This window comes from Pseudomonas sp. LSJ-87 (assembly GCF_032971465.1).
Lineage (GTDB): Bacteria > Pseudomonadota > Gammaproteobacteria > Pseudomonadales > Pseudomonadaceae > Aquipseudomonas > Aquipseudomonas putida_Z.
Map to the genome: position 1 here is coordinate 57,021 of NZ_JAWJYQ010000006.1, position 111,879 is coordinate 168,899.

General features: G+C 65.0%; 101 protein-coding genes (2 of these 101 running past the window's edge). 44 read left to right on the forward strand and 57 right to left on the reverse strand.

Features of this window, described 5'->3' with window-relative positions; translation table 11 throughout:
* A protein-coding gene (locus RYH74_RS06720) for a helix-turn-helix domain-containing protein (protein ID WP_075044957.1) crosses the window boundary here: on the reverse strand, positions 1 to 327 show its 5' portion. The gene continues 267 nt to the left of window position 1, outside the view; only the first 327 of its 594 coding nucleotides appear in the window; the start codon lies at positions 325 to 327; its stop codon lies off the left edge, out of view.
* Positions 328 to 641: 314 nt separating this feature from the next.
* Between RYH74_RS06720 and glnT the strand changes: the two genes are divergently transcribed.
* The 4 genes from glnT (at position 642) to RYH74_RS06740 (ending at position 4,991) form a co-directional block, all read left to right on the forward strand.
* On the forward strand, positions 642 to 1,976 hold the full coding sequence (gene glnT, locus RYH74_RS06725; protein WP_015270738.1) for a type III glutamate--ammonia ligase: 1,335 nt from the start codon (positions 642 to 644) through the stop codon (positions 1,974 to 1,976).
* Between the two features lie 66 nt (positions 1,977 to 2,042).
* On the forward strand, positions 2,043 to 2,948 hold the full coding sequence (locus tag RYH74_RS06730) for a class II glutamine amidotransferase (RefSeq protein ID WP_075044958.1): 906 nt from the start codon (positions 2,043 to 2,045) through the stop codon (positions 2,946 to 2,948).
* 27 nt (positions 2,949 to 2,975) lie between these two features.
* The gene (locus RYH74_RS06735) at positions 2,976 to 3,650 is read left to right on the forward strand and encodes a protein glxC (protein ID WP_075044959.1); all 675 of its coding nucleotides are present in this window, start codon (positions 2,976 to 2,978) and stop codon (positions 3,648 to 3,650) included.
* 15 nt (positions 3,651 to 3,665) lie between these two features.
* Positions 3,666 to 4,991: an FMN-binding glutamate synthase family protein gene (locus tag RYH74_RS06740; RefSeq protein ID WP_013973039.1), complete on the forward strand. Its 1,326-nt coding sequence runs from the start codon at positions 3,666 to 3,668 to the stop codon at positions 4,989 to 4,991.
* A gap of 286 nt (positions 4,992 to 5,277) precedes the next feature.
* On the opposite strand, the gene RYH74_RS06745 is transcribed toward RYH74_RS06740, so the two are convergent.
* Both RYH74_RS06745 and RYH74_RS06750 read right to left on the reverse strand, forming a co-directional pair.
* Positions 5,278 to 6,690, reverse strand: a complete 1,413-nt coding sequence (locus tag RYH74_RS06745; protein ID WP_025338785.1) for a purine-cytosine permease family protein — start codon at positions 6,688 to 6,690, stop codon at positions 5,278 to 5,280.
* A gap of 413 nt (positions 6,691 to 7,103) precedes the next feature.
* Positions 7,104 to 7,556: an Lrp/AsnC family transcriptional regulator gene (locus tag RYH74_RS06750; protein ID WP_015270735.1), complete on the reverse strand. Its 453-nt coding sequence runs from the start codon at positions 7,554 to 7,556 to the stop codon at positions 7,104 to 7,106.
* Positions 7,557 to 7,668: 112 nt separating this feature from the next.
* On the opposite strand from RYH74_RS06750, the gene RYH74_RS06755 reads away from it, so the two are divergent.
* Both RYH74_RS06755 and RYH74_RS06760 read left to right on the forward strand, forming a co-directional pair.
* Positions 7,669 to 8,283: a LysE family translocator gene (locus RYH74_RS06755; RefSeq protein ID WP_075044960.1), complete on the forward strand. Its 615-nt coding sequence runs from the start codon at positions 7,669 to 7,671 to the stop codon at positions 8,281 to 8,283.
* Positions 8,284 to 8,451: 168 nt separating this feature from the next.
* The gene (locus tag RYH74_RS06760) at positions 8,452 to 9,084 is read left to right on the forward strand and encodes a LysE family translocator (protein ID WP_023660833.1); all 633 of its coding nucleotides are present in this window, start codon (positions 8,452 to 8,454) and stop codon (positions 9,082 to 9,084) included.
* A gap of 3 nt (positions 9,085 to 9,087) precedes the next feature.
* Here the strand turns inward: RYH74_RS06760 and RYH74_RS06765 are convergent, their stop codons facing one another.
* The 10 genes from RYH74_RS06765 to RYH74_RS06810 all read right to left on the reverse strand — a co-directional run bounded on the left by RYH74_RS06765 (position 9,088) and on the right by RYH74_RS06810 (position 18,471).
* A complete protein-coding gene (locus RYH74_RS06765; protein ID WP_317409138.1) occupies positions 9,088 to 10,869 on the reverse strand; it encodes an ATP-binding protein in 1,782 nt (593 codons plus the stop codon).
* 182 nt (positions 10,870 to 11,051) lie between these two features.
* Positions 11,052 to 11,615 (reverse strand): NUDIX hydrolase, encoded by a 564-nt coding sequence (locus RYH74_RS06770; RefSeq protein ID WP_317409139.1) that lies wholly within the window; start codon positions 11,613 to 11,615, stop codon positions 11,052 to 11,054.
* 21 nt (positions 11,616 to 11,636) lie between these two features.
* Positions 11,637 to 12,383, reverse strand: a complete 747-nt coding sequence (locus RYH74_RS06775; protein WP_013973031.1) for a GntR family transcriptional regulator — start codon at positions 12,381 to 12,383, stop codon at positions 11,637 to 11,639.
* 90 nt (positions 12,384 to 12,473) lie between these two features.
* Entirely contained in the window at positions 12,474 to 12,863 is a 390-nt protein-coding gene (locus tag RYH74_RS06780; protein ID WP_008100863.1) for a carboxymuconolactone decarboxylase family protein, read from the reverse strand.
* A 209-nt stretch (positions 12,864 to 13,072) separates the two neighbouring features.
* Positions 13,073 to 13,558: a flavin reductase family protein gene (locus RYH74_RS06785; protein WP_003258675.1), complete on the reverse strand. Its 486-nt coding sequence runs from the start codon at positions 13,556 to 13,558 to the stop codon at positions 13,073 to 13,075.
* 13 nt (positions 13,559 to 13,571) lie between these two features.
* Complete coding sequence (locus RYH74_RS06790; protein ID WP_015270730.1) at positions 13,572 to 15,053, reverse strand: aldehyde dehydrogenase; 1,482 nt, start codon at positions 15,051 to 15,053, stop codon at positions 13,572 to 13,574.
* Positions 15,050 to 15,883 carry an alpha/beta fold hydrolase gene (locus RYH74_RS06795; RefSeq protein WP_025338790.1) on the reverse strand — a complete coding sequence of 278 codons (834 nt, stop codon included), beginning with the start codon at positions 15,881 to 15,883 and terminating at the stop codon, positions 15,050 to 15,052. Before RYH74_RS06795 ends, RYH74_RS06790 begins: the two co-directional genes overlap by 4 nt.
* Positions 15,884 to 15,951: 68 nt before the next feature.
* Entirely contained in the window at positions 15,952 to 16,548 is a 597-nt protein-coding gene (locus RYH74_RS06800) for an amino acid synthesis family protein (protein WP_003258678.1), read from the reverse strand.
* A 321-nt stretch (positions 16,549 to 16,869) separates the two neighbouring features.
* Entirely contained in the window at positions 16,870 to 17,910 is a 1,041-nt protein-coding gene (locus RYH74_RS06805) for an LLM class flavin-dependent oxidoreductase (RefSeq protein WP_286101731.1), read from the reverse strand.
* Positions 17,911 to 17,985: 75 nt separating this feature from the next.
* Positions 17,986 to 18,471: a flavin reductase family protein gene (locus RYH74_RS06810; RefSeq protein WP_003259250.1), complete on the reverse strand. Its 486-nt coding sequence runs from the start codon at positions 18,469 to 18,471 to the stop codon at positions 17,986 to 17,988.
* Positions 18,472 to 18,788: 317 nt separating this feature from the next.
* Here RYH74_RS06810 and RYH74_RS06815 point away from each other — a divergent pair, with 317 nt between their 5' ends.
* Complete coding sequence (locus RYH74_RS06815) at positions 18,789 to 20,195, forward strand: purine-cytosine permease family protein (RefSeq protein ID WP_025338792.1); 1,407 nt, start codon at positions 18,789 to 18,791, stop codon at positions 20,193 to 20,195.
* A gap of 135 nt (positions 20,196 to 20,330) precedes the next feature.
* Here RYH74_RS06815 and RYH74_RS06820 read toward each other — a convergent pair whose 3' ends face one another.
* Together RYH74_RS06820 and RYH74_RS06825 are read right to left on the reverse strand one after the other, a co-directional pair.
* On the reverse strand, positions 20,331 to 21,956 hold the full coding sequence (locus RYH74_RS06820) for a methyl-accepting chemotaxis protein (RefSeq protein WP_317409140.1): 1,626 nt from the start codon (positions 21,954 to 21,956) through the stop codon (positions 20,331 to 20,333).
* Between the two features lie 234 nt (positions 21,957 to 22,190).
* On the reverse strand, positions 22,191 to 23,393 hold the full coding sequence (locus RYH74_RS06825) for an NAD(P)/FAD-dependent oxidoreductase (protein ID WP_317409141.1): 1,203 nt from the start codon (positions 23,391 to 23,393) through the stop codon (positions 22,191 to 22,193).
* A 258-nt stretch (positions 23,394 to 23,651) separates the two neighbouring features.
* Here RYH74_RS06825 and RYH74_RS06830 point away from each other — a divergent pair, with 258 nt between their 5' ends.
* Positions 23,652 to 24,191, forward strand: coding sequence for an RrF2 family transcriptional regulator (locus RYH74_RS06830; RefSeq protein WP_003259245.1), 540 nt, complete (start codon positions 23,652 to 23,654; stop codon positions 24,189 to 24,191).
* 118 nt (positions 24,192 to 24,309) lie between these two features.
* Here the strand turns inward: RYH74_RS06830 and RYH74_RS06835 are convergent, their stop codons facing one another.
* Positions 24,310 to 25,221, reverse strand: coding sequence for an AraC family transcriptional regulator (locus RYH74_RS06835; RefSeq protein WP_085692788.1), 912 nt, complete (start codon positions 25,219 to 25,221; stop codon positions 24,310 to 24,312).
* A 102-nt stretch (positions 25,222 to 25,323) separates the two neighbouring features.
* Between RYH74_RS06835 and RYH74_RS06840 the strand changes: the two genes are divergently transcribed.
* From RYH74_RS06840 to RYH74_RS06860, 5 genes are all read left to right on the forward strand, one after another.
* The gene (locus RYH74_RS06840) at positions 25,324 to 25,884 is read left to right on the forward strand and encodes a carboxymuconolactone decarboxylase family protein (RefSeq protein ID WP_046615469.1); all 561 of its coding nucleotides are present in this window, start codon (positions 25,324 to 25,326) and stop codon (positions 25,882 to 25,884) included.
* Positions 25,885 to 25,983: 99 nt separating this feature from the next.
* A complete protein-coding gene (locus RYH74_RS06845; RefSeq protein WP_085665651.1) occupies positions 25,984 to 27,048 on the forward strand; it encodes an acyl-CoA dehydrogenase family protein in 1,065 nt (354 codons plus the stop codon).
* Complete coding sequence (locus tag RYH74_RS06850; protein ID WP_025338798.1) at positions 27,045 to 27,866, forward strand: ABC transporter ATP-binding protein; 822 nt, start codon at positions 27,045 to 27,047, stop codon at positions 27,864 to 27,866. The genes RYH74_RS06845 and RYH74_RS06850 overlap by 4 nt, the downstream gene beginning before the upstream one ends.
* Positions 27,853 to 29,058 (forward strand): ABC transporter substrate-binding protein, encoded by a 1,206-nt coding sequence (locus RYH74_RS06855; protein ID WP_075044969.1) that lies wholly within the window; start codon positions 27,853 to 27,855, stop codon positions 29,056 to 29,058. The genes RYH74_RS06850 and RYH74_RS06855 overlap by 14 nt, the downstream gene beginning before the upstream one ends.
* Complete coding sequence (locus RYH74_RS06860) at positions 29,058 to 29,813, forward strand: ABC transporter permease (protein WP_025338800.1); 756 nt, start codon at positions 29,058 to 29,060, stop codon at positions 29,811 to 29,813. Before RYH74_RS06855 ends, RYH74_RS06860 begins: the two co-directional genes overlap by 1 nt.
* Positions 29,814 to 30,099: 286 nt before the next feature.
* Here RYH74_RS06860 and RYH74_RS06865 read toward each other — a convergent pair whose 3' ends face one another.
* Both RYH74_RS06865 and argC read right to left on the reverse strand, forming a co-directional pair.
* Positions 30,100 to 30,786, reverse strand: a complete 687-nt coding sequence (locus tag RYH74_RS06865; RefSeq protein ID WP_025338801.1) for a GNAT family N-acetyltransferase — start codon at positions 30,784 to 30,786, stop codon at positions 30,100 to 30,102.
* 79 nt (positions 30,787 to 30,865) lie between these two features.
* The gene (gene argC / locus RYH74_RS06870; protein ID WP_075044971.1) at positions 30,866 to 31,807 is read right to left on the reverse strand and encodes an N-acetyl-gamma-glutamyl-phosphate reductase; all 942 of its coding nucleotides are present in this window, start codon (positions 31,805 to 31,807) and stop codon (positions 30,866 to 30,868) included.
* 108 nt (positions 31,808 to 31,915) lie between these two features.
* On the opposite strand from argC, the gene RYH74_RS06875 reads away from it, so the two are divergent.
* On the forward strand, positions 31,916 to 32,797 hold the full coding sequence (locus RYH74_RS06875; protein WP_075044972.1) for a LysR family transcriptional regulator: 882 nt from the start codon (positions 31,916 to 31,918) through the stop codon (positions 32,795 to 32,797).
* 123 nt (positions 32,798 to 32,920) lie between these two features.
* On the opposite strand, the gene RYH74_RS06880 is transcribed toward RYH74_RS06875, so the two are convergent.
* A complete protein-coding gene (locus tag RYH74_RS06880) occupies positions 32,921 to 33,127 on the reverse strand; it encodes a 4-oxalocrotonate tautomerase family protein (protein WP_317409142.1) in 207 nt (68 codons plus the stop codon).
* 16 nt (positions 33,128 to 33,143) lie between these two features.
* Positions 33,144 to 33,878 (reverse strand): SDR family NAD(P)-dependent oxidoreductase, encoded by a 735-nt coding sequence (locus RYH74_RS06885; protein WP_075044973.1) that lies wholly within the window; start codon positions 33,876 to 33,878, stop codon positions 33,144 to 33,146.
* A gap of 124 nt (positions 33,879 to 34,002) precedes the next feature.
* Between RYH74_RS06885 and RYH74_RS06890 the strand changes: the two genes are divergently transcribed.
* Together RYH74_RS06890 and RYH74_RS06895 are read left to right on the forward strand one after the other, a co-directional pair.
* Positions 34,003 to 34,911: a LysR family transcriptional regulator gene (locus RYH74_RS06890; protein ID WP_003259239.1), complete on the forward strand. Its 909-nt coding sequence runs from the start codon at positions 34,003 to 34,005 to the stop codon at positions 34,909 to 34,911.
* Positions 34,912 to 35,017: 106 nt separating this feature from the next.
* On the forward strand, positions 35,018 to 35,290 hold the full coding sequence (locus RYH74_RS06895; RefSeq protein ID WP_025338805.1) for a hypothetical protein: 273 nt from the start codon (positions 35,018 to 35,020) through the stop codon (positions 35,288 to 35,290).
* Positions 35,291 to 35,410: 120 nt separating this feature from the next.
* Here RYH74_RS06895 and RYH74_RS06900 read toward each other — a convergent pair whose 3' ends face one another.
* The gene (locus tag RYH74_RS06900) at positions 35,411 to 36,061 is read right to left on the reverse strand and encodes a TIGR04211 family SH3 domain-containing protein (RefSeq protein ID WP_075044975.1); all 651 of its coding nucleotides are present in this window, start codon (positions 36,059 to 36,061) and stop codon (positions 35,411 to 35,413) included.
* A 271-nt stretch (positions 36,062 to 36,332) separates the two neighbouring features.
* Here RYH74_RS06900 and RYH74_RS06905 point away from each other — a divergent pair, with 271 nt between their 5' ends.
* On the forward strand, positions 36,333 to 36,812 hold the full coding sequence (locus RYH74_RS06905; protein ID WP_085591580.1) for a VOC family protein: 480 nt from the start codon (positions 36,333 to 36,335) through the stop codon (positions 36,810 to 36,812).
* Between the two features lie 8 nt (positions 36,813 to 36,820).
* On the forward strand, positions 36,821 to 37,033 hold the full coding sequence (locus tag RYH74_RS06910) for a hypothetical protein (protein WP_237140986.1): 213 nt from the start codon (positions 36,821 to 36,823) through the stop codon (positions 37,031 to 37,033).
* Positions 37,034 to 37,201: 168 nt separating this feature from the next.
* On the opposite strand, the gene RYH74_RS06915 is transcribed toward RYH74_RS06910, so the two are convergent.
* On the reverse strand, positions 37,202 to 38,950 hold the full coding sequence (locus RYH74_RS06915) for a BCCT family transporter (RefSeq protein WP_075044977.1): 1,749 nt from the start codon (positions 38,948 to 38,950) through the stop codon (positions 37,202 to 37,204).
* A gap of 315 nt (positions 38,951 to 39,265) precedes the next feature.
* Here RYH74_RS06915 and RYH74_RS06920 point away from each other — a divergent pair, with 315 nt between their 5' ends.
* From RYH74_RS06920 to RYH74_RS06935, 4 genes are all read left to right on the forward strand, one after another.
* Positions 39,266 to 39,583: a hypothetical protein gene (locus RYH74_RS06920; RefSeq protein WP_025338810.1), complete on the forward strand. Its 318-nt coding sequence runs from the start codon at positions 39,266 to 39,268 to the stop codon at positions 39,581 to 39,583.
* An 8-nt stretch (positions 39,584 to 39,591) separates the two neighbouring features.
* Positions 39,592 to 39,792: a DUF1289 domain-containing protein gene (locus RYH74_RS06925; RefSeq protein ID WP_012271937.1), complete on the forward strand. Its 201-nt coding sequence runs from the start codon at positions 39,592 to 39,594 to the stop codon at positions 39,790 to 39,792.
* Positions 39,793 to 39,842: 50 nt separating this feature from the next.
* The gene (locus tag RYH74_RS06930; RefSeq protein WP_025338811.1) at positions 39,843 to 40,484 is read left to right on the forward strand and encodes a LysE family translocator; all 642 of its coding nucleotides are present in this window, start codon (positions 39,843 to 39,845) and stop codon (positions 40,482 to 40,484) included.
* 161 nt (positions 40,485 to 40,645) lie between these two features.
* Complete coding sequence (locus RYH74_RS06935; RefSeq protein WP_075044978.1) at positions 40,646 to 41,434, forward strand: substrate-binding periplasmic protein; 789 nt, start codon at positions 40,646 to 40,648, stop codon at positions 41,432 to 41,434.
* A 21-nt stretch (positions 41,435 to 41,455) separates the two neighbouring features.
* Here the strand turns inward: RYH74_RS06935 and RYH74_RS06940 are convergent, their stop codons facing one another.
* The 4 genes from RYH74_RS06940 to RYH74_RS06955 all read right to left on the reverse strand — a co-directional run bounded on the left by RYH74_RS06940 (position 41,456) and on the right by RYH74_RS06955 (position 46,692).
* Positions 41,456 to 42,475, reverse strand: coding sequence for an XdhC family protein (locus RYH74_RS06940; protein WP_075044979.1), 1,020 nt, complete (start codon positions 42,473 to 42,475; stop codon positions 41,456 to 41,458).
* A 151-nt stretch (positions 42,476 to 42,626) separates the two neighbouring features.
* Positions 42,627 to 43,970 carry a c-type cytochrome gene (locus tag RYH74_RS06945; RefSeq protein WP_085617067.1) on the reverse strand — a complete coding sequence of 448 codons (1,344 nt, stop codon included), beginning with the start codon at positions 43,968 to 43,970 and terminating at the stop codon, positions 42,627 to 42,629.
* A gap of 17 nt (positions 43,971 to 43,987) precedes the next feature.
* Positions 43,988 to 46,237 (reverse strand): xanthine dehydrogenase family protein molybdopterin-binding subunit, encoded by a 2,250-nt coding sequence (locus RYH74_RS06950; protein ID WP_085692797.1) that lies wholly within the window; start codon positions 46,235 to 46,237, stop codon positions 43,988 to 43,990.
* Positions 46,237 to 46,692, reverse strand: coding sequence for a (2Fe-2S)-binding protein (locus RYH74_RS06955; RefSeq protein WP_003259224.1), 456 nt, complete (start codon positions 46,690 to 46,692; stop codon positions 46,237 to 46,239). The genes RYH74_RS06950 and RYH74_RS06955 overlap by 1 nt, the downstream gene beginning before the upstream one ends.
* Positions 46,693 to 47,039: 347 nt before the next feature.
* On the opposite strand from RYH74_RS06955, the gene RYH74_RS06960 reads away from it, so the two are divergent.
* Positions 47,040 to 49,226 carry an OsmC domain/YcaO domain-containing protein gene (locus RYH74_RS06960; protein ID WP_317409143.1) on the forward strand — a complete coding sequence of 729 codons (2,187 nt, stop codon included), beginning with the start codon at positions 47,040 to 47,042 and terminating at the stop codon, positions 49,224 to 49,226.
* Between the two features lie 291 nt (positions 49,227 to 49,517).
* Positions 49,518 to 50,330, forward strand: a complete 813-nt coding sequence (locus tag RYH74_RS06965) for a class I SAM-dependent methyltransferase (protein WP_317409144.1) — start codon at positions 49,518 to 49,520, stop codon at positions 50,328 to 50,330.
* 17 nt (positions 50,331 to 50,347) lie between these two features.
* On the opposite strand, the gene RYH74_RS06970 is transcribed toward RYH74_RS06965, so the two are convergent.
* Both RYH74_RS06970 and RYH74_RS06975 read right to left on the reverse strand, forming a co-directional pair.
* On the reverse strand, positions 50,348 to 50,647 hold the full coding sequence (locus RYH74_RS06970; RefSeq protein ID WP_085591561.1) for a hypothetical protein: 300 nt from the start codon (positions 50,645 to 50,647) through the stop codon (positions 50,348 to 50,350).
* A gap of 166 nt (positions 50,648 to 50,813) precedes the next feature.
* Entirely contained in the window at positions 50,814 to 52,946 is a 2,133-nt protein-coding gene (locus RYH74_RS06975; RefSeq protein WP_178080890.1) for a TonB-dependent receptor, read from the reverse strand.
* Between the two features lie 226 nt (positions 52,947 to 53,172).
* On the opposite strand from RYH74_RS06975, the gene RYH74_RS06980 reads away from it, so the two are divergent.
* Complete coding sequence (locus RYH74_RS06980; protein ID WP_075044986.1) at positions 53,173 to 53,754, forward strand: hypothetical protein; 582 nt, start codon at positions 53,173 to 53,175, stop codon at positions 53,752 to 53,754.
* A gap of 4 nt (positions 53,755 to 53,758) precedes the next feature.
* Here RYH74_RS06980 and RYH74_RS06985 read toward each other — a convergent pair whose 3' ends face one another.
* Positions 53,759 to 54,523, reverse strand: coding sequence for a hypothetical protein (locus RYH74_RS06985; protein ID WP_075044987.1), 765 nt, complete (start codon positions 54,521 to 54,523; stop codon positions 53,759 to 53,761).
* 202 nt (positions 54,524 to 54,725) lie between these two features.
* Between RYH74_RS06985 and RYH74_RS06990 the strand changes: the two genes are divergently transcribed.
* Entirely contained in the window at positions 54,726 to 55,244 is a 519-nt protein-coding gene (locus RYH74_RS06990; RefSeq protein ID WP_025338822.1) for a DMT family transporter, read from the forward strand.
* Here the strand turns inward: RYH74_RS06990 and RYH74_RS06995 are convergent, their stop codons facing one another.
* Positions 55,245 to 56,153, reverse strand: coding sequence for a LysR family transcriptional regulator (locus RYH74_RS06995; protein WP_286101741.1), 909 nt, complete (start codon positions 56,151 to 56,153; stop codon positions 55,245 to 55,247).
* 452 nt (positions 56,154 to 56,605) lie between these two features.
* Between RYH74_RS06995 and RYH74_RS07000 the strand changes: the two genes are divergently transcribed.
* Complete coding sequence (locus RYH74_RS07000) at positions 56,606 to 57,580, forward strand: quinone oxidoreductase family protein (RefSeq protein ID WP_025338824.1); 975 nt, start codon at positions 56,606 to 56,608, stop codon at positions 57,578 to 57,580.
* 41 nt (positions 57,581 to 57,621) lie between these two features.
* Positions 57,622 to 58,542, forward strand: a complete 921-nt coding sequence (locus RYH74_RS07005) for a LysR family transcriptional regulator (protein ID WP_286101743.1) — start codon at positions 57,622 to 57,624, stop codon at positions 58,540 to 58,542.
* Between the two features lie 330 nt (positions 58,543 to 58,872).
* Here RYH74_RS07005 and RYH74_RS07010 read toward each other — a convergent pair whose 3' ends face one another.
* Positions 58,873 to 59,202 carry a hypothetical protein gene (locus RYH74_RS07010; RefSeq protein ID WP_023660807.1) on the reverse strand — a complete coding sequence of 110 codons (330 nt, stop codon included), beginning with the start codon at positions 59,200 to 59,202 and terminating at the stop codon, positions 58,873 to 58,875.
* Positions 59,203 to 59,276: 74 nt separating this feature from the next.
* Complete coding sequence (locus RYH74_RS07015) at positions 59,277 to 59,927, reverse strand: DUF998 domain-containing protein (protein ID WP_085705210.1); 651 nt, start codon at positions 59,925 to 59,927, stop codon at positions 59,277 to 59,279.
* A 193-nt stretch (positions 59,928 to 60,120) separates the two neighbouring features.
* Between RYH74_RS07015 and RYH74_RS07020 the strand changes: the two genes are divergently transcribed.
* Complete coding sequence (locus RYH74_RS07020) at positions 60,121 to 60,870, forward strand: FadR/GntR family transcriptional regulator (RefSeq protein WP_286101744.1); 750 nt, start codon at positions 60,121 to 60,123, stop codon at positions 60,868 to 60,870.
* A gap of 173 nt (positions 60,871 to 61,043) precedes the next feature.
* Here the strand turns inward: RYH74_RS07020 and RYH74_RS07025 are convergent, their stop codons facing one another.
* The 11 genes from RYH74_RS07025 to RYH74_RS07075 all read right to left on the reverse strand — a co-directional run bounded on the left by RYH74_RS07025 (position 61,044) and on the right by RYH74_RS07075 (position 73,801).
* Positions 61,044 to 62,624: an aldehyde dehydrogenase (NADP(+)) gene (locus RYH74_RS07025; RefSeq protein ID WP_286101745.1), complete on the reverse strand. Its 1,581-nt coding sequence runs from the start codon at positions 62,622 to 62,624 to the stop codon at positions 61,044 to 61,046.
* Between the two features lie 186 nt (positions 62,625 to 62,810).
* Entirely contained in the window at positions 62,811 to 64,364 is a 1,554-nt protein-coding gene (gene garD / locus RYH74_RS07030) for a galactarate dehydratase (RefSeq protein ID WP_025338828.1), read from the reverse strand.
* A 77-nt stretch (positions 64,365 to 64,441) separates the two neighbouring features.
* Positions 64,442 to 65,803 (reverse strand): MFS transporter, encoded by a 1,362-nt coding sequence (locus tag RYH74_RS07035; protein WP_075044995.1) that lies wholly within the window; start codon positions 65,801 to 65,803, stop codon positions 64,442 to 64,444.
* A 104-nt stretch (positions 65,804 to 65,907) separates the two neighbouring features.
* Positions 65,908 to 66,819 (reverse strand): 5-dehydro-4-deoxyglucarate dehydratase, encoded by a 912-nt coding sequence (gene kdgD, locus RYH74_RS07040; RefSeq protein WP_039615340.1) that lies wholly within the window; start codon positions 66,817 to 66,819, stop codon positions 65,908 to 65,910.
* Between the two features lie 446 nt (positions 66,820 to 67,265).
* Positions 67,266 to 68,075 (reverse strand): gamma-glutamyl-gamma-aminobutyrate hydrolase family protein, encoded by an 810-nt coding sequence (locus RYH74_RS07045; protein WP_015270696.1) that lies wholly within the window; start codon positions 68,073 to 68,075, stop codon positions 67,266 to 67,268.
* Positions 68,076 to 68,515: 440 nt separating this feature from the next.
* Entirely contained in the window at positions 68,516 to 69,298 is a 783-nt protein-coding gene (locus RYH74_RS07050) for an amino acid ABC transporter ATP-binding protein (protein ID WP_025338831.1), read from the reverse strand.
* 22 nt (positions 69,299 to 69,320) lie between these two features.
* The gene (locus RYH74_RS07055) at positions 69,321 to 70,565 is read right to left on the reverse strand and encodes an NAD(P)/FAD-dependent oxidoreductase (protein WP_085591540.1); all 1,245 of its coding nucleotides are present in this window, start codon (positions 70,563 to 70,565) and stop codon (positions 69,321 to 69,323) included.
* A gap of 16 nt (positions 70,566 to 70,581) precedes the next feature.
* Positions 70,582 to 71,292 (reverse strand): ABC transporter permease, encoded by a 711-nt coding sequence (locus RYH74_RS07060; protein ID WP_025338833.1) that lies wholly within the window; start codon positions 71,290 to 71,292, stop codon positions 70,582 to 70,584.
* Positions 71,289 to 72,008, reverse strand: a complete 720-nt coding sequence (locus RYH74_RS07065; RefSeq protein ID WP_075044996.1) for an ABC transporter permease — start codon at positions 72,006 to 72,008, stop codon at positions 71,289 to 71,291. Before RYH74_RS07065 ends, RYH74_RS07060 begins: the two co-directional genes overlap by 4 nt.
* A 145-nt stretch (positions 72,009 to 72,153) precedes the next feature.
* On the reverse strand, positions 72,154 to 72,906 hold the full coding sequence (locus RYH74_RS07070) for a transporter substrate-binding domain-containing protein (RefSeq protein WP_075044997.1): 753 nt from the start codon (positions 72,904 to 72,906) through the stop codon (positions 72,154 to 72,156).
* Between the two features lie 22 nt (positions 72,907 to 72,928).
* Positions 72,929 to 73,801, reverse strand: a complete 873-nt coding sequence (locus RYH74_RS07075; RefSeq protein WP_025338835.1) for a MurR/RpiR family transcriptional regulator — start codon at positions 73,799 to 73,801, stop codon at positions 72,929 to 72,931.
* A 143-nt stretch (positions 73,802 to 73,944) separates the two neighbouring features.
* Between RYH74_RS07075 and RYH74_RS07080 the strand changes: the two genes are divergently transcribed.
* The 9 genes from RYH74_RS07080 to RYH74_RS07120 all read left to right on the forward strand — a co-directional run bounded on the left by RYH74_RS07080 (position 73,945) and on the right by RYH74_RS07120 (position 90,330).
* Entirely contained in the window at positions 73,945 to 74,970 is a 1,026-nt protein-coding gene (locus RYH74_RS07080; protein ID WP_317409146.1) for an Ldh family oxidoreductase, read from the forward strand.
* Positions 74,971 to 75,204: 234 nt separating this feature from the next.
* The gene (locus RYH74_RS07085) at positions 75,205 to 76,401 is read left to right on the forward strand and encodes an aromatic amino acid transaminase (RefSeq protein WP_063915003.1); all 1,197 of its coding nucleotides are present in this window, start codon (positions 75,205 to 75,207) and stop codon (positions 76,399 to 76,401) included.
* Between the two features lie 295 nt (positions 76,402 to 76,696).
* Positions 76,697 to 77,977: a serine/threonine transporter gene (locus RYH74_RS07090; RefSeq protein WP_025338838.1), complete on the forward strand. Its 1,281-nt coding sequence runs from the start codon at positions 76,697 to 76,699 to the stop codon at positions 77,975 to 77,977.
* A gap of 166 nt (positions 77,978 to 78,143) precedes the next feature.
* Positions 78,144 to 78,644 (forward strand): thiol peroxidase, encoded by a 501-nt coding sequence (gene tpx, locus RYH74_RS07095; RefSeq protein ID WP_025338839.1) that lies wholly within the window; start codon positions 78,144 to 78,146, stop codon positions 78,642 to 78,644.
* 342 nt (positions 78,645 to 78,986) lie between these two features.
* Positions 78,987 to 80,309, forward strand: a complete 1,323-nt coding sequence (locus tag RYH74_RS07100) for an MdtA/MuxA family multidrug efflux RND transporter periplasmic adaptor subunit (protein WP_317409147.1) — start codon at positions 78,987 to 78,989, stop codon at positions 80,307 to 80,309.
* Positions 80,306 to 83,404: an MdtB/MuxB family multidrug efflux RND transporter permease subunit gene (locus RYH74_RS07105; protein WP_317409148.1), complete on the forward strand. Its 3,099-nt coding sequence runs from the start codon at positions 80,306 to 80,308 to the stop codon at positions 83,402 to 83,404. Before RYH74_RS07100 ends, RYH74_RS07105 begins: the two co-directional genes overlap by 4 nt.
* On the forward strand, positions 83,401 to 86,508 hold the full coding sequence (locus RYH74_RS07110) for an efflux RND transporter permease subunit (protein WP_085617032.1): 3,108 nt from the start codon (positions 83,401 to 83,403) through the stop codon (positions 86,506 to 86,508). The genes RYH74_RS07105 and RYH74_RS07110 overlap by 4 nt, the downstream gene beginning before the upstream one ends.
* Entirely contained in the window at positions 86,505 to 87,992 is a 1,488-nt protein-coding gene (locus RYH74_RS07115; RefSeq protein WP_286101751.1) for an efflux transporter outer membrane subunit, read from the forward strand. The genes RYH74_RS07110 and RYH74_RS07115 overlap by 4 nt, the downstream gene beginning before the upstream one ends.
* Before the next feature lie 247 nt (positions 87,993 to 88,239).
* Positions 88,240 to 90,330 carry a putative bifunctional diguanylate cyclase/phosphodiesterase gene (locus RYH74_RS07120; RefSeq protein ID WP_286101752.1) on the forward strand — a complete coding sequence of 697 codons (2,091 nt, stop codon included), beginning with the start codon at positions 88,240 to 88,242 and terminating at the stop codon, positions 90,328 to 90,330.
* Here the strand turns inward: RYH74_RS07120 and RYH74_RS07125 are convergent.
* Positions 90,327 to 90,587: a DUF1652 domain-containing protein gene (locus RYH74_RS07125; RefSeq protein ID WP_013972974.1), complete on the reverse strand. Its 261-nt coding sequence runs from the start codon at positions 90,585 to 90,587 to the stop codon at positions 90,327 to 90,329. The two genes, RYH74_RS07120 and RYH74_RS07125, sit on opposite strands and share 4 nt — an antisense overlap.
* Positions 90,588 to 90,861: 274 nt before the next feature.
* The gene (locus RYH74_RS07130; protein ID WP_075045003.1) at positions 90,862 to 91,509 is read right to left on the reverse strand and encodes a DUF1345 domain-containing protein; all 648 of its coding nucleotides are present in this window, start codon (positions 91,507 to 91,509) and stop codon (positions 90,862 to 90,864) included.
* A gap of 402 nt (positions 91,510 to 91,911) precedes the next feature.
* Here RYH74_RS07130 and pgm point away from each other — a divergent pair, with 402 nt between their 5' ends.
* Entirely contained in the window at positions 91,912 to 93,549 is a 1,638-nt protein-coding gene (pgm, locus tag RYH74_RS07135) for a phosphoglucomutase (alpha-D-glucose-1,6-bisphosphate-dependent) (RefSeq protein ID WP_085591513.1), read from the forward strand.
* A gap of 228 nt (positions 93,550 to 93,777) precedes the next feature.
* Here the strand turns inward: pgm and RYH74_RS07140 are convergent, their stop codons facing one another.
* Positions 93,778 to 94,194 carry a RidA family protein gene (locus RYH74_RS07140; RefSeq protein ID WP_025338851.1) on the reverse strand — a complete coding sequence of 139 codons (417 nt, stop codon included), beginning with the start codon at positions 94,192 to 94,194 and terminating at the stop codon, positions 93,778 to 93,780.
* Positions 94,194 to 95,513, reverse strand: a complete 1,320-nt coding sequence (locus tag RYH74_RS07145) for a flavin-containing monooxygenase (protein ID WP_025338852.1) — start codon at positions 95,511 to 95,513, stop codon at positions 94,194 to 94,196. The genes RYH74_RS07140 and RYH74_RS07145 overlap by 1 nt, the downstream gene beginning before the upstream one ends.
* 304 nt (positions 95,514 to 95,817) lie before the next feature.
* Here RYH74_RS07145 and RYH74_RS07150 point away from each other — a divergent pair, with 304 nt between their 5' ends.
* Both RYH74_RS07150 and argE read left to right on the forward strand, forming a co-directional pair.
* Complete coding sequence (locus tag RYH74_RS07150) at positions 95,818 to 96,495, forward strand: DUF1028 domain-containing protein (RefSeq protein WP_317409149.1); 678 nt, start codon at positions 95,818 to 95,820, stop codon at positions 96,493 to 96,495.
* A complete protein-coding gene (gene argE, locus RYH74_RS07155; RefSeq protein ID WP_317409150.1) occupies positions 96,488 to 97,648 on the forward strand; it encodes an acetylornithine deacetylase in 1,161 nt (386 codons plus the stop codon). The genes RYH74_RS07150 and argE overlap by 8 nt, the downstream gene beginning before the upstream one ends.
* Positions 97,649 to 97,770: 122 nt before the next feature.
* Here the strand turns inward: argE and RYH74_RS07160 are convergent, their stop codons facing one another.
* The 3 genes from RYH74_RS07160 to RYH74_RS07170 all read right to left on the reverse strand — a co-directional run bounded on the left by RYH74_RS07160 (position 97,771) and on the right by RYH74_RS07170 (position 102,142).
* Positions 97,771 to 99,039 (reverse strand): carbohydrate porin, encoded by a 1,269-nt coding sequence (locus RYH74_RS07160; RefSeq protein ID WP_317409151.1) that lies wholly within the window; start codon positions 99,037 to 99,039, stop codon positions 97,771 to 97,773.
* A gap of 128 nt (positions 99,040 to 99,167) precedes the next feature.
* Positions 99,168 to 101,585, reverse strand: a complete 2,418-nt coding sequence (locus tag RYH74_RS07165) for a glucose/quinate/shikimate family membrane-bound PQQ-dependent dehydrogenase (protein WP_317409152.1) — start codon at positions 101,583 to 101,585, stop codon at positions 99,168 to 99,170.
* A gap of 206 nt (positions 101,586 to 101,791) precedes the next feature.
* Positions 101,792 to 102,142, reverse strand: coding sequence for a cupin (locus RYH74_RS07170; protein ID WP_289515432.1), 351 nt, complete (start codon positions 102,140 to 102,142; stop codon positions 101,792 to 101,794).
* Between the two features lie 118 nt (positions 102,143 to 102,260).
* Here RYH74_RS07170 and RYH74_RS07175 point away from each other — a divergent pair, with 118 nt between their 5' ends.
* Together RYH74_RS07175 and RYH74_RS07180 are read left to right on the forward strand one after the other, a co-directional pair.
* Positions 102,261 to 103,166 (forward strand): LysR family transcriptional regulator, encoded by a 906-nt coding sequence (locus tag RYH74_RS07175; protein WP_286919350.1) that lies wholly within the window; start codon positions 102,261 to 102,263, stop codon positions 103,164 to 103,166.
* 105 nt (positions 103,167 to 103,271) lie between these two features.
* On the forward strand, positions 103,272 to 104,471 hold the full coding sequence (locus tag RYH74_RS07180; protein ID WP_317409153.1) for an MFS transporter: 1,200 nt from the start codon (positions 103,272 to 103,274) through the stop codon (positions 104,469 to 104,471).
* A gap of 162 nt (positions 104,472 to 104,633) precedes the next feature.
* Here RYH74_RS07180 and RYH74_RS07185 read toward each other — a convergent pair whose 3' ends face one another.
* Positions 104,634 to 105,245, reverse strand: a complete 612-nt coding sequence (locus tag RYH74_RS07185; protein WP_075045011.1) for a LysE family translocator — start codon at positions 105,243 to 105,245, stop codon at positions 104,634 to 104,636.
* A gap of 106 nt (positions 105,246 to 105,351) precedes the next feature.
* On the opposite strand from RYH74_RS07185, the gene RYH74_RS07190 reads away from it, so the two are divergent.
* Positions 105,352 to 106,323 carry a GlxA family transcriptional regulator gene (locus tag RYH74_RS07190; protein ID WP_317409154.1) on the forward strand — a complete coding sequence of 324 codons (972 nt, stop codon included), beginning with the start codon at positions 105,352 to 105,354 and terminating at the stop codon, positions 106,321 to 106,323.
* A gap of 146 nt (positions 106,324 to 106,469) precedes the next feature.
* On the opposite strand, the gene RYH74_RS07195 is transcribed toward RYH74_RS07190, so the two are convergent.
* The 6 genes from RYH74_RS07195 to RYH74_RS07220 all read right to left on the reverse strand — a co-directional run.
* Complete coding sequence (locus tag RYH74_RS07195) at positions 106,470 to 107,321, reverse strand: CAP domain-containing protein (protein ID WP_025338862.1); 852 nt, start codon at positions 107,319 to 107,321, stop codon at positions 106,470 to 106,472.
* A gap of 220 nt (positions 107,322 to 107,541) precedes the next feature.
* Positions 107,542 to 108,153 carry a cell wall hydrolase gene (locus tag RYH74_RS07200; RefSeq protein ID WP_317409155.1) on the reverse strand — a complete coding sequence of 204 codons (612 nt, stop codon included), beginning with the start codon at positions 108,151 to 108,153 and terminating at the stop codon, positions 107,542 to 107,544.
* 35 nt (positions 108,154 to 108,188) lie between these two features.
* Positions 108,189 to 109,106, reverse strand: a complete 918-nt coding sequence (locus RYH74_RS07205; RefSeq protein ID WP_317409156.1) for an AEC family transporter — start codon at positions 109,104 to 109,106, stop codon at positions 108,189 to 108,191.
* Positions 109,107 to 109,342: 236 nt separating this feature from the next.
* Positions 109,343 to 110,206, reverse strand: a complete 864-nt coding sequence (locus RYH74_RS07210) for a LysR family transcriptional regulator (protein ID WP_317409157.1) — start codon at positions 110,204 to 110,206, stop codon at positions 109,343 to 109,345.
* A gap of 157 nt (positions 110,207 to 110,363) precedes the next feature.
* Entirely contained in the window at positions 110,364 to 111,212 is an 849-nt protein-coding gene (locus RYH74_RS07215; protein WP_317409158.1) for an ABC transporter permease, read from the reverse strand.
* On the reverse strand, positions 111,209 to 111,879 hold the 3' portion of the coding sequence (locus RYH74_RS07220; RefSeq protein WP_317409159.1) for an ABC transporter substrate-binding protein. 346 nt of this gene lie beyond the right edge of the window; the window shows 671 of its 1,017 coding nt (coding positions 347–1,017); its start codon lies beyond the right edge, outside the window; the stop codon is at positions 111,209 to 111,211. The genes RYH74_RS07215 and RYH74_RS07220 overlap by 4 nt, the downstream gene beginning before the upstream one ends.

Below are 111,879 nucleotides of genomic sequence, written 5' to 3' on the forward strand. Positions count from 1 at the left end.
GAGCAAATGGTAGGTGTGGCCTTTCTCGGTACCGCGGCGCACCACCTCCAGCCCTTCACCGGCTTTCACCAGCAAGGCATTGCCGTCGGGCTGATCATATTGGCTGAACAGCTTGGCCATCGGCATGCCCAGCACATCGCACAGGCGGCTGAGGGTGTCGAGGCTGGTGGACACCTGGGCGTTCTCGATCTTGCTCAGCATGCCTTGGCTGATGCCGGCGATGCGCGCCACGTCGGCGAGCTTGAGGGACTGGGCCTGGCGCTGGCGCTTGATCTGCAGGCCCAGGTACTGCTCCAGGCGAAGGCGCGGTTCGGTTTCGGTTGGCATCGAATGTCCTGCACGGTTTCAGTTCAAGAATAAAGTTTTCGCACTGGGAAAGTGCGAAATGCAGCTGCGGTGGCTGCATCTTTCCTCGGGTGAAAACAAGTTTCCCATAAATGGAGCATGGAAATCTGCTTGGGTTTTGTGCTGGCCGTACCGGCCTCTTCGCGGGCACGCCCGCTCCCACAGGCCCGCTAAGAGGCCCGAACAGGCAACACAAGGTTGCACCCTGAACAAAGTTGGCAAGCACATTGCATTCCTGTGAGGAAAGTAAGTTTCCCATGCGGAATCATTGCCCCTTACCCAGGAGTGTTCAACCCATGTTGCCAGCAGAAACCCAGCGCACCCTCGATCAGCACGGCATCAAGTACGTGCTGGCGCAGTTCGTCGATATCCATGGCTCGGCGAAGACCAAATCGGTGCCGGTCTCGGGCCTGAAGATGGTGGCCGAGGAGGGCGCCGGCTTTGCCGGGTTCGCCATCTGCGGCATGGGCATGGAACCGCACGGCCCCGACTTCATGGCCCGCGGCGACCTTTCCACCTTGATCCCGGTACCGTGGCAGCCGGGTTACGGCCGGGTGGTGTGTGTAGGCCACGTAAACGGCCAACCCTGGCCCTACGACAGCCGCTACGTGTTGCAGCAGCAGGTGCAGCGCCTGGCCGACAAAGGCTGGACCCTGAACACCGGCCTGGAGCCCGAGTTCAGCCTGTTCCGCCGCGACGAGGATGGCAAGCTGCAACTGGTGGACGCTTCCGACAACCTCGACAAGCCGTGCTACGACTACAAGGGCCTGTCGCGTTCGCGGCTGTTCCTCGAACGCCTGACCGAGGCGTTGCAGCCGGTGGGCTTCGACATCTACCAGATCGACCACGAGGACGCCAACGGCCAGTTCGAGATCAACTACACCTACAGCGACGCCATGGAGTCGGCCGACCGCTTCACCTTCTTCCGCATGGCCGCTGGCGAGATCGCCAACGACCTGGGGATGATCTGCTCGTTCATGCCCAAGCCCGACCCCAAGCGCGCCGGCAATGGCATGCACTTCCACCTGTCGCTGGCCAGCAGCACCAACAAGAACCTGTTCCATGACCCGTCCGACAGCAGCGGCATGGGCCTGTCGAAGTTGGCCTACCACTTTGCCGCAGGCCTGTTGGCCCATGGCCCGGCGCTGTGCGCCTTCGCCGCGCCCACGGTCAACTCGTACAAGCGCCTGGTGGTCGGCCGCTCGCTTTCCGGCGCCACCTGGGCCCCGGCGTTTGTCGCCTACGGCGCCAACAACCGCTCGGCGATGGTGCGCATCCCCTATGGCCGCCTGGAGTTCCGCCTGCCGGACGCTGGCTGCAACCCATACCTGGTCACCGCCGCGATCATCGCTGCCGGCCTCGATGGCATCGACCGTCAGCTGGAGCCGGGCGAGATGTGCAACGAGAACCTCTACAACCTGAGCCTGGAAGAGATTGCCGCACGCGGCATCAAGACCTTGCCGCAGTCGTTGAAGGAAGCCGCCGACGCCCTGGAGGCCGACCCGCTATTCCGCGAAGTGCTGGGCGCCGAGATCGTCGACGAGTTCATCAAGCTCAAGCGCATGGAGTGGGTGGAGTACTGCCGCCACGTCTCCGACTGGGAAATCCAGCGTTACACCGAATTCTTCTGACCGCCCCCAATCCCTTGGGCGGCCAGCACGAACGCGGTCGCCCACTGCCTAGTAAGGAGCATCACCATGTGTGGAATCGTAGGTCTGTACCTGAAAAAACCCGAGCTGGAAGCCCAGCTCGGCAAGCTCTTCGAACCCATGCTCGAAGCCATGACCGACCGTGGCCCGGACAGCGCCGGCTTTGCCATCTACGGCGACGAAGTGGCCGATGGCTGGGTCAAGCTGACCCTGCAGGCCACTGACATCAACTACCCCTGGGCGGCGCTGATGGGCCAGCTGGAAGGGCGCCTGGGCTGCTCGCTGGACTGGTTCCAGAACGCCAGCGCCGCCGTGCTCAAGGTGCACACCAACGAGGCGTCGGCCCGCCAGGCCCTGAGCGAACTGGCCCCTGACGTGCGCATCATGAGCGCCGGGCAGAGCATCGAGATCCTCAAGGGCATGGGCCTGCCGGCGGAAATCTCCAGCCGCTTCGGCCTGGTCGGCATGAAAGGCAGCCACATCATCGGCCATACCCGCATGGCCACCGAAAGCGCCGTGACCATGGAAGGCAGCCACCCGTTCTCCACCGGCGCCGACCTGTGCCTGGTGCACAACGGCTCGCTGTCCAACCACTTCCGCCTGCGCCAGGAGCTCAAGCGCGAAGGCATCAGCTTCGAGACCGACAACGACACCGAAGTGGCCGCCGGCTACCTGACCTGGCGCCTGCAGCAGGGCGACAGCCTGGCCCAGGCCCTGGATGGCGCCCTGGAAGACCTGGACGGCTTCTTCACCTTCGCCATCGGCACCCGCAACGGCTTTGCCGTGATCCGCGACCCGATCGCCTGCAAGCCCGCCGTGCTGGCCGAGACCGACGACTACGTGGCCATGGCCTCGGAGTACCAGGCGCTGGCCAGCCTGCCGGGCATCGAGCACGCCAAGGTCTGGGAACCGGCCCCGGCCACCCTGTACGTCTGGGAACGCGAAAGCGCCTGACCTGCCACCGAACCACTGGAGAACCACATGAAGACGATCGACCTTTCCAGCACCTCGGTGCGTGTCCTCAACCAGTCCTTGCACGGTGAGGTGCAGGACCACGAATGGCGGGTGACCCACCCCGACGGCAAGCACAACCTGGCCGTGGGCATCAACGCCGCCGTGGCCGTGGATATCGAAGGCCACGCCGGCTACTACTGCGCCGGCATGAACCAGCAGGCCAGCGTCACCGTGCATGGCAACGTCGGTGTCGGCGTGGCCGAAAACATGATGTCCGGCTCGGTGCGGGTCAAGGGCAGCGCCTCCCAGGCCGCCGGCGCCACTGCCCATGGCGGGCTGCTGGTGATCGAAGGCGACGCCGGCGCGCGTTGCGGTATTTCCATGAAGGGCGTGGATATCGTCGTCGGCGGCAGCATCGGCCACATGAGCTGCTTCATGGGCCAGGCCGGGCGTTTGGTGGTGTGTGGCGATGCCGGCGATGCGCTGGGCGATTCGCTGTACGAGGTGCGCATCTACGTCAAGGGTGCGGTGCAGTCGCTGGGCTCGGACTGCATCGAGAAAGAGATGCGCGCCGAGCACCTGCAAGAGCTGCAGGAGCTGCTGAACAAGGCTGGCCTGGAGCACAAGGCTGCCGATTTCAAACGCTACGGCTCGGCTCGCCAGCTGTACAACTTCAAAGTCGACAACGCCAGCGCGTACTGATCCAGGAGCATTCCCATGAGCGAGCAATTCCCCCCGGTACTGCGTGAGTCGGCCACCTTCGACCGCCTGACCATCCAGGAAATCCAGCGTGCCGCCGAAACCGGCATCTACGACATCCGTGGCGGCGGCACCAAGCGCCGCGTGCCGCACTTCGACGACCTGCTGCTGCTCGGTGCCAGCGTGTCGCGCTACCCGCTGGAAGGCTACCGCGAAAAATGCGGCACCGATGTGCTGCTGGGCACCCGCTTCGCCAAGAAGCCGATCCACCTGAAAATTCCGGTGACCATCGCCGGCATGAGTTTCGGCGCGCTGTCGGCCAACGCCAAAGAGGCGCTGGGCCGTGGTGCGACCATCGCCGGCACCAGCACCACCACGGGCGACGGCGGCATGACCCCGGAGGAACGCGGCCAGTCGCAACACCTGGTGTACCAGTACCTGCCGTCGCGCTATGGCATGAACCCCGATGACCTGCGCAAGGCCGATGCCATCGAGATCGTCCTTGGCCAGGGTGCCAAGCCGGGCGGTGGCGGCATGCTGCTGGGCATGAAGGTGACCGAGCGCGTGGCCGGCATGCGCACCTTGCCGATCGGCGTCGACCAGCGCAGCGCCTGCCGCCACCCGGACTGGACCGGCCCGGATGACCTGGCGATCAAGATTGCCGAGATCCGCGAGATCACCGACTGGGAAAAACCCATCTACGTGAAGATCGGCGCCAGCCGCCCGTACTACGACGTAAAGCTGGCGGTGAAGGCCGGTGCCGATGTGATCGTGCTCGACGGCATGCAGGGCGGTACCGCCGCGACTCAGGAAGTGTTCATCGAACACGTCGGCATCCCGATCCTGCCGGCCATTCCGCAGGCAGTGCAGGCGCTGCAGGAAATGGGCATGCACCGCAAGGTGCAGCTGATCGTTTCCGGTGGTATTCGCAACGGTGCCGACGTGGCCAAGGCCATGGCCCTCGGGGCTGATGCGGTGGCCATTGGCACTGCGGCGTTGATCGCGCTGGGTGACAACCACCCGCGGCTGGATGCCGAACTGAAGAAGATCGGCTCGGCGGCCGGTTTCTATGACGACTGGCAGAACGGCCGCGACCCGGCCGGCATTACCACCCAGGACCCGGAACTGGCCAGGCGCCTGAACCCGGAGGAGGCCGGGCGCCGCCTGGCCAACTACCTGCGGGTGCTGGTGCTGGAGGCGCAGACCATGGCGCGGGCGTGTGGCAAGTCGCACTTGCACAACCTCGACCCGGAGGACCTGGTGGCGTTGACCGTGGAGGCTGCGGCGATGGCGCGGGTTCCGTTGGCGGGGACCGCCTGGGTGCCGGGGCAGGCGCAGTATTGAGTTGACCGTCGGGGGCCGCTTTGCGGCCCTTTCGCGACACAAGGCCGCTCCTACAGGGGACCGCGTATCGCCCCCCTGTAGGAGCGGCCTTGTGTCGCGATGGGCTGCAAGGCAGCCCCAGGGCACCCCCACCATTCACACAGGAGTGACTCCATGAGCACCTCCCCCTCGCTGTAATCCGGCCTCTTCGCGGGCTTGCCCGCTCCCACCGGGACACCACAGCCTTCGAGGCCGGTGACATCCTGTGGGAGCGGGCAAGCCCGCGAAGAGGCCGGCACTGTTTGAATCAGTGCCCCATGGCCACCTTGGCACTCATCTGCCGGCGACGGTAGGCGCTGTCACGGCTGGCCAGCCACCAGTACAGCGGCGAAGTAACTGCCAGCCCCACCAGCCACGACAGGTCCGCTCCGTTGATATGCTCGGAAATCGGCCCGACATACAGTGGCGTGTTCATGAACGGGATCTGCACCACGATGCCCACGGCATAGGCGATCAGCGCCTGCGGGTTGTAGCGCCCGTAGATGCCGCCATCGACCTGGAAGATCGACTGGATATCGTAGTCACCCTTGTGGATGGCATAGAAGTCGATCAGGTTGATCGCTGTCCACGGCACCAGCACCACCAGCAGCACCAGCACCATGTCGACGAAGTGGCCGATGAAGTCCGCCGAGGCGAACACTGCCACCACGCAGCAGGCCGTCAGCACTACCAGCGACAGCACGGCGCGGCTCTTGGCGGTGGGGATCCAGCGGTGGGCGAAGGTTTGCACCAGGGTGATGATCGACAGCACTGCGCCATACAGGTTGAGGGCGTTGTGGCTGATCACGCTGAGCAGGAACAGCACCAGCATGATCGGGCCGAGGGTACCGGTGGCCAGCTTGACCGCGTCCATGGTGTCCATGCCGGCCGGGATCGCCAGCACCGCCACGGCGCCGAAGATGAACGACAGGCTCGAACCCAGGGCCGAGCCCAGGTAGGTAGTCCAGAACGTCGAGCTGACCTTCACGTCCGCCGGCAGGTAGCGCGAGTAGTCCGACACATAGGGTGCAAAGGCGATCTGCCACAATGCCGCCAGCGACACGGTAGCCAGCCAGCCGGCCAGGTTGAAGCCGCCGCGGGTGAGGAAGTCGTCGCTCTGCACGTGGCTGAAGATGTAGCCGAAGCCGACCACGATGCCGATACCCAGCACCCAGGTGCCGATGCGGTTGAGCACGTGGATGAAGCGGTAGCCGATGATGCCGATGATGCCCGAGCCCAGCGCACCGATGACGATGCCCACCGGTACCGGCACGGCATCGACCACGCCGTGCAGCGACTTGCCGGCGAGGACGATGTTGGAGGCGAAGAAGCCGATGTACATGACCCCGGCGATCACCACCACCAGCAGCGCGCCGAGCGAGCCGAACTGGGCGCGGCTCTGGATCATCTGCGGGATGCCCATCTGCGGGCCCTGGGCCGAGTGCAGCGCCATCAGTACGCCACCGACCAGGTGGCCGACCAGGATGGCGACGATGCCCCATACCAGGTTCAGGTGGAACAGTTGCACGCCCAGCGCGCCTGTGACGATGGGCAGCGGCGCGATGTTGCCGCCGAACCACAGTGTGAACAGATCCCTTACCTTTCCATGGCGGTCTTGCGGGGGCACGTAGCCGATCGTGTGTTTTTCTATGAGGGGTGCCGAATTGGCTGCACTGGTCATGACTGACTCCAAGGCAAGGTAGGGCATCGGGAGCTGCCCGGGGGCGTGCCGGCGAAGGGCGACGCGTTCTTGTTGGAGCGATGATGCGGGGCGCGGGGATAACGAGAAATTAGTAAATATGTGCCCATAAACCTTAAAAAACCTAAGGCTGACAAAAGGTTAAGCGGGGGACGGTAGCAAGGAGGGTGCCAGGGGGCGGGAGGGCTTGGGCTAGAGGGGGTTGGGCCTTGTGGAGGCTAGAAGCGGTGTGCTTTGGTGGGGCGCCGTGCGCGTTTGCAGGGCAGATAAAAGATCGCCTGTGCCGGCCCTTTCGCGGGTGAACCCGCTCCCACAGGTACTGCGCATGGCTTGAAATCAATGCGGTCGAGGTGGGAGCGGGTTTACCCGCGAAAGGGCCGGCACAGGCAACAACGCTACATCGGCAACAACCGATCCTGTATCACCTCTTTCATCACCAGGGTCGAACTCAACCGCTTCACATTGGGAATGCTGGTCAGCTGCTCGTCATACAGCTTCTGGAACGCCGGCAAATCCTTGGCCACCACATGCAGCAGGTAATCCGGGTCGCCAAACAGCCGCTGCGCCTCGACGATCTGCGGGATTTCGGCCAGCGCCGCTTCAAAGTCCGCTACCGGCTGGCGAGTGACTTCGCGCAGGGTCACGAACACCAGCGCGGCAAAGTTCAGCCCCAGGGCGCTCGGCGCCAGGCGGGCGTGATAGCCAAGAATCGCCCCTGATTCCTCCAGCGCCTTCAAGCGCCGATGGCAGGGCGACAGGCTGAGCCCCACACGGTCTGCCAACTCGGTCACCGATAGCCGACCGTCTTTTTGCAGTTCGGCAAGGATTTTTCGATCAGTCCTGTCCATCGAGAAGGATCTTCCAGTTATTGAGGGCTATTGGGGAATATACGGAAGAAAATCCCTCGGCGGAATCCGTAATCTTTCGTCATCCCAAAGCAGTGGAAAAAGGAAGATTCAAGTGGCTCTCAGTGTTCTGACGGCGTTCTGGGCCGTGTCGATGCTGTTCGTGATTACCCCGGGCGCGGACTGGGCCTACGCCATTTCGGCCGGCATGCGCGGGCGCTGGGTGATGCCCGCAGTGGCGGGGATGTTGTCGGGGCATTTCCTTGCGACCCTGGTGGTGGCGGCCGGGGTCGGCAGCCTGCTGGCCGGGCACCCGCTGGCGCTGACCTTGTTGACCCTGGCGGGGTGCACCTACCTGCTGTGGCTGGGTGGCAACCTGCTGCTGAGCCCGGCATTGCCGGCGGCCGGGCAGGATGGTGCGGGGGAGTCGGGGTCCCGCTGGGCATTGAAAGGGTTTTGCGTCAGTGGCCTGAACCCAAAAGTGTTCCTGCTGTTCCTGGCGCTGTTGCCGCAGTTCACCGACCCGCAGTCGAGCTGGCCGGTGCCGTTGCAGATCTTGCTGCTGGGCCTGGTGCACCTGTGCAGCTCGCTGGTGATCTACTCGCTGGTCGGTTATGGCGCCAAAGCCGTGCTGAGCACCCGGCCAGGGGCGGCGAAGCTGGTTGGCCGGGTGTCGGGGGTGGCGATGATCACGGTGGCCCTGGGCTTGATAGCGGGTCAAATAAGTTGAATTCACTGGCCTCATCGCTGGCAAGCCAGCTCCCACCGGTTCAATGCCGGGCCTGAGCCATGCGGGGTACTTGTGGGAGCTGGCTTGCCGGCGATGAGGCCAGTACAGACGATAGACAAAGCCTCGGATAAACTCGCAGCACTTCAACGCACAACCAGGACGTGCCCCATGCCCGAAACCACGCAACTGCTCACCTTCGCCCTGATCTGCCTCGGCATGGTCCTGACCCCGGGGCCGAACATGATCTACCTGATCTCCCGCTCGATCTGCCAGGGCCGCAAGGCCGGGCTGATTTCGCTGGGTGGTGTGGCCCTGGGCTTCGTCATCTACATGTTCTGCGCCGCGCTGGGCATCACCGCCCTGGTGATGGCCGTGCCTTTTGCCTACGACGCGCTGCGCATCGGTGGCGCGCTGTACCTGTTGTACCTGGCCTGGCAGGCGCTGCGCCCTGGTGGCCGTTCGCCGTTCCAGGTTCGCGACCTGCCTGCCGACAGCCCGCGGCGGCTGTTCACCATGGGCTTTGCCACCAGCCTGCTAAACCCCAAGATCGCCGTCATGTACCTGTCGTTGATGCCGCAGTTCATCGAGCCGGGGCATGGCAGCGTGCTGCTGCAGTCGCTGGTGCTGGGGTCGACGCAGATCGCCATCAGCGTTTCGGTCAATGCACTGATCGCGATCATGGCAGGGTCCATCGCCGTATTCCTCGCCGGTCGCCCGCTGTGGCAGCAGGTTCAGCGCTGGCTGATGGGTACGGTGCTGGCGGGCCTGGCCGTGCGCATGCTGGCCGAAGGGCGGCGTTGACCGCTAGGCCTCAGGCGGCGGCTCCTGGGGCAGGTACAAGGTAAAGGTGGTGCCCTGGCCCGGGACACTGTTCACCTGCACATCGCCCCCGGACTGCTTGGCAAAACCGAACACCTGCGACAGCCCGAGCCCTGTGCCTTCACCCGGTGCCTTGGTGGTGAAGAACGGGTCGAAGATGCGCTCCAGCAGTTCGGCGGCAATGCCGACACCACTGTCGCTCACCGAAATCGCCGCGAACTGGCCCGGCTGTGGCGCCTGGCCGCGCAGGGCGGGCAGGCGCTGGTCGGCCTGCAGGCGCAGCTGCAAGGTGCCTTCGCCGGCCATGGCATCGCGGCCGTTGAGCATCAGGTTGATTACCGCGGTTTCCAGCTGGTTGAGGTCGGCGCGGATATGGCAAGGCGCCTGCGGTAACTGCAGCTCGACCTGGATCCGCGCACCGGTGGCCGTGTCGAGCATGTCGGCCATGGCCTCCAGCCGGGGCCCGGCCTCGAACACTTGCGGGCTCAGGGCCTGGCGGCGGGCGAAGGCCAGCAACTGGCCGGTCAGCCTGGTACCGCGGTCGACGGTGTCGGACATGGTCTTGAGGTAGCGCTCGCGGCGCTGTGCATCGAGGTTGGGGCGCTGCAGAAAATGCAGCGACGAGCGAATGATGGTCAGCAGGTTGTTGAAGTCATGGGCCACGCCGCCGGTCAGCTGGCCGATGGCTTCGAGCTTCTGGGCCTGGCGCAGCACGGCTTCGGTATGCAGCAGCTGGGTGGTGCGTTCGTCGACGCGCTGTTCGAGCGTGGCATTCAGCGCCTCCAGTGCCGCCATGGCCTCGCGCACTTCGGTGTGGGCCTGCACCCGCTGGACATGCGCCCAGGAGCGCTCGGTGACTTCGCTGATCAGCGCCTGTTCATAGAGGGTCCACTCCCGTGGCGCCTTGTCGTGGATGGCCATCAGCGCGGTCAGCCGGCCGCCTTTGATCAGGGGCATGCAAATGGTCGCGGTAATGCCGATGGCCTGGAAGGTGGCAGCTTCCTCGGGGGACAGCTCGCTCAGGTTGTCCTGGATGACCAACGGCAGGCCACTGCGCAGGCGGTCGAGCGCCAGCTTGCCGAAATCCTGCAAGCGATAGCGGCCCAACAGATGCGGCGAGCCGGGCGCCACGGCGTCACCGCAGATGGTGAAACCGTCTTCGTCGGGCTCCATCACCGCATAGGCGCAACTCGACAGTTGCAGGTGTTCGACCAGCATGCGCGTGGTAGTGGCAAGGATCTGGTCCGGGTCGGTGGCGTCGGCCACGGCACGGCCCAGGTCGTCGAGGAATTTCAGGCGCTGGTTGGCGAGCACGCTGGCGGTGGTTTCGGTGACTGTATCGAGCATGCCCAGCACCTTGCCGTCGTGGTCGCGGATGGGGCTGTAGCAGAAGGTGAAATAGGCCCGTTCGGGGCCGCCGTTGCGGTCGATGACGAGCGGGAAGTCTTCGATGTACACCGCCTCGCCGGCCAGGGCGCGGTTGGCCATGTGGCCGATGTCGGCCCAGGCTTCCTGCCACACGGCGCGGAAGGGGATGCCCAATGCCGAGGGCTTTTGCCCGAGTATCTGCGAGAAGGCGTCGTTGTGCAGGGTGAGCAGGTCAGGGCCCCAGAGCACAGCTTGTGGGAAGCGCGAGGCCAGGCACAGGGCCAGGCTGGTTTTCAGCGAGTCGGGCCAGTGCTGCAGCGGGCCCAGTGTGGTGGCGGCCCAATCGTGGTTGCGGATGCGCTCGGCCATCAGCCCGCCGCCGTCTAGCCATTTTGCCATGTGCTCTGCTGGTCCTTTTGCGTAAGGCCTTAAGGGTGCATCCAGAATAGACGTTTGGCGAGAATTTTTGGTGGCTGTACCGGCCCTATCGCCGGCAAGCCAGCTCCCACAGGACTGCACATGACATGAAGTCGATGCGGTCCAGGTGGGAGCTGGCTTGCCGGCGATAGGGCCGGCCCAGGCTAGCGAATGAAGTGCACCTTGCCAGTGTCGTCATTGCCCATGTAGATGCCATAAACCCCGGCCTGCCGCTCGAGGATATAGCGCTCGAGAATCTGCCGGATTGCCGGGTAGTAGATTTCGTCCCACGGGATCTCGTCCGGCTCGAAGAACCTGTACGCCAGCGTTTCCGCCCCGTACTGCCCGGTTTCCTCGATGGCGATGGCGCGGAAGATGATGTAGACCTCGCTGATCCTCGGGACGCTGAAGATCGAGTACGGCGAGACGATTTCGGCACGTACGCCGCTTTCTTCCCAGACCTCGCGCAGGGCCGCCTGCTCGGTGGTTTCGCCGGCCTCCATGAACCCGGCCGGCAAGGTCCAGGTGCCGGGGCGCGGCGGGATGGCGCGCTGGCACAGCAGGTACTTGCCATCACGCTCGATGATGCAGCCGGCGATGATCTTCGGGTTGATGTAGTGGATGTAGCCGCAGCCGGTGCAGTGCAGGCGTTCGTGGGTGTCGCCTGTGGGAACGCCCCGGGCCAGTTCCGTGGTGCAGTGCGGGCAGTAGCGCGGGGCGTTGGGCATGATCGCTGGCCTGTGGGTGGCTTAAATGCGTGGGTCCTTCAAGGCCAGGGGCTCGACCATCTCGCGCACCTTGACGTTGTCATCCTGCTTCTGGCGCAGGTAGTCCAGGGCCACCTTGGCGGCGGCGCGGACGTGGTCGACCGAGGCCTGATGGGCAACCAGCGGGTCGCCGCTCTTGATCGCCTCGACGATCTTTTCCATTTCGCGGTTGCTGGCGCCGCGGCGGTTCTCCTGCGACACCGAGGTGGCGCGCAGGTAGCTGATGCGCGCCTGCAACTGGCGCAGCTGCTGGGCCGCCACCTGGTTGCCGGAGCCTTCCAGCAGCACATCGTAGAAGCCTTGTACCGAGTCCAGCACCTGTTGCAGTTCGCCTTCCTCGAGGGCTTCGCGGTTGACCTCCAGCGCGCGTTCCAGGGCGCGGATGTCCTTGGCCTTGGCGTTGAGGGTGAACAGCTGCACGATCAGGCCTTCGAGCACGCAGCGCAGCTCGTAGATGTCGCGGGCGTCTTCCAGGGTGATGATGGCCACGCGCGGGCCCTTGGCGTCGGCGAATTCCACCAGGCCTTCGGACTCCAGGTGGCGCAGGGCTTCACGCACCGAGGTGCGGCTGACGCCGAGACGGTCGCAGAGGTCGCGCTCGACCAGGCGGTCGCCTGGCAGCAGGTGGAAATTCATGATCGCGGCGCGCAGCTTGTCGAGCACGATTTCGCGCAGGGTAACGGGGTTGCGGTTGACCTTGAAGCTGTCGTCGAGTGGCTGGCGTTTCATCAAGTGCGCTCTTAAAGAGGCTGCCCGGCCGCAACCGCAACAGCACCACGAACCTTGGGTGCTCCTTGCGTGGGTTCGAACAGCCCGGTGTTAACGGGTTGACTCCGCATCGGCTTCAGCGAACGCTTCGCGGGCCAGGCGGAAACTGTCCACCGCCGCGGGCACGCCGCAATAAATGCCGACCTGGAGCAGGATCTCGCGAATCTGTTCACGGCTCAGGCCATTACGCAAGGCGCCGCGAATGTGCAGCTTGAGCTCGTGGGGCCGGTTGAGCGCGGAAATCATGGCCAAGTTTATCATGCTGCGCTCTTTGAGCGACAAGCCTTCGCGGCCCCAGACGTGGCCCCAGCAGTATTCGGTGACCAGCTCCTGCAACGGCTTGGTGAAGTCGTCGGCGTTCTGGATCGAGCGGTTGACGTAGTCCTCGCCCAGCACCTGGGTGCGGATCTGCAGGCCTTTTTCGTACTTTTCATTGCTCATGTGCAGTACTCCGGAATAAAACAGGGGACGCAACCGAGGGTGAGACGATAACGCGGCCCCTAAAAAAAGGGTGAAACAGGGGCCGCTGTGCGGCCCATCGCCGGCAAGCCAGCTCCCACAGATACAGCGCAGGGCCACAGGCCTGTGGAATCCCTGTGGGAGCTGGCTTGCCGGCGATGGGCTGCACGGCAGCCCCGGCGATCTCAAGGTCAGCCCAGGGGCGGCAGGGCGCCCAGCTTGCCCTTGTGGTAGACCATCGGGGTCACCGGCTCGGCCGGCAGCACCAGGTTCTTCACCGCGCCGACGATGATCGCGTGGTCACCGCCGTCGTACTCGCGCCACAGTTCGCACTCGATGATCGCCGTGGCCTTGGCCAGCAGCGGGTTGCCCAGCTCGCTCAGGTGCCAGTCGATGCCTTTGGCCTTGTCCTTGCCCTTGCCGGCGAAGGCATAGGCCTCGGCGGTCTGGTCGGCGGACAGCAGGTGAATCGCGAACTGCTTGCTGTCACGCAGGATGGGGTAGGTGTCGGAGGCGTAGTTGGGGCAGAACAGCACCAGCGCCGGGTCGATCGACAGCGCGCTGAACGCGCTGGCGGTGATGCCGACGATGCCACCGTCGGCGTCGAGGGTGGTGACCACCGTGACGCCGGACGGGAAGGAGCCCATCACGTCTTTGTAGATGCCTGGTTCGATCATCTTGTGCTACCTCTTAGCGCATCACAAACGGGTCGGGCATCGGCGCGGTGGACAGGTTGATCCACACGGTCTTCAGCTCGGTATAGGCCAGCACCGAATCGATGCCGCTCTCACGGCCGTAGCCGCTGTTCTTGAACCCGCCGATCGGCGCCATGGCCGACACGGCACGGTAGGTGTTGACCCAGATGATCCCCGAACGCACGTCGCGGGCCAGGCGGTGGGCACGGCCCAGGTCGCGGGTCCAGATGCCGGCGGCCAGGCCGAACTGCGAGTCGTTGGCGATGGCCAGGGCCTCTTCCTCGGTCTTGAAGCGGATTACCGCGGCAACCGGGCCGAACACCTCTTCCTGCATGATGGTCATCGAGTTGCTGTCGCACTCGAACAGGGTCGGCTCGTAGAACCAGCCGTCACCCTCGACTTCGGCACGCTTGCCGCCCATGTGCAGCTTGGCGCCTTCGGCCTTGGCCGCGGCCACCAGGCCTTCGACAACGGCCAGCTGTTGCGCGGTGGCCATGGGGCCCATTTCGCTGGCATCGTCCTGCGGGTTGCCGATGCGGATGCGCTTGGCGCGAGCGATCAGGCGTTCGACGAACTCGTCGAAGATCTCGTCCTGCACCAGCAGGCGCGAGCCGGCCACGCAGCTTTGCCCGGAGGCGGCATAGATGCCGGCCACGGCGCCGTTGATGGCGCTGTCCAGGTCGGCGTCGGCGAAGATGATGTTCGGCGACTTGCCGCCCAGCTCCAGCGACAGCTTGGCGAAGTTCTCGGCGCTGCTGCGCACCACGTGGCGGGCGGTGGCGGCGCCGCCGGTGAAGGCGATCTTGCGCACCAGCGGGTGGCGGGTCAGCGCCGCGCCAGTGCTGGGGCCGTAGCCGGTGACCACGTTGACCACACCCGCCGGGAAGCCGGCCTCGAGGGCCAGGCGGGCCAGCTCGAGGATGGTCGCCGAGGCGTGCTCGGACGGCTTGAGCACGATGGTGTTGCCGGCGGCAAGGGCCGGGGCCAGCTTGATTGCGGTGAGGTACAGCGGGCTGTTCCACGGGATGATCCCGGCCACCACGCCGATCGGCTCATGCACGGTGTAGGCGAACAGGTCGGGCTTGTCCAGCGGCAGGGTGCCGCCTTCAAGCTTGTCGGCAAGGCCTGCGGTGTAGTGGAAGAACTCCGGCAGGTAGCCGACCTGGCCGCGGGTTTCGCGGATCAGCTTGCCGTTGTCACGGCTTTCCAGCTGGGCCAGGTGTTCCTTGTTTTCGGCAATCAGGTCACCCAGGCGACGCAGCAGCTTGCCGCGCGCGGTGGCGGTGATGCTGCGCCACTCCTTGCTGTCGAAGGCACGCTGGGCGGCCTGCACGGCCAGCTCCACATCGGCCTCGTCGGCGTCGGGCAGTTGCGCCCAGGCCTGGGCGGTGGCCGGGTTGAGGCTGTCGAAGGTCTTGCCGCTCTGGGCATCGCGCCATTGGCCGTCGATGCACATCTGGAAACGAACGAGGGTCATGCAACAATCCCCTTGGCGGATTCGGTGAGGGTGCGGGCTTGCGCGAGGAAGTCCAGCAGCATCTTGTTGACTTCACGCGGTGCTTCCACCGGCATCATATGCCGTTGCTCGGCGAGGACCACGCTGTGCGCGCCAGGAATGCTGGCGGCGAGCTGGCGGGTCATGGCCGGGGTGGAGCCCGAGTCGAGTTCGCCGGTGGCGATCAGCGTCGGCACCTGGATACTGGCCAGGTCGGCGGCGCGGTACATGTCCTGGGTGGCGAACAGCGAATAAGTGGTGTGGTAGCCCTGCGGGTCGTTGCTCGCCAGCACCTGGCGAATGGCGGCGACCTGCGCCGGGTTGGCAGCCTTGTATTCACGGCTGAACCAGCGGTCGAGCGCGGCGTCGACGTTGGCGTCGGGGCCCAGCTGCGCAGCCTGGGCGGCGCGGGCGATAACGCCGGCACTCTGCTCGGGGGTGCGGTTGAACACGCTGTTGAGCACTACCAGTGCGGCCAGGCGCTGCGGGTAGCCGAGGGCGAACGCCCGGGCGACCAGGCCGCCCATGGAGAAGCCGATCACGGTGGCTTGCGCGATCTGCAGGTGGTCGAGCAGTTCGGCGAGCTGGGCGGCATAGCCTTCCAGGCCGATGTCGGCTGCCGGCAGTGCGCTCTGGCCGTGGCCGAGCATGTCGTAGGCGATGACGCGGTAGTCGTTGGCCAGGCCAACGAACTGACCGCCCCACATTTCCTTGTTCAGGCCCACGCCGTGGATCAGTACCACGGGTTGGCCCTGGCCGACGGACAGGTAGCTGGTGCCGGCGGGTGTGCGTTCAGCGACAGGCTGAATCATGGAGGGCGCTCCTTGAAGGTCGGGCGCGGCGGGTAAGCACGCCACGCCCCGGCCCGTCTTGGTTGTTGTTATTGAGCGTTGGCTTTTTCGGCAGCCAGTTCTTCCAGGTCGATGTAGCGGTTGCCGATGCGCGGGTGCAGGCGGCCGCCGTCGGAGGCGCCCAGGACCACGACGATTTCATCGGCGCGCGGGGCATCTTCGATCTGCATTTCCAGGGTGATGTAGTGCGAGCGCAGGCCTTCGTCGTCCTTCTGCATCATCGGGATCTGGATAGAGGTGCCCGGGCCGCCGCGCTTGTTGGTGAAGCTCAGGTAGCTCTTGGCCTGTACCGCTTCGCGGTAGTGGTTGCCGAAGCGCAGGGTGTGGATCACCGCCGAGGCGTGTTCGATTTCGCCGTCGGCACCGACGACTGCGGCCTTGCCGTAGGCTTCGATCTTGTCGGCGCCGCCGATGGCTGCAGTCAGGCGCTCGACCATCAGGGCACCCAGGTCCGAGCAGTTGGCACGGATTTCCGGCTTCAGATCTTCAACGAAACCGCGACCGGCCCATGGGTTCTTGATCACGACGGCCAGGCCGACCATGGTCACCGGCTTGTCGGTGGCCTTGCCGCCTTCGATGCGGGTCTCTTCGGAGTAGGTGACGATCTTGCGGATTTCGAAACTCATGGGTGGCTCCTGGTGAGGGTTATCAGCTCTTGTTGTCTGATGGTATACCATAATATTTGTTGCGCAAGAGGTGGCTGGAAATTTCTCTTGCGAGGGGACGAAAGGTGGCCTGATGCCTTGATTCCTGTGGTTTCTGTGCTGCCTTTTCGCGGGCTCGCCCGCTCCCACAGGGATCGCACGGCATTCATGGCCTGTGCTGTCCCTGTGGGAGCGGGCAAGCCCGCGAAGAGGCCGGTGCAGGCTTCAAAAAAAAGCCCGCTCACGCGGGCCACAGGGCCCACGGGAGCGGGCGCGTCCCGCAATGTTTCAGGTAATGGGAAATCAGGCGAACGCCGGCACCACTTCCTTGATGAACAGCTCCAGCGATTTCTTCTTCTCGGCGTGGGGCAGGCTGTTGTCGCACCAGAAGCTGAACTCGTCGACGCCGAGTTCCTGGTAGTACTTGATACGCGCGATGATCTCTTCCGGCGTGCCGATCATGGTGTTCTTGCGGATGTTCTCCAGCTCGAACGCCGGCACTTCGGCAAACTTCGATTCCGGGCTCGGCTCGAGGAAGCCGTTGACCGGGGTGGTCTTGTTGCCGAACCAGGCATCGAAGGTGCGGTAGAAGCGCGAGATGGCCTTGGCGCCGACCTTCCAGCCTTCCGGCTCGGCCGGGCTGTGCACGTGGGTGTGGCGCAGCACCATCAGTTGCGGGCGCGGCACGCCCGGGTTGTTGTCCAGGGCAGCCTGGAACTTGTTCTTCAGGTCCAGCACTTCCTCGTCACCCTTCATCAGCGGGGTGACCATGACGTTGCAGCCATTGGCCACGGCGAAGTTGTGCGAGTCCGGGTCGCGGGCGGCGATCCACATCGGTGGGGTGGCGTTGAACGGCTTCGGCACGCTGGTGGAGGTGGGGAACTTGTAGACTTCGCCGTCATGGGCGTAGTCGCCTTCCCACAGCTTGCGCACCACCGGCACCATTTCGCGCAGGGCCTTGCCGCCGTCGGTGGCCGGCATGCCGCCTGCCATGCGGTCGAATTCGAACTGGTAGGCGCCACGCGCCAGGCCCACTTCCATGCGGCCATTGCTGATCACGTCGAGCAGGGCGCATTCGCCCGCCACGCGGATCGGGTTCCAGAACGGCGCGATGATGGTGCCGGCGCCCAGGCGGATCTTGTCGGTGCGCGCAGCCAGGTAGGCCAGCAGCGGCATCGGGCTTGGCGAAATGGTGTATTCCATGGCGTGGTGTTCGCCGATCCACACGGTGCTGAAACCGCCGTTCTCGGCCATCAGGGTCAGTTCGGTCAGGTCTTCGAACAGCTGGCGGTGGCTGACCTGTTCATCCCAACGTTCCATGTGCACGAACAACGAAAATTTCATGGGGCTTTCCTCAACGCTTGAAAGGGGCTGGCGCCTGGCAGGGTTGGCGCCAGCGGTCTCGATTCAGAATAGGCTTCAGGCAAAGGCCGGCAGGCTGGCCATCTTGCCGCGGCAGTACACCATCGGCCGTGGCGCCTCTTCAGGGACGATCAGGTTGTGCACCTTGCCGACCATGATGGCGTGGTCGCCACCTTCGTATTCGCGCCACAGTTCGCATTCGATGACCGCGGTGGCACCGGCCAGGATCGGGTTGCCCAGTTCGCTCAGGGACCACTCGATGCCACTGGCCTTGTCCTTGCCCTTCTTGGCGAAGGCATAGGCCTCGGCCTGCTGTTCACCGGACAACAGATGAATGGCGAAGCGCTTCTGCCTGATCAGCACGGGGTAGGAGTCGGAGGTGTAGTTGGGGCAGAACAGCACCAGCGGCGGGTCCATCGACAGGGAGGAGAAGGCGCTGGCGGTCAGGCCGACGACCGAGCCATCGTCGTCCAGGGTGGTGATGACGGTAACGCCGGACGGGAAGGAGCCCAGGACATGCTTGTAGACGGTTGCGTCGATCATCTGGTGTACCTCTATAGGGCTGCGGTGGTCCGCGGTTTTTATCGTTGATGTGTCTGATGGTATACCGTAATACCTATTTTGCAAGCGGAATTTTCAAGCGAGGGTATTGCGCGATGAACGGCTCAAGCCCGCGAATACCGTGGGTTTGAGCGGTGAGGCGGTTTGCCGCAGGGGTTGCGCGAGCGGATCAGTGGGCGTTTTTTCCTACGGATCAGTGTTGTCAAAAGTTTGGAATACCATAATATGGTCCGCAGCTGAGAGGCCGCCTAGATGCGGTTTCCTTACAAAGATAAAAACGACCTTTCGAGCTGAATCCTATGTCCCAACCGTCGTCGCAACACCAGTTTGTCGAGAATCACACGGTCGATTACGTTCCACCTGCCGAGCGCCACGGGAAGGCGCGCGACCTGTTCACCCTCTGGTTCAGTACCAACATCGCGCCACTGCCCATCGTCACCGGCGCCATGGTGGTCCAGGTGTTCCACCTGAACCTGTTGTGGGGCCTGGTCGCCATCGTGCTGGGCCATCTGGTCGGGGGCGTGGTCATTGCCCTTGCTTCTGCGCAGGGACCGCAGCTGGGCATTCCGCAAATGGTGCAGAGCCGTGGCCAGTTCGGCCGCTACGGCGCCTTGCTGATCGTGTTCTTCACCGCGCTGATCTATGTCGGTTTTTTCATTTCCAACATCGTCCTGGCGGGCAAGACCATCCACGGCATCACCCCGAGCGTGCCGATGCCGGGCGCGATCGTGATCGGGGCGCTGAGTGCCACCGCCATTGGCGTGATCGGTTACCGCTTCATCCACATCCTCAACCGCATCGGTACCTGGGTGATGGGTTCGGCGTTGCTGGCCGGTTTCATCATGATGTTCGCCCAGGAACTGCCGGCCGACTTCTTCAGCCGTGGCGCGTTCAACCTGTCGGGCTTCATCGCCACCGTGTCGCTGGGCACCATCTGGCAGATCAGCTTCTCGCCGTATACCTCCGACTACTCGCGCTACCTGCCGCGTGAAGTGGGCATTGCCAAGCCGTTCTGGGCCACCTACTTCGGCGCTACCCTGGGCACCATCCTGTGCTTCAGCTTTGGTGCGGTGGCGGTGCTGTGCGTGCCGGAAGGCACCGATGCGATGGACGCGGTCAAGCAGGCCACCGGCTGGCTGGGCCCGATCCTGATGGTGCTGTTCCTGCTCAACATCATCAGCCACAACGCCCTCAATCTGTATGGCGCGGTGCTGTCGATCGTGACCGCGATCCAGACCTTCATCGCCGAGTGGACGCCGAGCATCAAGGTGCGGGTGGTGCTGGCTGCGGTGATTCTGGTGGGCTGCGGCATGGTCGCGCTGAATGCCTCGGCGGACTTCATCGGCCAGTTCATCGGCCTGATCCTGGCACTGCTGCTGGTGCTGGTGCCGTGGGCGTCGATCAACCTGATCGACTTCTACCTGATCAAGAAGGGGCAGTACGACATCGCCTCGATCTTCAGTGCCGACGGCGGCATCTATGGCCGCTTCAACCACCACGCGATCATTGCCTATGCCTGCGGCATCCTGGTGCAGTTGCCGTTTGCCAATACGTCGCTGTATGTGGGGCCGTATTCCAATATCGTCGAAGGGGCTGACCTGTCGTGGCTGTTCGGCCTGCTGGTGACGGTGCCGCTGTATTACTGCCTGGCGACCCGGGGCAAGGCTGCCGAGAAGGCGGGGCGGGTTGTGAGTGTCAATGACTGATAGAGAGTAGTTGCAGGTATTGGGGCCGCATTGCGCCCCCTTCGCGGGCACGCCCGCTCCCACAGGAATAGTGCAGCTCCCTGTGGGAGCGGGCATGCCCGCGAAGGGCCACGATGTGGCCCCGGCTATTTCAGCTCAAACCTTGAACTGTGCCACCAGGCCATTCAGGTCCACCGCCAACCGCGACAGATCCTGCGCCGCCGCACTGGTCTGGTTGGCCCCCGCCGATGTCTGCATCGCCAGGTCGCGAATGTTCACCAGGTTGCGGTCCACCTCCCGCGCCACCTGCGCCTGTTCCTCCGAGGCGCTGGCAATGACCAGGTTGCGCTGGTTGATCGAGGCAATCGCCTCGGCAATCACCTCCAGCGCCTGACCGGCGCCTTGCGCCACCTCCAGCGTGCCGCTGGCGCGGCCCTGGCTGCTGTGCATCGCCGTCACCGCCCGCTCGGTACCGTTCTGGATCCCGGCAATCATCTGCTCGATCTCGGCGGTCGACTGCTGGGTACGGTGGGCGAGGGCGCGTACCTCATCGGCCACCACGGCAAAGCCACGGCCCGCCTCGCCGGCGCGGGCCGCTTCGATGGCGGCATTCAGCGCCAGCAAGTTGGTCTGCCCGGCAATCGCGCCAATCACGTCCAGCACGCGGCTGATCTCGTTGGCATTGTTGGCCAGCTGTTCGATCTCGGTCGAGGTACCGGTCACGTCAGCCACCAGATGCTGGATGGACGCCAGCGCCTGGTTGACCCGGTCGCGGCCATCACGGGTGGTCTGGTCGGCGCCCTTCGAGGCGTCGGCGGTGCTGACGGCATTGTTCGCCACTTCCTCGACCGCCGCAGTCATCTGGTTGACGGCGGTGGCCGCCTGGTCGATCTCCGCGCTTTGCTGGTGCAGGCCGCGGCTGGTGTCTTCGGTGACGGTGTGCAGTTCCTCCGAAGCCGAGGCCAACTGGTCGGACGAGGCGGCGATCTTGCGGATGGTGTCGCGCAGGCTGCCCTGCATGCGGCCCAGGGCGCGCAGCAGCAAGGCTGGTTCGTCGCGGCCGATTACACGGATGTCCTGGGTTAGGTCGCCGGTCGCCACGCGTTCGGCCACGCTCACCGCATCGGCCAGCGGCACGACGATACTGCGAGTGAGCATGGTGGCAATGGCGACCAGGGCCAGCATGATCACCAGCAGCGAGACAATGATCGCGGTGAACGCTTCGTCAGCCACGTCGCTGCTGAGCTGCGAGGCCTGTTCGGCACCTTTGCCGTTGTAGGCGATCAGCGCCGCCATGGCCTGCATCATGCTGTCGGCGCGCTGGGTCAGGGGGCCGTTGATCTGCTGCCTGGCGTCTTCCATGCGGCCAGCAACAATGTCCTTCAGTACGCGTGCTTGCAGCTCGAGGTATTGCTGGTGCGCGTTATTGAAGGTGTCGAACAGGGCGCGGTCATCGGCGGCGGTGATGGTACCTTCGTATGCCTTCAGGCCATCCTTCATCTCGGCATTGGTGTCGTCGAGCAACTGCAGGTTGCGGCTGCGTTCGCTGGGGTTGTCGTCCAGTGCGGTACGCAGGGTGAGGGCGCGGGCGCGGCCAAGGTTGCTGCTGATTTCGCTCAGGGCCACCACGGCGGGCATCCAGTTGACCCGGATTTCGTCCGTGGCCTTGTCCATCTGCCGGGTTTCATAAAGTGCGGCAAGGCCCATGAACAGGACCAGGATACCCAACAGGGCGAACACGCAGGCAGCGCGAATGCCGATCTTCAAATTCCTTAATTGCATGACATGCTCCTTGACGGTGGCGTGCAGGCCCTCAGGAGCTTGGGCGGGTGGCCGGGTCACCGGGTGTGGCGCCAGGCTCTGGAAGCGCTGCGGATTCAGTTGTGTGCCTCACCCTCTTGAATTCTTTTTGATTTGAATGATGCCATATGGCCATCATTTTCGAACAGTCATTTCATGTCATGACATCAAAGGACAAAACCGCCATCAGGTGGCGGTTTTGTCAGTTCGCTGCGATCAGACGATCGCGATCAGCGGGTCAGCAGCGGCCAGTGCCAAGGCGCGATCAGCCGCTGGCGGGTAGATCCACACCGAGTTGATCTGGCGCTTGAGGTTTTTGCCTTCCTGGCCGTGCAGCTTCAGTTCGCGCTCCCAACCCTCGCTGAACGTCGCGCCCCATTCGCCCAGGTCCAGGCAGGTGACGTACTTGGGCTGGCGGTACACCACCGGCTGCAAGCCGAGCAGGTCGGCCGCGGCGTTGTTGCCGGAGTGGCGGCCCATGGGGATGGCGTGCTGGCAGGTCATCAGGGCGTGGTTGCCCAGCTCGTCCACAGCGGCCCAGGCAGTATCGCCTGTGGCGTACACATGGTCCTGGCCCAGCACCTTCAGGTGGCCGTCCACTTTCAGCCGGCCGAAGTTGTCGCGCTCGCCGGCAACTTGTGCGGTCAACGGGCTGGCCTTCACGCCAACGGTCCAGATCACGGTGTTGCTGGCGATATGCTCGCCGTTGTCCAGGGTAACGCCACCGGCATCGACAGCCACCACCGAGGCCCCGGTCTTCCACTCGACCCCGGCCTGTTCGCAGGCAGCGATGATCGACGGCGTGATACCGGCGCCCAGCGCCGTACCAACTTGCGCACCACGGTCGACCACCACCACCCGCACCGCTGCACTGGCGCCGAGGATGGCACGCAGGCGGGCAGGCATTTCCGTAGCGGTTTCGATACCCGTGAAGCCACCACCGCAGACCACCACGGTGTTGCGTGCAGGCGAAGCGGGCTGGGCGGCCAGGCCGACCAGGTGCTGTTCCAGGCGCATGGCCGATTCCATCTGGTCGACATCGAATGCATGTTCGGCCAGGCCAGGCACCGCCGGGCGTGCGACCTGGCTGCCGGCGGCGAGGATCAGGCGGTCGTAGGCGATCTGTTGCCGGTGCCCCTGGGCGTCGGTGTAGCTGACGCTGCGCCCTTCGGTATCGATGCTGTCGGCGTTGCCCGGGATGAAGTGAATGCCCACGGCTTCGAACAGCTCGCCCAGCGGGGCCTTCATGCCGTGCACGTCGGCCTCGTAGAAGCGCGGGCGGATGCGCAGTTCAGGCTGCGGAGCGAGGACGCTGATGTTGATGTCGGCACGCTGGGCCTGATCGAGCAGGCGCGCAGCGCTCAGGGCGCTCCATACACCGGCAAAGCCGGCACCGATGATGAGGATGTTCGATTTCATGAAGGTGCTCCGCAAGGTTCGAAAGGGGCTTCGAGGGCGGGTTGTGTGCCTCTCGAATAACTACGACTGTATTGATCGTAGTTTGTGCGTGCAAGTCTTTTTTTCCACATGCCGACACTCCGCATCACCATTTCGCGGCTCGAATAGCTGTATTTACTGGGCTTAAGGGAAAAACAAGGCCGACCGGCGGCAGCTTTGCGCTTTGCGGTGCGGATGCTATCGGCGTATTATTTGCGACAAGATTGGTCGGAGATAGATATGTCGCTCTACAGTGCTGGCGTCGAATACGGTATCCATTGCCTGCTGTTCCTGGTGGACGAGCGGGGCGACTCGCGCGAGTCCAGCGTGCGCGACCTGGCGGAGTTGCAGGGTGTACCCCAGGAGTACCTGGCCAAGGTCTTTACCAAGCTGGCCCGTGCCGGGCTGGTGGCCGCCACCGAGGGCGTGCGTGGCGGCTTCCGGCTGGCGCGGCCGTCGGATGAAATCACCGTGCTGGATATCGTCAATGCCATCGATGGGCCAAAGAAGATCTTCGACTGCCGCGAAGTTCGCGAGCGTTGCAGCCTGTTCGAGGGTTCGCCGCCGGGTTGGGCGACCGAGGGCACCTGCGCGATCCATGCGGTGATGCTGGGTGCGCAGAAGCGCATGGAAGAGGCCCTGGCGCAGCAGACCATCCTTGATCTGGCGCGGCGGTTCGGGCGCAAGGCGCCGGCCGAGTTCGGGCAGAAGGTCAATGCCTGGATGGGTGAGCGGCGGGAGGGCAAAGGGGCAGGGGATATTCCGGTCAGTCAGGTCTGAATCTGCTGCCAGTGCCGGCCTCTTCGCGGGTAAACCCGCTCCCACAGGTACCCCACAAGTTCCAGAGATTCTGATATCCCTGTGGGAGCGGGTTCACCCGCGAAGAGGCCAGTGCAGGCTAACGCCCCTCATGCTGCCGCCGATACGCCCCCGGCTGCACCCCCACCGCCTTGGCAAACGCCCGGGTAAACGCCGCCACCGACTGATACCCCACCTGCGCCCCCACCTGCTCCACGGTATGCCCCGCCCGCAGCAACTGGCTGGCATGGCGCATGCGCAACGCCAGCAGTACTTGCCCCGGCGACTGTCCCGCCAGTTCATTGAAACGCTTGAAAAACGCCGACCGCGACAACCCGGTGCAGGCGGCCATGCTTTCCAGCGTCCACGCTTGCCCCGGTTGCTCGATCAGCTGCTCCAGCAACCCGGCAAACGCCGGTTGCCGGGCGAGGGCGACCAGCCCGCCCAGCGATTGCCCGGCATGCACCTGCTGGCGCAGCACATACAGGAACAACAAGTGCGTCAGCCGCTCCAGCAACGCCTGTGACGGCCCGGTGGCGCGCCGGCATTCCTCCAGGATCAGCTCGAACAACGCCCGCGCCGCATGCCCGGCCGGTTCATCGGCGCGCAGCAATATCCAGTCGGCCAGGCCGTCGACAATCAGCGCCGACAGGCCCGGCCTGAAGTGGAAGAAACCACATACCAGCCCCACGCCATCGACCGCATCGGCGTCCATGGCCTGCATGTGCTGGCGTGGCTGGGCGCAGGCACTGGCCGGGTCCTGGTCGCTGGCCAGGCGATAGCCAAGGTCGCGCAGCAGGAACACCGCATCGCCGGCCTCCAGGCGCAGTGCCTCGGGCTGGCCGTCGATGTGCAGCCAGCAATGCCCTTGCACCACCAGGTGGAAGCTGGCCCGGCCCATGCCTTCGGTGCTGGCGTGCCAGCCGCCGCAGTAGCGGCCCACATGAAACAGGCTGGCATCGAGCTCCAGGCCCTCTAATAACCAATCGACAAGGTGGCTGGACGAAATCATCTAATGCAAAGACTCAAGAGCAAGGAAAGGCGACTGATGAATATGGAGGGTAGTTCTTATAACCAACAGACTGTAGTGACACCCATCAAAGGAGACCACTCCATGTCCTCGCGCATTACTTTACACACGCTGCAGAGCGCCCCGGAAGCGGCCCGTCCGTTCCTCGAGAACGCCCAGAAGAATTCCGGCTTCATCCCCAACCTGCTGGGCGTGCTGGCCAATGCCCCGGCGGCGCTGGAAACCTACGTGACCGTTTCGGCACTCAACGGCAAATCCGAACTGAGCCTGGCAGAGCGCGAAGTGGTGCAGCTGATTGCCGCCACCCAGCATGGCTGTGACTTCTGCGTGGCCGGCCACACGGCCGTGGCCCTGAACAAGGCCAAGCTGCCGCAGGAGGTGGTCGATGCCCTGCGTGCCCGTGGCGAGCTGCCCGATGCCCGGTATGAAACCCTGGCCGCGTTCGCCCGCGAGGTCATCGCCACCCGTGGCAATGTCAGCGAGGCCACTTACCAGGCCTTCCGCGCAGCCGGTTTCAGCGAAGGCAACGCCCTGGAGGTGATTCTGGGCGTGAGCCTCGCAACCCTGTGCAACTTTGCTAATGTGTTCGCCCAGACGCCGCTCAATGACGAGCTCGGCAAGTACCGCTGGCAACCTTCTGCATGATCCGCGCGTGACACCGGTCGTACCGCGATCGTTGTAGGAGCGGCCTTGTGCCGCGAATGGGCCGCCAAGCGGCCCCGGCGTTTTCAAAGGAGCAAGACCATGCAAGATTGTGCATTTCGACACTGGCTGGATGCCAATGCCGAGGCCATTGACCGCGGCCAGTGCGAGCCGCAGCTGGTGCTGGCGCAAATCGCCGAATCGCAGCTGCTGCGGGTCGGTGTCGACCCGGCCCTGGGCGGCACGGGCGGGCAGGTGACCGACGCGGTCGAGGCCATTGCCGCGATCGCCAGCCGCTCGCTGGCAGCGGCGTTCGTCTGCTGGGGCCAGCGCGCCTTCATCGAATACCTGTTGCACAGCCCCAACCAGCCCCTGCGCGAGCGCCTGTTGCCGCGCCTGCTGACTGGCGAACTGGCCGGCGCCACCGGGCTGTCCAATGCCATGAAGTTCCTGTCCGGCATCGAAGCGCTGCAGGTGCGCGGGCGCCCGCAAGCCGATGGCTGGCAGCTGGAAGGGCGCCTGCACTGGGTGACCAACCTGCGCAAAAGCGGCTTCGTGGTGGCTGCGGCTATCGAAGACGAAGCCGGCGGTGCACCGTTCGTGCTGGCCATTCCGTCCGACGCGCAGGGCCTGGAGCGCTCCGACGACCTGCAACTGATGGGCCTGCAATCGAGCAACACCGCGGCACTGGCCTTCCACCAGGTGCAATTGCAGCGTGGCTGGTTGTTGCACGAAAATGCCCGTGAGTTCCTGCCCCGGGTACGCCCGGCGTTCCTGGCGCTGCAGTGCGGCATGGCCATTGGCCTGGCGCGGCGGGCGCTGGCGGAAGTACAGGCACACCTGCATGGCCGTGCCTCGTTCCTCGACGAAGCACGCCAGGTACTCGGCGAACGCCTGGAAAACACCGTGAGCGAGCTCAAGCAGGGCCTGCTCGATGGCCGCTTCCAGCAGCAGCCGGCAGCCTTGTTCAAGCTGCGCATCACCCTGGCCGAAAGCGCTGCCGACGCCGTGCAACTGGAGTTGCAGGCCAGTGGTGGCAAGGCCTACCTCAGCGAGTACGGTGAAGGCTTTGCCCGCCGCTGGCGCGAGTCGGCCTTCGTGCCGATCGTCACGCCCAGCCTGGTGCAACTGCGCGCCGAACTGCAACGCCAGGCGGGCGCGGCATGAGCCAAGTGTTGCTCGAAGCCCGCGACATCAGCCTGGGCTACCCGCGCGAGGGCGGCTGGCAGGCGGTGCTGGCGCAGTTCGACCTGCAGCTGGCACCCGGCGAAGTGGTGACCATCCTCGGCCCCAGCGGGGTCGGCAAGTCCAGCCTGCTGCGGGTACTGGCCGGCCTGCAGCAGCCCCGCGGTGGCAGCGTGACCCTGCACGGCCAGCCGCTGCAGGGGCCGCACCCACGCCTGGCAGTGGCCTTCCAGGACCCGAGCCTGTTGCCCTGGCTGAGCCTGGAGAAGAACGTCGCCTTCGGCCTGGACTTCGCCCGCCAGCCAAAACTTGCCGCCGCCGAACGGCGCGCCCGCATCGACCATGCGATTGCCGCCGTGGGCCTGGCCCATGCTCGCGGCCAGTACCCGGCGCAGTTGTCCGGCGGCATGGCCCAGCGCACCGCGCTGGCCCGTTGCCTGGCCCGCCAGCCCGAAGTGCTGTTGCTCGACGAGCCTTTCGGCGCGTTGGATGAAGTGACCCGGGCCGACATGCAGCAACTGCTGCTGCAACTGATCGCCACCCACAACACGGCGGCGGTGCTGATCACCCACGATATCGACGAAGCCCTGCTGCTGTCCGACCGGGTCCTGCTACTGGGCAACCACCCAGCGCATACCCTCGGCCAGTGGCGCATCGACCTGCCGCAACCACGGACGCAGCGGGTCGAGGAACTGGGCGCCTTGCGCATCGAAATTCTCAAAACCCTTCGGCGGGCAAGCCGCACAGTCGAACCTACCCCAACCCCGTTGCCCTCGGAGGCTGTCCATGTGCATGGATGACTGCTGTTCCTCTTCTTCGCGTCGCGATTTCCTCAAGCTCGGCGCCATGCTCACGGCCGCCGGAGCACTGCCGTTGCTGTCGAGCCTGCGGGCCCGTGCCGCCGCCGAGCCGGACGCGCCAGTGCGTATCGGCTACCTGCCGATCACTGACGCCACGCCACTGCTGGTGGCGCACAACAACGGCCTGTTCGAGGCCGAAGGCATCAAGGCCGAGCGCCCGGTGCTGCTGCGCAGCTGGGCGCAGGTGATCGAGGCGTTCATCTCCGGCCAGGTCAATGTCATCCACCTGCTGTCGCCGATGACCGTATGGGCCCGCTACGGCAGCAAGGTACCGGCCAAGGTGGTGGCCTGGAACCACGTGGGCGGTTCAGGCCTGACCGTGGCCCCGGACATCAGCGACATGAAACAGCTGGGCGGCAAGACCGTGGCCATCCCGTTCTGGTACTCGATCCACAACGTGGTGCTGCAACAGATGCTCAACGACAACGGCCTGACCCCGGTGTCGAAGCCGGCCAATGCGCCACTGGCCGGCAACGAAGTCAACCTGCTGGTATTGCCGCCGTCCGACATGCCGCCGGCGCTGGCCAGCAAGCGCATCGCTGGCTATATCGTCGCCGAGCCATTCAACGCCCTGGCCGAGAACCTCAAGGTTGGCCGCGTGCAGCGCTTTACCGGCGATGTGTGGCGCAACCACGCCTGCTGCGTGGTGTTCATGCACGAGCACGACCTGAACAACCGCCCGGAGTGGTCGCAGAAGGTGGTCAACGCCATCGTCAAGGCCCAGCACTGGACCCGTGATCACCGCGCCGAGGCCGCTGCATTGTTGTCCAAGGCCGGCCCCAACAAGTACACCCCGCATGAACCAGCGGTGCTCGGCAAAGTGCTGGCCCCGGCCGCCGAGGACCGTGCCGGTTACATTGCCAGTGGCGCCATTCGCCACCAGCAGTGGGACGAAAAGCGCATCGATTTCCAGCCTTACCCGTTCCCCAGCTACACCGAAGAGCTGGTCAAGCGCCTGAAAACCACCCTGATAGAGGGTGACAGCGCGTTCCTGGCCGGCCTGGACCCGGCACAGACCGCCCGCGACCTGGTCGACGACCGCTTCGTGCGCAACGCCATCGCCAGCGTTGGCGGGCCGTCGGTGTTCGGCATCGCCGATAACTTCGAGCGTAGCGAGGAGTTCGCGGTCTGATGCGCACGCATGTCGTTCATGCCGGCCTGGGTCTGGCCGGGTTGCTGGGTTTGTTGCTGTTGTGGTGGGCCGGTGTCGCGCTGTTCGGCCAGGCCGATGGCCTGTCGGCGCGCTTTTCGCCGGCAGCGACCCTGGCCAGCCTGATCGAGTTGCTGGGGCAGGGCGAGGTGTACGGGCATATCTGGGTCAGCCTCAAGCGTATCCTGGTCGGGCTGCTGCTGGCGCTGCTGATCGGCGTGCCGCTGGGTTTGCTGGTGGGCAGCTACCGGCACCTGGAGGCCGCAACCACGCCGGCGTTCCAGTTCCTGCGCATGATCTCGCCGCTGTCGTGGATGCCGGTGGTGGTGATGCTGATGGGCGTGGGGGACCAGCCTATCTACTTCCTGCTGGCGTTTGCCGCGTTGTGGCCGATCTTGCTGAACACGGCGGCCGGGGTAAGGCAGCTGGACCCGCGCTGGTTGCAGTTGAGCCGCAGTTTGAGTGCCACGCGCCGGGAGACCTTGTGCAAGGTGATCGTGCCCGGGGTGATCGGCCATGTGCTGACCGGCGTGCGCCTGGCCATCGGCATCCTGTGGATCGTGCTGGTGCCGTGCGAAATGCTCGGGGTGAGTGCGGGGCTGGGGTACTTCATTCTCGATACCCGCGACCGGCTGGCGTATTCCGAGCTGATGGCGATGGTGCTGCTGATCGGGGTGCTGGGGTTTGTGCTGGATGCCCTGGCGCGTGGGCTGCATCGGCGTTGGGTGCATGGCTGAGGGGCCAGTGGGGCTTTTTCGCGGCTAAACCCGCTCCCATAGAACTGCACATAACTCATTGAATTAGCAGGGACCCTGTGGGAGCGGCTTTAGCCGCGAACACCGGCGCAGCCGGTGCCATGCACCGCGTTGGATTCTTCGCGGCTAAAGCCGCTCCCACAGGGTACGAGGATCGCTTGCGAATTCAGTTATCTGTGCGACAGCGCAGCCCAAAAGGCTGGGCAATCTCCCACAGGGACATCATCGGGCCTGTGGGAGCGGGCGAGCCCGCGAACAGGCCCTTGGGTCAATGCACGGTCTTGCGCTGCCGTACACACTCCTGGGCCTGAGCGGTCAGTTCGTCCAGCCGCTCGTCCCGCATCTGTTCCGCTTCGATCATCGCATCCTCACCCTGCTGGTTGAGCAGGTAGGTATGGATCTGCATCACTTCCGCCGTCTGGTAGATCGGCGCAATATCCAGCCGCCCGATCAGCGCGCCGCTAGCCCGCCCGGTACTGCTCATCAGTACCTGCGGCCCGTTGGCGGCCACCACCTGCATGCCCATGGCCTCGAACCACGGTACCTGGCTGGCAAAGGCATTCAGCTCGACGCAGGCATGGCGTGCCTGCAGGTCGCCCAGCAGGGCGCGGGCGATGCCCTGGCGACGATGGCTGGCGCGCACGGCGAGGAATGCCAGGGCGCAGGCCTGTTCATCGTCCTCGGCCGGCAGCGACAGGGCAAACCCCAGCAATTGGTCCGGTGCCTCGGCATCCAGCGCCAGGGTCAGCGTCACGGCCAGGCCGCGGGTGCCGTCCAGTGCTTGCAGGTACTGGTGCACCTCCATGCCGACGCCGTACTGGTACAGCGGGTACAGCGGGTTGTCGGCACTGATGGCGACACTGCTCAGTTCGCCGACGTGGTGGATCACCAGTTCGCGGATCTGGTTCTGGAAAGATTCAGGCGGCACGCTGTCGAGGCGGCTCAGGATGAACATCGGGGGGCGGGCTCCGGCGGGTAGATGGACGGCCCGCGCCATGCGGGCGCGGGCTGTACAGTCTAACCGGTTTTGCCGATCAGCCTTGTACCTGCAATGCACCGAGCATCAGGTCGAGGTTTTGCACCGCCGCACCGGAGGCACCTTTGCCGAGGTTGTCGAACACTGCGGTCAGCAGCACCTGGCCATGCTCAGGGTTGGCGTAAAGCGCCAGGCGCAGGTCGTTGCTGTCGTTCAACGCCTCGGGGTCGAGGTTTGGCGCTGCGCCGTGCTGGTGCAGGGGCATCAGCTGGACGTGGCGGGCACCCTGGTAGTGCTGCTGCAGGCAGGCCTGCAGCTGTTCAGCACTGACCTGGCCGGGCAGCAGGCGCAACTGCAGTGGGATGCTCAGCACGATGCCTTGGCGGTAGGCACCGTAGCCCGGCATGAACATCGGCCGCGCCGACAGCCCGGCGTGCTGCTGGATTTCCGGCACGTGCTTGTGCGCCAGTTCCAGGCCGTACAGTTGCAGGGCCGGGTTTTTGCCGGCGGCGGGCTGTTCATGCCGTTCTACTGCGGCGCGGCCACCACCGGAATAGCCGGAGATGGCGTGGATGTTCAGCGGGTGATCCGCTGGCAGCAGGCCCGCCTTGACCAGTGGGCGCAACAGGGCGATGGCGCCGGTGGGGTAGCAGCCGGGGTTGCTGACGCGCTTGCTGTGCGCGATGCGCTCGGCTTGCTGCTCGTCGAGCTCCGGCAGGCCATAGACCCAGCCTGGGCTGGTGCGGTGCGCGGAGCTCGCGTCGATCACCCGTACCTGCGGGTTGTGGATCGCCGCCACGGCATCGCGGGCGGCATCGTCGGGCAGGCACAGCAGGGCGATGTCGGCGCTGTTGATTGCCTCGCGGCGCCGTTGCGGGTCTTTGCGCTCGGCTTCGGGCAGGGTCAGCAGGCGCAGATCGCTGCGGCCTTGCAGGCGGGCATGGATCTGCAGGCCGGTGGTGCCTTGGTCACCGTCGATGAAGACAACAGGGGTGTGCATGGTCAAAGTCCGGTCGGGGAGGGATGGCCTATGCTCGCTTGTGGCTCTGGTAAAGAAAATTTGAATATGATGATCGATATGTTCATCTTTTCTGAATGAGTTTGGCCCATGCGCGAAATCAGCCTCGACCGCCTCCGCACCCTGGTGGTCATCTCCGACCTGGGCTCCTTTGCCGAAGCCGCCCGCCAGCTCAACCTGGCACCGCCCACCATCAGCCTGCACGTGGCCGAGCTGGAGGCGCGCATCGGCGCCCCGTTGCTTACCCGCACCCGCGGCCAGGTGCGGCCCACGGTCATCGGCGAAACCCTGCTGGCCCGTGCCCGTCGCCTGCTGGCCGACGCCGACCTTGCGCTGGATGAAGTGCGCCGACAGGTCGAGGGCCTGACCGGCCGGGTGCGCCTGGGCGCTTCCACCGGTGCCATCGCCCACCTGCTGCCGCAGGCGCTGGAGCACTTGCGTACGGTGCACCCGGGGATCGATGTGCAGGTACAGGTGCTGACCTCCCAGGCCTCGTTGGCGCGCTTGCGCGAGGGCACGCTGGATATCGGCCTGGTGGCCTTGCCACAGGTGGCCGGCAAAGGGCTTGCGGTTACGCCCTGGCGGCGCGACCCGATCCTGGCCTACGTGCCGGCCGACTGGCAGCCACCGGCCAAGGTCACGCCGGCCTGGCTGGCGCAGCGGGCGTTGATCCTCAACGACAGCAGCACCCAGCTTTCGCGGGTGACCGGCGAGTGGTTCGCGGCAGCGGGGTTGTACCCCGAGCCGCGAATCGAGCTGAACTACAACGATGCGATCAAGAGCCTGGTCGGGGCTGGGTATGGGGCGACATTGCTGCCGCAGGAGGGGGAGTCGGCCGATCTGGACCGGCGCATCGCCCGCCGGCCGCTGCGGCCGGGGTTGTGGCGGCAACTGGGCATTGCCTGCCGGGAAGGGCAGGTGGAGCGGGCCACGGGGTATGTGTTGCAGGCGTTGGAGCGGTTGCGCCAGTAGGGGCTGCTGTGCAGCCCAATCGCCGGCAAGCCAGCTCCCACAGGTACAGCGATAGCCTGAAGGCAGCGCCGTACCTGTGGGAGCTGGCTTGCCGGCGATTGGGCCGCGGGGCGGCCCCTGGGGTCACCCCCGCTCTCGGGCCCGCAGCGCGGTCACTGTCTCCCCGCCAACCCCCCAGTTATCGGTCGGCACCTCCTCGATCACCACAAAGGTACTGGCCGGCGGCTTGCCCAGCACCTGCTGCAGCATGCGGGTCGTATGTTCGATCAACTGGCGCTTGTGCTCAGCGCTCACGCCTTCATCGGTCACGCGAATATGGACATAGGGCATGGTTCTCGCTCCTCTGTTAATGCCAGGTGCCAGCGGTGCTACCGCCATCCACCGGCAGGATCACGCCGCTGACGAAGCGTGAGTCGGCCAGGTACAACACTGCATCCACGACATCCTGTGGCGAGCCGGTGCGGCCACTGGGTGACAGCGCGCCCATGCCTTGCGTATTGCCGCCATGCAGCGGTGTATCGATGATCCCCGGCGCCACCGCATTCACCTGCACGCCGCTGGCTGCCAGTTCCAGCGCCAGGCCTTTCACCGCCTGGTTCAGGCCGCCCTTGACCAGTACCGGCAGCAGGGCCGGCACGCGGGTGTCCGGTTGCAAGGCGATGGAGGCGGTAATGGCGATGATCTGCCCATGCCCTTGCCTGGTCATGATCCGCGCGGCTTCCTGGGCCGGGTAGAAGAACCCCTTGAGGTTGGTACCGACCAAGGCGTCGACATCCGCTTCGCTGTACTCGGCAAATGGCTTGGCAATGAAGATGCCGGCGTTGTTGATCAGCAGGTCGACCCCGCCAAAGGCTTGCTCGGCGCTGGCGAACAGGCGCTGCGCCGTGCCCGGTTCGGCGATGTCGCCAGCCACGCCGATGAAGCGCGATGGGTTGCCGAGGCGGGCGGCGGCTTGCTCAAGGCGGGCCTGGCTGCGAGCGTTGCCGACCACGTTGTCGCCGCGTTCGAGGAAGGCTTCGGCCAGGGCGAAACCCAGGCCGCTCGAGGCCCCGGTAATGATGACGGTGCGTGGCGTGTTCATGTGCATGATCTCCAGTGAAGTGAGCCATGGGCTCGGTGTGAAGCCACTGTAGGTTGCAATCAGCACTTGAAAAATGAGGCGTGGGGCATTTCAATCGATACATCATGTAATCAATCGAGCCGTCATGACCCGCCATTTCGACGATCTGCAACTGGGCAGCCTGGAACTGTTCTGCCTGGCCGCCGACAGCGGCAGCTTCACTGCTGCGGCCACGGAGGCCGGCGTTACACCGGCGGCGGTCAGCCGCAGCGTGGCGCGCCTGGAAGAGCGCCTGGGCGTGCGCCTGTTCGTCCGCACCACCCGGCAGATGCGCCTGTCCGCAGCCGGCCAGGCCTATTACCAGCAATGTCGGCAGGCATTGGGGCAGCTGGTCGAGGCCGAGCGCCAGGTCACGGGCGGGCAGGTCGAGCCGAGCGGCCGCCTGCGTATCAGTGCACCCACGCCCTATGCCCATCACCGGCTGTTGCCGCTGCTGCCGCGGTTTCGCCAGCGTTACCCAAAGGTGCAGGTGGATGTGCATGTCAGCAACCGCAACGTCGACTTTGCCGAGGAGCCGTTCGACCTGGCCATTCGTGGTCGCGAGCCGGCCGATTCGCGGCTGGTGGCGCGTCGCCTGGAAGATGCCGAACTGGTGGTGGTGGCCACGCCGGGCTACCTGGCCCGTGCCGGCACGCCACGAACACCGCACGACTTGCTGCAACATGAGTGCATCCAGTTCGAACTGCCCAGCAGTGGCCGCCGCCCGCCGTGGAGCTTCCTTCAGGATGGCCAGCAGGTGGAGATCGAAACCCAGGGTGGGTTCACCTGCCTGGGCGACTTCCTCGCCACCGCCACGCTGGTGCGCCACGGCGGCGGGCTGATGCAGGCTTATCGCTTTACCGTGCAGGACGCACTGGCCAGTGGCGAACTGGTGGAAGTGCTCGCCGAGTTTGGCGGCACTTCGCGGCCGTTCATGCTGATCTACCCCCAGGCCCGGCACATGCCGCTGCGGGTGCGGGTGTTCATCGATTTCCTGTTTGCCGAGGGGGCATAGCCCCCGGGCTGAGCCGAGGCGCCGGGGCGTATGGCCGACTATGCTGTTTGCTGCGTCGAGCCAATGTCATCTCGACGACCCTTCAGGTTTTCCAGGAGAACGCTCCATGAAATCCACGAAATGCATACCTTTGCTGGTGATTGCCTCGGTCCTCAGTTTTGCCGCACACGCAGACCCGGCGAGCAACTGTGCGGCCAAGATCAAGGAGCTTGAGGATTTCGACAAGGCCAGTGGCCAGGCAATGCATGGCGGCATGGCCCATGACTTCAAAGTCCACCTGCAAAATGCCAAGGATGCTCAGAGCAAGGGTGATATGAAGCAGTGTCAGGCCTCGGCCGACCAGGCCAAGACTATCTACAACAAGGCACGTAGCAGATAAGCGCTTCCTGGCCCTTTCGCGGGTAAACCCGCTCCCACAGCATCTCCAACAGGCTCAAGGCCAACGCGGTACCTGTGGGAGCGGGTTTACCCGCGAAGAGGCCAGTGCAGGAAAGCCCAGTCAGAACCAGCGATCGTTCTTCCTGCGCCCACGGGTCAGCGCCGGCAGGACCAGCCCCGCCAGCAAGCCCGCGCCGGCAATGCTGCCGCCATACACCATGTAGCGCATCATCACCTGCTTGTTCTCGTCCCCCAGGCGGGCCTGGGTATCGCGCAGCTGCGACTGGCTCTGGTCGAGCTGTTCATTCAGCGCCTTGTTGCGCGCCTCCAGTTCGTCGATCAGCTTCTTGCGTGAATCCAGGGTTTCCTGCATGCCCTGCACGCGGCTCTTCCAGCTGTCGTCGATGTTCTTCAACTGCCCGGTCAGGTCCGCGACCTGGGCATCGAGCTGCGGCAGGCGCTCGCTCTGGCCTGGCACCGACTGCAGGTCGTTGCTGAGAATCCACACCACATCGCCGTTCTGCCCGCGCACCTGGCTGTAGTTGCCCTGGCTGCCGATCAGGGTCAGCTTCTGCCCGGACTTGAGCGTACCGACAATGCGGTGGCCATCGGTGGGGCCGCTGCGCACATAGGTGCTCAGGCTGTCGCTGACCCAGCGTGCATCGCTGGCAGGCTCTTCGGCGTGCACCGGTGCGGCAAGGGCCACCAGGGTGGCGATCAGGCCGCCGCGCAGGGCAGTGAGGGCGGAAGCAGTTGGGCGGGAATCGGGCATGTTGGGTCTTCGCTGAAACAGGACAAAAGTAGGCCCGGTGACTGGGCCGATGAACCGGTCGGTGAGTTGACCGTCAGCCAAAGACCGTTTTTTTGTAGGCGGGTTCACTACCTGACGTCGGAAATGTCTGCAGGATGTTGCAGGACCGGACCAGGTGCAGCTGCCTTGCCGATGACGCAAATGTCGTGGAGTACCCCTTGTCGATCCTGTGAGTTCACCCTGCTTGCCGGGGCTAGACTCAGGGGCTCACATTCGCTCATGGAGCAAGGCCATGACTGCCAGGAACACCATCTGCCTCTGGTACGACAATGATGCCGAAGAGGCAGCGAACTTCTACGCCAGCGTTTTCCCCGACAGCAAGGTAATCGCGCTGCACAAGGCGCCGAGTGATTACCCGTCGGGCAAGGAGGGCGACGTGATCACGGTCGAATTCACCGTCATGGGCATTCCCTGCGTGGGGCTCAATGGAGGCAAGGCCTTCACGCACTGCGAGGCGTTTTCATTCCAGGTCAGCACCGAGGACCAGGCCGAGACCGACCGCTTTTGGGATGCCATTGTCGGCAATGGCGGCGAGGCCAGCGTCTGCGGCTGGTGCAAGGACAAATGGGGGATTTCGTGGCAGATCACCCCGCGCATCCTCATCGAAGCCATCGGGCACCCCGACCGGGCAGCGGCCAAGCGGGCGTTCGAGGCCATGATGCAGATGGGCAAGATCGATGTGGCCAGGATAGAGGCGGCGTTGAAGGGCTGATTACGGCAGTGAAGTACCCGAGTATTCGTTACCCGGAAGACCTCGAGTCCTATGGCTACGAAGGCGAACTGCAGCCGGGCATGGCCTTGTGCGTGGAGGCCTATGTGGGCGAAGTGGGTGGGCGTGACGGGATCAAGCTGGAGAACCAGTTGCTGGTGACCGAGGACGGGTATGAGCTGTTGACCCATTACCCGTTCGAGGAAAGCTTCCTGCGCGATTGATTGGGCACCTGAAACCTGCGCCGTACCTGTGTAGGAGCGGCTTTAGCCGCGAACACCGGCAAAGCCGGTGCCATCCACCGCGCCGCCTGCTTCGCGGGTAAACCCGCTCCCACAAGGTACGGCGCAGGCTCCGGCTCACGCGGTCCCTGTGGGAGCGGGCTTGCCCGATCAGTTGCCGGTCACTTCGGCCTCTGCCGACGCCGGCTTGGCCGAAGTCTTCTTCTCCTGCACCACGATGTAGAACTCTTCGCCATGCTTCACCGCGCCATACAGCACGGCCTTCTCGATCAGTTCGTTACCGCGCAGGTGGCGCAGCATCATCGGGTCCTTGCGCAGGTCGCGGTACAGCGCCAGGCACAGCAGCACCATCACCACCACGAACGGCAGGGCCACGACGATGGTCAGGTTCTGCAGGCCGGTCAGCGCCTCGCCGGGGTCGCGCGGGTCGCCGATTGCCAGCATGATCGCCGCAACAGTACCGGTCAGCGCACCCCAGAAGATCACCGTACGTCGCGATGGCGTGGTGGTGCCGTGTTCCGACAGCGTGCCCATCACCAGCGAGGCCGCATCGGCACCGGAGACGAAGAAGATACCCACCAGAACCATCACCAGCACCGATGTCGCCGAGGCCAGCGGGTAGCTGTCCAGCAACTGGTACAGCGCGTGGTTGCTGTTGACTGCACCATTGGCCAGCTGGAAGGCGCCCTCGCGCAGGGCGTCGATACTCGCGCCGCCAAAGATGGTGAACCACACCAGGCTGACCAGGCTCGGTACCAGCAGCACCCCGGTAACGAACTGGCGGATGGTGCGGCCGCGGCTGATGCGGGCGATGAACATGCCCACGAACGGCGTCCAGGAAATCCACCAGGCCCAGTAGAACACGGTCCAGCCGGCCAGCCAGCTGTTCATCTGTTCACCGCCGCTGGCGTTGGTGCGGGCCATCATTTCCGGCAGCATCTTGACGTAGATGCCGATCGAGGTTGGCAGCAGGTTGAGCATCAGCAGGGTCGGGCCGACCATGAACACGAACAGCGCCAGCACCAGTGCCAGCACCATGTTGGTGTTGGACAGCCACTGGATGCCCTTGCCGATGCCCGACACCGCCGAGGTGACGAAGGCGATGGTCAGCAGGGTGATGATCGAGATGTAGAACAGCTTGCCGGGGCTTTCGATCCAGCCGTTGTACTCCAGGCCACCGGCGATCTGCAGCGCGCCCAGGCCCAGCGAGGCCGCCGAGCCGAACAGCGTGGCGAAGATCGCCATCATGTCGATCAGGCGGCCGAGCGGGCCGTTGGCATGCTTGCCGATCAACGGTCGGAAGGCGGCGGAAATCAGCTGCGAGCGGCCGCGACGGAAGGTGCCATAGGCAATCACCAGGCCGACGATGGCGTACATGGCCCAGGGGTGCAGGGTCCAGTGGAACAGCGTGGTGGCCATGGCCACCTGCATCGCTTCGCTGGACTGCCCGGCGGCCGTCCCGGGCGGTGGCGACACATAGTGCGACAGCGGTTCGGCAACGCCGAAGAACATCAGGCCGATGCCCATGCCGGCGCTGAACATCATCGCCACCCACGACACCGTACGGAATTCTGGCTGTTCGCCGTCACGGCCCAGCGGGACCCGGCCGTAACGGCTGGCCGCCAGCCACAGCACGAACACCACGAACAGCGTGGAGGTGAGCACGAAGAACCAGCCGAAGTTGAGAATGACCCAGGATTGCGCGCTGGAGGCGCTGCTGGCGAGGCTGGCCTGGTTGAGGAAGCCCCAGAGGACGAAAGCGATTGCCAGGAGGCTGGTGAAACCAAAGACGATCCAGTCGAGCTTGCCCTCGAAACGCCGGTCCTGGCGCGCTTCCGCGGTTTTCGAGGGGTCCGTCACGCCAAGGTCGAGCGTTTCGGTGATGTGTTCCTTTGCCATGAATGATGAGGCCCCTTTCTGGCTTACCTGCAGGTGCAGGCTTGTTGTTGTGTGGGCTACCGAGTTCGATGACTGCCTCGGCGGGGAGATTGCTGGCGGGATTATCCTGCGCACGAAACGGCGGCTCCTGTCCCGATAACGCCCCGGGGCGTCCATTACGCGACCTGCCAAATACTTTTAGTTCTGGGGGCGATGGCCCTTTCTGCTTCGCGTTCTGATACCCTGATGGGCATTCCCCGGGCCTGCACATCCGAGCACCGTAGAAGCGCTGCTGCTTGTGGGCCTGGCCGTACCAGGAAACGGAGATTCGTCCAAATGGCCACTGACCGTGTGAGCCTGATTCATTTCGATAAATTGAGCATGAGCCCTGCCGCTGCCGATCGGTTCCAGAAAGCCCTCGACGCGCTGGAAGCGCTCAAGCTGCAGGACCGTTACGTGTATCTCATCGCTCCTTATCTGGGTGATATCGCTGACGCCTCCGACCCCGAGCAACTGGCCACCGCCCTGGAACAGGGCTTGCGCGTGGTCGACGAGCTGCTGGCTGCCAGGTCGGTCAGCAAGGTCAAGGCCGAGGAAGTGCGCCAGGTGTTCCACGGCGCCGCCGAGCGTGCGCGGGCAGAAATGCCCGGCTGAGTGGCGGCATGGCCAAAGACATCGACAACCCTTGCGTCTCGCTGTGCCAGCTCAATAGCGAGCTGTGCGTGAGCTGTGGCCGCACCCGTGACGAAATCCGCAAATGGCGGGGCATGAAGCGCCCCGAGAAGATGGCCACCGTGCAGCGGGCGGCAACGCGGATGAAGGCTATCGCCAAGAAGGCGGCCAAGCGGCAGAATGCCGACTGAACCTGCGCACCCTGTGCGCGGCCTTTCCTGATTGTCTGACGAGCCTGAAAATGGATTCTCACTCGCTGTTTGCCTTTACCCTGGTCGCTGCCATCGCGATCGCCAGCCCCGGTCCTGCCACCCTGATGGCCATCAACAACAGCCTGGCCCATGGCCAGCGCAGCGCGATCTGGTCGTCGCTGGGCAATGGTTCGGGCCTGTTCTGCCTTTCTGCTGCAGCCATGCTGGGCTTGGGCGCGCTGCTGGCCAGTTCCGAAATGCTGTTCAACGCCGTGAAGATCCTGGGGGCGGGCTACTTGTTCTACCTGGGGGCGCGGCAATTGCTGAAAAAGAGCCCGATGCTGGCGCAGGGCGCCGCAGAGGGTGTGGCCAAGGTCCGGCCCACGCCGCTGAAACTCTACAAGTCGGCCTTCCTCACGGCAGTGACCAACCCCAAGGCGACCATGTTCTTCACCGCACTGTTCCCGCAGTTCATCGACCAGGGGGCGGCGCTGCTGCCGCAATTCCTGATCCTGACCGGGATATTCGTGGCGTTGTCGCTGGTTTCGCTGAGCCTGTATGCCGCGCTGGCAGCGCGGGCCAAGGGCGTGCTGACCCGGCCGTCGCTGTCGCGCTGGGTCAGCCGGGTGGTGGGTACCACCTTCATCGGTTTTGGCGCGGCGATCCTGGCGATGCGTCGGCAGGGGGCCTGAAGTACGAGGGCCGCTCGGCCGATAAAAGGCCAACCTGATGGCCATACATGGTCCAGACTGTCTACAGCACGCACAGATGGGTGCTGCAGTCGACCACAGGATGTGGCAGCCTTTGGCCACCGCTCCGGGTCTGCGGATGTCACATGTGCCGAGGGTTGTCGATGATCGAGCGCTGCTTTCGCCACGCCTTGTTGCTGCTGCCGTGCCTGCTGCTGCCGCTGGCGGCGGTAGCGCATGAGGAATGCCGGCGGCTGACTGCCACCGGCAACCCGGAATACCCCCCCTACCTGTGGCGCGACCCGCAGAACCCCGAGCAACTGATCGGTGCCAATGCCGACCTGCTCAAGTACCTGGGCAAGCAGCTGGGGCTGGAAATCGAGGTGGTCTACGGCGGGCCGTGGTCGCGCGCCCAGGAAGAAGTGCGCACGGGCCGGATCGATTTGATGGCCGGGTATTTCCTGACCGAGGCCCGCCGGCAACAGATGGACTTCATTGCCCCGGCATTCCTGCATACTCCAAGTGTTGTCTGGGTGCGCCAGGACAATACCTTTGCCTACCGGCAATGGGCCGACCTGAAGGGGCGCAAAGGCGGCACGCTGGTCAACAACAGCCACGGCCAGCAGTTCGACGACTACGCCAGGACCAACCTCACCCTCGAAGCGGTACCCGGTGCCAGGCAGGCATTCGAGAAGTTGATGCACAAACGCAGCGATTATGTGGTGTACGAGCAGTATCCCGGCTTGGCGCTGGCGCGCACATTGGGGATTGCCGACACTTTGCAGGTGCTGGAGCCACCGATATCCAGCGAAGGGCTGTACCTGGCGCTGTCGCATGACTCGCCCTGCAACCAGCCGAAGCTGCGTGAGGCGCTGGCGAGGGAGATGGAAAAGATCGTTGCCGGGGCGTTGCCGGAGCAACTGCTGCAGCAAAACCTGGAGCGTTGGCAATAAATAGCAGCCTGGTATGCGCTCCTACAGGGACCGGGCCAGTTGCTCGGCTTCCTTGGCCCGGGTCACGCTGACTGCGCCGGGCAGGGTGACATCGTTCTTTGCCGCGAGGATCTCGGCCATGACGCTGACGGCAATCTCGGCTGGGGTCTTGCTACCGATATAAATGCCGATAGGGCCGTGCAGGCGCTGCAACGACGCTTCGCTTTCGCCAAAGTGTTCGATCAGCCGCTCGCGGCGCAGCTGGCTGTTGCGCCGTGAGCCGATGGCACCGATATAGAACGCCGGGCTGTGCAGGGCTTCGAGCAGGGCCAGGTCGTCCAGCTTGGGGTCGTGGCTGACGGCGACGATGGCGCTGCGCAGGTCTGGGGCGAAGGCGCGGACCACGTCGTCCGGCATGCCGGCCAGGTGGTTGACGCCGGCAACGTTCCAGCCTGCCGTGTACTCGGGGCGCGGGTCGCATAGTGAAACGCTGAAGCCATTGAACAGGGCCATGGTCGCCAGGTATTCGGCCAGCGCGCCGGCACCGATCAGCAGCAGGCGGTAGCCGGGGCCGAGGGTGCTGAGCATGTGCTGGCCATCGAAGCTGAACAGTTCGGGCGTGGTGGTGGCGGTGAGGCTGGCCTCGCCGCTGCGCAGGTCAAGCCCACGGCGTACCAGATTGCCGCCGTCGAGGCCGGCGAGCAGTTGTTCGAGGTGTGGCAGCGACGGGGCGAATTCCAGCACCAGTTCGAGGGTGCCGCCACAGGGCAGGCCAAAGCGGTGGGCCTCGTCGGCGCTGACGCCATAGCGCACCACCTGCGGAAGGCCGCCGGGCATGCCGGGGCCGCCGTAGGCACTGGTGTAGCGGTGAATGAGGTCGTCCTCGATGCAGCCGCCAGAGACACTGCCAACCACACGGCCGTCGCTGCGCAGGGCCATCATCGAGCCCACCGGGCGGGGGGAGGAGCCCCAGGTGCGGGCGACCGTGGCGAGCAGGGTGCGGTGGCCGGCGGCGAGCCAGTCTCGGGTGGTGCGCAGGACCAGTAGGTCGATGCTTTCCATGGGTACTCCGGTAAAGCCTGGTGTTCAAGGGCGGCTGTACCGGCCTCTTCGCGGGTGAAGCCGCTCCCACAGGTACTGCACAGGTCTTAGGGGTGGTGCAAATCCTGTGGGAGCGGGTTCACCCGCGAAGAGGCCGGTACAGCCACCAAATTCATCGCATGTGCAAAATGATCGGGCTACTGCTGGCCGGGTCGGTATGCCCACGCAACTTGCCCACCGCCTGCGCATTCACCGCGCCACCATTGTTCCCCCAGGCACTGCGCACGAAACCCAGCACATCAGCAATTTCCTGGTCACTTAACTGCTCACGGAAGGCCGGCATGCGATAGGCATCGGGCAACCCGGCCGTCACCACCCGCTGCGAACCATTGAGGGTGATATTGATCGCCGAGGCGTCTTCCTTGGCCAGTGCCGAGGTAGCGCCGGCCAAAGGCGGCATCCATTCGGCCTGGCCCTTGCCGTCCAGGCCGTGGCACGACGCACAGCGGGTTACATAGGTATGCGCCCCAGGGCTGTCGAGCCGCGCCGCCGTCGTTTCGGCCTGGTACTGCCACGGCTCACCGTCGCGTTGCGGGTCGCCGGGCAGCGACTTCAGGTAGCGGGCGATGGCGGCCAGGTCGTCGTCACTCATGAACTGCGTGGAGTTGTTGAATGCCTCGGTCATCGAGCCGAATACCACCGCGTGCCGGTTGCGCCCGGTCTTGAGGAACTGCGCGATCTCGGCCTCGCTCCAACGCCCCAGCCCGGTGTTGGGGTCGGCACGCAGGCTCGGTGCATACCAGCCATCGAGCAGGGCACCAGCGAGGAACGGTTTGCCGCTGTCATCCAGGGCCTTTTCGTTGAAGGCCAGGCCGCGCGGCGTATGGCAGCTGCCACAGTGGCCGGGGCCCTGGACGATGTAGGCGCCGCGGTTCCACTGGGCATCCTGCCCGGCCTGGTCGGCGTATGGCGTGGTGGCGGCGAACAGGCCGTTCCACATGGCGATGGGCCAGCGCCAGTTCAGCGGCCAGGGAATGTCGCTGGCAAGGTTGGCTTGCTGCACGGGTTGCACGCCGTGCATGAAGAAGGCGTACAGCGCCTTTACATCGTCATCGCTGAGCTTGGCGTAGGACGGGTAGGGCATGGCCGGGTACAGCCGCCGGCCACCGGGCGCGACGCCCTGGCGCACGGCACGGTCGAAGTCGGCCAGGCTGTAGCCACCGATGCCGGTGTCGCGGTCGGGGGTGATGTTGGTGGCGTGGATCGCCCCCAGCGGGGTGGCCATTTCCAGCCCGCCGGCGAACGGTTTGCCGTCCGGCAGGCTGTGGCAGGCCACGCAGTCGCTGAGGCGGGCCACGTACTCGCCACGGCTGACCAAAGCCGGGTCGGCAGTGGTGGCCTGCGCATCGGCAAATGGCGAGGCGGGCTCGCGGGTGACGTACCAGGCCAGCAGGCCTGCCGCGACCAGGCACGGCAGCGCCAGCCAGCCAGCGGTTCTTGCGAAACGGTGGGTCATGGGGCGTCCTTGTGTGCTCAGCTGAAGGTATGGCGGCTCAATGGCAGGCTGCGCACGCGCTGGCCGGTCAACTGTGCGACTGCGTTGGCCACCGCAGGTGCCACCGCGGGCAACGGTGGCTCGCCGATGCCGCCCATCTTCGCCCCGCTTTCGACAATGCGCACATGCACCCTGGCCATGCGCGACGGCGGCAGGATCGGGTACAGGTCGTAGTTGCGCGCACGCGGCTTGCCATCCACGTACACCGCTTCTTCCAGCAGCGTCTGCGACAGGCCCAGGGCGACGGCGCCGTTGACCTGGTGCTCGATGATCGCCGGGTTGACGATGCTGCCCGGGTCGATGGCCTGCCAGATGTCGTGCACCTTGACCTGGCCATTCTCGATCGACACCTCGGCAATGACCGCTGCCTCCGAGCCGAACGGCGAGGCCATGGCCACGCCACGCGCTCGTTTGCTGCCATCCTCGGCGGTGAACGGCCCACGTTTCCAGCCGCCGGACAGTTCGGCGACGGCCTGCAACAGGTTGGTCAGGCGCTGGTTGTCGCGCAGCAGGTGCAGGCGCAGTTCGAACGGGTCCTTGCCGCCTTTGTCGGCCAGTTCATCGAGGAACGATTCATAGAAGAAGTCGTTCAGCGAGTTGCCCACCGAGCGCCAGTAGCCAAGCATCGCCGGGCCTTTCACGTAGATCTGCGCGATGCGCTTGTTGGCGATGGCGTAGGACTTGCCCGACAGCCCTTCGAGCGCGGTCGGGTCGAGTTTTTCGCCTTGCTTGCCGGCGATGGCTTCGGTCGGGCCTTCGGTGGCGCTCACGGCTTCGAGGGCCACCGGCAGGCCGTCGGCATCCAGCCCGGCGCGGAACTTCACCACGGCGACCGGGCGCAGCACATCGCGGAGGAATTCCTCTTCGCGGCTCCAGATGAGTTTCACTGGCCGGCCGACCGCCTTGGCCAATGCAATGGCCTGTGGGTAGGGGTTGGCCGAGTCGTACAGGAAGTGGCGGCCAAAGAAACCGCCCAGCAACGGCGAATGCAGGGTGATCTGCGCCGGGGCCAGGCCGGTGCGCTTGGCAATGTCGTCACGGAACATGTCCGGCGCCTGGTTGGGCAGCCACACTTCCAGGGTGCCGTCCGGGTTGAAGCGCGCCAGTGCCGACGGCGGTTCCAGCTGGGCGTGGTTGAGGTACTGGTTGTGGTAGGTTGCTTCGACCCGGGTCTTGGCACTGGCCAGCATGCCGGCCACATCGCCCTGGTTTTCGTCGTCGCGCGCCGGGCCCGTGACCGTGGCCAGGTGCTCGCGCCAGCCATCGCTGGAGAAGTCGGCCGGCATTGGCCGTACCGGGCTGTCGGCCGCAGGCTCCTTCCAGTCCACCTGAATGGCTTCGACCGCGCGCTTGGCGTGCCACCAGCGTTCGGCAACCACGGCCACGGCACCCGGCAGCTGATGCACCGAATGCACGCCCTTCATGGCCTTGACCTGGTCTTCATTGCGCAGGCTGCCGACGGTCATGCCCAGGCGCGGCGCGTGCTGCACGGCAGCGTGGAGCATGCCGTCGACCTTGATATCGATGCTGTACACAGCCTTGCCGGTGGACTTGTCGTAGGCATCCAGGCGACGTACCGGCTTGCCGATCCAGCGAAACTGGCTGGGGTCGCGCAGCTTGACGCTGGCCGGGTCCGGCACCGGCAGGTCCATGGCCCGCCCGGCCAGTTCACCGTAGGGGATGGAGCGGCCAGTCGTGGTATGTACCACGTGACCCGGCGTGGTGGAGAGTTCTTCGACCGGCACGCCCAGCTGCTCGGCGCCCGCCTGCAGCAGCATGGCCCGGGCGAGGGCGCCCAGGCGGCGCATGGTCGGGTAACTCATGCGCACCGACATGCTGCCGCCAGTGATGCGCATGCCATTTTCCATCACTACATAGGCTTCGCCGGGCGGCGCGCTGTCGACCACGAAATTGGCCGGGTCGACGTCCAGCTCTTCACCAACGATCTGCGCCATGGCGGTGAAGGGGCCTTGGCCACCTTCCATGAACGGGCTGAGCAGGCGTACTTTGCCGTCCGGGCGGATCTCCAGAAACGCCGGCACCTGGGTACCGCGCTCCGGGGTTGCTGCGGCGGCTGCCTGTACGCGGGCCGACCCCATGGGCAGGCCGAAGCCCAGCACCAGGGCACCGACAGCCGTGCCGGCAAGAAAGCGCCGACGCGACAGGTTGACCGTTTCGCCCAGTTGCAGCTTGAGCAGTTCGGCGGGGGTATCGACTGGTGTGTTCATCAGGCCTTCTCCCCTTGGGCCAGCTCATGCACGGCGGCATGGATGGCGTTGTAGGTGCCGCAGCGGCACAGGTTGACCATGGCTGCCTCGATCTGCGCGTCACTGGGTTTGGGCGTGTGCTTGAGCAGCGCCGTGGCCGCCATTACCTGGCCGGACTGGCAGTAGCCGCACTGGGCCACCTGGTGCTCGACCCAGGCCGCGACCACCCGTTTGCCGACGGCATCGGCCTCGATCGCCTCGATGGTGGTCACCTCGCGCCCGACCACGCCGGCCACCGGGGTGACGCAGGCGCGCACCACGTTGCCGTCCACCAGCACCGAACAGGCGCCGCACTGGGCCAGGCCGCAGCCATACTTGGTGCCGGTCAGCCCCAGGTCATCGCGGATCACCCACAGCAGGGGCGTGTCGGCGTCTGCCTCGACCTGGTAGGTCTTCTGGTTGATGCGTAGTTCCATGGTTCACCTGCCCGTCAACGGTTGCTGTCGCGTGGTTTCTTCTGATCGGGGAATACGGTGCTCCCCAGTGCAGAAACGCTAGCACAGCGGGGTGACCGCTGGTCTGCTGGCGGGGGCAGGTTCAGAGGATCAGGCAAGCAATTCGGTGAAATGCGCAAGCTTGTACCGGCCCTATCGCCGGCAAGCCGGCTCCCACCTCGACCGTATCGACCGCAAGCCATGTGCAGTTCCTGTGGGAGCTGGCTTGCCGGCGATAAGGCCGGTACAGGCAAACAGGACTTCCGGCAGAAAAACCCGGATAATGCCGGCCAATTTCGTTTTGCACGCTTAAATCACGGTAATCCCGCATGGAAATCAAGGTCAATTTTCTCGACAATCTCCGTCTCGAAGCCAAGTTCGACGACTTCACGGTGATCGCCGACCAACCGATCCGCTACAAGGGTGATGGCTCGGCCCCGGGGCCGTTCGACTATTTCCTGGCGTCTTCGGCCTTGTGCGCGGCTTACTTCGTCAAGCTGTATTGCCAGACCCGCGACATTCCTACCGAAAACATTCGCCTGTCGCAGAACAACATCGTCGACCCGGAAAACCGCTACAACCAGGTCTTCAAGATCCAGGTCGAACTGCCCGAGGACATTTCCGAGAAGGACCGCCAGGGCATCCTGCGCTCCATCGACCGCTGCACGGTGAAGAAGGTGGTGCAGACCGGCCCCGAGTTCGTGATCGAAGTGGTCGACAACCTTGATGCCGATGCCCAGGGCCTGCTGATGCCGGTGGCGGACACCAGCACCTACATCCCCGGCAAGGACCTGTCGCTGGAGCAGACCATCGCCAACATGTCGGGCATCCTCGCCGGGCTGGGGATGAAGATCGAGATCGCCTCGTGGCGCAACATCGTGCCCAACGTGTGGTCGCTGCATGTGCGCGACGCCCAGTCGCCGATGTGCTTCACCAACGGCAAGGGCGCGACCAAGGAGGCCGCGCTGGCCTCGGCGCTGGGCGAGTTCATCGAGCGGCTGAACTGCAACTTCTTCTATAACGACCAGTTCTGGGGCGAGGACCTGGCCAACGCGTCGTTCGTGCACTACCCGAACGAGCAGTGGTTCAAACCCGGCCCGCGCGATGCGCTGCCGGCCGAGATCCTTGATGAGCACTGCCTGGCAATCTACAACCCGGACGGCGAGCTGCGTGGCTCGCACCTGTACGACACCAACTCGGGCAACACCGCGCGCGGCATCTGCTCGTTGCCGTTCGTGCGCCAGTCCGACCAGCAGGTGGTGTACTTCCCGTCCAACCTGATCGAGAACCTGTTCCTCAGTAACGGCATGAGCGCCGGCAACACCCTGGCCGAGGCGCAGGTGCAGTGCCTGTCGGAAATCTTCGAGCGCGCCGTGAAGCGTGAAATCCTCGAAGGCGAGCTGTGCCTGCCGGATGTGCCGCAGGAGGTATTGGCCAAGTACCCGGCCATCGTCGCCGGCATCCAGGGCCTGGAAGAGCAGGGCTTCCCGGTGCTGGTCAAGGATGCGTCGCTGGGCGGTGAGTTCCCGGTGATGTGCGTGACCTTGATGAACCCGCGCACCGGCGGCGTGTTCGCTTCGTTCGGCGCCCACCCGAGCCTGGAAGTGGCGCTGGAGCGCAGCCTCACCGAACTGCTGCAGGGCCGCAGCTTCGAAGGCTTGAACGACCTGCCGCAACCGACCTTCGAAAGCCACGCGCTGACCGAGCCGAACAACTTCGTCGAGCACTTCATCGACTCCAGTGGCGTGGTGTCGTGGCGCTTCTTCAGTGCCAAGGCCGACTTCGAGTTCGTCGAGTGGGACTTCTCCGGCCACGGCGAGGACTCCAACGTACAGGAAGCCGCGACCCTGTTCGGCATCCTCGAGGACCTGGGCAAGGAAGTGTACATGGCGGTGTACGACAACCTTGGCGCCACCGCCTGCCGCATCCTGGTGCCGGGTTACTCGGAGATCTACCCGGTCGAGGACCTGATCTGGGACAACACCAACCGCGCCTTGTCGTTCCGCGCCGACATCCTCAACCTGCACAGCCTGGACAACCGTTCCCTCAAGCTGCTGCTCAAGCGCCTGGACAACTGCGATGTGGATGACTACACCACCATCACCACGCTGATCGGCGTGGAGTTCGACGAGAACACGGTGTGGGGCCAGCTGACGATTCTCGAGTTGAAGCTGCTGATCTGCCTGGCGGTACAGCGCTTCGAGGATGCCAAGGAACTGGTCGAGGCGTTCCTGCAGTTCAACGACAACACCGTCGAGCGCGGCCTGTTCTACCAGGCGCTGAACGTGGTGCTGGAAGTGCTGCTGGACGACGAACTGGAAATGGACGACTACGAAGCCAACTTCCGCCGCATGTTCGGTAACCCGCGCATGGACGCGGTGCTGGGTTCGGTGGACGGCAGCGTGCGCTTCCATGGCCTGACCCCGACCAGCATGAAGCTCGAAGGCCTCGATCGCCACCTGCGCCTGATCGAAAGCTACAAGAAGCTGCACGCGGCTCGGGCCAAGTTCGCCTGATAGCCGCAATGCTCCAATCGCTATCTTGTACTGCCTGTTCTGGCCTTATCGCCGGCAAGCCAGCTCCCACAGGTACAGCACATGACTGGAGGTCGATGCTGTCGAGGTGGGAGCTGGCTTGCCGGCGATTGGGCCGGTAGCCTTCATATAGCGCTTTGTTCTTGCCGCTATCCCCAATCTGTCTTGCCGCTTCGCCGGCCAAGCGCGTAGCGTTTTGCTCCCATCCCCTCGATCCATGGCGCGTTGACTGCCAGAAGGACCTAGGCCGCGCACAACAAGAAGGCGCAGACCATGAGCACCCCTTTGGATACCAATGCCCTCAAAGCCCGCCAGCAAGCCGCGTGGGCCAGTGGCGACTACGCGGTAATCGGCACCACCCTGCAACTGGTTGGCGAGCGCCTGGCCGAAGCCTGTGACCTGCGCTGGGACGAGCAGGTGCTGGATGTCGCCGCCGGCAACGGCAATGCCACCCTGGCTGCTGCCCGGCGCGGCTGCCGTGTCACCTCCACCGACTATGTGCCCGAGCTGCTCAAGCGCGGTGAAGAACGTGCGCGGGCCGAGCACCTCAATGTGGTGTTCCAGACTGCCGATGCCGAAGCGCTGCCATTTGGCGATGGAACATTCGATGCGGTGCTGTCCACCTTCGGCGTGATGTTCGCGCCCGACCAGGCTCAGGCCGCGCGTGAACTGGGCCGGGTGTGCCGGCCCGGTGGCCGGATCGGCCTGGCCAACTGGACCCCGCAAGGGTTCGTCGGGCAGATGTTCAAGACCCTCGGGCGGCATGTACCGCCCCCAGCCGGGGCTCTGCCGCCTTCACGCTGGGGTGATGAAGAACAGTTGCGCGTGATGTTCGAGGGGGCGCTGGGCGAATTGAAGGTCAGCCGCCAGCACTTCAACTTCCGCTATCGCTCGGCGGCGCATTTCATCGAGGTGTTCCGCACCTGGTATGGGCCGGTGCACAAGGCGTTTGCCTCGCTGGAGACGGAAGCGGCCGGGGCACTGGAGCGGGATCTGGCGCAACTGTTGAATGAAAGCAATGTGGGCGGCGCGTCGTCGTTGGTGGTGCCGAGTGAGTACCTTGAAGTGGTGATCATTCGAGGTTGATCCCACGGGCCAAGCGCTCAGTTCTTGCACTTGGCCATCACCACCTGGCAAGTCTTCGGTGTGCCCCCTGACCGGCTTGCATAACGCACGCAGTTGTTCAGCGATTTCTGCCGGGCAATGCTCAGCGTATTGCCCCACGCGAGGCCGCCTTCGCCGGTGGTGGGCACGGCTTTGGCGAAGCAGTTGGAGCCCGTTGCGGGCGTCGCGTACCTGGCCTTGCTGGCTTTGCTGGAGCAGCCGGCGGTGAGTGCCAGGCTGAAGGCGAGCAGGGTGGTCAGCGCCCAGGACATGTAGGGGCGAATCGGTTTACTGCTCATATGCTCTCCTTACCGAGGCGCAGGACTCCCCGCCGCGAACACCGGCAAGGCCGGTGCCATACTCTGCACAGGATATTGCATTCAAGCGAAGCGGTGAACGCTTGCGTTGCACCAGATGCAGCGCAAGGCCTTGCACCATGGCAAGGCCTTGCGCCTGGGGCAACGATCAGAAGCGGTAGTTGAAGCTGGCTTCCAGCGTACGCGGTGCACCCGGGGTGATCAGGTCAACCGAACCGTGCGCGGAGGCATAGTAGTCGCGGTCGAACACGTTCTTCAGGCGCAGTGCTGCGTCCCACTGCGGCACGCTGTACAGCAGTGCGGCGTCGAAGGTGGTGTAGCCCGGCATCACCACCACGTTGTCGAGTGCGGTGTAGCGCTCGTCGACGTAGTTGGCGCCGGCGGCCACGCGCCATTCCGGGGTCAGGGTGCGCACCAGCCAGACGTTGGCGCTGTTACGCGGCGTCAGGGTAGGGGTCTGGCCTTCGTTGGCAACGCCGTTGGTCTTGCTGTTGGACTTGGTGATCTCGGCATCCAGGTAGGCATAGCCGGCGTAAATCTGCCACTTGTCCGTGAGCTGCCCGCTGACGGTGGCTTCGAAGCCGTCGGTGCGCTGCTCGCCGGCCAGCACGGTCAGGTTGGGGTTGGCCGGGTCGGCGGTCTTCATGTTGGTGCGCTCGAGGCGGAATACCGCTGCGGTCAGCGACAGGCGGCTGTCGAGCAGGTCCCACTTGGCGCCGATTTCGTAGTTGGTGGTTTCTTCCGGCTCCAGGTGCTGGTTGGTCGGGCTGACCGCGAACACTTCGCCCGAAGGCTGGTAGCTGCGGCTGACCGACACATAGTAGGACTGGATGTTGTCCGGCTGGTAGACCAGGCCGGCACGTGGGCTCCAGGTCTTGTCGGTACGGTCGAGGTCTACGTTCTGCGCGCGGTCGTCGTCGTACTCCTGGCCAAAGATGTCATAACGCACGCCGACCAGGGCCTTCCAGTGCTCGTTCAACTCGATCATGTCCTGCACATACAGGCCGGTGGTCTGCTGGAAGTTGGTGCCCTTGGACGACAGGTTGGCGGCGTGCTCCGGCACCGGCACCAGGGCGTCGCGATACACCGGCACCTGGGCCACGTTGTTCTGGCTCAGCACCCGCTGGTGCTTGTCCTGGAAGCCCACTTCCACGCCATACAGCAGGTTGTGCTGCATGCCGGCAAGCTGCGCCTGTTGCTTGAGTTCGGTCTGGTTGAACATGCCGTACTCGTCGCGGGCGACGTTGCCACGGTTGAGCTTGACCAGCAGTTCGCCGTCAGGCGCGGTGACGAAGCGCGTCGGGCTGCTGTCGGCCAAGGTGTTGTTGCGGTCCAGGTCGTAGCGGTAGTACCGGCTGGTGTTGGTCAGGGTGAAGTCGTCGTTGATGCGGTAGTCCAGGCTGGCAGTCAGCGAGAACACCTCGCTGCGGGCGTAGTCCTGGTCGGCATCGCCGGAGCCGAAGCGCTTGTCGCGGTCCACATCTACCGGGCGGTTGCCCAGCGCCGGGATGCCGAAGTCGATCAGGCGCTTGTCGTACAGGTAGGTGGCGCCCAGGTTCAGTTCCAGGTCGTCGGAGAGGCGGAAGTAGGCCGACGGCGCGATGGCCTTGCGGTCGATGTAGCCATCGTCGCGGAAGGTGTCGCTGTCTTCGAAGGCGCCGGTCACGCGGTAGGCCTGGTTGCTTTGCGGGTCGGCCCAGCCGGTGTCGAACTGGGTGCGGCGCTTGCCTTCGCTGTCGAAGCTCATGCCGACTTCGCGCTTGGGCGTGAAGCTCGGCTTCTTGCTTATGCTGTTGATCAGGCCGCCCGAAGAGCCACGGCCATACAGCACGGCGGCAGGGCCCTTGATCACCTCGACCCGCTCGATGTTGGACAGGTCACGGAAGTACAGGGCGTCGTCGCGCACGCCGTCGATGTACATGTCGCCAATGGCGCTGAAGCCGCGGATGGTCACCTGGTCACGCTGGCCGTCGCCGTTGGACAGGCCGACGCCGGGCACGTTCTTCAGGACGTCTTCCATGGACTGCGCACCCTGGTCCTTGATCACGCTTTCGGGCACGACGTTGACGGTTTGCGGGATGTCGCGCAGCGGGGCGTCGATCTTCATGGCGCTGCGGCTTTCGCTGGCCTTGTAGCTTTGCTGCTCGTAGGCGCTGGTGACGGCAGTGGCGGGCAAGGCGAGGGAACCCTGCGATTCAGGTTGGACAGCCGCGTGAACAGCAGGCACAACCAGCAGGCCCAGCATGGAAATGGATGCCGGGGCAACAGACTTTTTTGCCATTACAGGTGACTCTTTGTTGTATTTGGAGGTCACGAATAGTAATGATTTGTAAATGTAAAGCAAGTGTAAAGAGTTCGCATTTGCTGTTGCAAGGGCGCTCGTGGCAAGAAAACGACAAAACGCGTCGCAAGGGGGAGGGCCGGCAATGTGCCAGGCAAGGGCTATGCTTGTTGGCGCGTGAGCATTTCACGCCCCCATCCGGTCTTGATCACATGGAAGCAGGCCTATGAATCCAATTCGCTCTCTCGCTCGTGCTGTTGCCCTTGCCACCCTGGCGTCCGCCGCCAGCTTCACGGTGCAGGCTGCCGGTATTCCCATTGGTAGCGAGGCGCTGGAAAGCCACGTCACCACGCAGGTCACGGCCATCGACCTGGCCAGCCGCCAGGTCACGGTGAAAGGCCCTGACGCCAAGAAGGATGTGACCTTCCAGCTCACGGAAAAGGCCAAGGCGCTGCCCAACCTCAAGGTGGGTGACAGGGTCGACATCTACGTGACCCGTGCTGTGGCCTATGTGCTGAACCCCGAGGAGGGCGGTGCACCGAAGGCGACTGAAGAGTCCGGTACCATTCGCGCCACGGCGGACAACCCCAACCCGGGCGGCGAGGCGTTCCGCCAGGTCAGGGTGACCTCGCAGATCAAGAAGATCAACCTCGAGACGCATGAGGTGAGCCTGTTGCCGCCTGAGGGCAAGCTGCAGGTGGTCAAGGTCGAGAACCCTGACCTGCAGGCACGCATGAAGAACCTCAAGGTCGGCCAGACGGTCGACGCGATCTACACCGAAGTGCTGCGCGTCGAAACCTCGCGCTGACCATTCATTGGGGCAGGCTACGGGTTGCCCGCACATGGATCCGCCGTGATGCCTTGCATGACGGCGGATGTCGTTCGAACAGCTGTATCACCCAATCGGGCCGAGTCTTGCTGGCATCGTTGAGCCAATTGGCAACCGAGTCCTGGGCATACTTGTCTGCTTCGGCCAGGCGCGGCACCAACAGTGGCTCGGCCACTTCGGGCGCTTGCTTGAGTGCGGCGATGTGCTCGCACCAGACGCCACGTGGGCGCAGCACCTCGATACAGAAGCGTCGTACCAGTGGGTTGCTGTCGCCGGCATGTCGGGCAAGCAGGGCCAGGGCATCATCCAGCGCTTGAGCCAGGCGCGGGCGCAGGGCTATCCAGGCCCATTCGCGCACACCAAAATGTTCATCGCGAGCAAAATGCAGCTGGGCCAGCAATGCGGCTTCGAGATCGAGCGTGCGCGACAGGTGCGCCTGGGCGAAGGCCGCCCAGCTGCGCACCGTATCGGAGCTGTGTGCGCTGCACTGCTCCAACACCTGCTGGCGCTGGGGCGCAGGTGCTGGTTCCAGCCACTGCCCAAGGGCAAGGCCGATCCCCGTGATTTTTTTTGACAGGCCCTGCGAGCATGTTTCTTCGGCGCAGGTAGCCAGTTGTTCGATCAGCGTGTCGGGCAACTGGCCTGCCAGTGCACTGACCAAGGTCCTTTGATCCACTGCCAGGCACTCGGCCAGGTTGCGGGTGGGCAACTGCCCATGGTCGATCAGGGTTGTACGTTCATCTGTCATCGAATGTGCTCCATCACATACGGTTTGGTCTGGTCTAAGCCGTGAACCCGCCGGCTCAGGCCTCGGGCCGAGGCTGCGCAGCATCCTAGCCCAATTGGCTGGTATCCATGCGGCGAATAGCATGCGTGCACACTTTCGATTTCCATGGATAAAGGGAATTTTCCGATCATCGCCTGAACATCTGTCACGAATGAGGACTGCCATGTTCAGCAAGACCTTGTGCCTTCTGGTGCTTCCCTTTGCCCTGGCGTTGCTTGCCGGTGCCGTGCTGCCGTTCCAGGCTGCGGGTAATGCCGCCGTCGGCCGGGCGCTGGGGCACTGGTTGTGGGGTGCGTTCACGTCATTGACGGTAAGTTCGCTGGTAGTGATCGCCGCGCTGCTGATCCTCAGGGTGCCGGCGCCGGACATGGGCAAGGCCTTGCAGGGGCCCTGGTGGCTGTGGGTTGGCGGTGTGCTCGGGGCGTTGTACGTGGCCGGTGCCGCGGCGCTCACCCCCAGGCTGGGCGCAGCGGGTTTCCTGGTGCTGGTGGTGGCGGGGCAGATCATCACGGCGGTGGTCGCGGACCACTTCGGAGTGATGGGGTTGGGGGGCAAGCCGCTCAACCTGGCCAGGTTGGCGGGTGTGGTGCTGATCCTCTGCGGCGTGCTGCTGGTGCAGGGCACCTGGGCAGCAGGCACGCCGGCCAGTGCCACTGCTGTGGTGAAACAGCCGGAAGGCTGATCAGTGCCCCGGCTGGCTGCACGCCCACACGGTTTCCCGCAGCCAGCGATGCCCGGGGTCGTCGTCCTTGCGGCTATGCCAGGCTTGCTGGTAATCGAATGAAGGAATCGCCAGTGGCGGCTCGAACTGGCGCAATGTCCTGTGCTGGTGCAGCGAGCCCACCGCGCGGCTGGCCACGGTCAGGATCAGGTCGGTGCCGGCCAGCACTTCGACTGCCGCACTCCAGTGCGGCAAGGCCAGGGCAATCCGCCGACGCAGGCCTTGCGCGGCCAGGGCGCGTTCGATTTCATCGAAGGCATCCGGGTGCATGGCCATCAGCACATGCGGGCGGGCCAGCCAGTCGGCCAGGGCCAGGCTGCCGCTGGCCGGCAGCACCTGGCGGTCGGCAACGCTGATGAAGCTGTCGGTGAACAGCGGCTGCGCGGTGATGGCCTGGGGCAGGTCCGGGAAGATGCCCAGGGCCAGGTCCAGTTCACCATCGAGCAACTGGGCCAGCATGGTTTCGCGGCTGGCCTGGCTGATGGCCAGGTCCACCCCGGGCGCGACATGGCGCAGGTGGCGCAGCAGGGGTGGCAGGATGATCCGCGAGGAATAGTCGGACAGCGAGAGCCTGAAGCGACGCTGGGCCTTGGCCGGTTCGAACTGTGGGGCGGCCAGCAGGCCGTTGAGGTTGCCCAGGGCGTCGTGCAGCGGTTTGGCCAGCGATTGGGCGCGGGCGGTCAAGGCCATGCGGCCGTTCTGGCGCACCAGCAAGGGGTCGTCGAAGTGCTTGCGCAACTGTGCCAGGGCATGGCTTACCGCCGGTTGGCTGCGGTGCAGGCGCAGGGCGGCGCGGGTCACGTGCTTTTCGCTCAGCAGGGCGTGCAGGGCGAGCAGCAGGTTGAGGTCGATCTTGCGTAGTTCATCCATGGTGCGAATGGTCTTGGTTGTGTCTGGCGGTTTTCATCAGCTTAACAAATGCCCAAGGCTGTCGAGGCCCCAGGATTTCGGCATCATGGCTGACATTGTCGGGGCCGCGTTGCGGCCCATCGCGACACAAGGCCGCTCCTACAAGGACCGTGTCAGTCGTTGGGGTTATACTCCCCACCCGTTTCACTGTTATCCGAGTATTCCGATGGGTCTTTCCGTAACCGCAACACCCGAGCCGCGTAGCCTGGGCGCCCCTATGCCGGCAACCTGATCGGCGTGCGCCTGCGTCCGCTGTTCTTTGCCGGCGAGCATCGGCCTGTAGCGCTGACCGGGTGCTGAGGCACTGAGCGAATTGCTGCAAGGGGTGCAGAAATCATCTGCATCCCGCCTGATTGTTCAACTTTCCCTGCCTGATTAGCCTGACTCGAACACCCATCCAACAGGATTCGATCATGGCTACCCGCATCGTTCTCAACAGCACCGGCACTGCCGATGTCATGCAGCTTGAACACTTGCAAGCACAAGCCCCAGGGCCCGGCCAGGTCTGGCTGGAACAGACGGCCATGGGTGTCAACCCGCTCGACCTGTTGCAGCGCAAGGGCGGTGCCCCACTGGACTTGCCTTCCGGGCTGGGGCTGGAAGGGGCTGGGCGGGTCGCCGCCGTCGGCGAAGGGGTACATGACGTGCAGGTGGGCGACCGGGTCGCCTATGCCATGGGCCCGGTTGGCGGTTACGCCAGCGGCCGCCTGTACCCGGCCGAGCGCCTGATCAAGCTGCCGCCGCAGCTGGATGACCAGGCCGCTGCCGCCGTGCTGTTCAAGGGCATCACGGCGCAGTACTTGCTGAAGACCACTTATGCCGTGGGCCCGGGTAGCCAAGTGTTGTTGTACGGTGCCGCCGGTGCCTTGGGCCAGCTGATGGCGCCTTGGGCGCGGCACCTGGGGGCGACGGTGATCGGCGTGGTATCACGCCCGCAGAGCGTGGCAAGGGCGCAGGCAGCGGGTTGCCACCATGTGCTGGTGTTCGACGCGGCAACCTTGGCCGGCCAGGTCCGCGAGCTGACCCAGGGCCAGGGCGTGGACGTGGCCTATGACTGTGTCGGCAAGGTGTCGTTGCAAGCCTCGCTGGACAGCCTGCGGGTGCGTGGCTTGCTGGTGTCGTTCGGCGGCACCTCCGGCGCGCCGGCGGCCATCGAGGTTGCCACGCTCAACGCCAAGGGCTCGCTGTACCTGACCCGGCCCTCGCTGGCAGCACACACCCGCACGGTCGAAGAGTATCAGCAGCGCGCCGCCGATGTGCTGGCGGCGGTCGCCGAGGGTATCATCCAGCCTCGGGTCTGGCGTGCCTACCCGCTGGCCGACGCGGCCCGGGCTCACGGGGACCTGGAGCAAGGGCAGTCGGAGGGCGCGCTGGTCCTTACTGCCTGATACCCGACTTCCACCCCTACTGCCTTGTGCCGAGCCTTACCATGGATGCCTTCGACAGCCGCCGCGCCGATGAACTTGCCACCTTGCTGGCGCTGCACGAGCAGGGCTCGTTTGCCGCTGCCGGGCGTCAGTTGGAGCGCCACCCCACGGTGCTGTCGAAGCGCCTGAGTGCACTGGAGGTGCGCCTGGGCATTCGCCTGGTGGAGCGCAGCACGCGGCAACTGCGCTTTACCGATGAAGGCGAGCGGCTGGTGGCCAAGGTGCGCGAGGCCAACCGGCTGATCGCCGAGGCCGAACAGGAAGCGGCCGAGGGGGCGGCGACGGTACGTGGGCGCCTGCGCCTGGCATTGCCGGCAGCCATGGGCCGGCGCTGGTTGAGCGGGATGCTGGCCGATTTCGTGCTGGCCTACCCGCAGGTGATGGTGGAGGCCGAGTATGCCGATCGTTTCGTCGACCTGATCGGCGAGGGTTTCGACGCCGCCATCCGCATTGGTGAGCTGGCTGACAACCGCCTGGTGGCCAGGAAGCTGTGCGATCACCTGCGCATCCTGTGTGCGTCGCCCGAGTACCTGGCCCGGCATGGCACACCCGTGCAGCCGGAGGATCTTGCTGGGCACAATTGCTTGGGTTTCAGTGGCTTGCGAAGCTTTCCTGAATGGCGACTGATGAGTGGTGGGCGACAGGTGAGTGTCAAGGTTGCCGGCAACCTGCGCAGCAACGACAACGAAGCCCTGCTGGAGGCGGCGCGGCGTGGCGTTGGCATCCTGGCGGGAGGGGACTGGCTGATGGGCGAGGACCTCGCCGCCGGGCGTTTGGTGCGGGTGCTGCCGCAATGGCAGCTGGATGTGGCGGCGGGCATTTACCTGGTACGGCCGACCGCGCGCCTCAACACTGCCGCCCTGGTGGCATTCAAGGCGTGGCTGGAGGCTCGCTTCGAGGCCGGCGCACCGTGGCGGCTATAGAATTGCACATAACTAATTGAATTAGCAGGGACCCTGTGGGAGCGGCTTTAGCCGCGAACACCGGCGTAGCCGGTGCCATGCACCGCGTTGGCTTCTTCGCGGCTAAAGCCGCTCCCACATCGACCGCATCGCTTTCAAGCCATGTGCAGTACCTGTGGGAGCTGGCTTGCCGGCGATGAGGCCAGTACAGGCAGCATCAGCCGGGCGGTTGTTACAAGTCGAGCACCAAGCGGGCAGTACGAGCACGCGAGACGCACAGCATGATGCTCCCACAGGGTACGCGGGCCGCTTGCGAATTCAGTTCTCTACGCGAAAAGGGCTGGGCAATCGTTATCGCCTTGCTACAGCATGCTGCACGCACTGCTCGTAATAGGTTTGCTTGATCGCTGCAGGCTTGAGCCGCGAGCGGCTGTTGTAGGTTTGTTCGGTAATGCCGAAGGCGGTCATGCGCATCCACGGTTTGGGGAATTTGCGCGCCTGCAGCTTCTTGCGCGTGGCATACAGGGTTACCCCGGAAAGCTTGGCCTGCTGCGCCTCGGCGGCTATCTGCGCGCCCCAGCCGCAAGTGTGGCGATCGTTCTGGCTCAGCGCCCGTGCCTGGGCGCCGAAAGCGAGCGTGGCCAGCAGGCAGCCGGCCATCGTTGCTAGAAGTACTCGCATGTTGCTGTCCTAAGCATCTGAAGGAAAACGAAGTTTGCCTTCACAAGCTGCTACCGGGGGCCAGCAAATTGCCGTCAGGTTGTTGCCATCCGCAACGGGCTGGCGCGGGAGGGGCGTAGGCTGGTCCAGGCCAGGCTGGCGACCCAGATTACTGATACGCCGTAGTTCAGTCGCTGGTACAGTCCGAACCACTGGCCGCTTTGCGCTGCCTTGCCCATGAGCGCGACGGTCACGATCGCCAATACCACGCAGGCCAGAGAAAACAGCCCCAGTGCCCTGGAGCCGGCAATGCGATTGCCCAACCAGGCCCACAGCGCGCTAGCAAGGGTCAGCGAAAGGAACATCAGCAAGCCGGACAGGTTGTGTAACTGCTGCGAACGGGAAGGCTGCGCCGGAACGCAACCTTGGTCGCAGGGAAACCACCCGGTACCCAGGCTGCCCACGCCATGCAACAGCACCAGCGCCGCACTCAGCAATGCCAGCTTCGAGCCACGCCAGCGCCGCGCCAGGCCCCAGGCAAACAGGGTGAACAGGATGGCAAGGGGGAAGTTGTTGACCAGCGGCGACCAGTTCTGGGTCGGCGAACCGACCGCGCCGAGCTGGCTCATGGCCTGTTGCAGGTGGTCGTAGCCGGGGTAGGCCAGGGCGGTGAACCATACACCTGCCAGCAGCCAGAGGGGGATCAACAGGCCGCTGGCGAGCAACAGGCGGTCGAGGGGTTTCATGCTGTGTTTTCCTTCCATGGATGAGCGTGAAACCGCACAGTACAGCCTCGCACCTGCGAGGGGCCAGCATTTCCAGTGTTTCGTTCAGGGCTGCCGCGCCTGCGAACGACGAGAAATACCGCACTGCGTGTATGTGATCGTACAACTGCTTGCGCTATGATGAACGCTGTCTTTCAAGGTGAAATACAGGGCAATGACAGAGCAGCAGGTACAGGCAAAGACCCGGCGCAAGCCGCGCAGTCTGGCCCAGGAACTGGTCACGGTGCTGACCGAGCGCATTCGCAGCGGCCAGCTCAAGCGCGGCGACAAGCTGCCGACCGAATCGCAGATCATGGCCGAAGAGGGTGTCAGCCGCACGGTGGTGCGTGAAGCGATCTCGCGGCTGCAGGCCGCCGGGCAGGTCGAGACCCGCCACGGCATTGGCACCTTTGTGCTGGACGCGCCAGCCACGGGTGGTTTCCGTATCGACCCGGCGACCGTGGTCACCCTGCGCGAAGTGTTGGCGGTGCTGGAGTTGCGCATTGCCCTGGAGATCGAATCGGCGGGCCTGGCGGCGCAGCGGCGCAGCGATGAAGAGCTGACCGGCATGCGTGCGGCGCTGGACGAACTCAACGAAGGGGCTGCCCACGCCACGGATGCGGTGTCGGCGGACTTCCAGTTCCACCTGCGCATTGCCCAGGCCAGCGGCAACCACTACTTCGCCGACATCATCAACCACCTGGGCACCAGCATCATCCCGCGTACCCGCTTGAACTCGGCGCGGCTGGCCCACGATGACCAGGCGCACTACATGAGCCGGCTGATGCATGAGCACGAGGCGATCTACGAAGCCATCGCCCGGCGTGATAGCGAAGGGGCGAAGATGGCCATGCGCATGCACCTGAGCAATAGCCGCGAGCGCTTGCGGCAGGCGCATGAAGAGGCCGAGGCGCAGGGGGTCTGAGGCTTCTCTGTTGCCTGACCTGGCCTCTTCGCGGGTAAACCCGCTCCCACAAGGTTATCCATTACCTGTAAGTACGGCGCGGTCCCTGTAGGAGCGGGTTTACCCGCGAAGAGGCCGGTACAGGCAAAAGAAAAGCCCCGCCATGCGCGGGGCTTTCTGGTTTCAAGGGGCGATCAGATCGCGCCCTCACTCCACTGGCCATTTACCAGCCGACGCAGCCCAAGCGGGTTGCCGTCGCGCAGTGCCTCAGGCAACAGCGCCTGCGGGTAGTTCTGGTAGCACACCGGGCGCAGGAAGCGGTCGATGGCCAGGGTGCCGACTGACGTGCCGCGCGCATCCGATGTGGCCGGGTAAGGCCCGCCGTGCACCATCGCATCACACACCTCGACACCGGTCGGGTAGCCATTGACCAGGATCCGCCCGACTTTCTCCTCCAGCAGCGGCACCAGCCAGGCGAAGGCCTGCAGGTCTTCCGGCTCGCCGATCAGGGTCGCGGTCAGCTGGCCGCGCAGGCCGAGCAGGGCGGCGCGCAACTGGTCGTTGTCCTGCACTTCCACGGCAACGGTGGTCGGGCCGAACACTTCTTCCTGCAGCAGCGGGTCAGATTCCACCAGCAGGCGGGCATCAGCCCTGAACAGTTGGGCGCGCGCCTGGCTGCCTGCCTGCGCCTGGCCGGCCAGGTGCTCGATACCGGCATGGGCGTGCAGGTGCTCCAGGCCACCGACGTAGCTGCGCAGGCCACCGGCGTTGAGCATGGTCTGGCCGGCCTGCTGGCTCAGGTGCTGGCCAAGCTCTGCCAGCAGTTGGCTGTACTGCGGCGACTGCAGGCCGATCACCAGGCCCGGGTTGGTGCAGAACTGGCCTGCGCCCAGGCACACCGAACCGGCCAGTTCTCGGGCGATGGCTTCGCCACGCTTGGCCAGGGCGCCCGGCAGGATGATGACCGGGTTGATGCTGGACATCTCGGCGAACACCGGGATCGGCTGCGGGCGCTCGGCGGCCATGCGGCACAGGGCGTCACCGCCTTTCAGCGAGCCGGTGAAGCCGACGGCCTGGATGGCCGGGTGCTTGACCAGCCACTCGCCGACGCCGCCACCGAACACCATGTTGAACACGCCCTTGGGCATGCCGGTGCGCTCGGCGGCGCGCTGGATGGCGCAGCCGACCAGGTCGGCGGTGGCCATGTGGCCGCTGTGGGCCTTGAACACCACGGGGCAACCGGCGGCCAGGGCCGCGGCGGTATCGCCACCGGCGGTGGAGAAGGCCAGCGGGAAGTTGCTGGCGCCGAACACGGCGACCGGGCCGACGCCGATGCGCATCTGGCGCAGGTCCACGCGTGGCAGGGGCTGGCGCTCGGGCAGGGCCAGGTCGATGCGTGCACCGAGGAAGTCACCACGGCGCAGCACCTGGGCGAACAGGCGCATCTGGCCGCTGGTGCGGCCGCGCTCGCCCTGGATACGGGCGGGGGGCAGGGCGGTTTCACGGCAGACGATGGCGACGAAGGCGTCGTCCAGTTCGTCCAGCTCGGCGGCGATGGCGTCGAGGAATTCGGCGCGCCGCGCCGGGGCCAGCTGGCGGAATTCGGCGAAGGCGGCGGCGGCGGCCTTGGCGGCCTGGTCCACTTCGCTTTCGGTGGCTTGGGCGAAGCTGTAGGGCAGGGCCTCGCCGGTGCTGGCGTCCAGGCTCTGCAGGCGCTGCTGGCCAGCGGCGCTGCGCTGGCCGGCGATGAAGTTGTGGCCGAGGATTTCAGGCATGGGGTGCTCCTGTAGAGAGTAGTGAAGGAAGAGAACGTGCTTGAGGCGTTTGCTCGGACCCTGTGGGAGCGGGTTCACCCGCGAAGCAGGCAACTCGGTGCATGGCACCGGCTTTGCCGGTGTTCGCGGGTGAACCCGCTCCCACAGGGACCGCGTTGCAATGTTGAGTCGGGCAAGCCCTGGGCATCAGGTAATCGGTGCCGGGTTGAACAGGGTGATGTCGTTGTGCAGGCGATGCTGTTCGGCCCAGGTCTGCTTGCGGCCGCTGGCCACGTCCAGGTAGTAGTGGAACAGCTCCCAGCCCAGCTCCTCGATGGTCGAGCGGCCGCTGGCGATGCGCCCGGCGTCGATGTCGATCAGGTCGGGCCAGCGCTGGGCCAGCTCGCTGCGGGTGCATACCTTGACCACTGGCGCCATGGCCAGGCCGTACGGGGTGCCACGGCCGGTGGTGAACACATGCAGGTTCATGCCGGCAGCCAGTTGCAGGGTGCCGCAGACAAAGTCGCTGGCCGGGGTGGCGCAGAAGATCAGGCCTTTGCGGTTGACCCGCTCGCCCGGCCCGAGCACGCCCTGGATGGCGCCGCTACCGGACTTGACGATCGACCCCAGGGACTTCTCGACGATATTCGACAAGCCGCCTTTCTTGTTGCCCGGCGTGGTGTTGGCGCTGCGGTCGGCGGCGCCTTGCTGCAGGTAGCGGTCGTACCAGTCCATTTCGCGCACCAGGGCGTCTGCGACCTCCTGGTTTTCCGCCCGCGAGGTGAGCATGTAGATGGCGTCGCGCACTTCGGTCACTTCCGAGAACAGCACGGTGGCGCCAGCGCGTACCAGCAGGTCGGCGGCGTAGCCCAGCGCCGGGTTGGCGGTGATGCCCGAGAAGGCGTCGCTGCCCCCGCACTGCATACCCAGGATCAGTTCGCTGGCCGGCACGCTTTCGCGGCGGCGCTGGTCGAGTTTCTTCAGGCGGGTCTCGGCCAGTTCCATGATCTGTTCGATCATTTCCACAAAGCCCAGGCTGGCGTCCTGCAGGCGGTACAGCCACGGGTCGCTGAGGTCGACCGACGGGTCGTTGTCGTGCATCACCTGGCCGGCCTGCAGCTTTTCGCAGCCCAGGCTGATGACCAGGGCCTCGCCGCCCAGGTTGGGGTTGCGCGCCAGGTTGCGCACCGTGCGGATCGGGATGTAGGCATCGCGCGCGTTGATCGCCACGCCGCAGCCATAGCTGTGGGTGATGGCCACCACGTCATCGACATTGGGGTACTTGGGCAGCAACTCGCTGCGAATGCGCTTTACCGCATGCTCCAGCACGCCGGCCACGCACTGCACGGTGGTGGTGATGCCGAGGATGTTGCGGGTGCCGACGGTGCCGTCGGCGTTGCGGTAGCCTTCGAAGGTGAAGCCTTCGAGCGGCGGCAGCGGCTGCGGGACGGCGTCGCAGCGTGGCAGGCTGTCCAGCTCCGGCGCGGCCGGCATGGCCAGCTGGCTCTCCTGCACCCAGCTGCCCTGGCGCAGGTCTTCCAGCGCGTAGCCTATGATCTGCCCGTAGCGGCGCACCGGTTCGCCCTTGGCGATGGCTACGGTGGCCACCTTGTGGCTCTGTGGCACGCCTTCGACCAGGGTCAGGCCGTCGGCGAAGCGGGCGCCTTCGCCCAGGCCGCCATCGTTGACCACCACCACGACATTGTCGTCGTCGTGCAGGCGGACGTAGCGGGGCGAGTCGGAATGTTCGATCAACTGCATGTTCGGGCCCTACTTGTCAGGTTCTCAGGCTTTTGTACATCCGCCCGCAGCGGGGTGGCCGACGCGGGCGTGTTCACTCAGTGGCGCGAGCCGGCCAGTTCGCTGCCGGTCGCTGGCTCGGCGTCAGGCTTTGGGCTTTCACGCAGCTCGATGCGCTTGATCGGGCCGACGATCACCAGGTAGCTGAACACCGCCACCAGGGCGTTGGCACCGACATACACCAGGGCCCACTTGAACGAGCCAGTGGCGCTGATGATGTAGCCGATCACGATTGGCGTGGTGATCGAGGCGATGTTGCCGAAGGTGTTGAACAGCCCGCCCGACAGCCCGGCGATCTGTTTCGGCGAGGTGTCGGCGACCACCGCCCAGCCCAGCGCGCCGATGCCTTTGCCGAAGAACGCCAGGGTCATGAAACCGACCACCATCCACTCGGCGTCGACGTAGTTGCAGAACACCATGGTGGTCGACAGCAGCAGACCGCAGACGATCGGCAGCTTGCGCGAGAAGGTCAGCGAGTTGCCGCGGCGCAGCAGCCAGTCGGAGATCACCCCGCCCAGCACACCACCGATGAAGCCGCAGACCGCCGGCAGCGAGGCGATGAAGCCGGCCTTGAGGATGGTCATGCCGCGCTCCTGCACCAGGTACACCGGGAACCAGGTGAGGAAGAAGTAGGTGATGGCGTTGATGCAGTATTGGCCCAGGTACACGCCCAGCAGCATGCGGCTGGTCAGCAGTTGCTTGATGTAGCCCCATTTCGGGCCGTCGTTGCCGCGCTTCTGGTCCATGTCCACCAGGCCGCCGTTCTGCTCGATGTGCTCGAGTTCACCCGGGCTGATGCGTGGGTGTTGGCGCGGGTTGTAGATGGTCTTCAGCCACACCATGGAGAACACGATGCCCAGTGCGCCCATGACCACGAACACGTGCTCCCAGCCGAAGCTGAACACGATCCAGCCCATGATCGGTGCGAACAGTGCGGTGGCGAAGTACTGCGCCGAGTTGAAGATGGCCGAGGCGGTGCCGCGTTCCTGGGTCGGGAACCAGGCCGCGACGATGCGCGCGTTGCCCGGGAACGACGGGGCTTCGGCAAAACCGACCAGAAAGCGCAGGGTGAACAGCGTCACCACCGCCCAGGCCACCGGCAGGCCACCGACAAAGCCCTGCAGCAGGGTGAACAGCGACCAGGTGAAGATGCTGAAGGCGTAGACGTTCTTGGAACCGAAGCGGTCGAGCAGCCAGCCACCAGGAATCTGGCCAGCCACGTATGCCCATCCGAAGGCGGAGAAGATGTAGCCGAGGGTCACGGCATCGATGCCGAGGTCTTTCTGCAGGCTGGAGCCCGCGATTGCAATGGTGGCGCGGTCAGCGTAGTTGATCGTGGTCACCAGGAACAGCATGAACAGGATCAGGTAGCGCACATGCGTCTTCTTCGTCGCTTGCATGCTGGTAGTACTCCCACTAGTTATTTTTGTGCGGGCTCACGAATTGTAACCGGAGTGGGGTTGGCCCACTCCGGGCGCGGCATCTGGCAGGCCGCGGGCGGCGCTTACTGCGGGCCCATCTTGTCCATCAGCGCGGCGAGCTTTTCGTACTCGTCGGCGGTGAGGTCGGTAAGCGGCGTACGCACCGGGCCGGCGTCGTAACCGGCGATTTTGGCGCCGGCCTTGACGATGCTCACGGCGTAGCCGGCCTTGCGGTTGCGGATGTCCAGGTACGGCAGGAAGAAGTCGTCGATCAGCTTGGCCACGGTGGCGTGGTCGTCACGGGCGATGGCGTTGTAGAAGTCCATGGCGGTCTTCGGCACGAAGTTGAACACGGCGGAGGAGTACACCGGCACGCCCAGGGCCTTGTAGGCAGCAGCATACACCTCGGCGGTCGGCAGGCCACCCAGGTAGCTGAAGCGGTCGCCCAGGCGGCGACGGATCGACACCATCAGCTCGATGTCACCCAGGCCGTCCTTGTAGCCGATCAGGTTCGGGCAGCGCTCGGCCAGTTTTTCCAGCAGGTCGGCGTTCAGGCGGCAGACGTTGCGGTTGTAGACGACTACGCCGATGTTTACCGATTTGCACACTGCTTCGACGTGGGCGGCGACACCTTCCTGGCTGGCTTCGGTCAGGTAGTGCGGCAGCAGCAGCAGGCCCTTGGCACCCAGGCGCTCGGCTTCTTGCGCGTATTCGATGGCCTGGCGGGTGGAGCCACCGACGCCGGCGAGGATGGGTACCGACTTGGCGCAGGTGTCGACGGCGGTCTTGATCACCTGGCTGTATTCGCTGGCAGCCAGGGAGAAGAACTCACCGGTGCCGCCGGCGGCGAACAGGGCGCTGGCGCCATACGGGGCCAGCCATTCCAGGCGCTTGACGTAGCCAGCCGGATTGAAGTCGCCCTGGGCGTTGAAGTCGGTGACCGGGAAAGACAGCAGGCCGTGGGAGAGGATGGATTTGAGTTCTTGTGGGGTCATTGTTGTTGGCATCCTGTGGCGCTTGGGTGAAGGGTGTTGTTTTGCGTTGGAGGTAAGTTATCGTACAACTTGTACGATGACTAGTCCTTTGGGAGATTTTTTTGTGGAGGGGCGGAAGGAGTGTTATTGCCTGTGCCGGCCTCTTCGCGGGTAAACCCGCTCCCACAGGGACCGCGCCGCGCTTGAAATTTGCGGAGATCCCTGTAGGAGCGGGTTTACCCGCGAAGAGGCCAGAACAGGCGACAACAACAGATGCACGAGACGCAGATGGCAGACCAATCGCGAGCAGTCATCGTATCTCTTGAGGGGCAGGAAAAAAGATCGCGGAGACAGGCACAAGCCCGCCGCCCGTTTCCACGGGAAGTGTTCTGGGACCAGCAGAGGGTGACCGGGGAAAACGGGGGCGGCCTTGCGCCGCCCCGCGATCAAAGCAGAGGAAACTGGGGTCAGGCAGCGTGCTGGCGCTTGATCTGCGCCTTGCGTACCTGGGCCCGGCAAGCGTCGCCGAAAGCCTGGAAGATCTTGATCGAATCCGGGTTCTTCGCCGCTTGCCACTCCGGGTGCCACTGCACGGCGAACAGGAACGGCGAGATGCTCGGGGCATGGATCGCCTCGACCAGGCCGTCTTCGGCGTGGGCGATGGCCTCGATGCCGGCGCCGAGCTTGTGCAGGCCTTGGCCATGCAGCGAGTTGACGCGAATCTCGTCGGTACCCAGGGTGTCGCGCAGCCAGCTGTCCGGCTTGATCTTCACGCCGTGCACCTGGGCGTATTGCACCTCGACCGGGTCTTCCGGGTTTTCCCGGTGGTCGTTGAAGCCAGGCTCGGCGTACACCTTCTGGTAGATGTCGCCACCCAGGGCCACGTTGATTTCCTGCATGCCACGGCAGATGCCGAAGATCGGCAGGCCACGCTTGATCGCGGCCTTGACCAGCGGGATGTCGAACAGGTCGCGGTTCTGGTCCTGGCCTTTGCCGGGGGTCTCGTTTTCCTGGCCGTACAGGGCCGGGTCGATGTTGCTGCCGGCGCCGGTCAGGTACACGCCGTCGGCCATGTCCAGATAGGTCTCGAGGTCTTCGATGCCGCAGCAGGTGGGCACCAGCACCGGGACGCAATCGGAAAACTCGACCAGCGGGGTGATGTATTTGTGGGTCATGACCTGGTAGTCATGGCCTTTGCGCTCTTGGCTGCCCATGGTCATCAGGACGACGGGTTTGCGCAGGGAGGGTTGCTTGTTGCCAATGTTGCTGTTGGACATATGTCACCTTGGGACAGGTTCGGCCTGTCGTTGTTGTGCAGGTGCACGGCGCGGGGCCATGGGTGCAACCTGTAGCCCCGAGCACTGCCGGCTCGTCGGAGGCGACGATTCCGGTCGGGGCTTGTAGATAGCTTGCCAGAGCCGTTCGATATGTCAAACGACGGAGTAGGGCTTGATGGCCGGGAATGCGCCGGTTTTTGGGGGCTGAAACCGATGCGGGCCTGTGGCGGCGTGGGTTTGGCGGGGGTTAAGGTCAATAATATTTAACGATGCAGTTGGGTCTTTGCAGCGGTGCAATGAAGGTGGTTTTGTGTTTGTGCTACTGGCCCTATCGCCGGCAAGCCAGCTCCCACAAGTACTGCACCGGGCTTGAAAGCTGCAGATACCCTGTGGGAGCTGGCTTGCCGGCGATAGGGCCAGTACAGGCATAACTCCATTACTCAGTGCAGTATCTGCGCCAGGAACCCCTTGGCCCGCTCGGTACGCGGCTGGTTGAAGAACACCTGCGGCGGGCTGTCTTCGATGATCTGCCCGCCCTCGAGGAACAGCACCCGCTCGGCCACTTGGCGGGCAAAGCCCATTTCATGGGTGACGCAAAGCATGGTCATGCCAGTGCCGGCCAGCTGCACCAGCACATCCAGCACCTCGGCGACCATCTCCGGGTCAAGCGCCGAGGTGGGCTCGTCGAACAGCATGATCCGCGGCTTCATGCACAGCGCCCGGGCAATCGCCACGCGTTGCTGCTGGCCGCCGGACAGCTGGCTGGGGTACTTGTGCGCCTGGCTTTCGATGCCGACCTTGCTCAGGTACATGCGCGCCCGCTCCTCGGCGTCCTTGCGCGACAACCCGCGCACGCTGGTGGGGGCCAGCAGGCAGTTGTCGAGCACGCTCATGTGCGGGAACAGGTTGAAGTGCTGGAACACCATGCCGATGTCGCTGCGCACCTGCGCCGCTTCGCGGGTGGTGGATGCCAGGTCGATGCCATCCACCTTGATGCTGCCCTGCTGGGCCACTTCCAGGCGGTTGATGCAGCGGATCAGGGTCGACTTGCCCGAGCCGGACGGCCCGCACAGCACGATGCGTTCGCCTTCGCGCACCTGCAGGTCGATGTCGCGCAGCACGTGGAACGCGCCGTAGTGCTTGTTCAGGCCTTCGATGCGGATCAGCACCGGGCGTGGGTCGGGTTCGGGGGCAAGGGTGGCAAGGCTCAGTGGTGCGGTCATCTTGTTGTTCTCCCGCAGGGGTTCAGTCGAAACGAGTCGCGCTGTAGGGCGCGGGGTCGGTGAAGGGGCGTTCGCCGGTGACCAGTTCGGCCACCAGCCGGCCGCTGACCGGGCCCAGGGTGAGGCCGTGGTGGGCGTGGCCGAAGTTGAACCACAGCCCCGGGTGGCGCGGCGCCGGGCCGATCACCGGGCGCATGTCGGGCAGGCATGGGCGGCGGCCCAGCCAGGGGGTGTCGTCCAGGCGCTCGCCAAGGGCCGGGAACAGCTTGCGCGCCAGGGCTTCGCAGCGGCCCAGCTGGATCTGGTTGCCCGGCGCGCTGCTGGCGTCGAACTCGATGCCGGTGGTCAGGCGCACGCCGCGAGCCATTGGCGCCAGCACGTAGCCGCCCTGGGTGTCGCAGATGGAATGCTCCAGTTGCGCGCCGTCACGGGTGCTGTAGTGCATGTGGTAGCCACGCTTGATAGCCAGCGGGATCTGGTAGCCAAGGCCGCTGAACAGGTCGGCCGACTGCGGGCCGAGGCAGGCCACCACCTCGTTGGCGGTGATCGGGCCGCGGCGGCTGTCGACCCGCCATTGGCCGTCGACCTGGCGCAGGCTGCGCGCATCGCCATGCAGGAACTGCCCGCCGCGCTGCGTGAACAGGGTGGCGTAGCCGCGGGTGAGGGCGCCGGGGTTGTTCACGGTCTTGGGGTCGAGCCAGTGAATGCCGCCGACCACGCTGGCGTCCAGCTGGTGCTCGCGGGCCTGCAATTGCCCGCATTCGAGGATTTCGAACTGCAGGCCATAACGGCTCAGGCCCTTGGCGTCGGCCTTGGCCTGCTCGAACAGCGCCGGGTCACGGAACACTTCGATCCAGCCTTTGGCCTGCACCAGCCCTTCCAGGCCGGCGGCAGCAATGAATGCGTCGTGCTCCTCGACGCAGCGCTGCACCAGCGGCAGCATGTCGGCGGCGGCCCCGGCCAGGCGACCGGGGGCCGACTGGCGCCAGTAGCGCCACAGCCAGGGGGCGGCCTTGGGCAGGTGCAGCAGGCTGTAGCGCACATCGGGCTGGCGGTTCAGGCCATAGCGCAGCAGCGCGCCCAGTTGCCGCGGGAAGGCATAGGGGATCACGCTGGAGCGCTCGATCAGCCCGGCATTGCCGTGGCTGGTGCCGCTGCCCGGTTCGTCGCGGTCGATCAGGATCACCTGGCGCCCGCGGGCCTGCAGGTGCAGGGCGGTGCTGACGCCGACGATGCCGGCGCCGAGGACAAGGGTCTGGCAATGCATGGAACGTATCCTTCGGTCAGTTCAGGTGGCGGCCCAGGCGGGCTTCCAGGTGTTTCAGCAGGCGCCGCACCAGTTCGACGATCAGCAGGTAGAGCACGGCGGCCCACAGGTAGATCTGGAAGTCGAAACTGCGCGAGAAGGCCAGTTTGGTCACGCCCATCAGGTCGTAGATGGTCACCAGCGAGGCGATCGCGCTGGCCTTGATCATCAGGATCAGTTCGTTGCCCAGCGGGCCGATGGCCACCAGCAGCGACTGCGGCAGGATCACCTTGAAGAAGGTGGTCGAGCGCTTCAGGTTCAGCGCCCGCGCCGCCTCATGCTGGCCGGGGGCGACGGCCATCAGGCTGCCGCGGAAGATTTCGGCCTGGTAGGCGGCGGTGTTCAGGGTGAACGCCAGCAGCGTGCAGAACCACGCCTCGCGGAAGAACCACCACAGGCCGACGTCCTGCCAGAAGCCCTTGAGCGAGCCCAGGCCGTAATACAGCAGGAACAGCTGGGCCAGCAGCGGCGAGCCGCGGAAGAAGTACACGTAGCCGGCGGCCATGCGCTGCAGCAGCAGGCTGCGCGACATGCGCGCCAGGGCCAGCAACAGGCCGAGTACGGCACCCAGGCTGAAGGAAATCGCCACCAGCTTGGCCGTTACCAGCAGGCCATCGAGGAAGCGCGGGCCGTAGCGGTCCAGCAGGTCGGGGTCGAGGACCAGCGCCAGCAGTTGTTCGAAGCTCATGCGCGTGCTCCTTGCAGGTGGCGGTTGCTGCGCCGTTCGATGAAGGCGAACACGCGCCCGGAAATGGCGGCGAACAGCAGGTAGCCCAGGCAGGCCACGCCATAGAAGAACATCGGCTCCTTGGTCACGCTGACGGCCAGGTTGGTCTGGCGCATCAGGTCGACCAGCGAGATAGTCGAGACCAGCGAGGTGTCCTTGAGCAGCGACAGCCAGTTGTTGGACAGGCCGGGCAGGGCGATGCGGGTCAGTTGCGGCAGCAGCACCTTGAAGAAACCGGTGCGCTTGCTCAGGCCCAGCGCCGAGCAGGCTTCCAGCTGGCCCTTGGGTAGGGTCTTGAAGGCTGCCAGCCAGATCTCGCTGGAGAACGCGGCGAACACCAGGCTGAAGGCGATCATCGCGGCGAGGAAGGTATTGATCAGGAACTCACCCTGGTAGCCCATGGCTGCGAGGATCTTCTGTGCGGCGATCTGGCAGCCGTAATAGATGATCAGTAGCGTCAGCAGTTCGGGCAGGCCACGGAACACGGTGGAGAAGGTGGTGGCCCAGGCGCGCGGCAAGCGCTTGCGCGAGCGTGCAGCAAGGGCGACGACCAGGCCCAGCGGCAGGCCGATGGGCAGGCAGGCCAGGGCCAGGGAAAGGGTGACCAGCGCGCCGGCCAGCAGCGCCTGGCCCCAGCCTCCACTGGCGAAGGACAGCAAGGACAATTGATCGAGCATGACGAACACCTTGTGTTGACCTTACCGGCCTCATCGCCGGCAAGCCGGCTCCCACAGGTACACCTCTGTTCTTCAGGTCAGTGAGCTACCTGTGGGAGCTGGCTTGTCGGCGATAGGGCCCGGTCAGGCAATGAGGCCTTGAAGGTCAGTTGTAGATATCGAAAGCGAAGTACTTGCTGGCGATCTTCTGGTAGGTGCCGTTGGCGACGATCTGCTGCAGCGCGGTGTTCAGGCGCTGGCGCAGGGCTTCGTCGTCCTTGCGCACGGCAATGGCGGCATCGGCCTTGGTGTCGGCCACGTCACCGAGGATCTTGCAGCAGTCCCCGCCGTTCTTGGTCATCCACTCGTGCAGCGGGAATTTGTCGGCAATCACCCCGTCCAGGCGGCCGGCGGCCAGGTCGGCGTTGGCTTCGTCCATGGTCGGGTACAGTTTCACGTCGGCACCGGCCTTGGCGTAGACGTCTTCGGCGTAGATGGCCTGGGTAGAGGACGACTGGGCGCCAACGGTGTAGCCGTCGAAGGTGGTCTGGGCGTCGCTGATCTTGCTGTCCTTGGCCACGGCGACGGTCAGCGGGGTGCGGTAGTAGTGGTCGGTGAAGGCGATTTTCTTGCGCCGTTCTTCGGTGTTGATCATCGATGCGACCACCGCGTCGTATTTGCGTGCCATCAGCGCCGGAATGATGCCTTCCCAGTCCTGGGCCACCAGCGTGCACTCGACTTTCATCTGCTCGCACAGGGCGTGGGTGATGTCGACGTCGAAGCCGTGCAACTGATTATTGGCGTCGACATAGTTGAAGGGCGGGTAGGCGCCCTCGGTGGCGAAGCGCAGGGTTTCGGCACTGGCGGCACCCGACAGCAGCAGGGCGCACGCACCCACCAAGGCCATGGTCTTGTTCATCTCGCACCTCATTGCACTCTTGCTATTGTTGTTTTCCCGTCGACCACGAGGTGTAGCCGACGAATTCGTTATGTAGAGCGGCAGTTGCTTCCAAGCGTTTTTCAACATCCGGCCCGAGCTTCTTGCAGACCTCGTTGACCATCAGGTGCACCCACGACAGCATGGTCGAGGTGGACTCCCAGAACAGGTTGAACTCGGTGGGAATGCGGAACACCTCGTCGGCGTTGGCATCGGCCCAGTCACAGAAGGGGTCGGTCACCAGGGTGACCGCAATGCCAGCCTCGCGTGCCTTCTGGCACAACAGCAGGGCATGGCGGGAATAACGGCGGGCTTCGAACACCACCAGGGCGCTGTCTTCGGCGCGGCCCAGCAATACTTCGCCAAAGTGCCCGGCACTCATATCCACCAGCTGCACGCCATCGCGCAGGTACTGCAGCAGGTGGCTCATGCACATGGCGATGCCGCGCTCGGTCTGGAAGCCGGCGATGAATACCCGCTGCTTGCTTGCCAGGCGCTGGGCGACGCTGTGCCAGGCGCTGCTCTGGCGATACTCGTGCACGCGCACCAGGGCGGCGATTTCCAGCTCCAGGCTGCCGGCGTTGTCGCTGGCGTCCTGGTTCTGGCGGTAATCTTGCAGGCGGTCGCCCACCAGCCACGGGCCATCGCCCAGGTCGTTCTGCAGGTCTTGCTTCAACGCCTTGAGATGGGCATAACCCAATGAGCGGCAGAAACGGCCAACGCTGGATTCGCTGACGCCCAGCTTGACGGCAATGCTGGCCGAGGTCTGGAACGGCAGTTCATGCAGGTTGGCGAGCATGTAGCTGGCGATCTTGCGGCCCGAAGCAGCGGCCCCTTCGAGGCTGTTTTCCAGGCGTTGCTTGATCGGTTGGCTCATGCTGCGGCTCCAGGGGTAAGGCTTGCGAAAGAAAATGGCTGTTTTCTGTCATCAAGTCAACATTTGACAGATAGCTGTCACATGCAGGAAAGTTTTTGTCGTTGCAACGCTGTAGCCATTCCAATTCCAACAAGGAGCTTCAGATGTCGGCACCTTCCACCAGCACCGTCGTGCGTGTGCCTTTTACCGAGCTGCAGGGCCTGTTGCAGAGGATCTTCCAGCGCCATGGCTGCAGCGAAAGCGTGGCCCGGGTGCTGGCCCACAACTGCGCCAGCGCCCAGCGCGATGGTGCCCATAGCCATGGGGTGTTCCGCATGCCTGGCTATGTTTCGACATTGGCCAGCGGCTGGGTCGATGGCCAGGCCACGCCGAAGGTCAGCGACGTGGCGCCCGGTTATGTTCGCGTCGATGCCGCAGGCGGTTTCGCCCAGCCGGCGCTGGCGGCGGCCCGTGAACTTCTGGTGGCGAAGGCGCGCAACGCTGGTATCGCCGTGCTGGCGATCCACAACTCGCACCACTTCGCCGCGCTGTGGCCGGATGTGGAGCCATTCGCCGACGAAGGCCTGGTAGCCCTGAGCGTGGTCAACAGCATGACCTGCGTGGTGCCGCACGGCGCCCGCAAGCCGCTGTTCGGCACCAACCCCATCGCCTTTGCCGCACCTTGCGCCGAACATGACCCGATCGTCTTCGACATGGCCACCAGCGCCATGGCCCATGGCGACGTGCAGATTGCCGCGCGCGCTGGCCAGCAATTGCCGCAGGGCATGGGGGTGGATGCCAATGGTGAGCCGACCACCGACCCCAAGGCGATTCTGGAAGGCGGCGCCTTGCTGCCATTTGGCGGGCACAAGGGCTCGGCCTTGTCGATGATGGTCGAGTTGCTGGCGGCGGCGCTGACCGGCGGGCATTTCTCCTGGGAGTTCGACTGGTCGGGGCACCCGGGGGCGAAGACGCCGTGGACCGGGCAGCTGATCATCGTCATCGACCCGAACAAGGCCGAGGGCGTGCGGTTTGCCCAGCGCAGCCGCGAACTGGTCGAGCAGATGCAGGCGGTAGGGCTGACGCGCATGCCGGGCGAGCGGCGTTACCGCGAGCGCGAGGTGGCCGAGGAGGAGGGGGTGGCGTTGACCGAGCAGGAGTTGCAAGGCCTGAAAGAGCTGCTTGGCTGACCTGGCCCTATCGCCGGCAAGCCAGCTCCCACAGGTACACCACAAACCTCAAGGCCTGTGGTGTACCTGTGGGAGCTGGCTTGCCGGCGATGAGGCCCTCACTGCCTGCGCCAATCCTCAGCCATGCAATGTTGCATAGACAACCTTGCACAATAGTTGATGTTCCTGAGCCCGCACTCCGGGTATGCTCAGGGCTGCCTTTTCGAACTGTCCTGATCCAAGGAGCTGCACGCTGTGTTCAAACATGTCGATGCCTATGCCGGCGACCCGATCCTCTCGTTGATGGAAACCTTCAAGGCCGACCCGCGCGCCGACAAGGTCAACCTGAGTATCGGCCTGTACTACGATGAGGCCGGCGTGGTGCCGCAACTGGCGGCTGTGGATGCGGTGGAAAAACGCATCGCCGGCCAGGACCACGAAGCCTCGCTGTACCTGCCGATGGAAGGCCTGGCCAGCTATCGCCAGGCGATCCAGGCACTGCTGTTCGGTGCCGATCACCCAGCCGTGACCGGCGGGCGCGTGGCCACCGTGCAGACCGTGGGCGGTTCCGGCGCCCTCAAGGTCGGTGCCGACTTCCTCAAGCGCTACTTCCCGCAGTCCGAAGTCTGGGTCAGCAACCCGACCTGGGACAACCACCGCGCCATCTTCGAAGGCGCCGGCTTCAAGGTGCACACCTACCCGTACTTCGACCAGGCCACCCGTGGCGTGGACTTCGACGGCATGCTGGCCACCCTGCAGACCCTGCCGGCCAACAGCGTGGTGCTGCTGCACCCGTGCTGCCACAACCCCACCGGCGCCGACCTGGAACAGCACCAGTGGCAACAGGTGGTTGAAGTGGTCAAGGCACGCCAGCTGATCCCGTTCCTCGACATCGCCTACCAGGGCTTCGCCGAAGGCCTGGTGGAAGACGCCTACGCCATCCGTGAAATGGCCCGCGCCGGCGTGCCGTGCCTGGTCAGCAACTCGTTCTCGAAGATCTTCTCGCTGTACGGCGAGCGTGTCGGCGGCCTGTCGGTGGTCTGCGACGATGACGCCACTGCCCAGAGCGTGCTCGGCCAGCTCAAGGCTACCGTGCGCCGCAACTACTCCAGCCCGCCCAACTTCGGCGCCCAGCTGGTTGCTGGCGTGCTCAGCGATGCCGCCCTCAATGCCCAGTGGGCCGAGGAAGTCGAAGTGATGCGCAAACGTATCCTCGACATGCGCCAGGCGCTGGTCGATGCCCTGGCCGTGCTGCTGCCAGGCCAGGACTTCCAGTTCTTCCTGCGCCAGCGCGGCATGTTCAGCTACACCGGCTTCAGCGTCGAGCAGGTGCGCCGCCTGCGTGACGAGTTCGGCGTGTACCTGATCGACAGCGGTCGCGTATGCATGTCCGGCCTGCGCCCGGCCAACCTGCAACGGGTTGCCGAAGCCTTCGCCGCCGTCCAGAAGTAACACCGCACGGGGCCGCTTTGCGGCCCTTTCGCCGGCAAGCCGGCTCCCACAGAGATAGCGCTAGGCTCAAGCACTGCGCGGTCGGTGTGGGAGCCGGCTTGCCGGCGATCAGGCTGCACGCAGCCTCTGGTTGCAATCCGCTTGTAAAGACAAGTGCAACCGCTCCTCGGAAAAGGGCTTCGCAAGTGCAACCTTTCCGTGCACAATCGCGCTCCCTTTTTCGGTTGAGTTGGGCGAAACGTCTATTTCGCCATTCTCAGCCTGTTGCAGTCTTGCGAGTGGAGCTTCACCCGGAATGAATGAGCAGGCCCCAAGCGTTGAACAACGCTTTGCAGAATCGACCCCCGCCACTCTCGGCAGCTGGTCGCGTCACGACACCACCTGGATGCTGGGCCTGTTCGGCACAGCGATCGGCGCCGGAACCCTGTTCCTGCCGATCAACGCCGGCCTTGGCGGCTTCTGGCCGTTGCTGATCCTGGCCATACTGGCCTTCCCGATGACCTATTTCGCTCACCGCGGGCTGACCCGTTTCGTCCTTTCCGGGCGCAATGACGGCGATATCACCGAGGTGGTCAAGGAGCACTTCGGCATTACCGCCGGCGCCTCGATCACCGTGCTGTACTTCTTCGCGATCTTCCCGATCCTGCTTATCTATAGCGTGGCGCTGACCAACACCGTGTCCAGCTTCATGGAGCACCAGCTGCACATGCAGCCGCCGCCACGGGCCATCCTGTCGTTCGTGCTGATCCTCGGCCTGCTGGCCATCGTGCGCTGCGGGGAGCAGGCCACGGTCAAGGTCATGAGCCTGCTGGTCTACCCGTTCATCGTCGCCCTGGCATTGCTGGGCCTGTACCTGGTGCCGCACTGGACCGGTGGCATTCTCGACAGCGCCACCCAGGTGCCACCGGCCTCGGCCTTCCTGCATACCCTGTGGCTGGCGATTCCGGTGATGGTGTTCTCGTTCAACCACTCGCCGATCATCTCCGCCTTTGCCGTCGACCAGAAGCGCCGCTACGGCGAGCATGCCGATGAGCGTAGCGGCCAGATCCTGCGCCGTGCCCACCTGCTGATGGTGGTGATGGTGCTGTTCTTCGTGTTCAGCTGCGTGCTCACCCTGAGCAGCGCCCAGCTGGCCGAGGCCAAGGCGCAGAACCTGTCGATCCTGTCCTACCTGGCCAACCACTTCAGCAACCCGACCATCGCGTTCGCTGCACCGCTGATTGCTTTCGTGGCCATCGCCAAGTCGTTCCTCGGCCACTACATCGGCGCCAGCGAAGGCCTGAAAGGCATCATCACCAAGGCCGGTGCTCGCCCGAGCGCCAAGGCCCTGGACCGCGTGGTCGCCGCGCTGATGCTGGTGGTGTGCTGGATCGTCGCCACCCTCAACCCAAGCATCCTCGGCATGATCGAGTCGCTCGGTGGCCCGATCCTCGCGGTGCTGCTGTTCCTGATGCCGATGTACGCCATTCGCCGCGTGCCATCCATGCGCAAGTACAGCGGTGCTGCCTCCAACGTGTTCGTGGTGGTAGTCGGCCTGGTTGCGCTGACCTCGGTGGTATACGGCCTGCTGGGCTGATACGCCATCTGCAACAGTAATGCCCGGGTCGCTTGTTGCCACCCGGGCATTTTTTTGTCCACAAGAATTGTCCGGCAACAGAACAATTTCACCTGCCCCCATAGGCACCCGGCCGCCTTCATGCTTAACTCAGTGTCCTTTTCAAACCCCGCATAAGGATTTCGTCATGGCTCAAGTGACTCTCAAAGGCAACCCGGTTCAGGTCAACGGCGAACTGCCGAAAACCGGCGCCCAGGCTCCGGCTTTCTCCCTGGTAGGTGAAGGCCTGGCTGACAAGTCGCTGAAAGACTACGCCGGCAAGCGCAAGGTGCTGAACATCTTCCCGAGCGTCGACACCCCGACCTGCGCTACCTCCGTGCGCAAGTTCAACGCCCAGGCCAACGATGTGGCCAACACCGTGGTGCTGTGCATCTCCGCCGACCTGCCGTTCGCCCAGGCACGCTTCTGCGGCGCCGAAGGCCTGGACAACGTGAAGAACCTGTCGACCCTGCGTGGCCGCGAGTTCCTCGAAAACTACGGCGTGGCCATCGCCGATGGCCCGCTGGCCGGCCTGGCTGCCCGTGCCGTGGTGGTGCTGGACGAAAACGACAAGGTGCTGCACAGCGAGCTGGTTGGCGAAATTGCTGACGAGCCGAACTACGATGCAGCGCTGGCTGTGCTGAAGTAAGGGTTGTGGGGTAGGTCGGCTGAGTCCTGTACCGGCCTCTTCGCGGGTAAACCCGCTCCCACAGGTACGGCACAGGTTTCAAAAGCTGTGATATCCCTGTGGGAGCGGGTTTACCCGCGAAGGGGCCGGCACAGGCAACCGAAACCTTTCAGCCCGCCACCGCTCCAAGCAACACCCTGTAAACGGCCCGGAACGCGTTCCGGGCCGTTTTCATTTAAAGTTCAACCCCTTGGCAACGTCAGGCAAAGGTAAACCTCTGGTAAAGGCGCTTTGCTAAAACGATGCCAGTGCTTATCGTTCATCCTCCCCAAGTCGTCATTCCGAACAAGGTTCGTTCAACCCATGCAAGCGTCCAATTCCCGTTTCCCTCGTCGCTGGCTCGTAGGCCTGCTGATCCTGCTGCTGGTGGCTGCACTGGCCTGGTGGCTGTGGCCCGCAGCGGCGCCTGCGCCTAAAGAAGCCGGTGGCGGGCGCGGTGGCAAGGGCATGGGCATGATGGGCGGTCGCCCGGGCTTCGGCGGCTCCAGCGACCCGGTGCCGGTGCGCGTCGAGCCGGTGCGGGTGGGCGACTTCCCGCTGTACTACAAGGCCCTGGGCACCGTCACCGCGACCAACACCGTCAACGTGCGCAGCCGCGTGGCTGGCGAGCTGGTCAAGATCCACTTCAAGGAAGGCCAGCAGGTCAAGGCCGGCGACCTGCTCGCCGAGATCGACCCGCGCTCGTACCGCATCGCCCTGCAACAGGCCGAAGGCACCCTGGCGCAGAACCAGGCGCAGCTGAAGAACGCCCAGGTCGACCTGGCCCGCTATAAAGGCCTGTACGCCGAAGACAGCATCGCCAAGCAAACCCTGGACACCGCCGAAGCGCAGGTGGCGCAGTTCCAGGGGCTGGTGAAGACCAACCAGGCGCAGGTCAACGACGCCCGCCTGAACCTCGATTTCACCCAGATCCGCGCGCCGATCAATGGCCGCGTGGGCCTGCGCCAGCTCGACCTGGGCAACCTGGTGGCGGCCAACGACACCACCGCGCTGGTGGTGATCACCCAGACCGAGCCGATCAGCGTTGCCTTCACCTTGCCGGAAACCGAGTTGAGCACCGTGCTGGAACGCTACCGCAGCGGCGCCAGCCTGCCGGTCGAGGCCTGGGACCGCAGTGACAGCAAGCTGCAGTCCACCGGCGTGCTGGGCAGCATCGACAACCAGATCGACACCACCACCGGCACCCTCAAGTTCAAGGGCCGCTTCGAGAACAAGGACCTGGCCCTGTTCCCCAACCAGTTCGTCAACGTGCGCCTGCTGGCCGACACCCTCAAGCAGGTGACCATGGCCCCGGCGGCGGCCATCCAGTTCGGCAACGACGGCTCCTTCGCCTACGTGGTCAATGACCAGAACACGGTCAACATCCGCAAGCTCAAGGTCGGCGCCAGCGACGGCGAGAACAGCGTCATTCTCGAGGGCCTGAAGGCCGGCGACCGCCTGGTGCTGGAAGGCACCGACCGCCTGCGCGAAGGCACCAAGGTGGAAGTGGTCGAAGACAGCTCGCAAGTGCCGACCACCCCGGGCCAGCACCTGCAAGGCCAGGAAGCCAAGGGTTCGGCAAGCGCTGGTGATGTGCAGCCCGGTAAAGCCCAGCCTGGTAGCGCAGCAGGCAAGGCGGGCGCATGAACCTCTCGCGTCTGTTCATCCTGCGGCCGGTTGCCACCACGCTGAGCATGCTGGCCATCGTCCTGGCCGGCCTGATCGCCTACAAGCTGCTGCCGGTTTCCGCCTTGCCGCAGGTGGATTACCCGACCATCCGGGTCATGACCCTGTACCCCGGTGCCAGCCCGCAGGTCATGACCAGCGCCGTTACCGCACCGCTGGAACGCCAGTTCGGGCAGATGCCGGGCCTGGAGCAGATGGCTTCGACCAGCTCCGGCGGCGCCTCGGTGCTGACCCTGCGCTTCAACCTCGACATGAACATGGACGTTGCCGAGCAACAGGTGCAGGCCGCGATCAACGCCGCCAGCAACCTGCTGCCCAGCGACCTGCCGGCGCCGCCGGTGTACAACAAGGTCAACCCGGCCGACACCCCGGTGCTGACCCTGGCCATCTCCAGCAAGACCATGCCGCTGCCCAAGCTCAACGACCTGGTCGATACCCGCGTGGCCCAGAAGCTCGCGCAGATCAGCGGTGTGGGCATGGTCAGCATCGCCGGCGGCCAGCGCCAGGCGGTGCGGATCAAGGTCAACGTCGATGCCCTGTCCGCCAACGGCCTGAACCTGGAGGACGTACGCACCCTGATCGGCGCCTCCAACGTCAACCAGCCCAAGGGCAACTTCGACGGCCCGACCCGGGTGTCGATGCTCGATGCCAACGACCAGCTGCGCTCTCCTGAGGAGTACGCCAACCTGATCCTGGCCTACAACAACGGTGCACCGCTGCGCCTGAAGGACGTCGCGGAAATCGTCGACGGCGCCGAAAACGAGCGCCTGGCTGCCTGGGCCAATGAAAACCATGCGGTGCTGCTGAACATCCAGCGCCAGCCGGGCGCCAACGTCATCGAAGTGGTCGACCGCATCAAGGCCCTGCTGCCGTCGATCACCGACAACCTGCCGGCCGGCCTGGATGTTTCGGTACTCACCGACCGCACCCAGACCATCCGCGCCGCGGTCAAGGACGTGCAGCACGAACTGCTGATCGCCATCGCCCTGGTGGTTATGGTCACGTTCGTGTTCCTGCGCCGTTTCAGTGCCACCCTCATTCCGTCGATCGCCGTGCCGTTGTCGCTGATCGGCACCTTCGGCGTGATGTACCTGGCCGGCTTCTCGGTCAACAACCTGACGCTGATGGCCCTGACCATCGCCACCGGTTTCGTGGTCGACGACGCCATCGTCATGCTGGAGAACATCTCCCGGCACATCGAGGAGGGCGAAACGCCCATGCAGGCTGCGCTCAAGGGCGCCCGGCAAATCGGCTTCACCCTGATCTCGCTGACCTTCTCGCTGATTGCGGTACTGATCCCGCTGCTGTTCATGGCCGATGTGGTCGGCCGCCTGTTCCGCGAGTTCGCCATTACCCTGGCGGTGGCCATCCTGATTTCCCTGGTGGTATCGCTGACCCTCACGCCGATGATGTGCGCGCGCCTGCTCAAGCGTGAGCCCAAGGAAGAGGAACAGGGCCGGTTCTACCGCGCCAGTGGCGCCTGGATCGACTGGCTGATCAGGCACTACGGCAGCGCCCTGCAGTGGGTACTCAAGCGCCAGCCGCTGACGCTGCTGGTGGCCGTGGCCAGCCTGGCGCTCACCGTATTCCTGTACATGGTGGTGCCCAAGGGCTTCTTCCCGGTGCAGGACACCGGGGTGATCCAGGGCATTTCCGAAGCGCCGCAGTCCACCTCGTTCGCCGCCATGAGCGAACGCCAGCAAGCCCTGAGCAAGGTGATCCTGCAGGACCCGGCGGTGCAGAGCCTGTCGTCCTACATCGGTGTCGATGGCGACAACGCCACGCTCAACAGCGGCCGCCTGCTGATCAACCTCAAGCCCCATGGCGAGCGTGATGTCACTGCCAGCGAGGTGATCAACCGCCTGCAGCCGCAACTCGACCGGCTGGTGGGCATCCGCCTGTTCATGCAGCCGGTGCAGGACCTGAGCATCGAAGACCGGGTCAGCCGTACCCAGTACCAGTTCAGCCTGTCGTCGCCGGACGCCGACCTGCTGGCGCAGTGGAGCGGCAAGCTGGTGCAGGCGCTGCAGCAGCGCCCGGAACTGGCCGACGTGGCCAGCGACCTGCAGGACAAGGGCCTGCAGGTGTACCTGGTGATCGACCGCGACATGGCCAGCCGCCTGGGCATCAGCGTGTCGCAGATCACCAACGCCCTGTACGACGCCTTCGGCCAGCGCCAGATCTCGACCATCTACACCCAGGCCAGCCAGTACCGCGTGGTGCTGCAGTCGCAGGATGCGGCGGTGATCGGCCCGCAGGCGCTGGAGTCGATCCACGTCAAGGCCACCGATGGCGGCCAGGTGCGCCTGTCGGCGCTGGCGCGCATCGAGCAGCGCCAGGCCCAGCTGGCCATTTCCCACATTGGCCAGTTCCCGGCGGTGACCTTGTCGTTCAACCTGGCCCACGGCGCTTCGCTGGGCGAGGCGGTGCAGGTGATCGAGCAGGTGCAGAAGGACATCGGCATGCCGCTGGGCGTGCAAACCCGCTTCCAGGGCGCGGCGGAAGCCTTCCAGGCATCGCTGTCGAGCACCTTGCTGTTGATCCTGGCGGCGGTGGTGACCATGTACATCGTGCTGGGCGTGCTGTACGAGAGCTACATCCACCCGGTGACCATTCTTTCGACCCTGCCGTCGGCGGCGGTCGGCGCCTTGCTGGCCTTGCTCATCAGCGGTAACGACCTGGGCATGATCGCCATCATCGGCATCATCCTGCTGATCGGCATCGTCAAGAAGAACGCGATCATGATGATCGACTTCGCTCTCGAAGCCGAGCGCCAGCAGGGCATGAGCCCGCGTGATGCCATCTACCAGGCGGCGCTGCTGCGCTTCCGGCCGATCCTGATGACCACCCTGGCCGCGCTGTTCGGCGCCGTGCCGCTGATGCTCGCCACCGGTTCCGGCGCCGAGCTGCGCCAGCCGCTGGGCCTGGTGATGGTCGGCGGGCTGCTGGTCAGTCAGGTGCTGACGCTGTTCACCACCCCGGTCATCTACCTGTACTTCGACCGCCTGGCCCGCCGCTGGCGCCCGGCCACTGACGTGAAGCAGGCCGAGGCATGAACCTGTCCGGTCCTTTCATCCGTCGCCCGGTGGCGACCATGCTGTTGAGCCTGGCGATCATGCTGCTGGGCGGGGTCAGCTTCGGCCTGCTGCCGGTGGCGCCGCTGCCGCAAATGGACTTCCCGGTGATCGTGGTGTCGGCCAACCTGTCCGGCGCCAGCCCGGAAGTGATGGCCTCCACCGTGGCCACGCCGCTGGAGCGCAAGCTGGGCAGCATTGCCGGCGTGACCACCCTGACCAGCAGCTCCAACCAGGGCTCCACACGGGTGATCATCGGCTTCGAGATGGGCCGCGACATCGACGGTGCGGCGCGCGAGGTGCAGGCGGCGATCAACGCCACCCGCAACCTGCTGCCCAGCGGTATGCGCAGCATGCCCACCTACAAGAAGATCAACCCGTCGCAGGCACCGATCATGGTGCTGTCGCTGACCTCGGACGTGCTGCAGAAGGGCCAGCTGTACGACCTGGCCGACACCATCCTGTCGCAGAGCCTGGCCCAGGTGCCCGGGGTAGGGGAGGTGCAGATCGGCGGCAGTTCGTTGCCGGCAGTGCGCATTGCCGTGGAGCCGCAATTGCTCAACCAGTACGGCCTGTCGCTCGATGAAGTGCGCACTGCGGTGTCCAACGCCAACCAGCGCCGGCCGATGGGCTTTGTCGAGGACGCCGAGCGCAACTGGCAGGTGCGTGCCAACGACCAGCTGGAAAGCGCCAAGGACTACGAGCCCGTGGTGATCCGCCAGCAGAACGGCACCATCCTGCGCCTGTCCGACGTGGCGACCATCACCGACGGTGTCGAGAACCGCTACAACAGCGGCTTCTTCAATGACCAGAGCGCGGTGCTGCTGGTGGTCAACCGCCAGACCGGCGCCAACATCATCGAAACAGTCGACCAGATCAAGGCGCAGCTGCCGGCCCTGCAGTCGCTGCTGCCGGCCAGCGTGCAACTGAACGTGGCCATGGACCGCTCGCCAGTGATCAAGGCAACCCTCAAGGAAGCCGAGCACACCCTGCTGATCGCCGTGGTGCTGGTGATCCTGGTGGTCTACCTGTTCCTCGGCAGCCTGCGGGCCTCGCTGATCCCCAGCCTGGCAGTGCCGGTGTCGCTGGTGGGCACCTTCGCGGTCATGTACCTGTGCGGGTTCTCGCTCAACAACCTGTCGCTGATGGCGCTTATTCTTGCCACCGGCCTGGTGGTGGACGACGCCATCGTGGTGCTGGAGAACATCTCCCGGCACATCGAGGACGGCCAGCCGCCGATGAAGGCGGCCTTCCTGGGTGCCAAGGAGGTGGGCTTCACCTTGCTGTCGATGAACGTGTCGCTGGTGGCGGTGTTCGTCTCCATCCTGTTCATGGGCGGCATCGTGCGCAACCTGTTCCAGGAGTTCTCCATCACCCTGGCGGCGGCGATCATCGTGTCGCTGGTGGTGTCGCTGACCCTCACGCCGATGCTGTGCGCCCGCTGGCTCAAGCCGCACCAGGCCGAGCAGAACCGCCTGCAGCGCTGGAGCGACCAGCTGCACCAGCGCATGGTCGATGCCTATGACCGCAGCCTGGGCTGGGCCTTGCGCCACAAGCGCCTGACGCTGATCAGCCTGCTGGCCACCATCGGCATCAACATCGCCCTGTACGTGGTGGTGCCCAAAACGCTGATGCCGCAGCAGGACACCGGCCAGCTGATGGGCTTCATCCGCGGCGACGACGGCCTGTCGTTCAGCGTGATGCAGCCGAAAATGGAAATCTACCGCCGCGCCTTGCTGGCCGACCCGGCGGTGCAGAGCGTTGCCGGCTTCATCGGCGGCAACAGCGGCACCAACAACGCCATGGTGCTGGTGCGCCTGAAACCGATCAACGAGCGCAAGATCGACGCGCAGAAGGTGATCGAGCGCCTGCGCAAGGAAATGCCCAAGGTACCCGGCGGGCGCCTGTTCCTGATGGCCGACCAGGACCTGCAACTGGGCGGCGGGGGCCGTGACCAGACCTCCTCGCAGTACCTGTACTCCCTGCAGAGCGGTGACCTGACGGCCCTGCGCGAATGGTTCCCGAAGGTGGTGGCGGCGCTGCGTGCACTGCCGCAACTGACGGCCATCGACGCCCGCGACGGTGCCGGCACCCAGCAGGTGACCCTGGTGGTCGACCGCGACCAGGCCAAGCGCCTGGGCATCGACATGGACATGGTCACCACGGTGCTGAACAACGCCTACAGCCAGCGCCAGATCTCCACCATCTACGACAGCCTCAACCAGTACCAGGTAGTGCTGGAGATCAACCCGAAGTACGCCTGGGACCCGAGCACCCTCGAGCAGGTACAGGTGATTACCGCCGACGGTGCCCGCGTACCGCTCTCGACCATTGCCCACTACGAGAACAGCCTGGCCAACGACCGGGTCAGCCACGAAGGCCAATTCGCCGCCGAAAGCATCGCCTTCGACGTCGCCGAAGGCTACAGCCCCGACCAGGCCATGGCGGCGCTGGAGCGTGCGGTGGCCAAGCTGGGCTTGCCCGAGGAAGTGATCGCCAAGCTTGGTGGTACCGCCGATGCCTTCGCCAAGACCCAGGAAGGCCAGCCGCTGATGATCCTTGGCGCGCTGGTGCTGGTCTACCTGGTGCTGGGCATCCTCTACGAAAGCTACATTCACCCGCTGACCATCCTCTCGACACTGCCCTCGGCCGGCGTCGGTGCCTTGCTGGCGCTGTACGTCACCGGCGGCGAGTTCAGCCTGATCTCGCTGCTGGGGCTGTTCCTGCTGATCGGCGTGGTGAAGAAGAACGCCATCCTGATGATCGACCTGGCCTTGCAGCTGGAGCGCCACCAGGGCCTGACACCGGAAGAGTCGATCCGCCGGGCCTGCCTGCTGCGCCTGCGGCCGATCCTGATGACTACCCTGGCGGCCATCCTCGGTGCCTTGCCGCTGCTGCTGAGCCGCGCCGAAGGTGCGGAAATGCGCCAGCCACTGGGCCTGACCATCATTGGCGGCCTGGTGTTCAGCCAGATCCTCACCCTTTACACGACACCGGTGGTCTACCTGTACCTGGACCGCCTGCGTCACCGTTTCAACCGTTGGCGTGGCGTGCGCACCGACGCCGCCCTGGAAACCCCGCTATGACTTTTGCCCAGACCCCACTTCACCGCGCCCTGCAGACGCTGACCCGTGGGCGTGGCTCGCGCCTGCTCGGCGCCGGGTTGTGCGTCGCCTTGCTCAGCGCCTGCACCCTGAGCCCGGACTACCACCGCCCGGAGCTGAGCAGCACGGCGCAGTTCAAGCACGCCGAAGGCTGGACCCAGGCCACGCCGTCCGATGCCATCGCCCGCGGCGCCTGGTGGGAAATCTACGGCGATGCCGGGCTCAATGCGCTGGTCGAAGAGCTCAACCGCAGCAACCAGACCGTGGCGCAATCGGAGGCCCAGTACCGCCAGGCCCAGGCGCTGGTGCGCAGCAGCCGGGCGGCACTGTTCCCCAGCCTGGACCTGAGCGTCAGCAAGAACCGCTCGGCCCAGGGCACCGGCAGCTCCAGCTCGAGCCTGTCCAACAACAGCAGCGGCATTCGCAACACCTACAACGCCCAGCTCGGCGTCAGCTGGGAAATCGACCTGTGGGGCAAACTGCGCGAAACCCTCAATGCCAACGAAGCCAGTGCCGAAGCCAGCCTGGCCGACCTGGCCTCGATCCGCCTCAGCCAGCAGTCGGAACTGGTGCAGAACTACCTGCAGTTGCGGGTGATCGACGAGCAGAAGCGCCTGTTGGAAGCCACCGTGGCAGCTTATGAGCGTTCCCTGCGGATGAACGAAAACCAGTACCGCGCCGGCGTCGCCGGCCCGGATGCGGTGGCCCAGGCGCGTACCCAGCTCAAGAGCACCCAGGCCGACCTGATCGACCTGATCTGGCAGCGCGCGCAGTTTGAGAACGCCATTGCCGTGTTGCTGGGCAAGGCCCCGGCGGACTTCGCCCTGGCCGACAGCAAGGCCATTCCGGCGCTGCCGCAAATTCCGGTGGCCTTGCCTTCGCAGTTGCTGGAGCGACGCCCGGACATCGCTGCGGCCGAGCGCAACGTGATGGCTGCCAACGCCAACATCGGCGTGTCGCGGGCGGCGTACTTCCCGGACCTGAGCCTGAGCATGAGTGGCGGTTACTCCAGCAGCAGCTTCAGCAACTGGATCGAACTGCCCAACCGCTACTGGTCGGTGGGCCCGCAGCTGGCGCTGACCTTGTTCGACGCTGGCAAGCGCAGTGCCGAGGTGGACCGTACGGTGGCGGTGTATGACCAGACCGTGGCGCAGTACCGCCAGACCGTGCTCGACGGCTTCAAGGAAGTGGAAAACCTGCTGGTGCAGTTGAAGGTGTATGGCGATGAGGCGGTGGTGCGCCAGGAGGCACTGGATGCCGCGCGCGAGTCGCTGCGCCTGACCGAGAACCAATACCGCGCCGGGCTGATCGGCTACCTGGATGTGGTCAACGTGCAGACCACGGCGCTGAGCAACGAGCGCAGTGTGTTGAACCTGCTGCAGGGGCGCCTGGTGGCAAGCGTGCAGCTGGTTGCCGCGCTGGGTGGTGGTTGGGATGCGGAACAGGCGTTTGCCGAGCAGGATTGATTGGGCCTCTAGTACAGCGAATTGCTGTACCGGCCCCATCGCCGGCAAGCCGGCTCCCACAGGTACTGTGCAAGCCCTGAGGTCGATGCGGTCGAGGTGGGAGCCGGCTTGCCGGCGATGGGCTGCGCAGCAGCCCCATGCGGGCTTTGGATCCATTCCCATTCGCAAAAACCCCGTGCGTTTCGCCTAAGCTTGAGTACAATCGTCAGCTTTTTCCGGGCCTCCCGTCCCGTCGCTGGAACTCCCAATGCTGACCGGTAGCTACTCCTCTTCGCTGGTGTTGATTTCGCTGTGCGTGGCGATCCTGGCGTCCTATACCGCCCTTGACCTGACCGGCCGCATTGCCACGGCCAAAGGCCGGGCTGCCTGCCTGTGGATGGGGGGTGGCGCGCTGGCCATGGGCATCGGCGTGTGGTCGATGCACTTCATCGGCATGCTCGCCTTCAGCCTGCCCATCGACCTGGGCTACGACCTTGCCCTGACCGCGTTCTCGCTGCTGATTGCCGTGTTGTCCTCGGGCTTTGCCTTGTGGCTGGTCAGCCAGCCGAGCCTGCCGTGGCAGCAGCTGGCGTTTGGCGCGCTGATCATGGGCGCCGGCATCGCCTGCATGCACTACACCGGCATGGCCGCGCTGCGCATGCTGCCGGGCATCGACTATGACCCGACGCTGTTTGGGGCCTCGCTGCTGATTGCCGTGGGCGCCTCGGCAGCGGCCTTGTGGATCGCCTTCCGGCTGCGCGCGCACACCCCTTATGTCCGGCAGATTCGCGGCCTGGCGGCGGTGGTGATGGGCTTTGCCATCGTCGGCATGCATTACACCGGCATGGCTGCGGCGAATTTCCCCGAAGGCAGCTTCTGCGGTGCGCTGGCCGGGGGAGGCCTGCAAGGCGACGGCCTGGTCTACCTGGTGCTGATCACCACCCTGGCGGTACTGGCGGTAGCCTTGCTCACCTCGGTGCTGGACGCCCGCCTGGAGGCACGCACCGCCGAGCTGGCCCGTTCGCTGACCCTGGCCAACCAGGAACTGACCCAGCTGGCCCTGCACGACACCCTCACCGACCTGCCCAACCGTACTTTGCTGGCCGACCGCATCGAGCAGGCCATCGCCAAGGTAGCGGAGCAGGGCGGCTGCTTTGCCCTGATGTTCATCGACCTGGACGGCTTCAAGCCCGTCAACGATGCCTTCGGCCACCACGTCGGCGACTTGCTGCTCAAGGCAGTGGCGACACGCCTGCGCGGGCACCTGCACAGCCAGGACACGCTGGCGCGCATCGGCGGCGACGAATTCGTGCTGCTGGTGCAGCTGCGCGAGCCGAACGATGCCATGGATGTGGCGGTCAAGCAGGTCAACCTGGTATCACGGCCGTTCCGCGTGGCCGAGCATGACCTGCAGCTGACGGCGAGCCTGGGCATCGTCCTGTACCCGGGCAATGGCCAGGACCAGCACGAGCTGTTGCGCAATGCCGACGCCGCCATGTACCACGCCAAGAGCGCCGGCAAGAATGGCTACAGCTTCTTCGACGTGTCGATGAACAGCAACGCCCGCCAGCAATTGCAGCTACTGCAGGATCTGCGCCAGGCCCTGGAGCAGCGCCAGTTCCGCCTGCACTACCAGCCCAAGTTCGACGCCCAGAATTGCCAGCCGATCGGTGCCGAGGCCTTGCTGCGCTGGGAGCACCCGCAGCAGGGCCTGTTGCTGCCCGACCGTTTCATCGGCCTGGCGGAAAAGACCGGCCTGATCATTCCCATTGGCGAATGGGTGCTCATCGAGGCCTGCCGGCAGATGCGCCAGTGGCTGGACCAGGGGCACCACGGCTGGCGCATGGCGGTGAACCTGTCTGCCATCCAGTTCTGCCATGCCGGGCTGGTCGAAAGCGTGGCCCGGGCCCTGCAGCAGAACAGCCTGCCGGCCAACTGCCTGACCCTGGAAATTACCGAAACCACCGCCATGCACGACGCCGATGCCAGCCTGACGGTGCTGCAGCGGCTGTCCGACATGGGCGTGGACCTGTCCATCGATGACTTTGGCACCGGCTATTCCAGCCTGATGTACCTCAAGCGCCTGCCGGCCAACGAGCTGAAGATCGACCGCGGTTTCGTGCGCGACCTGGAGCAGGACAGCGACGATGCGGCGATCGTTTCGGCAATCGTGGCGCTGGGCCAGGCGCTGGGCCTGCGCATCGTCGCCGAAGGGGTGGAGACTGACAGGCAGCAGGACTTCCTGACCCGCCTGGGCTGCGATTCGCTGCAAGGCTACCTGCTGGGCCAGCCGGTGCCGGCCGAGCAGTTCATGGGCAAGTTGCAGGCCATGCGCCAGGAAAGTACCGCAGCGGGCTAGACCGCGTCGCGCAGGGTGAAGGCGGGCATGAAGGTATCCATCTCCGCCTCGACGGCCTCGATGATGCGCTCTACATCGGCGGCGGCCATGATCGCCGAGCAGGGGATGCCGGCAATCGCCAGCAGGGTTTCGCCGGTGGCGCGGTCGAACAGCCGCGCGACCATGCTGCGCGGCGCATCCATGCTGGCTTCGAAGCCCAGCGGGTGGAAATGCCAGCGCATCACCTGGCAGGCGTTGGGGAACGTCATCTTGTTCATGCCAGCCTCCTTGTCCGTACCTGGACGTGGTGAGCGAGTGGCCACATCGATGCGGCCGCCGGGAAAGTAACCATAGCACCTGCCACGGAGCATTCTCGGCTGCAAATACGACAAATGTGCTAATGCATGACAGCGGTCACATCCTTGTCATGGAGGGAATTTGGCGCAGGGCCGCAAGGCAAACGTTTTCCCGGCATGTTGACGGCAGATAACCCGCCAGGTTCTGCCACTTTGATCGACATTCCTGCGCGATGTTTTCGGACGAGCGGTGCGATCAGCCAAGCAGCCCGGCAGCGATGTTGATGGTGAACCCCAGAATCGCGGTATTGAAAACGAACCCCACCAGCGAATGCGCCAGCACCACCCGCCGCAGGTCCCGCCCGGCGACGCCCACATCGGAGGTTTGCACGGCCATGCTGATGGTGAACGAAAAGTAGTGAAAGTCCCAGTAATCGGGGTTGCGTTCGCCATCGGTGAAGCGCAGCGGCGGTTCGTGGTTTTGTCCGGTATAGAACAGCCGGGCGTAGTGCAGGCTGAAAATGCAGCCGATCAGCAGCCAGGAGCCAGCCACGGTCAGGCCGGTATAGAGGTAGTGCAGGGCCAGCGCCGTGCCTTGCAGGCCACGGCTGGACACCAGTTGCAAGGTGACGGCGGCGAGGCTGGCGATGGCGGCGATGCACACGGTAAGCAGGACCAGGCCGGCGTTTTCGTCTTCGACACGGGCGATCTTGCGCACCTTTTCCGCATTGGCGCTCAAGCTCAGGTAGAGCACCAGCAGCAGGTAAAGCCACACGCCAAGGTTCCAGCCGGCGAGGATGTGCTGAACGCTGTCGCCGGCAGGGATCAGCCAGGCGCCGAGCAGGCCGACCACAGTGGCGATGCTCAGGCGCGGGTGGGTGTGGGTCAGGCGGTGAAAAGCCATGGAACCTCGTTTTCGGGGGTATGGGTACCACTCTAGACGGTCATTACAGAGATGAGGGGCATGCCCGGGTCCATTGTGGGAGCGGGCGAGCCCGCGAAGCAGGCACCGCGGTGGCTGGCAAGTACCCTCTGGGAGCACCTGTTTTGCTCAAATTCCAAAAAGTTGGCGCGATCCCTGTGGGAGCGGCCTTGTGTCGCGAAAGGGCTGCAAAGCAGCCCCGGCAATTTCAACTGTTGCGCATCAATCCTGGGGCCGCGTTGCGGCCCTTTCGCGACACAAGGCCGCTCCCACAGGGTATGCGGTGTACTCACTGATTCTTTGCTGCCGCCCATCGCGCAGCAAAGCAACTCTCAGTAAACTGCACGCTCCAACACCAACATCTGTTGAACTCGAGGTTTCTGCATGACGCTCAGTCCTTTGGCAGGCAAGCCGGCTCCGGCCAGCGTGCTGGTCGATATTCCCCGACTGCTCACCGCCTACTACACCGGCCGCCCCGACGCTGCCGTGGCGGCCCAGCGGGTGGCCTTCGGCACCTCGGGGCACCGTGGCACTTCGCTTGAATTGAGCTTCAACGAGTACCACGTCCTGGCCATTACCCAGGCCATCTGCCTGTATCGCCAGGAGAAGGGCATCGATGGCCCGCTGTTCATCGGCGCCGACACCCACGCACTGTCGGCACCGGCTACTGCCAGCGCCTTGGAAGTGCTGGCGGCCAATGGCGTGCAGGTAATGCTGTCCAAGGACGACGAATACACGCCGACGCCGGCTGTTTCCCATGCCATCCTCTGCCACAACCGTGGCCGCCAGCAGGGCCTGGCCGACGGCATCGTCATCACCCCGTCGCACAACCCGCCGCAGAGCGGTGGCTTCAAGTACAACCCGCCCAATGGCGGCCCGGCCGACAGCGATGTGACCAAGTGGATCGAGGCCAAGGCCAACGAACTGCTGGCCGCTGACCTGGCGGGCGTCAAGCGCATGGACCACGCCCAGGCGTTGCAGGCATCCACCACCCAGCGCCACGACTACGTGAGCAACTACGTGGCCGACCTGGAAAACGTCATCGACTTCGACGTCATCCGCAGCGCCAAGCTGCGCCTGGGCGTCGACCCGCTGGGCGGGGCAGGGGTGCGCTACTGGTCGGCGATTGCCGAGCATTACCAGTTGGACCTGGAAGTGGTGAACACCGAGGTTGACCCGACCTTCCGCTTCATGACCGTCGACTGGGACGGCCAGATCCGCATGGACCCGTCCTCGCCCTATGCCATGCAGGGCCTGATCGGCCTGCGCGAACGCTTCGACGTGGCCTTCGCCTGCGACCCCGACCACGACCGCCATGGCATCGTCACCCCCGATGGCCTGCTGCAGCCGAACAACTACCTGGCCGTGGCCATCGACTACCTGTACCGCCACCGCCCGCAATGGCGCAGCGATGCCGCCGTCGGCAAGACCGTGGTCTCCAGCGGCCTGATCGACCGCGTCACCCAGCGCCTGGGCCGTGAGCTGTACGAAGTGCCGGTGGGCTTCAAGTTCTTCGCCCAGGGCCTGTTCGACGGCACGCTGGGCTTTGGTGGCGAGGAAAGCGCGGGGGCTTCGTTCCTGCGCCGCGATGGCTCGGTCTGGGCCACCGACAAGGACGGGTTGATCCCGGCCTTGCTGGCTGCCGAGATGACTGCCCGCACCGGGCGCAACCCGAGCCAGGCCTACGCCGATCTGACCGAGGCGCTGGGCAAGCCGTTCGCCACCCGTGTCGAAGCCAAGGCCGATGCCCGGCAAAAGGCTTTGTTGAGCAAGCTGGCGCCGGAGCAGGTGAAGTCGACCGAGTTGGCGGGTGAGCCGATCGTGCAGATCCTCAGCCATGCACCGGGCAACGGCCAGGCGATTGGCGGGCTGAAGGTGATGACCGCCAATGGCTGGTTCGCTGCGCGCCCTTCGGGCACCGAGGACATCTACAAGATCTACGCCGAAAGCTTCATCGACGAGGCGCACCTGCAGCGCTTGGTGCAGGAAGCGCAGGTGCTGGTGGATGCGGCGATTGCCTGACAGGTAACAAACCGCTTGGTTCTGCGGCCACCGCAGGGCCTACCTGCTGTCGGCGACAGTGGGTTTCTAGCCCATTTCAAAAGCTGGCGCGCTCCCTGTAGGAGCGGCCTTGTGTCGCGAAAGGGCCGCAACGCGGCCCCAGGATTGATGCGCAACAGCTGAAATTGCTGGGGCTGCTTTGCAGCCCTTTCGCGACACAAGGCCGCTCCTACAGGTTGAACCGATCGGTCAGACCGAATCAGGCACCACAGCGATCACATCGATCTCCATCAGCCACTCGGCCTGGGCCAACCCAGCCACCACCAGCCCGGTGGAAATCGGGAACACACCCTTGAGCCACTTGCCTACCTCCTTGTACACCGGCTCGCGGAAGCGCGGGTCGGTGATGTAGGTGGTGGTCTTGACGATGTGCGACAGGTCCGAGCCGGCTTCTTCGAGCAGTTGCTTGACGTTCTTCATCGCCTGCTCGGCCTGCGCCCGTGGGTCACCCAGGCCCACCAGGTTGCCTTCGAAGTCGGTGCCGACCTGGCCGCGCACGTAGATGGTGTTGCCGGCGCGTACCGCCTGGCACAGGTCGTTGTCCAAGGTCTGGTTGGGGTAGGTGACCTTGGTGTTGAACATGCGGATGCGAGTATGGGTAGGCATCAGTGGGCTCCGAGGGTGCTGACGTTGCTGATCTTGGGTTGCTGCTGCTCATCCGCTGCGCGTTGTTCGCGGTCGCGGTAGGCGGTATAGGTGCGTTGCGTGGCGATGTGGCCGGCGACGTGCTTGGCGTCGTGCCACACGCCCCAGATGAACGACGAGCCACGGCGCGACAGCCACGGCAGGCCAAGGAAGTACACACCCGGCTCGCGGGCCACGCCGCGTTGGTGCTGGGGTTTGCCGTTGGCGTCGAAGGTGTCTACCTGCAGCCAGCTGAAGTCGACACCGTAACCAGTGGCCCAGATGATGCTGGTAACGCCGGCCTTGGCCAGGTCCAGTTGCTGCAGCGGGTTGCGCATGCACTCCGGGTCGGCCAGGCGTTTGCGGGCTTCGGGCTCTTCCGGCAGGTCCAGGCCGTTGCGTTCGATGTAGGCATCGGCGGCATCCAGCAGGGCCAGATAGTTTTCGTCGCCGCGGTTGATGTTCTCGACCAGGTTGTCCTGGAAGCGCGCCACGCCGTTCTCGAACGACTGGGTCAGGCCGACCAGGGTCATGCCCTGGTGGGCGAGGGCGCGGAAGTCCACGGTGTGGCCGCCACGGGCGCCACTGACGGCAATGGTCACGTGCTCGCGGCCAGGCTTGGCGATTTCCGCATCCCACTCACCCAGCACACCCAGCCACCAGCAGAAGTCGCGGTTGCGGTAAGCGCGTGGCGGGCGATCGTGGGCGCCGACCGAGAGGTACACCTGGCGCCCGGCACGCATCAGTTCTTCGGCGATCTGCACGCCCGAGGAACCGGCGCCGACCACCAGCACAGCGCCTTCTGGCAACTGCTCGGGGTTGTAGTAGGCAGCGGAGTGGATCTGGTGCAGGTTGCTGTCTTTCGGCGCGATGGCCGGGATCACCGGTTTCTGGAACGGGCCAGTGGCGGCGACCACGCGGTTGGCGCGAATCACGCCTTCATTGGTTTCGATGGTAAAACCGGGGCGGTCGCTGTTGCGCAGCACTTTCTTCACTTCGATGCCGGTGCGTACGGGCAGGTTGTACTTGCGTACGTACTGCTCGAAGTAGTCGGCCACCTGGTCCTTGCCGGCGAAGGCGTCGGCGTCGAGGTTGAATTCCAGCCCCGGGAAGCGGTCGTGCCAGACCGGGCCGTTGGCCACCAGCGAGTCCCAGCGGCCGGTGCGCCAGGCCTCGGCGATACGCTTGCGCTCCAGCACCAGGTGCGGCACGCCAAGCTTGCTCAGGTGTTCGCTCATGGCCACGCCGGCCTGGCCGGCGCCGACGACGAGGGTGTCGATTTCGAGGTTGTTCAGTGTCATGTCCGAGCCCTTGTTCAGGCGGTTTTTGTCAGGTCGGTTTGGAGGACCGCCGTTGCCTGGGGCCAGACTAGGGATGCCGTGGAAATGGCGAAAATAGTATTTAGCTGGGGCTTGCCGATAAAACGGCGAAGGCCTTGATTCCTGCCGCCTGCAGCGGTTCCCGCAGCAGCTTTGCCGGGGTTTTTCCGGAACGTTTCGTGGTCATAGTTTTTTCCTCTGCAAACCCTCGGAAAAAGGTCGTTTCGCCGGCCGAAAGGTTCCACCCAGAATGCCGTGTATCGCACAGCACAACAGGAACCATGACATGACTTTTTCCATCATCGGTCGTTGCCAGGAAACCGGCCAGGTCGGTATCGCCATCAGCTCTTCGAGCATCGCCGTGGGCGCCCGCTGCCCGTGGGTGCGTGCCGGTGTGGGTGCGGTCGTCACCCAGAACATCACCTTGCCGGCGCTGGGCCCGCAGATTCTCGATGCCCTGGAACAGGGCCAGTTGCCGCCTGCCGCTGCGCTGGACCGGGTGCTGAGCGCCAATGGCTGGAGCGAGTACCGCCAGCTCACGGTGATCGACAGCCATGGCCAGGTGGCGCTGTTCACTGGCAAGGAAGCCCTGGGCACACACCACGCCGTGGCCGGTGAGCAATGTGCGGCGGCAGGCAACCTGTTGGCCTCGACCCAGGTGATCGAGGCGATGGTGCAGGCCTTTGAACAAGCCGGCGGGCATCTGGCCGACCGCCTGCTGGCGGCCATGCACGCAGCGATGGCCGCAGGCGGCGAGGCGGGGCCTGTGCACTCGGCGGCGTTGAAGATTGCCGGCGAGCTGACCTGGCCGCTGGTAGACCTGCGCGTGGACTGGGCCGAGGCCGACCCGATCGGTGTGCTCGATGGCCTGTGGCAGGCGTATCGGCCGCAGATGCAGGACTACGTCACCCGCGCCCTCAACCCGACTGCCGCGCCAAGCTACGGGGTGCCGGGCGATGAGTGAATTTGCCAGTCGCGCGCTGCTGGCCAGGCTGATCGGCTTTGCCACCGTCAGCCGGGATTCCAACCTCGAACTGATCAGCTTCATCCGCGACTACCTGGCCGAGCTGGGGGTGGAAAGCGAACTGTTCCATAACCCGGAAGGCACCAAGGCCAACCTGTTCGCCACCATCGGCCCCCGGGACGTTGGCGGCGTGGTGCTGTCCGGGCATACCGATGTGGTGCCGGTGGACGGCCAGGCCTGGGCAGTCGAGCCGTTTGCCCTGAGTGAGCGCGACGGGCGCCTGTATGGGCGCGGCACGGCCGACATGAAGGGCTTCATCGCTTCGATGCTGGCGGCTGTACCGGCGTTTCTCGCCCAGCCGTTGCGCATGCCGGTGCACCTGGCGTTCTCCTACGACGAGGAAGTCGGCTGCCTGGGGGTGCGCTCGATGCTGGCCGCGCTGGAGCAGCGCCCGCACAAGCCACGGCTGTGCCTGATTGGCGAACCCACCGAACTCAAGCCGGTGCTGGGGCACAAGGGCAAGCTGGCGATGCGTTGCCAGGTGCATGGCGCGGCCTGCCACTCGGCGTATGCGCCGTATGGGGTGAATGCCATCGAGTATGCGGCGAAGCTGATTGGCAAACTGGGTGATATCGGTGATGCCCTGGCGTTGCCGGAGTATCACGACGAGCGCTTCGACCCTCCGTTCTCCACTGTGCAGACTGGTGTGATCAAAGGGGGCAGGGCGCTGAACATCGTGCCGGCGGAATGCGAATTCGATTTCGAAGTACGGGCCTTGCCGGGGTTCGAGGCGCAGGCAGTGGCCGACCAGTTGCAAACCTATGCCGAGGCCGAATTGCTGCCGCGCATGCGCAAGGTCAATGCCGCCAGCGCCATTCGCCTGCAGCCGTTGAGTGCGTATCCAGGGCTGGCCACGCCAGCGGATAGCGAGGCGGCTCGCCTGGTGGGGTTGCTTAGTGGTTCGGATGAGTTCGGAACGGTGGCGTTTGGTACCGAAGGAGGGCTGTTCGACCAGGCGGGCATCCCGACTGTGGTATGTGGGCCTGGGAGCATGGACCAGGGGCACAAGCCGGATGAGTTCGTCAGCGTCGAGCAGTTGCGGGGGTGTGATGCCATGTTGCTGAGGCTGGTGGATTACCTCAGGCAGGGTTGATTGCGCTGGCTTCTTCGCGGGCACGCCCGCTCCCACAGGATCTCGTCAGTCTCAAGGGCTGTGCAGTACCTGTGGGAGCGGGCGTGCCCGCGAAGGGCTGCAAAGCAGCCCCAATCAAGGTTTCAGAAGGTAGCCTTGACCTGCAGGCCAACCACTAGCGCGTTGTCGATGTCCTTCCCGGAGAACGCGCCCGGCTCGATGATGTACTGCACATCCGGGCGCAGGTTCAGCCACGGCGTGGCCTGGTAGCCATAGCTCAGCTCGACCAGCTGCTCGGCGCTGTCGATATCGGGGAACTGCTGCCCGGCATCGAACGCGGCATCTTCCAGCACGTCGCGGCTACGCGGGTTGGGCACGGCACGGCCATAACCCAGCGCCACGGTATCCTTCGGGCGGCCTGCGAACGGCTTGTACAGCACCACGCCGGCGCCATACCACTTGGTGAACGGCGAGGCAGCCTTGCTCGACGCCGAGTACTGGCCGAAGGCATGCAGGCTGCGGCCCGCCAAGCCCTGGTCGTTCCACACGGCCTGGTCGACCAGCAGATAGTGGCCGCCGCGGCCGGACACTTCCTCGTCGCTGCCGATGCGCTTCACATCGGAGCTGTCGTAGTAGTAGCCCAGTTTGTACTCGCCAGGCAGCTCGCCCTGCAGCTTGTACACCAGCTCTACCGGTACCACGGTGCCGGTGGTGTGCTTGGGGCCCAGGTGCCAGGCGCGGCTGGAGTTGCCGTTGCTTTCCGGGTCGACGTTGAACGCCGCCACACGCAGCTGCCAGGACGGCGACAGGTCGTACTTCACCCGCACGCCCAGGTGGGCATTGGGGTAATTGGTCCAGCCACTGCCGCCAGACATGTTAAGCGGGTGGCCGCAGAAGCCGGCGTTCATGAAGTTGCACAGGATGCCACTGTCCAGGCCGCCGAGGTCGTTGCCCATGGCCATGTAGCCGAGCTTGACGTTGAGTGCCGGGGTGAACAGGGTGCGCTCGTAGCTCAGTTCGGTCAGGCGGGTGTACAGGCCGCCGAAGTTTTCCTGGATCGGCAGGCGGTTGCCCACCAGGTCTTCCGAGGCGCTGTTGCCGCGGCGGTCGTTGATGGTCAGCTGGACCTTGCCGCCGTTGTCCAGGCCATACAGTTTCGACAGGTCGAACTGCACGCCCAGTTTCAGGTTTTGCGAGTAGCGCGCCGAGCGGTGCAGGCCACCGTGGGCGTTGTAGGCGGTTTCGCCGCTGTAGTCGCCGGTGAACTTGACGCCGTCTTCTTCCAGCTGGTGACGCAGGCCGCCCCAGTCACCGGTCAGGGTGCTGCGGGTCATCAGGTCGCCGTCGGCCAGGGCGGTGCTGCTGGCCAGGGCCAGCAGCAGGGTGGGGGTGATGCGAATTGCGGATGGCATTGCTGAATCTCGGGTTGTCTTCTAAGGCCTCTTCGCGGGTGAACCCGCTCCCACAGGATTTTCACTGCCCTTGCAAACTGTGCAGTTCCTGTGGGAGCGGGTTTACCAGCGAAGGGGGCGACGCGGTGTTACGGCAAGGCGTAAGAAATCACGTAGTCGCCACGGTCAGTCGACTGGCGCGCGCCGCCAGCCGTGATCACCACGTACTGCTTGCCGGTCTTCGGCGAGACGTAGGTCATCGGGCCGCCCTGGCTGCCCACTGGCAGGCGAGCCTTCCAGATTTCGTTGCCGTTGCTGCTGTCGTAGGCGCGCAGGTAGAAGTCCTGGGTGCCGGCGATGAACACCAGGCCACCCTGGGTCGACAGGGTGCCGCCCAGGGTCGGCAGGCCGATCTTGATCGGCAGGTGCATGCGGATGCCAAGCGGGCCGGTGTCCTCGACGGTACCCACCGGTACCTGCCACGCCACCTGGCGGGTCTTCATGTCGATGGCGGTCAGGGTGCCGAATGGCGGCGCCTGGCACGGGATGCCGGCCACCGACAGGAAGCGGTTCTTGTTCACCGCATACGGGGTGCCCTTGAGCGGTACTGCGCCCATGCCGGTGTTCAGCGCTTCGCCACCGGAAGCGGCGCCGCCCTTGTTCTGCGACGGGATCATCTGGATCCACAGGCCCAGGCGCATGTCGTTGACGAAGATGAAACCATGTACCGGGTCGGTGGAAATGCTGCCCCAGTTCATGCCACCCAGCGAACCCGGGAAGCTCAGCGACAGGTCGGTGCCCGGCGCGGTGTACAGGCCGTCGTAGCGCATTTTCTTGAAGTCGATGCGGCACAGCAGCTGGTCGTACGGGGTTGCGCCCCACATGTCCGATTCGGTCAGGGTCTGCGCGCCGATCTGTGGCATGCCCACTGACTTCGGCTGGGTTGGCGAGTACGGCTCGTTGGGGATGTTGCTTGGCTTGACCGGTACTTCGTCGACCTGGGTCAGCGGCTTGCCGGTGGCGCGGTCGAGCACGTAGATCTGCCCGGCCTTGGTGCCGATTACCACTGCAGGCACCGACTGGCCGTCGTCCTTGGTGAAATCGATCAGGCTCGGCTGCATCGGCAGGTCGAAGTCCCACAGGTCGTTGTGCACGGTCTGGAACACCCACTTCTGGTTGCCGGTGGTGGCGTCCAGGGCCAGTACCGAAGCGCCATAGGTGTGGTCCAGCTTGCTGCGTTCGACACCGTAGATGTCGGTGGACGACGAGCCCATCGGCAGGAACACGGTATTCATCGCCGGGTCGTAGGACATCGGGGCCCAGCTGTTGGGGGTGCTGCGCACATAGGTGCTGTCGCCCTGCGGCGCCTGGCGATCTTCCGGGTTGCCGGGGTCGAAGGCCCAGCGCATTTCACCCGTGATCACGTCGAAACCACGGATCACGCCGCCTGGCATGTCGGTCTGGACGTTGTCGGCGACGCGGCCGCCGACCACCACAGTGGTACCGGCCATCAGTGGGGCCGAGGACAGCTGGTAGTAGGAGTCCGGCACATCGCCCAGGCCGGCCTTGAGGTCGACCTGGCCGTTGTTGCCGAAGCCCTGGCAGAACTCGCCGGTGTCGGCGTCGACGGCAATCAGGCGGCCATCGATGGTGTTGGTCAGCAGGCGACGCTGGCAGTTGGCACCGGCCGGTACGCTGGCTGCGGTGATTGGCGAGCTGTTCGGCTGGGTCGGCTGGGCGATGGCGGCAGTGGCGTCGAAGTAGGCCATGCCACGGCAACGCTGCCAGACCTTGGACTGGGCGTTGATCGCGTTCTTCCACAGCTCCTTGCCGGTGTCGGCATCGAGGGCGATCAGGTTGTTGTGCGGGGTGCAGATGAACACCTTGTTGCCGACCTGCAGCGGGGTCAGCTGGTCTTCGGCACCGTTGCCGTCGCTGAGCGCCACGTCACCGGTGTGGTAGGTCCAGGCTACCTTCAGCTTGTTGACGTTGTCGCGGTTGATCTGGTCCAGCGCGGCGAAGCGGCTGCCGCCTTCGGTGTTGCCGTAGTGGGCCCAGTCCTTCTGCGCCTTGTCGGCCTCGACCGGGGTCATGCCCGGGCCTTTGCCGGTGGGGGCGACGCTTGGGTGGGCGACGAACATGTTGCCGGCGGCGATCACCAGCAGCACGGCCATCACCCCGGCAACGCCATAGGCACCGCGGCCGGCGCTGGTGCCATTGGCACGGGCCAGCAGCGGGTAGACCAGCGCCACCACCATGCCGATTGCGCCGAACATGAACAGGCGCGAGAACAGCGGCCAGAACACCAGGCCAGCGTCGATCAGCGCCCAGATGGCAGTGCCGACCAGGAACGCCGCGTACAGCCAGGCGCCAGCCGGTTTGCGACGAGCGATGAGGACGCCGGCGATGGCCATGGCCAGGCCGCCGATCAGGAAGTACCAGGAACCGCCCAGGCCGGCCAGCTTGACGCCGCCCGCAGCCAGGAGGAGGCCGAGCAGGGCGATGATCACGCCCAGGCCGACCAGGATGATGTTTGTGGCGCCAGAGACGCGCGGTGTTTCTTTCATGCCAGGGATCTCAGCAGGTGGAATGCGCGCAGTGTAATCTCTTAGCTTGCTAATTAACAAGTTGGTACATAATTTTGTGGGGCGGATTGTCGCAGGGCTGAACTCTGCAAGGTGTGGCTAAAAGTCTAGATCATGCGTTTAAAATTGCAGTAAACAGGGTGTTCATGTCGGTTGGGTAACCCACGTTCGAGTTTCGATTACCGGATTCACGCCGGCCAAGGAGTGCCGCTGCTGTAAAACACCGCGAGCCAGATGGTGGCGGTGCCGGGGGCGGTCCACTCCACGCGGTGGCGGTAATGCGGCGGGATATCCAGGCAATCGCCCGGCGCCAGCAGGCGGGTGTGGTTCTCGTGCTCGAAGCGCAGGCCGGCGGCGCCACTGAGCAGCACGATCCATTCGCCTTCGGCCTGGTCGTACCAGAAACCGGGCGGGCTGGCCTGGCCGCTGGAGACGATACGTTCCACGCGCACGCCCGGGCGGCTGAGCAGTTGGTCGACCCATTCGGCGCTGGTGGGGTCGCAAGGGGGCAGGGCAGTCAGCAGGTTGGTCGGGATCATGGAAAACCTCGTTTGGAAGGGGGGTGGTTCCACTATGGACGCAATTGCCGTGCGCCGCGCTTCTTGACCGGCCCGGCTGTTTGTAAGAACTTTCCGGGATTTGGAAGACGGGCAACAAATGGACAAACTCCTGGCGATGAAGATGTTCGTGGCCACCGTCGATGCCCAGGGCTTTTCTGCCGCCGCACGCCGGCTCGGGCTGGCGACATCGTCGGTGACGCGCCTGGTCGATGCCCTGGAAGCGGCGTTGGGCACCACCTTGCTCAACCGCTCCACCCGCCAGGTCAGCCTGACCGAGGCCGGCGCCCGTTATTACGAGCGCGCGCGGGGTATTTTCGAGGCCCTGGACGAGGCCGATGCCAGTGTCGCCGACCGGGGCGAGGAGCCTGTCGGTGTGCTGCGCCTGTGCTTGCCGGTGGAGTTCGGCAGGCGGGTCATTGCCCCGCACCTGGGGCCGTTTTTGGCGCAACATCCGGCTCTGGAGCTGGACATCGACCTCAGCGACCGCCTGGATGACCTGCTTGACGGGCGCTATGACCTGTCGATCCGCCTGGGCGACCCCTCGCCCAATGACGAGCTGGTATGCCGCCAGCTGGGTCGCTTCCAGCGTTGGCTGGTGGCCAGCCCGGGCTACCTGGCCGGGCATGACGCGCTGGAGCATCCGCGGCAGCTGCTCGAGCACGCTTGCCTGCGCTTTCGCTACGGGCAGAAAGGGCGCCCCTGGCGCCTGTCCCGTGGGCAGGACAGTCTGGAACTGGATGTGAGCGGGCCGTTGCGCAGTGCCAATGCCGACATGTTGCGCGAAACCGCACTGGCGGGCAGCGGTATCGCGCTGTTGGCCGACTGGCTGGTACGTGAGGATGTGGCGGCCGGGCGACTGCAACGGCTGTTCCCCGATTGGCAGGCCAGCCCCGGCGCGGCCAATGACAGCATCAACGCCCTGTACCTGCCCAACCATCGTGGTTCGCGGCGGGTGAATGCCTTTATCGACTTTTGCGAAAATTTGCTGCAGCGCAGCACCTAGTGTTGCGCAGTGCGCAAAGCCCTGTTGCGCCAGCGCTGGATTCTCGCCAGGAGTGCGTCTGGGTAAGGTGGCCGGCATATTCCAGCCATTGCCGAGGACACTCGCATGAATCCCTCCCTTGCCGCCGCGCAGCCTGCAGTCACCGGCCTCAGCCGGGCCCTGGTCGCCCTGCTGGCGTTCTGCTGCGGCGCGATCGTCGCCAATATCTACTATGCCCAACCCATCGTCGGCCTGATCGCCCCGGACCTGGGGCTGTCCACCGAGCATGCCAGCCTGATCGTTTCGCTCACGCAACTGGGCTATGCGTTGGGCCTGCTGTTGCTGGTACCGCTGGCCGACCTGTTGGAAAACCGCCGCTTGATGGTGGCGACCGCCGTGCTGGCCTGCGTCAGCCTGCTGCTGGCGGGCACCAGCAGCAGCGGCCAGGGCCAGCTGTTCCTCGGCTATGCACTGCTGATCGGTTTCAGTTCCGTGGCGGTGCAGATGCTCATCCCGCTGGCGGCGCACCTGGCGCCGGAGCAGCAGCGTGGGCGGGTGGTCGGCAACATCATGGGTGGCCTGCTACTGGGTATCCTGCTGGCGCGGCCGTTGTCCAGCCTGGTGGCCGACTACTTCGGCTGGCGTGTGGTGTTCATAGGCGCTGCCGGGGTGATGCTGGCGATCATCCTGCTGCTGGCCCTGACCTTGCCGCGGCGGGTGCCCGAGCACAAGGCCAGCTATGCCGGGCTGATGCTGTCGCTGCTCACGCTGCTGCGCCGTTATCCCTTGCTGCGCCAGCGCTCGCTGTACCAGGCGTTGATGTTCGCAGCGTTCAGCCTTTACTGGACGGCGGTGCCGATGGCTCTGGCAACCGAGCATGGCCTGTCGCAGAGCCAGATCGCGGTATTCGCCCTGGTGGGCGCGGTGGGCGCCGTTGCCGCACCCATGGCCGGCCGCCTGGCCGATGCCGGGCATGCCCGGGCCGGTTCGCTGTTGGCGTTGTTGCTGGCGCCGGCGGCACTGTTGCTGGGGCTGACCGTGCCGGGCTACAGCGTGATCGGCCTGGGCCTGACCGGCGTGCTGCTGGATTTTGCGGTGCAGATGAACATGGTCATCGGCCAGCGCGAAGTGTACGCACTGGACCCGGCCAGCCGCGGGCGGCTGAACGCGGTGTACATGACCAGCATCTTCCTCGGTGGGGCGCTGGGTTCGGCGGTGGCCAGTGCGGTGTTCAGCCAGTTTGGCTGGCAGGGTGTGGCGCTGGTGGGGGCGGGGTTGCCGGGTGTGGCCTTGCTCATCTTCCTGGCCAAAGCGCGCCGGGGTTAAATGCGAGCGCGGTCACCTGTGGGAGCGGCCTTGTGTCGCGAAAGGGCCGCAAAGCGGCCCCGGCAATTCTGAAGTGATGCGTAGATCGTGGGGGCGCTTCGCACCCCTTTCGCGACGCAAGGCCGCTCCCACAAAAAGAACGGCACACGCCTGTATCAGACGCTACCGCCCAAGCGGCAACGCCACACCAATCAAGGCAAACAGGCTGCCGCAGCAGCGATTGAAGCCCTTGCCGCCCTTGGCCAGCCATGGCCGGATACGAAACGCCAGGCGTGCCAACAGGTATTCGACCAGGAACTCGACGCTGGCAAAGGTTGCCGCCATCACCACGAACTGCAGCAGCAACCCGCGCTGCGGGTCGATGAACTGCGGCAGGAAAGCGCCGTAGAACAGCAGCACCTTGGGGTTGGCCATGGCCGACAGCAGGCCCTGGCGGAACAGGCCGGCATTGCCCAGCCGCGCGCTTTGCGCGGTCAGTTCCAGGTGCAGACCCGGGCTGCGCCACAGCTGGATACCCAGCCAGATCAGATAGGCGCCACCCACCCACTTGAGCACGCTCAGCACCGAGGCCGAGGCCTGCAGCAATGCGCTGAGGCCAAACATGGCCAAGGCGATCAGGGCGCTGAAGCCAAACACCCCGCCGACGATGGTGAACAACGTCCGGCGTGCGCCATACAGGGCGCCGTGGGTCAGGGCCAGCAGGCTGTTGGGGCCCGGGGTCAGCGACAGGCCGATGCTGGCCAGCAGGTAGATGAGCCAGGTGTCGAGTGCCATGGTGGGGAATGCCTTGTTGATGTGGAGGGCGTCAGTCTATGGCGCCGACCTTGGCCGGCAAGGGTATGATTCGGACATTGAATGGTCGTTTCTGGACGCGATGCCAATGCTGCCCGATATCCGCTTGCTGATCTTGCCGTTACCGGATTTTGCCCTGCTGCCGTTCGGCGCCTTTCTCGACAAGTTGCGTTTCAGCGCCGACGACGAGGACTACAGCCAGCAGCGCTACTGCAGCTGGACCGTGGCAGGGCTGACCCTCGACCCGGTGCCGTCGAGCAGCGGCGCGGTGGTGCAGGTCGAGGCCGTCGCTGGCCAGCTCGAGCTGGCCAGTTTCGACTACCTGGTGGTGTTCGGCGGGCGCAACGCCATGGCCACTGCCGCGCTGGCGCCTCGCTACCGGGCCTTGCTCAGGCAGGCTGGCAAGGCTGGCGTCAAGCTGGTGGGGGTCGACAACGGTGCTTTCCTGTTGGCCGCCTGCGGGTTGCTGCAGGGGCACAAGGTAGTGGTGCATTGGCGCCACGAAGCCGAATTTCGTGCGGCCTTCCCGCATTTGCAGGTGCTGAGTGAGCAGCTGTATTGCATCGACGGTAGCCGCATCACCTGCGCCGGCGGCACCGCGGCCATGGACCTGGCCGTCGCCCTGTTGTCACGCGCCTGCGGGCGGGCCCGGGCGCTCAAGGGCCTGGCCGACATGCTGGTGGATGAAACCCGCGATAGCCGCCATGCCTTGCGCTCGCTGGAGCTGGGGGCGGGGCAGGGGCGGCAGGTACAGCGCGCGCAGGCGTTGATGCGTCATCACCTGGGTACGCCGTTGACCGCGGAGCAGCTGGCGGCGGAGCTGGGCATCAGCCGGCGCCAGCTGGACCGGCAGTTTCACGCCAGCCACGGCATGAGCGCCAAGGCCTGGTGGCTGGAGATGCGCCTGCAACAGGCGCGCTGGCGCTTGCTCAATTCCAGCCACAGCCTGGCGCAGATTGCCGAAGAAGTGGGCCTGGGCGATGCCAGTTACCTGGGCAAGTGCGTGCGGCGACGGTTTGGTTGCACGGCCCTGGAACTGCGCTGTCACGTAGAGAACTGAATTCACAAGCGGTCCACGTACCCTGTGGGAGCGGGTTTACCCGCGAAGAAGCCACCGCGGTGCATGGCACCGGCTGCGCCGGTGTTTGCGGCTAAAGCCGCTCCCACAGGGTCCCTGCTATTTCAATGAGTCCTGTGAGAGCCGGCCTACTGCGGCGTCCCGAACAACCCTGTCCAGTAAATCCCCGCGTCACTCTTCGGGTCCACTGCATACGCAGCGCCCAGCTCGCGGAAGTCCGGGTTCATCAGCGTCGCGCAATGCCCCGGGCTATCCAGCCAGCCATCGACCACCTTGCGCGCGGTATCCCGCCCGGCGGCGATGTTTTCGCCGATCTGCTGGTACAGGTAGCCGGCCAGCTCTGCCCGGTCACCGGGGGTGCGGCCATCCTTGTCGATGTGGTCGAAGAAGTTCTGGTTGGCCATGGCCCGGGTGTGGTTGGCGGCAACCCCGGCCAGCACCGTGCTCCAGCTCAGCGCGGGGGCGGCGGCGAAGGGCTGGCCACCGCATTGGCGCGGCACCTTGCGCGCGGCGTTGATCTCCTGCAGCACCTTCTGCCCCTCGGCCTGCCAGTCGCCCAGGCGGCCACTGAGCAGCGGCCGGGCCAGCACGATGCGCCAGTCGCGGCCTTCCTGGCTGACGCCGATATCGACGAACTGCGGGTCGAGCACCACCTGGCAGAAGCTCTCTTCGATGGCGTGCATGGCAGCGCGCGCATCACGCGGCCCCGACAGGCTGATGGCCTGCACGTTGACCATCGGGTAGGCGGCGCGGGTCATGGCCTGCTGCAGGTCGCGGGTACCCTCTGGCGACAGCGCCAGGCGGGTATCGCTGTTGAGCGGCGGCAGCTCCAACGACGCTTCGCCACCGCAGGGCTGGGCCTTGCTGCGGTAGACATTGATCGAATCGATCAGTTGCGCCTCTTCGCCGGTGGCAGCCAGTGCCCCGGCCGAGACGACCAGGCCCAGCGACAAGGCGGCAACGGATGACAGGACGCGCATGTGGATCTCCCTATGACTGGCAGCGTCGTGGTTTGCGCTGCTCATCCTACACAAGCCCGGGGCTTTTGGCCCGGGATCGTGCAAAGCAATGAAAACGCCGGCATTCGTTGCTGGCGGCAAAAGAGGGAGTAGACCACTGATCATCGGAAAAGTGCGAACAGTTGGTAATCATTCTTATCGAACCACAGCTGTCGGCCCGTTTGCCGGTGCCCGGCGGGTATCAGCGCGCCACCGCCTGGTTCGGTTTGTAGAACAGAAAATGCCGGGTCTGCGCCGTCCGGCGGTAGGCTTTGGCCCAGTCCGGGCGCACATTGCGGTCATGGAAGTACAAGGCCCCCCCGGTGCGGTCTTTCAACTGCTGGTTGAGCGCCTTGCGCGCGATTTCCTTGGCAATGCCGTAGCGTTGCGCTTCTTCGACCTGGTCCGGGCGCCCGTCGCACCACCAGGAGAACTGGCAGGCCTTGCTTTCTACACCCTGCTTGACCACGCCGCAGATGGTATCCGGGAAGCCATCGTGGCCCAGGCGGTTGAGCACGACGTTGGCCACGGCGGCCATGTCTTCGGCGTCGGCACCCTTGGCCTCCCAGTAGATGGTGCGGGCCAGGCAGGTGATGCTGTCATCCAGCGGCGCCTGGCCGGCCGGGTCCACTGCCTGCGCTTCGCCCGGTGTGAGGGTCTCGGCCTTTTCCGGGGGTGGTGTGTCATTCACCACTTTTTCCTCGAGCACCTCGGCCTTGTCCTCGGCGACGGCAGCCTTGGCCGGGTCGGCCGCGTGCAAGGGGCCTGCGAGCAGGGCCGAAACCAGGCCGATCACCATCCACGAAAGGCGCATGATGCAAGCTCCCGAACTGTGGGCTGGTTCACAGTCTAGCCAAGCGCGAGCATCAGCACCAAAGGCAGGGTGGCGGCGGCCAACACGGTCTGCAGGGCGATGATGGTGGCCATCAGCGGTGCGTTACCGCCCATTTGCCGGGCCATCACATAGGAGGATGACGCGGTCGGCAGTGCCTGGAACAGCACCGCCACCACCGCTGCCTGGCCACCCAGGCCAAGCAGGCGGCACAAGCCCCAGGTGGTCAGCGGCATGACCAGGAACTTGAATGCCGACGCCGCCATCAGCGGGCGCACCTGATGGCCCAGGCGGGCACCACCCAGGGCTGCGCCGACGCACAGCAGGCCCAGCGGCAGGGCGGCCTGGCCCAGGGCCTTGACCGTGGGTTCGATACCCGCTGGCAAGCCCAGCCCGCTGGCGCGCAGCAGCAACCCGCCGGCGCAACCGACGATCAAGGGGTTGGCGAAGATGGCCCGCAGCACCGTGGCCGGTGAGCTATGGCGGGCGCTGAAGCGGGCGAACACCAGCACGCAAAGCAGGTTCACCAGTGGCACGATGGCGGCGTTGGCCACCGCCGCCAGGGCGATGCCGGCGCTGCCGTAGATACCCGCTGCAAGGGTGGCGCCGATGTAGTTGTTGAAGCGGATGCCGCCCTGGAACACCGAGGTGAAGTCGGCACCGTCGTGGTTCATTGCGCCCTGGTACAGCACCAGCAGCACGGCCCCGGCCAGAGTCGAGAGCATCAGCACGCCGACCATGCCCAGCACCGGCACGCCATCGAGGTTGGCGGTGGCCAGGCCATGGAGGAACAGCGACGGCAACAGTACGTAATAGCTCAGGCGCTCGGCGCCGGGCCAGAAGCTATCGGCGAGGAAGCCGCGCAGGCGCAGGAAAGTGCCTAGGGCAATCAGCAGGATGATCGGCAGCAGCGTAGTCAGCAGCAGATGGAGCATGATCGACGTTCCGTGGTCGGGTACGGGGCACAGACTACTGGTGCGGATCGATCTGTAAAAACGTTGTTTTCTTTACTGACTGTTGAGAAAAAATGCATGGTTGCTCTGGGGGCGCTGTGCGCCCCTTTCGCGACACAAGGCCGCTCCCACAGGTTTGCCACTGCCTTCAAATGCAACGCGTTCGCTGTGGGAGCGGCCTTGTGTCGCGAAAGGGCCGCGCAGCGGCCCCGGCAATCTCAAGCCTCCAGCGCAGTCTTCAGCACCGCACTCAAATGCCGCCGCTGGCTTTTCTCATGCTCCAGCAACACCACCCGCCGGGTCAGCTGCGGGTCGCCAAACGGCAGGCAGGTGGCCGGTGGCAAGCGTTGCAGGTCGTCATCGGCCATGGGGATGATTGCCACGCCCAGGCCCATCACCGCCATGCGCGCCAGCGCTTCCTGGCTGTCCAGCTCCATCTGCTCGCTCACCTGCAGATGCTGGCGGCGCAGCTCCTGCTCGATCTGCCGCCCGGCCCAGGCTCGCTTGTCGAAGCGCAGGAACGGCTGGCTGGCCAGTAACTGCGGCACGCTTAGCCCGGCCAGGTCGGGGCTGGCGATGGCCCAGAAGCGGTCTTCGAACAACGGTGTGAAGTCCAGGCTTTGCGGGTAGGGGCTGACCGGCTCGGTGGTGATCGCCGCATCGAGTTCGCCGTCTTCCACCCGCCGTGCCAGTTCGGCCGACATGCCGGAGGCCACGCTGACATGCAGCTGCGGATGGTGCGCCTTGATCCACACCAGCGCCTTGGGCAGGCGCCGCGCCAGCACCGTGTGGATCGCCCCCAGGCGCAGGCGGCCGCGCAGGCTCGGGCCGCTGGCCAGGGCGTCGGCCAGTTCGTCATAGCTAGCCAGGATGGTCTCGGCGCGGGCCACCGCCAACTGGCCGGCTTCGGTCAGCGACACCTGCCTGCGGCTGCGGTCGAACAAGGTCACCTGCAGTTCGTCTTCGAGGGTCTTGATGTGCAGGCTTACCGCCGAAGGGGTGAGGCTGAGCAGGTCGGCGGCACGGGCGAAGGTGCCGTGGCGGGCGATGGCCACCAGGGTGCGCAAGGCTTTGAGGGACATGCGGGTGAGGTCCGGTTTCAAGCTGACAGAGCTGCATTGTCAGGCCCGGCCCTATCGCCGGCAAGCCAGCTCCCACAGGTACTCCACCGGCAGTGGCCATTGCGGCACCCTGTGGGAGCTGGCTTGCCGGCGATAGGGCCGGGGCAGGCAGCACTGCTCAACGCCCACCACGCCCATAAGCCTGGCTGATCCGGTCGATCACCATGGCCAGGGCGACGATCGCCAGCCCGGCCTCGACGCCTTGGCCGACATTCAGGGTCTGGATCCCCGACAGCACGTCCTCGCCCAGCCCGCGGGCGCCAATCATCGAAGCCACCACCACCATCGACAGGGCCATCATCACCGACTGGTTGAGCCCGGCCATGATGCTCGGCAGCGCCAGCGGCAGGGCGATGCGCCGCAGCCGCTGCCAGCGGCTGGCCCCCAGGCCATGGGCGGCTTGCAGCAGCGAAGGGTCGATCTGGCTCAGGCCCAGTTCGGTCAGCCGCACCAGCGGTGGCAGGGCATAGATCAGCGTGGCGAACACGGCGGGCACCTTGCCCAGGCCGAACAGCATCAGCACCGGGATCAGGTAAACAAAGGCCGGCAAGGTCTGCATCACATCCAGTACCGGCAACAGCAACCGCTTCGCCAGCGGCCGGGCAGCCAGCAGGATGCCCAGCGGCACGCCCACCAGCACGCAGAGGCCGGTACTGACCAGCACCAACGCCATGGTCTGCAGCAGTTTGTCCCACAACCCGAGCATGCCGATCAGGGCCAGCAGCGCCACCAGTAGCGCGCTGCGCAGTACGCTGCGGCTGGCATGCCAGGCGAGCAGGCCGATCAGCAACAGCAACAGCCACCACGGCAGCAGGCGCAGCAGGGTTTCCAGGCCGACCAGCAGTTGCAGCAACTGGTCCGAGACGCTGCGCAGGTGATCGCCGTAATGCAGCACCAGCCAGTCGACCAGCCGGTTTACGCTGTCGGCAAAGGAGAATTGCAGGGCTTCGGGGAAGCCGCCGCTCACAGGCTGCCCTCGACCTTGCTGGCAATGTCCGCAGGCAACCAGGCTTTCCACACCTCGCGGTTATCGCGCAGGAAGGTGAGGGCAGCGTCGCGGGGCGGCGTGCGCTTTTCACTCATGTCGGCCAGTGCCTTGTTCAGTCGGTCGATGGGCAGGTCGACCCGCTCGAACACGCTCACCAGCTCCGGGTAGCCCTCGCGAAAGGCCTTGGATACGCCAACCGACAACTTGGCCGGCAGCGAGCTGCTGCCCTTGGGCTCGGGGTTGCCGGCATCGGTGAGGGTGGCCCAGGCCTGGGCATCGAACGGCGGCTCTTGCAGGCGTATGAGCTTGTAACGCCCCATCAAAGGGGTCGGGTTCCAGTAGTAGAACAGCACCGGCTGGCCACGGCGGATGGCCGAGCCGATTTCGGCATCCATTGCAGCCCCGGAGCCACTGCGGAAGTTGGTATAGAGATCATTCAGCCCGTAGGCCTTGAGTTTCTGGCTGTTGACGGTTTCGGATGTCCAGCCGCTGGGGCTATTCAGAAAACGCCCTTTGCCGGGTGACTCGGGGTCGCGGAACACCTGCGGGTAACGCTTCAGGTCCTCGACGCTGCGCAATTGCGGCGCCACGGGTTTCAGCTTGCGTGCCGCATCGCCCTCGATCACGTAGGCCGGCACCCACCAGC

Excerpts from the sequence above, each read along its gene's own strand:
- glnT (WP_015270738.1), top strand. The coding sequence starts at position 642 with ATGTTGCCAGCAGAAACCCAGCGCACCCTCGATCAGCACGGCATCAAG.
- RYH74_RS06730 (WP_075044958.1), top strand. The coding sequence starts at position 2,043 with ATGTGTGGAATCGTAGGTCTGTACCTGAAAAAACCCGAGCTGGAAGCC.
- RYH74_RS06735 (WP_075044959.1), top strand. The coding sequence starts at position 2,976 with ATGAAGACGATCGACCTTTCCAGCACCTCGGTGCGTGTCCTCAACCAG.
- RYH74_RS06740 (WP_013973039.1), top strand. The coding sequence starts at position 3,666 with ATGAGCGAGCAATTCCCCCCGGTACTGCGTGAGTCGGCCACCTTCGAC.
- RYH74_RS06745 (WP_025338785.1), bottom strand. The coding sequence starts at position 6,690 with ATGACCAGTGCAGCCAATTCGGCACCCCTCATAGAAAAACACACGATC.
- RYH74_RS06750 (WP_015270735.1), bottom strand. The coding sequence starts at position 7,556 with ATGGACAGGACTGATCGAAAAATCCTTGCCGAACTGCAAAAAGACGGT.
- RYH74_RS06760 (WP_023660833.1), top strand. The coding sequence starts at position 8,452 with ATGCCCGAAACCACGCAACTGCTCACCTTCGCCCTGATCTGCCTCGGC.
- RYH74_RS06765 (WP_317409138.1), bottom strand. The coding sequence starts at position 10,869 with ATGGCAAAATGGCTAGACGGCGGCGGGCTGATGGCCGAGCGCATCCGC.
- RYH74_RS06770 (WP_317409139.1), bottom strand. The coding sequence starts at position 11,615 with ATGCCCAACGCCCCGCGCTACTGCCCGCACTGCACCACGGAACTGGCC.
- RYH74_RS06775 (WP_013973031.1), bottom strand. The coding sequence starts at position 12,383 with ATGAAACGCCAGCCACTCGACGACAGCTTCAAGGTCAACCGCAACCCC.
- RYH74_RS06780 (WP_008100863.1), bottom strand. The coding sequence starts at position 12,863 with ATGAGCAATGAAAAGTACGAAAAAGGCCTGCAGATCCGCACCCAGGTG.
- RYH74_RS06785 (WP_003258675.1), bottom strand. The coding sequence starts at position 13,558 with ATGATCGAACCAGGCATCTACAAAGACGTGATGGGCTCCTTCCCGTCC.
- RYH74_RS06790 (WP_015270730.1), bottom strand. The coding sequence starts at position 15,053 with ATGACCCTCGTTCGTTTCCAGATGTGCATCGACGGCCAATGGCGCGAT.
- RYH74_RS06795 (WP_025338790.1), bottom strand. The coding sequence starts at position 15,883 with ATGATTCAGCCTGTCGCTGAACGCACACCCGCCGGCACCAGCTACCTG.
- RYH74_RS06800 (WP_003258678.1), bottom strand. The coding sequence starts at position 16,548 with ATGAGTTTCGAAATCCGCAAGATCGTCACCTACTCCGAAGAGACCCGC.
- RYH74_RS06805 (WP_286101731.1), bottom strand. The coding sequence starts at position 17,910 with ATGAAATTTTCGTTGTTCGTGCACATGGAACGTTGGGATGAACAGGTC.
- RYH74_RS06810 (WP_003259250.1), bottom strand. The coding sequence starts at position 18,471 with ATGATCGACGCAACCGTCTACAAGCATGTCCTGGGCTCCTTCCCGTCC.
- RYH74_RS06815 (WP_025338792.1), top strand. The coding sequence starts at position 18,789 with ATGTCCCAACCGTCGTCGCAACACCAGTTTGTCGAGAATCACACGGTC.
- RYH74_RS06820 (WP_317409140.1), bottom strand. The coding sequence starts at position 21,956 with ATGCAATTAAGGAATTTGAAGATCGGCATTCGCGCTGCCTGCGTGTTC.
- RYH74_RS06825 (WP_317409141.1), bottom strand. The coding sequence starts at position 23,393 with ATGAAATCGAACATCCTCATCATCGGTGCCGGCTTTGCCGGTGTATGG.
- RYH74_RS06830 (WP_003259245.1), top strand. The coding sequence starts at position 23,652 with ATGTCGCTCTACAGTGCTGGCGTCGAATACGGTATCCATTGCCTGCTG.
- RYH74_RS06835 (WP_085692788.1), bottom strand. The coding sequence starts at position 25,221 with ATGATTTCGTCCAGCCACCTTGTCGATTGGTTATTAGAGGGCCTGGAG.
- RYH74_RS06840 (WP_046615469.1), top strand. The coding sequence starts at position 25,324 with ATGTCCTCGCGCATTACTTTACACACGCTGCAGAGCGCCCCGGAAGCG.
- RYH74_RS06845 (WP_085665651.1), top strand. The coding sequence starts at position 25,984 with ATGCAAGATTGTGCATTTCGACACTGGCTGGATGCCAATGCCGAGGCC.
- RYH74_RS06850 (WP_025338798.1), top strand. The coding sequence starts at position 27,045 with ATGAGCCAAGTGTTGCTCGAAGCCCGCGACATCAGCCTGGGCTACCCG.
- RYH74_RS06855 (WP_075044969.1), top strand. The coding sequence starts at position 27,853 with ATGTGCATGGATGACTGCTGTTCCTCTTCTTCGCGTCGCGATTTCCTC.
- RYH74_RS06860 (WP_025338800.1), top strand. The coding sequence starts at position 29,058 with ATGCGCACGCATGTCGTTCATGCCGGCCTGGGTCTGGCCGGGTTGCTG.
- RYH74_RS06865 (WP_025338801.1), bottom strand. The coding sequence starts at position 30,786 with ATGTTCATCCTGAGCCGCCTCGACAGCGTGCCGCCTGAATCTTTCCAG.
- argC (WP_075044971.1), bottom strand. The coding sequence starts at position 31,807 with ATGCACACCCCTGTTGTCTTCATCGACGGTGACCAAGGCACCACCGGC.
- RYH74_RS06875 (WP_075044972.1), top strand. The coding sequence starts at position 31,916 with ATGCGCGAAATCAGCCTCGACCGCCTCCGCACCCTGGTGGTCATCTCC.
- RYH74_RS06880 (WP_317409142.1), bottom strand. The coding sequence starts at position 33,127 with ATGCCCTATGTCCATATTCGCGTGACCGATGAAGGCGTGAGCGCTGAG.
- RYH74_RS06885 (WP_075044973.1), bottom strand. The coding sequence starts at position 33,878 with ATGAACACGCCACGCACCGTCATCATTACCGGGGCCTCGAGCGGCCTG.
- RYH74_RS06890 (WP_003259239.1), top strand. The coding sequence starts at position 34,003 with ATGACCCGCCATTTCGACGATCTGCAACTGGGCAGCCTGGAACTGTTC.
- RYH74_RS06895 (WP_025338805.1), top strand. The coding sequence starts at position 35,018 with ATGAAATCCACGAAATGCATACCTTTGCTGGTGATTGCCTCGGTCCTC.
- RYH74_RS06900 (WP_075044975.1), bottom strand. The coding sequence starts at position 36,061 with ATGCCCGATTCCCGCCCAACTGCTTCCGCCCTCACTGCCCTGCGCGGC.
- RYH74_RS06905 (WP_085591580.1), top strand. The coding sequence starts at position 36,333 with ATGACTGCCAGGAACACCATCTGCCTCTGGTACGACAATGATGCCGAA.
- RYH74_RS06915 (WP_075044977.1), bottom strand. The coding sequence starts at position 38,950 with ATGGCAAAGGAACACATCACCGAAACGCTCGACCTTGGCGTGACGGAC.
- RYH74_RS06920 (WP_025338810.1), top strand. The coding sequence starts at position 39,266 with ATGGCCACTGACCGTGTGAGCCTGATTCATTTCGATAAATTGAGCATG.
- RYH74_RS06925 (WP_012271937.1), top strand. The coding sequence starts at position 39,592 with ATGGCCAAAGACATCGACAACCCTTGCGTCTCGCTGTGCCAGCTCAAT.
- RYH74_RS06930 (WP_025338811.1), top strand. The coding sequence starts at position 39,843 with ATGGATTCTCACTCGCTGTTTGCCTTTACCCTGGTCGCTGCCATCGCG.
- RYH74_RS06935 (WP_075044978.1), top strand. The coding sequence starts at position 40,646 with ATGATCGAGCGCTGCTTTCGCCACGCCTTGTTGCTGCTGCCGTGCCTG.
- RYH74_RS06940 (WP_075044979.1), bottom strand. The coding sequence starts at position 42,475 with ATGGAAAGCATCGACCTACTGGTCCTGCGCACCACCCGAGACTGGCTC.
- RYH74_RS06945 (WP_085617067.1), bottom strand. The coding sequence starts at position 43,970 with ATGACCCACCGTTTCGCAAGAACCGCTGGCTGGCTGGCGCTGCCGTGC.
- RYH74_RS06950 (WP_085692797.1), bottom strand. The coding sequence starts at position 46,237 with ATGAACACACCAGTCGATACCCCCGCCGAACTGCTCAAGCTGCAACTG.
- RYH74_RS06955 (WP_003259224.1), bottom strand. The coding sequence starts at position 46,692 with ATGGAACTACGCATCAACCAGAAGACCTACCAGGTCGAGGCAGACGCC.
- RYH74_RS06960 (WP_317409143.1), top strand. The coding sequence starts at position 47,040 with ATGGAAATCAAGGTCAATTTTCTCGACAATCTCCGTCTCGAAGCCAAG.
- RYH74_RS06965 (WP_317409144.1), top strand. The coding sequence starts at position 49,518 with ATGAGCACCCCTTTGGATACCAATGCCCTCAAAGCCCGCCAGCAAGCC.
- RYH74_RS06970 (WP_085591561.1), bottom strand. The coding sequence starts at position 50,647 with ATGAGCAGTAAACCGATTCGCCCCTACATGTCCTGGGCGCTGACCACC.
- RYH74_RS06975 (WP_178080890.1), bottom strand. The coding sequence starts at position 52,946 with ATGGCAAAAAAGTCTGTTGCCCCGGCATCCATTTCCATGCTGGGCCTG.
- RYH74_RS06980 (WP_075044986.1), top strand. The coding sequence starts at position 53,173 with ATGAATCCAATTCGCTCTCTCGCTCGTGCTGTTGCCCTTGCCACCCTG.
- RYH74_RS06985 (WP_075044987.1), bottom strand. The coding sequence starts at position 54,523 with ATGACAGATGAACGTACAACCCTGATCGACCATGGGCAGTTGCCCACC.
- RYH74_RS06990 (WP_025338822.1), top strand. The coding sequence starts at position 54,726 with ATGTTCAGCAAGACCTTGTGCCTTCTGGTGCTTCCCTTTGCCCTGGCG.
- RYH74_RS06995 (WP_286101741.1), bottom strand. The coding sequence starts at position 56,153 with ATGGATGAACTACGCAAGATCGACCTCAACCTGCTGCTCGCCCTGCAC.
- RYH74_RS07000 (WP_025338824.1), top strand. The coding sequence starts at position 56,606 with ATGGCTACCCGCATCGTTCTCAACAGCACCGGCACTGCCGATGTCATG.
- RYH74_RS07005 (WP_286101743.1), top strand. The coding sequence starts at position 57,622 with ATGGATGCCTTCGACAGCCGCCGCGCCGATGAACTTGCCACCTTGCTG.
- RYH74_RS07010 (WP_023660807.1), bottom strand. The coding sequence starts at position 59,202 with ATGCGAGTACTTCTAGCAACGATGGCCGGCTGCCTGCTGGCCACGCTC.
- RYH74_RS07015 (WP_085705210.1), bottom strand. The coding sequence starts at position 59,927 with ATGAAACCCCTCGACCGCCTGTTGCTCGCCAGCGGCCTGTTGATCCCC.
- RYH74_RS07020 (WP_286101744.1), top strand. The coding sequence starts at position 60,121 with ATGACAGAGCAGCAGGTACAGGCAAAGACCCGGCGCAAGCCGCGCAGT.
- RYH74_RS07025 (WP_286101745.1), bottom strand. The coding sequence starts at position 62,624 with ATGCCTGAAATCCTCGGCCACAACTTCATCGCCGGCCAGCGCAGCGCC.
- garD (WP_025338828.1), bottom strand. The coding sequence starts at position 64,364 with ATGCAGTTGATCGAACATTCCGACTCGCCCCGCTACGTCCGCCTGCAC.
- RYH74_RS07035 (WP_075044995.1), bottom strand. The coding sequence starts at position 65,803 with ATGCAAGCGACGAAGAAGACGCATGTGCGCTACCTGATCCTGTTCATG.
- kdgD (WP_039615340.1), bottom strand. The coding sequence starts at position 66,819 with ATGACCCCACAAGAACTCAAATCCATCCTCTCCCACGGCCTGCTGTCT.
- RYH74_RS07045 (WP_015270696.1), bottom strand. The coding sequence starts at position 68,075 with ATGTCCAACAGCAACATTGGCAACAAGCAACCCTCCCTGCGCAAACCC.
- RYH74_RS07050 (WP_025338831.1), bottom strand. The coding sequence starts at position 69,298 with ATGACCGCACCACTGAGCCTTGCCACCCTTGCCCCCGAACCCGACCCA.
- RYH74_RS07055 (WP_085591540.1), bottom strand. The coding sequence starts at position 70,565 with ATGCATTGCCAGACCCTTGTCCTCGGCGCCGGCATCGTCGGCGTCAGC.
- RYH74_RS07060 (WP_025338833.1), bottom strand. The coding sequence starts at position 71,292 with ATGAGCTTCGAACAACTGCTGGCGCTGGTCCTCGACCCCGACCTGCTG.
- RYH74_RS07065 (WP_075044996.1), bottom strand. The coding sequence starts at position 72,008 with ATGCTCGATCAATTGTCCTTGCTGTCCTTCGCCAGTGGAGGCTGGGGC.
- RYH74_RS07070 (WP_075044997.1), bottom strand. The coding sequence starts at position 72,906 with ATGAACAAGACCATGGCCTTGGTGGGTGCGTGCGCCCTGCTGCTGTCG.
- RYH74_RS07075 (WP_025338835.1), bottom strand. The coding sequence starts at position 73,801 with ATGAGCCAACCGATCAAGCAACGCCTGGAAAACAGCCTCGAAGGGGCC.
- RYH74_RS07080 (WP_317409146.1), top strand. The coding sequence starts at position 73,945 with ATGTCGGCACCTTCCACCAGCACCGTCGTGCGTGTGCCTTTTACCGAG.
- RYH74_RS07090 (WP_025338838.1), top strand. The coding sequence starts at position 76,697 with ATGAATGAGCAGGCCCCAAGCGTTGAACAACGCTTTGCAGAATCGACC.
- tpx (WP_025338839.1), top strand. The coding sequence starts at position 78,144 with ATGGCTCAAGTGACTCTCAAAGGCAACCCGGTTCAGGTCAACGGCGAA.
- RYH74_RS07100 (WP_317409147.1), top strand. The coding sequence starts at position 78,987 with ATGCAAGCGTCCAATTCCCGTTTCCCTCGTCGCTGGCTCGTAGGCCTG.
- RYH74_RS07105 (WP_317409148.1), top strand. The coding sequence starts at position 80,306 with ATGAACCTCTCGCGTCTGTTCATCCTGCGGCCGGTTGCCACCACGCTG.
- RYH74_RS07110 (WP_085617032.1), top strand. The coding sequence starts at position 83,401 with ATGAACCTGTCCGGTCCTTTCATCCGTCGCCCGGTGGCGACCATGCTG.
- RYH74_RS07115 (WP_286101751.1), top strand. The coding sequence starts at position 86,505 with ATGACTTTTGCCCAGACCCCACTTCACCGCGCCCTGCAGACGCTGACC.
- RYH74_RS07120 (WP_286101752.1), top strand. The coding sequence starts at position 88,240 with ATGCTGACCGGTAGCTACTCCTCTTCGCTGGTGTTGATTTCGCTGTGC.
- RYH74_RS07125 (WP_013972974.1), bottom strand. The coding sequence starts at position 90,587 with ATGAACAAGATGACGTTCCCCAACGCCTGCCAGGTGATGCGCTGGCAT.
- RYH74_RS07130 (WP_075045003.1), bottom strand. The coding sequence starts at position 91,509 with ATGGCTTTTCACCGCCTGACCCACACCCACCCGCGCCTGAGCATCGCC.
- pgm (WP_085591513.1), top strand. The coding sequence starts at position 91,912 with ATGACGCTCAGTCCTTTGGCAGGCAAGCCGGCTCCGGCCAGCGTGCTG.
- RYH74_RS07140 (WP_025338851.1), bottom strand. The coding sequence starts at position 94,194 with ATGCCTACCCATACTCGCATCCGCATGTTCAACACCAAGGTCACCTAC.
- RYH74_RS07145 (WP_025338852.1), bottom strand. The coding sequence starts at position 95,513 with ATGACACTGAACAACCTCGAAATCGACACCCTCGTCGTCGGCGCCGGC.
- RYH74_RS07150 (WP_317409149.1), top strand. The coding sequence starts at position 95,818 with ATGACTTTTTCCATCATCGGTCGTTGCCAGGAAACCGGCCAGGTCGGT.
- argE (WP_317409150.1), top strand. The coding sequence starts at position 96,488 with ATGAGTGAATTTGCCAGTCGCGCGCTGCTGGCCAGGCTGATCGGCTTT.
- RYH74_RS07160 (WP_317409151.1), bottom strand. The coding sequence starts at position 99,039 with ATGCCATCCGCAATTCGCATCACCCCCACCCTGCTGCTGGCCCTGGCC.
- RYH74_RS07165 (WP_317409152.1), bottom strand. The coding sequence starts at position 101,585 with ATGAAAGAAACACCGCGCGTCTCTGGCGCCACAAACATCATCCTGGTC.
- RYH74_RS07170 (WP_289515432.1), bottom strand. The coding sequence starts at position 102,142 with ATGATCCCGACCAACCTGCTGACTGCCCTGCCCCCTTGCGACCCCACC.
- RYH74_RS07175 (WP_286919350.1), top strand. The coding sequence starts at position 102,261 with ATGGACAAACTCCTGGCGATGAAGATGTTCGTGGCCACCGTCGATGCC.
- RYH74_RS07180 (WP_317409153.1), top strand. The coding sequence starts at position 103,272 with ATGAATCCCTCCCTTGCCGCCGCGCAGCCTGCAGTCACCGGCCTCAGC.
- RYH74_RS07185 (WP_075045011.1), bottom strand. The coding sequence starts at position 105,245 with ATGGCACTCGACACCTGGCTCATCTACCTGCTGGCCAGCATCGGCCTG.
- RYH74_RS07190 (WP_317409154.1), top strand. The coding sequence starts at position 105,352 with ATGCTGCCCGATATCCGCTTGCTGATCTTGCCGTTACCGGATTTTGCC.
- RYH74_RS07195 (WP_025338862.1), bottom strand. The coding sequence starts at position 107,321 with ATGCGCGTCCTGTCATCCGTTGCCGCCTTGTCGCTGGGCCTGGTCGTC.
- RYH74_RS07200 (WP_317409155.1), bottom strand. The coding sequence starts at position 108,153 with ATGCGCCTTTCGTGGATGGTGATCGGCCTGGTTTCGGCCCTGCTCGCA.
- RYH74_RS07205 (WP_317409156.1), bottom strand. The coding sequence starts at position 109,106 with ATGCTCCATCTGCTGCTGACTACGCTGCTGCCGATCATCCTGCTGATT.
- RYH74_RS07210 (WP_317409157.1), bottom strand. The coding sequence starts at position 110,206 with ATGTCCCTCAAAGCCTTGCGCACCCTGGTGGCCATCGCCCGCCACGGC.